At 45.6% G+C, this 115343-nt stretch carries 93 protein-coding genes and 1 pseudogene (2 of these 94 cut by a window edge); 66 read left to right on the forward strand and 28 right to left on the reverse strand.

Annotation, left to right across the window (positions count from 1 at the left end):
• The 15 genes from gspK to rlmD all read left to right on the forward strand — a co-directional run.
• A protein-coding gene (gene gspK / locus H8K52_RS00995; protein WP_186920642.1) for a type II secretion system minor pseudopilin GspK crosses the window boundary here: on the forward strand, positions 1 to 93 show its 3' portion. It extends 984 nt beyond the left edge of the window; only the last 93 of its 1077 coding nucleotides appear in the window; its start codon lies beyond the left edge, outside the window; it ends in the stop codon at positions 91 to 93.
• A 104-nt stretch (positions 94 to 197) separates the two neighbouring features.
• Positions 198 to 1472 carry a type II secretion system protein GspL gene (gene gspL, locus H8K52_RS01000; protein WP_186920643.1) on the forward strand — a complete coding sequence of 425 codons (1275 nt, stop codon included), beginning with the start codon at positions 198 to 200 and terminating at the stop codon, positions 1470 to 1472.
• Positions 1472 to 1975: a type II secretion system protein GspM gene (gene gspM, locus H8K52_RS01005; RefSeq protein ID WP_186920644.1), complete on the forward strand. Its 504-nt coding sequence runs from the start codon at positions 1472 to 1474 to the stop codon at positions 1973 to 1975. The genes gspL and gspM overlap by 1 nt, the downstream gene beginning before the upstream one ends.
• Before the next feature lies 1 nt (position 1976).
• Complete coding sequence (locus H8K52_RS01010; RefSeq protein ID WP_186920645.1) at positions 1977 to 2756, forward strand: type II secretion system protein N; 780 nt, start codon at positions 1977 to 1979, stop codon at positions 2754 to 2756.
• Between the two features lie 10 nt (positions 2757 to 2766).
• Positions 2767 to 4929: a type II secretion system secretin GspD gene (gene gspD, locus H8K52_RS01015; protein WP_186920646.1), complete on the forward strand. Its 2163-nt coding sequence runs from the start codon at positions 2767 to 2769 to the stop codon at positions 4927 to 4929.
• Positions 4930 to 4934: 5 nt separating this feature from the next.
• Positions 4935 to 6365, forward strand: coding sequence for a type II secretion system ATPase GspE (gspE, locus tag H8K52_RS01020; protein WP_186920647.1), 1431 nt, complete (start codon positions 4935 to 4937; stop codon positions 6363 to 6365).
• A gap of 20 nt (positions 6366 to 6385) precedes the next feature.
• Positions 6386 to 7603 (forward strand): type II secretion system inner membrane protein GspF, encoded by a 1218-nt coding sequence (gene gspF, locus H8K52_RS01025; protein ID WP_186920648.1) that lies wholly within the window; start codon positions 6386 to 6388, stop codon positions 7601 to 7603.
• 58 nt (positions 7604 to 7661) lie between these two features.
• Positions 7662 to 8102, forward strand: coding sequence for a type II secretion system protein N (locus H8K52_RS01030; RefSeq protein WP_186920649.1), 441 nt, complete (start codon positions 7662 to 7664; stop codon positions 8100 to 8102).
• 359 nt (positions 8103 to 8461) lie between these two features.
• On the forward strand, positions 8462 to 8971 hold the full coding sequence (locus tag H8K52_RS01035; RefSeq protein ID WP_343044114.1) for a uracil-DNA glycosylase family protein: 510 nt from the start codon (positions 8462 to 8464) through the stop codon (positions 8969 to 8971).
• Between the two features lie 300 nt (positions 8972 to 9271).
• Entirely contained in the window at positions 9272 to 10525 is a 1254-nt protein-coding gene (locus tag H8K52_RS01040) for an HD-GYP domain-containing protein (RefSeq protein WP_186920651.1), read from the forward strand.
• Between the two features lie 147 nt (positions 10526 to 10672).
• A complete protein-coding gene (gene surE / locus H8K52_RS01045; RefSeq protein WP_186920652.1) occupies positions 10673 to 11410 on the forward strand; it encodes a 5'/3'-nucleotidase SurE in 738 nt (245 codons plus the stop codon).
• Positions 11407 to 12246: a protein-L-isoaspartate(D-aspartate) O-methyltransferase gene (locus H8K52_RS01050; RefSeq protein WP_186920653.1), complete on the forward strand. Its 840-nt coding sequence runs from the start codon at positions 11407 to 11409 to the stop codon at positions 12244 to 12246. The genes surE and H8K52_RS01050 overlap by 4 nt, the downstream gene beginning before the upstream one ends.
• A gap of 53 nt (positions 12247 to 12299) precedes the next feature.
• On the forward strand, positions 12300 to 13226 hold the full coding sequence (locus tag H8K52_RS01055; protein ID WP_343044115.1) for a peptidoglycan DD-metalloendopeptidase family protein: 927 nt from the start codon (positions 12300 to 12302) through the stop codon (positions 13224 to 13226).
• 75 nt (positions 13227 to 13301) lie between these two features.
• Positions 13302 to 14342 (forward strand): RNA polymerase sigma factor RpoS, encoded by a 1041-nt coding sequence (rpoS, locus tag H8K52_RS01060; protein WP_186920654.1) that lies wholly within the window; start codon positions 13302 to 13304, stop codon positions 14340 to 14342.
• Positions 14343 to 14467: 125 nt separating this feature from the next.
• Entirely contained in the window at positions 14468 to 15802 is a 1335-nt protein-coding gene (gene rlmD / locus H8K52_RS01065; RefSeq protein ID WP_186920655.1) for a 23S rRNA (uracil(1939)-C(5))-methyltransferase RlmD, read from the forward strand.
• 55 nt (positions 15803 to 15857) lie between these two features.
• Here the strand turns inward: rlmD and ppsR are convergent, their stop codons facing one another.
• Positions 15858 to 16703 (reverse strand): posphoenolpyruvate synthetase regulatory kinase/phosphorylase PpsR, encoded by an 846-nt coding sequence (gene ppsR / locus H8K52_RS01070; RefSeq protein ID WP_186920656.1) that lies wholly within the window; start codon positions 16701 to 16703, stop codon positions 15858 to 15860.
• Between the two features lie 293 nt (positions 16704 to 16996).
• Between ppsR and ppsA the strand changes: the two genes are divergently transcribed.
• A complete protein-coding gene (gene ppsA / locus H8K52_RS01075) occupies positions 16997 to 19426 on the forward strand; it encodes a phosphoenolpyruvate synthase (protein ID WP_186920657.1) in 2430 nt (809 codons plus the stop codon).
• A 610-nt stretch (positions 19427 to 20036) separates the two neighbouring features.
• Here ppsA and H8K52_RS01080 read toward each other — a convergent pair.
• From H8K52_RS01080 to H8K52_RS01090, 3 genes are all read right to left on the reverse strand, one after another.
• Positions 20037 to 21050, reverse strand: coding sequence for an IS110 family RNA-guided transposase (locus H8K52_RS01080; protein ID WP_343044122.1), 1014 nt, complete (start codon positions 21048 to 21050; stop codon positions 20037 to 20039).
• A gap of 148 nt (positions 21051 to 21198) precedes the next feature.
• A complete protein-coding gene (locus H8K52_RS01085) occupies positions 21199 to 23040 on the reverse strand; it encodes a phospholipase D family protein (RefSeq protein WP_186920658.1) in 1842 nt (613 codons plus the stop codon).
• 91 nt (positions 23041 to 23131) lie between these two features.
• Positions 23132 to 23998 (reverse strand): hypothetical protein, encoded by an 867-nt coding sequence (locus H8K52_RS01090; RefSeq protein ID WP_186920659.1) that lies wholly within the window; start codon positions 23996 to 23998, stop codon positions 23132 to 23134.
• Positions 23999 to 24552: 554 nt separating this feature from the next.
• On the opposite strand from H8K52_RS01090, the gene H8K52_RS01095 reads away from it, so the two are divergent.
• The 3 genes from H8K52_RS01095 (at position 24553) to H8K52_RS01105 (ending at position 27115) form a co-directional block, all read left to right on the forward strand.
• Positions 24553 to 24987, forward strand: coding sequence for an NfeD family protein (locus tag H8K52_RS01095; RefSeq protein ID WP_186920660.1), 435 nt, complete (start codon positions 24553 to 24555; stop codon positions 24985 to 24987).
• Between the two features lie 57 nt (positions 24988 to 25044).
• On the forward strand, positions 25045 to 25962 hold the full coding sequence (locus H8K52_RS01100) for an SPFH domain-containing protein (protein WP_186920661.1): 918 nt from the start codon (positions 25045 to 25047) through the stop codon (positions 25960 to 25962).
• A gap of 190 nt (positions 25963 to 26152) precedes the next feature.
• The gene (locus H8K52_RS01105) at positions 26153 to 27115 is read left to right on the forward strand and encodes a DNA ligase (protein WP_186920662.1); all 963 of its coding nucleotides are present in this window, start codon (positions 26153 to 26155) and stop codon (positions 27113 to 27115) included.
• Positions 27116 to 27314: 199 nt separating this feature from the next.
• Here the strand turns inward: H8K52_RS01105 and H8K52_RS01110 are convergent, their stop codons facing one another.
• The 3 genes from H8K52_RS01110 to H8K52_RS01120 all read right to left on the reverse strand — a co-directional run bounded on the left by H8K52_RS01110 (position 27315) and on the right by H8K52_RS01120 (position 31354).
• Positions 27315 to 27581 carry a hypothetical protein gene (locus H8K52_RS01110; RefSeq protein WP_186920663.1) on the reverse strand — a complete coding sequence of 89 codons (267 nt, stop codon included), beginning with the start codon at positions 27579 to 27581 and terminating at the stop codon, positions 27315 to 27317.
• Between the two features lie 3 nt (positions 27582 to 27584).
• A complete protein-coding gene (locus H8K52_RS01115; protein WP_186920664.1) occupies positions 27585 to 29876 on the reverse strand; it encodes an OPT family oligopeptide transporter in 2292 nt (763 codons plus the stop codon).
• A gap of 155 nt (positions 29877 to 30031) precedes the next feature.
• Positions 30032 to 31354 carry an MFS transporter gene (locus H8K52_RS01120; RefSeq protein ID WP_186920665.1) on the reverse strand — a complete coding sequence of 441 codons (1323 nt, stop codon included), beginning with the start codon at positions 31352 to 31354 and terminating at the stop codon, positions 30032 to 30034.
• A 180-nt stretch (positions 31355 to 31534) separates the two neighbouring features.
• On the opposite strand from H8K52_RS01120, the gene H8K52_RS01125 reads away from it, so the two are divergent.
• The 3 genes from H8K52_RS01125 to dcd all read left to right on the forward strand — a co-directional run bounded on the left by H8K52_RS01125 (position 31535) and on the right by dcd (position 34127).
• Positions 31535 to 32395, forward strand: coding sequence for a DUF1653 domain-containing protein (locus tag H8K52_RS01125; RefSeq protein ID WP_186920666.1), 861 nt, complete (start codon positions 31535 to 31537; stop codon positions 32393 to 32395).
• Between the two features lie 45 nt (positions 32396 to 32440).
• Positions 32441 to 33457, forward strand: coding sequence for an XdhC family protein (locus H8K52_RS01130; protein ID WP_186920667.1), 1017 nt, complete (start codon positions 32441 to 32443; stop codon positions 33455 to 33457).
• A 103-nt stretch (positions 33458 to 33560) separates the two neighbouring features.
• On the forward strand, positions 33561 to 34127 hold the full coding sequence (dcd, locus tag H8K52_RS01135; protein ID WP_186889674.1) for a dCTP deaminase: 567 nt from the start codon (positions 33561 to 33563) through the stop codon (positions 34125 to 34127).
• A gap of 72 nt (positions 34128 to 34199) precedes the next feature.
• Here dcd and H8K52_RS01140 read toward each other — a convergent pair whose 3' ends face one another.
• The 4 genes from H8K52_RS01140 to H8K52_RS01155 form a co-directional block, all read right to left on the reverse strand.
• Positions 34200 to 35645: a DUF1501 domain-containing protein gene (locus H8K52_RS01140; protein WP_186920668.1), complete on the reverse strand. Its 1446-nt coding sequence runs from the start codon at positions 35643 to 35645 to the stop codon at positions 34200 to 34202.
• A gap of 10 nt (positions 35646 to 35655) precedes the next feature.
• Positions 35656 to 38157 (reverse strand): DUF1800 family protein, encoded by a 2502-nt coding sequence (locus H8K52_RS01145; RefSeq protein WP_186920669.1) that lies wholly within the window; start codon positions 38155 to 38157, stop codon positions 35656 to 35658.
• Between the two features lie 128 nt (positions 38158 to 38285).
• The gene (locus H8K52_RS01150) at positions 38286 to 39272 is read right to left on the reverse strand and encodes a flagellar brake protein (RefSeq protein ID WP_186920670.1); all 987 of its coding nucleotides are present in this window, start codon (positions 39270 to 39272) and stop codon (positions 38286 to 38288) included.
• A gap of 151 nt (positions 39273 to 39423) precedes the next feature.
• Positions 39424 to 41697 carry an arginine/lysine/ornithine decarboxylase gene (locus H8K52_RS01155; protein WP_186920671.1) on the reverse strand — a complete coding sequence of 758 codons (2274 nt, stop codon included), beginning with the start codon at positions 41695 to 41697 and terminating at the stop codon, positions 39424 to 39426.
• A gap of 76 nt (positions 41698 to 41773) precedes the next feature.
• On the opposite strand from H8K52_RS01155, the gene H8K52_RS01160 reads away from it, so the two are divergent.
• Positions 41774 to 41944, forward strand: a complete 171-nt coding sequence (locus H8K52_RS01160; protein WP_186920672.1) for a hypothetical protein — start codon at positions 41774 to 41776, stop codon at positions 41942 to 41944.
• Here the strand turns inward: H8K52_RS01160 and rarD are convergent.
• Positions 41933 to 42817, reverse strand: coding sequence for an EamA family transporter RarD (gene rarD, locus H8K52_RS01165; protein WP_186920937.1), 885 nt, complete (start codon positions 42815 to 42817; stop codon positions 41933 to 41935). The genes H8K52_RS01160 and rarD overlap by 12 nt on opposite strands.
• Before the next feature lie 177 nt (positions 42818 to 42994).
• Between rarD and H8K52_RS01170 the strand changes: the two genes are divergently transcribed.
• Entirely contained in the window at positions 42995 to 43801 is an 807-nt protein-coding gene (locus H8K52_RS01170; protein ID WP_186920673.1) for a M90 family metallopeptidase, read from the forward strand.
• A gap of 106 nt (positions 43802 to 43907) precedes the next feature.
• Here the strand turns inward: H8K52_RS01170 and rpoD are convergent, their stop codons facing one another.
• Complete coding sequence (gene rpoD, locus H8K52_RS01175) at positions 43908 to 46631, reverse strand: RNA polymerase sigma factor RpoD (RefSeq protein WP_246464185.1); 2724 nt, start codon at positions 46629 to 46631, stop codon at positions 43908 to 43910.
• Between the two features lie 537 nt (positions 46632 to 47168).
• Here rpoD and serS point away from each other — a divergent pair.
• The gene (serS, locus tag H8K52_RS01180; RefSeq protein ID WP_186920674.1) at positions 47169 to 48464 is read left to right on the forward strand and encodes a serine--tRNA ligase; all 1296 of its coding nucleotides are present in this window, start codon (positions 47169 to 47171) and stop codon (positions 48462 to 48464) included.
• Positions 48465 to 48634: 170 nt separating this feature from the next.
• Here serS and H8K52_RS01185 read toward each other — a convergent pair whose 3' ends face one another.
• The 7 genes from H8K52_RS01185 to dapC all read right to left on the reverse strand — a co-directional run bounded on the left by H8K52_RS01185 (position 48635) and on the right by dapC (position 56511).
• Entirely contained in the window at positions 48635 to 50635 is a 2001-nt protein-coding gene (locus H8K52_RS01185; protein ID WP_186920675.1) for an ATP-binding cassette domain-containing protein, read from the reverse strand.
• 127 nt (positions 50636 to 50762) lie between these two features.
• The gene (gene prmB, locus H8K52_RS01190) at positions 50763 to 51665 is read right to left on the reverse strand and encodes a 50S ribosomal protein L3 N(5)-glutamine methyltransferase (RefSeq protein WP_186920676.1); all 903 of its coding nucleotides are present in this window, start codon (positions 51663 to 51665) and stop codon (positions 50763 to 50765) included.
• Between the two features lies 1 nt (position 51666).
• Entirely contained in the window at positions 51667 to 52803 is a 1137-nt protein-coding gene (gene dapE / locus H8K52_RS01195) for a succinyl-diaminopimelate desuccinylase (RefSeq protein WP_186920677.1), read from the reverse strand.
• 6 nt (positions 52804 to 52809) lie between these two features.
• On the reverse strand, positions 52810 to 53190 hold the full coding sequence (locus H8K52_RS01200) for an ArsC family reductase (RefSeq protein ID WP_186920941.1): 381 nt from the start codon (positions 53188 to 53190) through the stop codon (positions 52810 to 52812).
• 2 nt (positions 53191 to 53192) lie between these two features.
• Positions 53193 to 54332: a PilT/PilU family type 4a pilus ATPase gene (locus H8K52_RS01205; RefSeq protein WP_186920678.1), complete on the reverse strand. Its 1140-nt coding sequence runs from the start codon at positions 54330 to 54332 to the stop codon at positions 53193 to 53195.
• Positions 54333 to 54407: 75 nt separating this feature from the next.
• On the reverse strand, positions 54408 to 55235 hold the full coding sequence (dapD, locus tag H8K52_RS01210) for a 2,3,4,5-tetrahydropyridine-2,6-dicarboxylate N-succinyltransferase (RefSeq protein ID WP_186920679.1): 828 nt from the start codon (positions 55233 to 55235) through the stop codon (positions 54408 to 54410).
• A 52-nt stretch (positions 55236 to 55287) separates the two neighbouring features.
• Positions 55288 to 56511 (reverse strand): succinyldiaminopimelate transaminase, encoded by a 1224-nt coding sequence (dapC, locus tag H8K52_RS01215; RefSeq protein ID WP_186920680.1) that lies wholly within the window; start codon positions 56509 to 56511, stop codon positions 55288 to 55290.
• Positions 56512 to 56948: 437 nt separating this feature from the next.
• Between dapC and smc the strand changes: the two genes are divergently transcribed.
• The 6 genes from smc to H8K52_RS01245 all read left to right on the forward strand — a co-directional run bounded on the left by smc (position 56949) and on the right by H8K52_RS01245 (position 65791).
• Positions 56949 to 60461, forward strand: coding sequence for a chromosome segregation protein SMC (smc, locus tag H8K52_RS01220; protein ID WP_186920681.1), 3513 nt, complete (start codon positions 56949 to 56951; stop codon positions 60459 to 60461).
• Between the two features lie 5 nt (positions 60462 to 60466).
• Entirely contained in the window at positions 60467 to 61552 is a 1086-nt protein-coding gene (locus H8K52_RS01225; RefSeq protein WP_186920682.1) for a cell division protein ZipA C-terminal FtsZ-binding domain-containing protein, read from the forward strand.
• A gap of 31 nt (positions 61553 to 61583) precedes the next feature.
• Complete coding sequence (gene ligA, locus H8K52_RS01230) at positions 61584 to 63650, forward strand: NAD-dependent DNA ligase LigA (protein WP_186920683.1); 2067 nt, start codon at positions 61584 to 61586, stop codon at positions 63648 to 63650.
• A 105-nt stretch (positions 63651 to 63755) separates the two neighbouring features.
• Entirely contained in the window at positions 63756 to 64640 is an 885-nt protein-coding gene (gene galU / locus H8K52_RS01235) for a UTP--glucose-1-phosphate uridylyltransferase GalU (RefSeq protein WP_186920684.1), read from the forward strand.
• A gap of 32 nt (positions 64641 to 64672) precedes the next feature.
• The gene (gene def / locus H8K52_RS01240; RefSeq protein WP_186920685.1) at positions 64673 to 65206 is read left to right on the forward strand and encodes a peptide deformylase; all 534 of its coding nucleotides are present in this window, start codon (positions 64673 to 64675) and stop codon (positions 65204 to 65206) included.
• Positions 65207 to 65638: 432 nt separating this feature from the next.
• On the forward strand, positions 65639 to 65791 hold the full coding sequence (locus H8K52_RS01245) for a hypothetical protein (RefSeq protein WP_186920686.1): 153 nt from the start codon (positions 65639 to 65641) through the stop codon (positions 65789 to 65791).
• 122 nt (positions 65792 to 65913) lie between these two features.
• Here the strand turns inward: H8K52_RS01245 and H8K52_RS01250 are convergent, their stop codons facing one another.
• The 3 genes from H8K52_RS01250 to map are packed head-to-tail and all read right to left on the reverse strand — an operon-like array spanning position 65914 to position 70087.
• A complete protein-coding gene (locus tag H8K52_RS01250) occupies positions 65914 to 66660 on the reverse strand; it encodes a pseudouridine synthase (RefSeq protein ID WP_186920687.1) in 747 nt (248 codons plus the stop codon).
• A gap of 35 nt (positions 66661 to 66695) precedes the next feature.
• On the reverse strand, positions 66696 to 69257 hold the full coding sequence (locus H8K52_RS01255; RefSeq protein ID WP_186920688.1) for a [protein-PII] uridylyltransferase: 2562 nt from the start codon (positions 69255 to 69257) through the stop codon (positions 66696 to 66698).
• A complete protein-coding gene (map, locus tag H8K52_RS01260) occupies positions 69257 to 70087 on the reverse strand; it encodes a type I methionyl aminopeptidase (protein ID WP_186920689.1) in 831 nt (276 codons plus the stop codon). Before map ends, H8K52_RS01255 begins: the two co-directional genes overlap by 1 nt.
• Before the next feature lie 372 nt (positions 70088 to 70459).
• Between map and rpsB the strand changes: the two genes are divergently transcribed.
• From rpsB to H8K52_RS01345, 17 genes are all read left to right on the forward strand, one after another.
• Positions 70460 to 71203 (forward strand): 30S ribosomal protein S2, encoded by a 744-nt coding sequence (gene rpsB, locus H8K52_RS01265; RefSeq protein ID WP_186920690.1) that lies wholly within the window; start codon positions 70460 to 70462, stop codon positions 71201 to 71203.
• A 136-nt stretch (positions 71204 to 71339) separates the two neighbouring features.
• A complete protein-coding gene (gene tsf, locus H8K52_RS01270) occupies positions 71340 to 72221 on the forward strand; it encodes a translation elongation factor Ts (RefSeq protein WP_186920691.1) in 882 nt (293 codons plus the stop codon).
• A 218-nt stretch (positions 72222 to 72439) separates the two neighbouring features.
• A complete protein-coding gene (gene pyrH / locus H8K52_RS01275; RefSeq protein WP_186920692.1) occupies positions 72440 to 73156 on the forward strand; it encodes a UMP kinase in 717 nt (238 codons plus the stop codon).
• A gap of 108 nt (positions 73157 to 73264) precedes the next feature.
• Positions 73265 to 73825 (forward strand): ribosome recycling factor, encoded by a 561-nt coding sequence (gene frr, locus H8K52_RS01280; protein WP_186920693.1) that lies wholly within the window; start codon positions 73265 to 73267, stop codon positions 73823 to 73825.
• Between the two features lie 40 nt (positions 73826 to 73865).
• The gene (gene uppS, locus H8K52_RS01285) at positions 73866 to 74621 is read left to right on the forward strand and encodes a polyprenyl diphosphate synthase (protein WP_186920694.1); all 756 of its coding nucleotides are present in this window, start codon (positions 73866 to 73868) and stop codon (positions 74619 to 74621) included.
• A gap of 43 nt (positions 74622 to 74664) precedes the next feature.
• A complete protein-coding gene (locus tag H8K52_RS01290) occupies positions 74665 to 75489 on the forward strand; it encodes a phosphatidate cytidylyltransferase (protein ID WP_186920695.1) in 825 nt (274 codons plus the stop codon).
• A gap of 38 nt (positions 75490 to 75527) precedes the next feature.
• A complete protein-coding gene (gene ispC, locus H8K52_RS01295) occupies positions 75528 to 76715 on the forward strand; it encodes a 1-deoxy-D-xylulose-5-phosphate reductoisomerase (protein WP_186920696.1) in 1188 nt (395 codons plus the stop codon).
• Between the two features lies 1 nt (position 76716).
• On the forward strand, positions 76717 to 78090 hold the full coding sequence (gene rseP, locus H8K52_RS01300; protein ID WP_186920697.1) for an RIP metalloprotease RseP: 1374 nt from the start codon (positions 76717 to 76719) through the stop codon (positions 78088 to 78090).
• Positions 78091 to 78160: 70 nt separating this feature from the next.
• Complete coding sequence (gene bamA / locus H8K52_RS01305) at positions 78161 to 80515, forward strand: outer membrane protein assembly factor BamA (RefSeq protein WP_186920698.1); 2355 nt, start codon at positions 78161 to 78163, stop codon at positions 80513 to 80515.
• A 68-nt stretch (positions 80516 to 80583) separates the two neighbouring features.
• The gene (locus H8K52_RS01310) at positions 80584 to 81102 is read left to right on the forward strand and encodes an OmpH/Skp family outer membrane protein (RefSeq protein ID WP_222613636.1); all 519 of its coding nucleotides are present in this window, start codon (positions 80584 to 80586) and stop codon (positions 81100 to 81102) included.
• A gap of 2 nt (positions 81103 to 81104) precedes the next feature.
• Positions 81105 to 82199, forward strand: a complete 1095-nt coding sequence (gene lpxD / locus H8K52_RS01315; protein WP_186920699.1) for a UDP-3-O-(3-hydroxymyristoyl)glucosamine N-acyltransferase — start codon at positions 81105 to 81107, stop codon at positions 82197 to 82199.
• A gap of 1 nt (position 82200) precedes the next feature.
• Positions 82201 to 82710, forward strand: a complete 510-nt coding sequence (fabZ, locus tag H8K52_RS01320; protein ID WP_186920700.1) for a 3-hydroxyacyl-ACP dehydratase FabZ — start codon at positions 82201 to 82203, stop codon at positions 82708 to 82710.
• A 3-nt stretch (positions 82711 to 82713) separates the two neighbouring features.
• Positions 82714 to 83502 (forward strand): acyl-ACP--UDP-N-acetylglucosamine O-acyltransferase, encoded by a 789-nt coding sequence (gene lpxA, locus H8K52_RS01325; RefSeq protein WP_186920701.1) that lies wholly within the window; start codon positions 82714 to 82716, stop codon positions 83500 to 83502.
• Positions 83503 to 83516: 14 nt separating this feature from the next.
• Positions 83517 to 84665 carry a lipid-A-disaccharide synthase gene (gene lpxB / locus H8K52_RS01330; RefSeq protein WP_343044116.1) on the forward strand — a complete coding sequence of 383 codons (1149 nt, stop codon included), beginning with the start codon at positions 83517 to 83519 and terminating at the stop codon, positions 84663 to 84665.
• A gap of 64 nt (positions 84666 to 84729) precedes the next feature.
• A complete protein-coding gene (locus H8K52_RS01335) occupies positions 84730 to 85545 on the forward strand; it encodes a TatD family hydrolase (RefSeq protein ID WP_186920702.1) in 816 nt (271 codons plus the stop codon).
• Complete coding sequence (locus H8K52_RS01340; RefSeq protein WP_186920703.1) at positions 85532 to 86218, forward strand: ankyrin repeat domain-containing protein; 687 nt, start codon at positions 85532 to 85534, stop codon at positions 86216 to 86218. Before H8K52_RS01335 ends, H8K52_RS01340 begins: the two co-directional genes overlap by 14 nt.
• A gap of 14 nt (positions 86219 to 86232) precedes the next feature.
• Positions 86233 to 86745 (forward strand): energy transducer TonB family protein, encoded by a 513-nt coding sequence (locus H8K52_RS01345; RefSeq protein WP_186920704.1) that lies wholly within the window; start codon positions 86233 to 86235, stop codon positions 86743 to 86745.
• Positions 86746 to 86749: 4 nt separating this feature from the next.
• Here H8K52_RS01345 and H8K52_RS01350 read toward each other — a convergent pair whose 3' ends face one another.
• On the reverse strand, positions 86750 to 87700 hold the full coding sequence (locus H8K52_RS01350) for an MBL fold metallo-hydrolase (RefSeq protein WP_186920705.1): 951 nt from the start codon (positions 87698 to 87700) through the stop codon (positions 86750 to 86752).
• Between the two features lie 257 nt (positions 87701 to 87957).
• Between H8K52_RS01350 and H8K52_RS01355 the strand changes: the two genes are divergently transcribed.
• The 3 genes from H8K52_RS01355 to H8K52_RS01365 are packed head-to-tail and all read left to right on the forward strand — an operon-like array spanning position 87958 to position 91508.
• On the forward strand, positions 87958 to 89211 hold the full coding sequence (locus H8K52_RS01355; RefSeq protein WP_186920706.1) for a sensor histidine kinase: 1254 nt from the start codon (positions 87958 to 87960) through the stop codon (positions 89209 to 89211).
• Positions 89204 to 89986: a LytR/AlgR family response regulator transcription factor gene (locus H8K52_RS01360; protein WP_186920707.1), complete on the forward strand. Its 783-nt coding sequence runs from the start codon at positions 89204 to 89206 to the stop codon at positions 89984 to 89986. Before H8K52_RS01355 ends, H8K52_RS01360 begins: the two co-directional genes overlap by 8 nt.
• Before the next feature lie 7 nt (positions 89987 to 89993).
• Entirely contained in the window at positions 89994 to 91508 is a 1515-nt protein-coding gene (locus tag H8K52_RS01365) for a DUF4407 domain-containing protein (RefSeq protein ID WP_186920708.1), read from the forward strand.
• A gap of 492 nt (positions 91509 to 92000) precedes the next feature.
• On the opposite strand, the gene H8K52_RS01370 is transcribed toward H8K52_RS01365, so the two are convergent.
• Positions 92001 to 92807, reverse strand: a complete 807-nt coding sequence (locus H8K52_RS01370; RefSeq protein WP_186920709.1) for an alpha/beta fold hydrolase — start codon at positions 92805 to 92807, stop codon at positions 92001 to 92003.
• A gap of 1 nt (position 92808) precedes the next feature.
• Positions 92809 to 94119, reverse strand: a complete 1311-nt coding sequence (locus tag H8K52_RS01375) for an O-acetylhomoserine aminocarboxypropyltransferase (protein ID WP_186920710.1) — start codon at positions 94117 to 94119, stop codon at positions 92809 to 92811.
• Positions 94120 to 94367: 248 nt separating this feature from the next.
• On the opposite strand from H8K52_RS01375, the gene H8K52_RS01380 reads away from it, so the two are divergent.
• Positions 94368 to 94817 carry a CBS domain-containing protein gene (locus tag H8K52_RS01380; protein ID WP_186920711.1) on the forward strand — a complete coding sequence of 150 codons (450 nt, stop codon included), beginning with the start codon at positions 94368 to 94370 and terminating at the stop codon, positions 94815 to 94817.
• A 161-nt stretch (positions 94818 to 94978) separates the two neighbouring features.
• Positions 94979 to 95971, forward strand: coding sequence for an NAD(P)/FAD-dependent oxidoreductase (locus H8K52_RS01385; protein ID WP_186920712.1), 993 nt, complete (start codon positions 94979 to 94981; stop codon positions 95969 to 95971).
• Positions 95972 to 96418: 447 nt separating this feature from the next.
• On the opposite strand, the gene H8K52_RS01390 is transcribed toward H8K52_RS01385, so the two are convergent.
• Positions 96419 to 96766, reverse strand: a complete 348-nt coding sequence (locus H8K52_RS01390) for a sll1863 family stress response protein (protein ID WP_186920713.1) — start codon at positions 96764 to 96766, stop codon at positions 96419 to 96421.
• A gap of 230 nt (positions 96767 to 96996) precedes the next feature.
• Here H8K52_RS01390 and H8K52_RS01395 point away from each other — a divergent pair, with 230 nt between their 5' ends.
• Positions 96997 to 98646, forward strand: a complete 1650-nt coding sequence (locus tag H8K52_RS01395; RefSeq protein ID WP_186920714.1) for a VRR-NUC domain-containing protein — start codon at positions 96997 to 96999, stop codon at positions 98644 to 98646.
• Positions 98643 to 100907: a helicase C-terminal domain-containing protein gene (locus tag H8K52_RS01400; RefSeq protein WP_186920715.1), complete on the forward strand. Its 2265-nt coding sequence runs from the start codon at positions 98643 to 98645 to the stop codon at positions 100905 to 100907. The genes H8K52_RS01395 and H8K52_RS01400 overlap by 4 nt, the downstream gene beginning before the upstream one ends.
• 24 nt (positions 100908 to 100931) lie before the next feature.
• Here H8K52_RS01400 and H8K52_RS01405 read toward each other — a convergent pair whose 3' ends face one another.
• Complete coding sequence (locus H8K52_RS01405; protein WP_186920716.1) at positions 100932 to 102329, reverse strand: hypothetical protein; 1398 nt, start codon at positions 102327 to 102329, stop codon at positions 100932 to 100934.
• A 482-nt stretch (positions 102330 to 102811) separates the two neighbouring features.
• Here H8K52_RS01405 and H8K52_RS01410 point away from each other — a divergent pair.
• From H8K52_RS01410 to H8K52_RS01460, 11 genes and pseudogenes are all read left to right on the forward strand, one after another.
• Positions 102812 to 103054 (forward strand): annotated as a pseudogene (locus H8K52_RS01410) (transposase); the annotation flags it as partial.
• A 338-nt stretch (positions 103055 to 103392) separates the two neighbouring features.
• Positions 103393 to 104781 carry a Gfo/Idh/MocA family protein gene (locus H8K52_RS01415; RefSeq protein WP_186920718.1) on the forward strand — a complete coding sequence of 463 codons (1389 nt, stop codon included), beginning with the start codon at positions 103393 to 103395 and terminating at the stop codon, positions 104779 to 104781.
• Positions 104782 to 105220: 439 nt separating this feature from the next.
• Positions 105221 to 106564 carry an MFS transporter gene (locus H8K52_RS01420; protein ID WP_222613637.1) on the forward strand — a complete coding sequence of 448 codons (1344 nt, stop codon included), beginning with the start codon at positions 105221 to 105223 and terminating at the stop codon, positions 106562 to 106564.
• Complete coding sequence (locus tag H8K52_RS01425; protein WP_186920719.1) at positions 106565 to 107314, forward strand: AraC family transcriptional regulator; 750 nt, start codon at positions 106565 to 106567, stop codon at positions 107312 to 107314.
• A 94-nt stretch (positions 107315 to 107408) separates the two neighbouring features.
• On the forward strand, positions 107409 to 108971 hold the full coding sequence (locus H8K52_RS01430; protein WP_186920720.1) for a 3-keto-alpha-glucoside-1,2-lyase-like domain-containing protein: 1563 nt from the start codon (positions 107409 to 107411) through the stop codon (positions 108969 to 108971).
• Positions 108972 to 109023: 52 nt separating this feature from the next.
• A complete protein-coding gene (locus tag H8K52_RS01435) occupies positions 109024 to 110703 on the forward strand; it encodes a GMC oxidoreductase (protein WP_186920721.1) in 1680 nt (559 codons plus the stop codon).
• 44 nt (positions 110704 to 110747) lie between these two features.
• A complete protein-coding gene (locus H8K52_RS01440; protein WP_186920722.1) occupies positions 110748 to 111404 on the forward strand; it encodes a gluconate 2-dehydrogenase subunit 3 family protein in 657 nt (218 codons plus the stop codon).
• 69 nt (positions 111405 to 111473) lie between these two features.
• A complete protein-coding gene (locus H8K52_RS01445) occupies positions 111474 to 112331 on the forward strand; it encodes a hydroxypyruvate isomerase family protein (protein ID WP_222613638.1) in 858 nt (285 codons plus the stop codon).
• A 26-nt stretch (positions 112332 to 112357) separates the two neighbouring features.
• The gene (locus H8K52_RS01450) at positions 112358 to 113518 is read left to right on the forward strand and encodes a Gfo/Idh/MocA family protein (protein ID WP_186920724.1); all 1161 of its coding nucleotides are present in this window, start codon (positions 112358 to 112360) and stop codon (positions 113516 to 113518) included.
• Positions 113519 to 113609: 91 nt separating this feature from the next.
• A complete protein-coding gene (locus tag H8K52_RS01455; RefSeq protein WP_186920725.1) occupies positions 113610 to 114668 on the forward strand; it encodes a sugar phosphate isomerase/epimerase family protein in 1059 nt (352 codons plus the stop codon).
• Positions 114669 to 115069: 401 nt separating this feature from the next.
• A protein-coding gene (locus tag H8K52_RS01460; protein WP_186920726.1) for a hypothetical protein crosses the window boundary here: on the forward strand, positions 115070 to 115343 show its beginning. It continues 2063 nt past the right edge of the window; 274 of the gene's 2337 nt are visible here — the first part of the coding sequence; its start codon is at positions 115070 to 115072; its stop codon lies beyond the right edge, outside the window.

Genomic DNA, 115343 nt, shown 5'->3' on the forward strand with positions numbered 1-115343 from the left:
AGAGTTAAATTAAATCGGTCCTTGCTAGAGGTGGACGCCTTATTCAAGCGGGATGATAAAGGTACACAGGTTTTGTGGGTAAAAGAAAATTGAGTTTCAGTATCGAATTTAGTGCTTATCTCAGTATTTCGCCATGCAGTAGTCACAATAATAGAAAAAGTAAAAAAACTTAATTTGGCAAAAAGGTGTAGGGGAACATGGCAAGTACGCTTTATATACAATTACCTCCAAAAGTGGTGGCGGATACACTAGGAGGCTGGGATAGTCAGACATTTTCTTATTGTCTGGCATCAGCAGAAAAGAATATCTTGCAACAAGGGCGGCATGCATTTTCTACTTTGCAAGAATTAAGCAAGGACGCAGGTCAATTGGTTCTGTTGGTTTCTGCAAGCGACGTGAGCTTCTTGCGAGTTGCCGTTCCGCCTATGCCGTTTGCCAAAATTAAGGCTGCTCTTCCCAATCTACTGGAAGAACAGCTATTGGCTGATCCCGCTGATTTGTTGTTTGTCGCGACGCCTCCAGTCGATGGTTTTTGCGGCGTAGCGGTTGTGGTTCGGTCATGGATGGAGCAGGTCCTCGGTTTGGGGACACAACTTGGTGCTGGTCGAATTTCTGCTTTTGCAATGTCCGAAAGCACTATGCAGCACGACGACATGTCAACGATCCTGATCGAATCTGAAGCAACAAATTATCGTATGCTTGAAGTCACTGTGAAAAGTGCAGATCAAATAGCCTCAGGCCTTTGCATCGATGTGCAAAATATGGATTTACATGATCCTTCATTGATTAAGCAAATTCAAAATGCGATTGACGTCTTGGCACCCAAGGCAAATGTTCTCTTTTATGTCGATAGCGCGCTTCAGACTTGTTTGCAAAATGTTGACGTACATGAGCGGCAAGTTAAATTTTCCAATTTGGATTGGAAAAGCAAAATTGGCGGCATTTCCAATCAGACTTTAGATTTATTTTCCTCCTTGAATCTCGAAGGGAAACATAGTTTCGACTGGTACAAGTGGCGCTGGACCATGTCCCTATTGATGGCAATGCTGTTGATTAGTTTATTTGCGCTAAATTGGAAATGGTGGAGCTTACGTCGCGAGGCAAATAGCATACGCGATTCAATCCAGGCGACTTATCAAAACAGTTTTCCAAAAGAACCTGCATCTAGACTTCCATTATTTCAAATGCAGCAGAAAATCGACACTGCCAAAAAACTAGCTGGGCAATCAAGTAATGATGATTTCTTAGTCCTGGCAGCGCAATTTGCCCAAGCATGGGACCAGTTAGTGCCAACACAAAATGTGAGCACAGTGGCGAATATGGAATATCGCGAGCACAGTTTGTTTGTGACGCCTAAAAACTTATCAGATGTCCCGCTTGAACAGCTGAAGTCCGCCTTGAAAGAGCGCGGCTTGAAGTCCGATGTTAAAGATGGTGCCATCAAAATTTCTGTTGAAGCGGGTGGTATGTGATGAAACAAATGGAAATGCTGAATAAGTTGGTCCATGACTGGAATAAGCGCGAATTGCGAGAACGCCGAATACTGATTGGTGTGGGTATGTTGGTAGTAGCGAGTTTATTGTATTTATTTGCAGTACAACCTGCTTATACCAATATCAAAGACTTAGAAAACTCGACTCCAGCGCTTAAATTGCAAGCAGCAAATATGGCAAATATGGCGTCTCAGTATGGCGAACTTTCTAAAACGATCGCTGAAAATATTCCACCAATTACGCGGGAAACGATAGAGTCCACTTTAGCAAGGCGCAACATCAAAACGCAGTCTTTGACTGTGTCAAATGACATTGTCCGATTTCAAGTGAATGTCGTTGCTTATGCTAATTTAATGGAATGGATTTTGGAGATGCAAAAAGCAGCTCGTTTGACAGTGGATGAGGTTAAACTCACATCGTTAACGGAAGCTGGACAGGTTAGTGCCGTTATGACCTTACGTCAGCAAAGGGCAAGTAACTAAGATGCAAAGAAAGACGTTTTTTGTTTTGTTCTTTGTTGGTGTTCTTAGTGTCTTGGGAACGCTACTCATTTTTTTGCCTGCAAGTTGGTTGGGCTTCCTATTGGAAAAACAAACCATGGGGCGAGTTAGTTTGGGAGATATTCAAGGAAGTTTTTGGAAGGGCTCGGCATTTGTTGGTGTAGCCGTTGATGAAAAATCTGCTGTAACGCCTTTGTTTCCAGGTAGGTTTTCATGGCAGATTTCCCCGCTGATTTTATTGGGACAAGTTGCCGTCGTGTTGGAAAATAAAGTGGTGATGTCAGCGCCATTGAAGATTGATGGAAATTTTCAACAGTGGCAAGTCAGTCCGGCAAGTTTAAATTTGCCACCTGAGCGTTTAGAAGGCCTTGGTGCACCACTTAATACCATTGGACCTAGTGGCAGGATTGTTTTGCAATGGAGGCCATTAACTTTGAGCCTCGAAAAAGGAAAATTACTCATTAACGGCAGTATGCAATTGGAATTAAATGAGATGGCTTCTCGTGCATCATCTATCAAACCATTGGGAAGCTACCGTTTAGATTTTGACTGGCGCGGCGATTCTGCTAAGTTAGCTTTGATGACGAGTCAAGGGCCTATGATGCTTGAAGGGATTGGCGCATTACAACAAGGACGCTTCCAGTTCTCGGGTAAAGCCTATGCAGAAGCAGGGCAAGAAGAAAAAATGGCAAATCTTTTAAATTTGCTTGGGAGACGCCGCTTTGAGGGTGGCAAACAGTTTATCGCTTTAGAATATAAATGAGACAATTGGCATGAAGAATACAATCAAAACATCGACAACATATACCCATAATCTAGGCTCCAAAAAATGGATGGCGGCGATGATACAGGCCGCATTTATCGGCAGCCTTGGCTTTGCAAGTGTGACAGTGTCAAGCGTCGCGTTTGCCCAAGAGTCCAAGCAAAATGCGGCTGGCTTGAATTTCGTTAATGCCGATATCGAATCCGTGATTAAGGCGGTTGGTCATTACACTGGTACGACCTTCGTAATTGATCCTAGGGTTAAAGGACAGTTGACTTTGGTTGCTGAAAAGCCACTGACCAAAGACCAGGCATTTAAATTGCTAACATCAAATCTACGCATGTTAGGTTTTGCGGTTGTCACCTCAGATGGTTTCTCGAAAGTTGTGCCTGAGGCCGATGCGAAATTGCAAGGTGGCCCAACGCAAGTTAAAAGTATCAAAGGCGATCAGATTATTACGCAAGTTTTCAGAGTGAACTATGAAGCTGCGAATAATATCGTGACAGCTTTGCGCCCTCTGATCTCCCCAAATAACGTCATTAATGTGAACCCGGGTAATAACTCCATCGTGATCACGGACTATGCCGATAATATGCGCCGCATGGCAGAGGTGATTGCTCTATTGGATGTGCCATCGAACCCTGAGCTGGAAATTATCCCGATCAAACATTCGATCGCAGCTGATGTTGCTACCATGGTGACGCGTTTGACAGAAGGGAATCAGGCTAGTGCTGATGCTGGTCGGGCGATCGTGTTAGCGGATTCTCGTACCAATTCTGTGTTGATTAAAGCTCCGTCCGTTGCTCGCGCAAATTTGATGAAGAAGCTCGTTGCCGATCTCGATCAACCGACGAAATTGCCTGGCAATATTCATGTGGTTTATCTAAAGAATGCCGAAGCTGTAAAGTTAGCGGCAACTTTGCGTTCTATTTTAAGTGGCGAGAGTTCATTGCCGTCAAACTCTGGTAGTTCAAATAGCAATTCTGGCTTTGGAAATTCTTCTCAAAATAATGCGGGCGGTGGCGCAACGCAAGGCAATAACTCGGCGTTGAATTCATCTGGATCGACTTTGAGTTTGCCAATTAGTACAAATAATAATAGTCAAGGGCAGAGTGGTGGCGGTGGTGGTTTTATTCAGGCAGATCAAGCCACCAATACATTGATCATTACGGCGAGTGATGCCGTGTATCGAAACCTGCGTGGTGTGATTGATCAATTGGATGCGCGACGTGCCCAGGTTTATATCGAAACGATCATTGTCGAAGTGTCTGCATCCAAAACTGCAGAATTAGGTGTTGAATGGGCAGGCGTTACTGGTGACAGTACAAGCAATTATCGACTCGGTGCGATTAGTTCGAATCAAGGGAATTTAATTAATCTTGCTAGTGATGCCGCTTCAAGATCAAAAGTGTTAGGTTCAGGATTTAATATTGGATTGTTTCGACAAATCGGCGGTCAACTTGGAATTGGAGCGGTGCTAAAAGCGCTAGAGAATGATAACGGCACCAATTTACTTTCCATGCCTAATCTGGTGACTTTAGACAATGAAGAGGCGACTATTGTTGACGGGCAAACGATTGGATTGGTGACGGGACAGTACACTAGTGCGACTACGGGGACAGCTGGAGCAAATCCATTTCAGACCATCGAGCGTAAAGAAGTTGGTATCAAGTTAAAGGTTAAACCTCAAATTTCAGAAAGTGGGACTGTCAAGCTCTCCATTGCGCAAGAAGTTTCTGGCGTCAGTGACATTGAGATTAAAGGAAGCCAGGGCCCGACCACGACCGTACGTTCAATTGCAACTAACGTATTGGTCGAAGATGGTCAAATCATTGCTCTGGGAGGTTTGATCAGGGACGATACGTCCGGTAAAGAAAATAAAGTCCCATTTCTAGGAGATATCCCTTTCTTAGGTAATTTATTTAAGTATCAAAAGAAAACTCGTGACAAAGTTAATTTGATGGTGTTTTTACGACCCACAATTATTCGCAATGCTGATGAGAGCAAGAGTGTTTCCTTAGATCGCTATGATTACTTGCGTACGCAGTACTTACGTAGTTCTGAAAATGAAGCCGATGCTGCCTTATTGAATTTGGAAAAAGGGAAGTTAATCACTCCTTCGGCACCTGCTGCCGCGGATAAGAGCAAAGTAACTAAAAAAGAAGGTCAATAATTCGTATGTCTGAAAATCGATTATTGCCATTCGCCTTCGCGCGTGATTATTCCATTCTTGCCAACCGACGTGATGATTTAGAAGGCGCACCTGTCGAGCTAAAAGTTTCAAGTGAAACCAGACAAGCCGCAATCATCGAAGCTGGGCGTCGCTTCGGGCGCGTGCATTTGGATATGTTGCCGCATGCCGATTTGTTGCTAGAGATCGCACGTGCCTATGCCGGTTCCGGGGGGGATGCTGCCGATGTGGTCGGGGAAGTTGAATCTGATATGGATTTGGCTAAGCTGATGCAAGATATGCCAGCGATCGAAGATCTTTTGGAATCCGCTGACGATGCGCCTGTAATTCGTATGATTAACGCTTTGTTGACGCAGGCTTTGCGCGAAGGCGCTTCGGATATTCACATCGAGCCGTTCGAACAAATTTCTGTGGTTCGTTTCCGTGTTGATGGTGCTTTACGTGACGTGATTCGTCCCAAAAAAGCGATTCATGCTTCGCTGGTTTCTCGTATCAAGATCATGGCGCAATTGGATATTGCTGAGAAACGTTTACCGCAAGATGGTCGTATCACTTTGCGTATTGGCGGCAAGCCAGTAGATGTGCGGGTGTCGACTTTACCAACCGGTCATGGCGAACGTGCGGTATTACGCTTGTTAGATAAAGAAGCTGGTAAGTTAGACTTAACGCATCTTGGGATGAGTTCCGAAGTCTTGACACAATTTGATCAACTAATCGCGCAGCCGCATGGCATTGTGCTTGTAACTGGGCCTACAGGGTCTGGTAAAACCACGACTTTATATGCTGCCTTGTCGCGCGTGAATGCAGGCACTACCAATATTTTGACGGTAGAAGACCCAATAGAATATGAACTCGCAGGGATAGGGCAAACTCAGGTTAACGCCAAGATCGATATGAGTTTTGCGAAAGCCTTACGAGCTATTTTGCGTCAAGATCCTGATGTCATTATGATTGGTGAGATTCGTGATTTAGAGACCGCGCAAATTGCAGTTCAAGCGTCACTGACAGGTCACTTAGTCTTGGCAACACTGCACACCAATGATGCCGCCGCGGCTGTGACACGTCTGCTCGATATGGGTATCGAACCTTTCTTGTTGTCGTCTTCCTTATTAGGCGTGGTGGCGCAGCGCTTGGTTCGAAAATTATGTAGCCACTGTAAAGTGCAAGACTCAGGGGTGTGGAAATCAGTAGGTTGTGAACACTGTGGACATACCGGATATCAAGGTCGCGTCGGCGTTTATGAATTGCTGTTAACCACCGAAGCGATTTCTGCGCAGATTCATCATCAGGCTTCCGAAGCTGAAATTCGTATCGCAGCGCAAGGTGATGGGATGAAATCTATGCGTGAAGACGGACAGCGTTGGTTGGATGCTGGTGTGACGACTCGTGAAGAGTTGTTGCGTGTGACCAAAGAATAATTCGAAAAGAGAGTTTCACAGTGCCTGCATTTCGTTATGAAGCGGTTGATCCCAAAGGAATAAACAAAAAAGGTGTTCTGACTGCCGACAGTGCACGTGCTGCGCGTTCAGATTTACGTGCGCAGAACCTAGTGCCTGTCTTGGTTGAGCAAATTGCCAATCAGACGGGGGATAGAAAACGCGGTAAGTCTATCTTTGGAGAACATTTATCGACCGTGGAATTGGCGTTGTTCACCCGCCAATTATCTAGTTTGTTAGAGGCTGGTTTACCGCTTGAGCAGGCATTCTCGGCTTTGTTGGAACAGGCGGAACGCGTGTATATCCGTGATTTGATCGCCTCGGTTCGCTCAGAGATTTTGGCGGGTTCGGCTTTGTCTGATGCACTGAAACAGCATCAAAATGACTTCACCGATATCTATTGTGCTTTGGTTGCCTCCGGTGAGCAGATTGGGCAACTGTCGAAAGTGCTGTCGCGCTTGGCGGATTTTATTGAACGACGTAATGCCCTGACGCAAAAGGTGAAATTGGCCTTTACCTATCCTGCAATCGTCACTGTCGTCGCATTTGCTATTGTGATTTTTCTGTTGACCTACGTCGTACCACAAATTGTTTCTGTATTTGCTAATACCAAGCAGAAATTACCAATCTTAACGGTGGTCATGCTCGCAGTTTCTGATTTTGTAAGAGCTTACGGGTGGCTGGTTGCGATTGTCGTGGTCGGCATCGTCTTTGCGTGTCGTCACGCTTTAAAAAATCCACAAATAAAGATGCGTTGGCATACTTGGTTATTGGATGCTCCCATGTATGGCAAGTTCGAACGAAGTCTAAATACGGCGCGCTTTTCTAGTACCTTATCGATCACGACAGGGTCAGGAGTGCCGATTTTGACGGCTTTACAAACCAGTCGCGAAACGCTTTCCAATGTGGCGATGCGTGCGCAGGTCGAAGATGCAACTAATAGCGTACGCGAAGGTGTTAGTCTAGCCCGTGCACTGTCGGCGCATAAACATTTCCCACCGATGCTGATTCATATGATACGTGCGGGTGAAGTGACAGGTGAATTACCAGCGATGTTGGAGCGTGCTTCTTCTGCACAGGAGCAAGATTTGGAACGTCGAGCTTTGACGATCGCGGGTCTGTTAGAGCCACTATTGATTTTGGCGATGGGCGTGGTCGTGCTATTGATCGTTTTGGCGGTATTGATGCCAATTATCGAAATTAATCAGTTAGTGCGATAAGCATCACCGTGTCGATCATCAACATATAGATAACAACAATTAGCTCAATGAGAACAACATGAAGCGTTTGCCCTTAATCATCAATGTCATCCTATTTGCACTTCTCTGCGCGTTGCTTACGTATTGGGGTTCGCAAATTTTTAAGCCTAAAGTTCGCCCACTTCAAGCGCCTGTCACTGTGAATAGTTATGAACCCAGTGTTGGTCAATGGGGCAATTTATTTGGACAATCCGCAGTAGCAGAGGCTGCGCCTAGCAACTACCAATTAAAAGGCGTCATCGTGGCAACTCAAGCACGGGACAGTGTGGCAATTATTTTGGTCGACGGCAAACCAAATTTTACGCTAGGTATCGGGAAAGAATTAATTCCTGGCGTAAAGTTACAGGAGGTGCACGCCGATCATGTGATTGTCAGTGAATCAGGCGTTCCACGACGCATAGATTTACCGGTTGTTACGCCAAACGCCGGTATTGTGCCAGCGCCAAGCGCAATCAATTGAGTGCATCCAGTGACAAGAGCGATAAGTTCCTTCATCTTTAGCTCAGGCATATTTCATAGCCATTCACCAGTTCACCATTAGCACTCGATTTGCCCATGAACTCATTAGACTATTTTTTGCCGGATTTAGCGTTGGCACATCCTTCTTGGCGCGCAGTTTTACGACAGGCGCTTGAGGCAATTCATGTCACTTACCCAAACTACTTTTCTGAATTAACGCACGCTCAGTTTTTGCCAACACAACATCGACTGTTTGCTGCGTTTTCTATTCCATTGGCTGAAGTGAAGTTTGTCTTGGTCGGAGAGGGACCATATCCGCGAGATTTGAGTGCTACAGGGTATTGTTTCATGGATGGTGCTGTGAATGAAATCTGGTCAAATGAAAAAAATGCTGGTCTCAGTAAAGCTGTGAATCGCGCAACCTCCCTACGTAATTTTATTAAAATGCTGTTACTTGCAGATGGCAGATTAAGCAATGAGGATACTGGTATAGGTGCCTTAGCGCCAATTGCGCAACAATTTCGAGCTTCGCCTGAGCATTTTGTGCAAACAATGTCGCAGCTCCAGGAAAACTTTTTGCGACAGGGCTTTTTAATGCTAAATGCCTCCTTAGTATTTCGTAATCATGTTGCTCCTTCCATTGATGCCAAAGTGTGGCAAGTATTTTTAGAAGTGATATTGAAGGCTTTATCTTCGCAAAAAAACAAACCTGCTTTAATTTTGTGGGGGAAAATTGCAGATCGACTCGCGACTGTCCCCAATGTTTCTGATTTTGAGATAATTGCATCGGAACATCCCTATAACTTGAGCTTTATTCAGAATGCAGAAATGCATCAACTCTTTGCAGCACTTAAGTTGCTGTATCGATAAAATGTTAATCGCAAGGTCTTAAAGATAACGATACGCTTTTGCTGTTCTTCTTGAATCAAACGCGCTGTCTTGTTTTTTCACACCCGTTAAATCCTGCATTTTTGTATATTTGCTGCAAATCAATGAAATTCATTCGGCGTGAGCATGTCAAGCTACTTCGGCTGCTGTAAAATGAAATTAAATTTCCACGGGTTAATTTTGTAGATGTGAAGTGATAGTCATATCAAGGAATTTATGGTTGAAGCGTCAGTGCTTGGAAATTGATGTAAATCTCAATCTGATTGTTGGAACTGGTCACTTATGTTGAAAAAAATCAAGTTTGCTCAAATACGTCAAGGCATGCACGTGCATGAGCTTTGTGCGTCTTGGATGAGTTCACCATTTTGGCAAAAATCGTTTTTGATTGATAGTCAAGTGACAATCGATAAAATCAAAAACGCAGGTATTCGAGAGGCGTGGATTGATACTGCAAAAGGTTGTGACGTCTTGCAAGATGCCCCCGAACCTGTGTATGTGCAGGACATAAAACCAGAGGTCGCTGTGCCAGAGGTCGCACCAGTCGAAGAACGTCGGCCGTACTCTGAAATTGAATCAGTCTCGATGGATGCCGAAATGGGACGTGCCGCTAAAATTGTCGGCAAATCCAAGGGCGCAGTTTTTTCGATGTTCAGTGAAGCACGAATGGGGAAAGCCATTGAGGCGGATCAGGCGATGCCCTTGGTTGAAGAGATTGCCAACTCGGTGATGCGAAATCCAGGCGCTTTGATTGGTTTGGCACGTCTAAAAACAGCCGACGATTATACCTATATGCATTCGGTTGCTGTGTGCGCCTTGATGATTGCACTCTCGCGCCAGCTTGGCTTAAGTGATGATGAAACTCGTGAGGCCGGATTGGCAGGTCTTTTGCACGACATTGGTAAGATGGCCGTGCCTTCAGAAATATTAAATAAACCAGGTCGCCTTACAGATGAAGAGTTTGTCTCTGTAAAAGAACACCCCAGTGCTGGGCATGCGATGCTGCTCGAATCAAAAGGCGTGGGCCAAATCGCCTTAGATGTTTGTCTGCATCATCACGAAAAAATGGATGGCAGCGGTTATCCAAAGGGACTAAAAGGAGAAGAAATTAGTTTGTATGCGAAGATGGGGGCAGTGTGCGACGTGTATGACGCGATTACCTCGAATCGCCCATATAAATCAGGCTGGTGCCCAGCAGAGTCTTTGAAGAAGATGTCGGAATGGAGTCGCGGCCATTTTGATGAAGTCGTATTTCAGGCTTTTGTTCGTAGCATAGGAATTTATCCTGTTGGGACTTTAGTAAAACTGCAGTCCGGTAGGCTGGGTGTGGTCGTTGAGCAGCAAATTGGCCGTTCACTATTGTTGCCGAAAGTACGGGCTTTTTTCTCTACCAAGTCGCTAGCCTATATCTCCCCCGTTCTGCTGGATCTGGCTGGTCCTGGATTCCAAGATAAAATTGTATCCCGTGAAGATGCAAGTACTTGGGGCTTGAAAGATATTGACCGTTACTGGCTAGGCGAAAATGTCGGGCCTACTTAATCTCTGATCACTGAATTTGAATAAAATTTTTTGGTTTGGGTCAAGTACTTCGTTCGACATTGTGAACAAAATGGTGACAAAACCAACGCTTGAAATAAATCACTGAAGAGGAGATTTTCAAGTTTCGCATCAGTGTAAAATGCGGTCATGAAAATATTGATTAGCAATGATGATGGCTACTTAGCGCCAGGGATTCTAGCCTTGGCCAATGCTTTGCGGCTACATGCAGATATTACTGTCGTCGCTCCCGATAGCAATCGTTCCGGCACCTCAAATGCTTTAACACTGGATAGACCATTAAGCCTGTCTCGTGCTGATAATGGCTTCTACTTCGTGAATGGGACACCTTCTGATTGTGTGCATATTGCTCTCACAGCTTTGATGACTGAACCCCCTGACCTTGTGGTCTCCGGCATCAATCAAGGACAAAATATGGGGGATGACACGCTGTACTCCGGTACCGTTGCTGCAGCGACGGAAGCGTTTCTATTCGGTATCCCAGCGATCGCCTTTTCACAAGTTAACAAAGGCTGGGGCGCACTCAATGATGCCGCGCAAATCGCAGTTGAAATGGTTCTGCGCGGGTTTCCTTCAATGCCGAAACCGTATCTACTAAATGTGAATATTCCCAATATGGCGTATCAGGATATTCTTGGAATTCGTGTGGCCCGTCTAGGAAAACGTCATATGTCTGAGCCTGTGATTCAGTCGCTCGATCCAAGTGGACGTAAGATATATTGGATTGGTCCTCCAGGTGCGGCAAAAGACGCCAGTGAAGGTACCGATTTTGACATGGCAGCAAAAGGATACGTTGCCGTCACGCCTTTGCAAATTGATTTGACTGACTTAAAACAAATGTCGGCTTTAGCGGTGGACTTGGCATGACGACAAAAGAGAAACGGTTTCCATTGAGTTTATCTTCCGTTGTTAATCAACGTAGTGGAACAAGTCTTCAAGCTTCTGCAAAGTTACAAACTGCCGTGCAAAATGCCTCGACCAATCCACGACATCCGTTTCCCAACCACCCATTGCCACCCCCCGTCAAAACGAATAACCCTGCATTATCGACACCAGATCGAGGCGTTGGCATGGTGTCTGAAAAAATTCGTCAGGCAATGGTTGCACGTGTAGCGCAACAAGGTGTAAAAGATACCTTGGCGTTGGCAGCTTTAGAGGCCATTCCACGTCACCTGTTTGTGGAGTCGGGATTAGCAAGCCAAGCCTATGTCGATGCATCACTACCTATCGGACACCATCAAACAATATCGCAACCGTATATTGTTGCCCGAATGATAGAAATTTTGCGTAATGGAAGACCCTTAAATAAGGTGTTGGAAATTGGTACAGGCTGTGGTTATCAAGCAGCTGTTTTATCCTTGGTGGCGAAAGACGTGTATTCGATAGAGCGAATTAAAGCCTTGCACGAACTTGCTAAAAGCAACTTACGGCCGATGCGTATTGCGAATATCCGGCTGCATTATGGTGATGGCATGTTAGGTTTGCCACAAAGTGGTCCATTTGACGGTATCATACTAGCGGCGGCGGGTATGGAAGTTCCCCACGCTTTGTTAGAACAATTAACGATAGGCGGTAGATTGATTGCACCGGTAGGCGCGCGCCAGCAAGTTTTGCAATTAATTGAACGACTTGGTCAACAGGAATGGCGTAGTACTGTTTTGGAACAATGCCACTTCGTTCCCTTGCATCAAGGTGTTATTTAACGAAGTCGCTGAGACTGCAATTATTCTTGCAAATTTTAATCAGAAATTAAGACATGTTTATGAAGCAAAGTTGGATCGTAAAAAATAGTATTACTGTATTACTGCTGGTACTGTTAAGTGCTTGTAATTCTGTGCCTAACAAGGCACCCGTGGTTGAGCGCAGCAAAGAAGCACCACAAGAATTAGAAAAAAAACCATCTGAAGTCATCGCAAAAACACCTAACTCCCGTCCCAGCTATACTGTAAAACGTGGTGATACGCTGTCGCGAATTGCGCTCGACTATAATGTTAGTGTTAGTGATTTGGTAGCGTGGAATAATCTCAAAAATCCCAGTGACATTAAAGTCGATCAGGTTTTGTGGGTTGGTTCTCCCGATGCATCCGGTGTAAAAGTAACGCCGATTTCTAGTAATTCCGGGATTGAAGTCCGCAATTTAAATCCTATCAATCCAGCAACCCATAAAAGCTCTCCTAAGGGCGAAAAACGGCCTTACTCAGAAACGAATTTAGCTGAGTTGCAAAAAGCTGATAACAGTGGCGGTGTGGTAGTCGGCGTAAAGTCTGAAACTGGCACGACGAAACCTTCTGAAAAAGCCAGTACCGCTCCACAAGAGATTATCGATTGGATTTGGCCAGCGAATGGTAAGGTGATCGCGACATTTGAAGATCCCAAAAATAAAGGGATCGATATCAGTGGTAAAGTTGGACAAGATATTGTCGCGGTAGCCCCGGGTAAGGTGATTTACGAAGTCGGGGCCGTACGCGGATATGGCAATATGCTCGTGATTACTCACGGAAATAATTATTTGTCGGTCTATGCCCACAACAAGACAAATTTGGTGAAAAAAGGCCAAACTGTTAGTAAAGGTCAGAAAATTGCTGAAATGGGCAATTCTGATAGTGAGACAGTGAAATTGCACTTTGAAATACGACAATCTGGTAAGCCGGTGGATCCATTAAAACTTTTACCTGCGCGATAAAACCGTCGTTGGTGGTTTCTAAATAAATACCCACTTTTATCTTTGCACGATTCTTTCGAGATCTACAATTTAATTATGCATAAACGTTCCCAGCAAGGCTCACAAGCGGATTCATCGGAAAACGATGTCCTCACTTTGCAATCAGAGTCTAACGAGGATGTCGTGGATGCTCAGCATGATGATGCAGTTGATGATCGCGATGAAGACGAGAAATTTGAAGAAGTGCCATCGGTTGCGATTGCACCGATCGATGAAATTAAGAATATTTTAGCGGCAGAATTATCTACCGATACCACCCAACATTATTTGAATCAAATCGGTACTAGACCACTATTTTGTGCTGCAGAAGAATTGCACTTTGCGACCTTGGCAAAACAGGGTAATTTTGAGGCCCGTCAAAAAATGATCGAGCACAACCTGCGCTTGGTTGTGTCAATCGCCAAGCACTATATCAATCGTGGTGTTGCTTTGCTTGATATGATAGAAGAAGGTAATTTAGGCTTGATGCATGCGATTGATAAGTTTGAACCTGAACGTGGATTTCGATTTTCAACCTATGCGACCTGGTGGATACGCCAAAGTATCGAGCGCGCCATCATGAATCAAGCGCGCACCATTCGATTGCCAGTCCATGTCGTACGTGAGCTGAATCAGATTTTGCGTGCGAAATACCATCTAGAGTCGCAGCAGCGCGACGGTAAAGATGCGACGATTGACGACATCGCGCATTTGGTCAATCGACCCCTGGATGAGGTTCAAGATATTCTGGCCTTGTCAGAGCATGCAATGTCGCTTGATACCCCTTTAGATGGTGATCCACAAAGTAGTTTGCTAGATATGTTGCCCGGTGATAGCGATCAAGGGCCTGATACGCAGGCCGAGCTTCATGAAGTTACCGTGTTGGTGCGGGATTGGCTAACCAAATTACCTGATAAACAAAGAATCGTCATTATGCGTCGTTTTGGGCTAGACAACGATGACCCAGTCACTCTAGAGACTTTGGCCGATGAAATGGGTATTACGCGTGAACGGGTGCGACAAATTCAGCAAGAAGCCTTAATTAAATTGAAACGCAGTTTTGCCTCACGTGGTGTTGCTAGGGATGCTTTACTGTAGACAACGTCTTAGTTCTCCCTTTTTGAATCGTAGCGCTATGTTCTGATCTGCGGATTAAAACGGTATAATCTTGGCTCATTTGAACCCACTATCTACTTGACGCGATTGCGTCATTTTTTATTATTATGAATACAATTAATATCCGTTCCTTGGACATGGATGCACGCGGCGTTGGTCATCTCGAAAATGAAGATGGCACGCAAGGTAAAGTCGTTTTTGTCGAAGGCGCATTGCCAGGTGAAGTTGTGGGTTTCAATACTTACCGCAAAAAGCCCAGCTGGGAAGCCGCAACATTAGGCCCAATTGTTAAAGAATCCTCACAAAGAATTACGCCTAAGTGCCCGCACTATGGTGTTTGTGGGGGCTGTTCAATGCAACATCTAGAACCCAATGCGCAAGTGGCAATGAAACAACGAGTATTAGAAGACAATCTCGGACATATCGGTAAAGTCAGGCCTGAAATGGTGATGCGTCCGATTTATGGACCGACTTGGGGCTATCGTTATCGTGCCCGTTTATCGGTCCGCAATGTGCATAAAAAAGGTATCGTATTGGTAGGTTTTCACGAGAAAAAATCTCGTTATGTCGCCAATATGGAAACCTGCGAAATTTTGCCGCCACACATTTCCAAAATGCTCATGCCGCTACGGGATTTGATCACGTCATTAACAATCATTGAGGCATTGCCACAAATTGAATTAGCGATCGGTGAAGGCGTTACAGCGATGGTATTGCGTATCATGCAACCGCTAGGTGATGGTGATGCGGAAAAATTGAAGGCCTTTGCCGATTTGCATGAGGTGCAATGGTGGTTGCAAACTGCTGGCCCAGATAGTGCTGAGCCGTATTATCCTGCTGAGACAGATTTGCATTATTTATTACCTGAGTTCGGCGTCAAAATGCCGTTCAAGCCGACTGACTTCACCCAAGTGAACCACCACATTAATCGTGTCTTAGTCGCCCGAGCTTTGGGCTTACTCGATGTGCAAGAGAATGAGCGTATTCTCGATTTGTTCTGTGGCTTGGGTAATTTCACGTTACCAATCGCGACACAAGCGCGAGAAGTCGTAGGCATCGAAGGTAGTGCAGCTTTAACTGAGCGCGCATTGACAAATGCAAAAGCCAACGGACTCGATGCAAAAACTTCTTTCGCAACGCGCAATTTGTTTGAAGCCAAGGCCGAAGATTTTGTGGCGTTAGGTAAATTTGATCGCTTCTTAATTGATCCACCACGCGATGGGGCAATGGCAGTTTGTCAGGCCTTAATTGATCTTAGTAAGTTCGCACCAGAACTACTTCCTAAACGTATTGTGTATGTATCCTGCAGTCCATCAACATTAGCACGCGATGCTGGGATGTTGGTCAATGAAGCTGGTTACAAAATGAGTAAAGCTGGCGTGGTGAATATGTTTCCACATACGTCGCACGTGGAGTCGATGGCAGTGTTTGATTTGCTCTGATGCACTGATTCCTCAATGCAAAAAGCCGACTACGACGTCGGCTTTTTTTGTTAGTTCATAAGCGTGAATCAGGTTTTACTTCTTGCAGAATCGTAGTGGCAATCTCTTCGATGGATTTCGCCGTCGACGATAGCCATCGTATGCCCTCACGCTTCATCATGGCTTCTGCCTCGTTCACTTCGTAGCGACAGTTTTCCAAAGACGCATACTTACTGCCTGGACGGCGCTCGTTACGAATTTCTGAAAGACGTTCGGGGGCAATGCTGAGGCCGAATATTTTTCCCTTAAACTCTGGTAATGCAGACGGTAATTTGCCACGTTCAAAATCATCTGGAATGAGTGGATAATTCGCGGCCTTAATACCGTATTGCATTGCCAAATACAGGGTGGTCGGAGTTTTGCCCGAACGTGACACGCCAACCAATATTACATCGGCCATCGATAGATTTTTATTTGATTGACCGTCGTCATGTGCCAGTGAGAAATTGATCGCCTCAATCCGGTTTTTATATTCTTCGGTATCTGCGATATTGTGGCTGCGACCCACTGTATGCGTAGATTTAATCCCAAGCTCTTCTTCTAAGGGCGCGACAAAAGTTTGAATCAAATCCATGTGCAAACCCTTGGATTTGAAAATGACATTCGCCAAATCTGGCTTTACCAGGGTAGAAAACACGATAGGTCGATTACCGGTTAACTCAAAAGCTTCATTAATACGCCTTACCGCGTCTTCCGCTTTGTCAATATCATCAATAAATGGCAAACGTACTTGCTTAAACTTAAGGTCGAATTGTGTTATGACGGAGTGTCCAAACGCCTCTGCTGTGATGCCAGTTCCATCAGAAACGAAGAAAACCGTACGATTGGCAACAGGAAGTACTGGTGAATTATGATCTGGCATAGGGTGTAGTTGTCAAATGTAGGTCAAATGAAGAGTGAAAATTGTACAGTAATTGATTGGGTAAACAAGGAATGTAGGAGAAATTCGACAAACTAAATATATCGAATTAGAAAGATCATAAAAATTTTCTGCTAAATGTGATTTTTGCAGCGCACAAGGTAAAATGCTGATCAATGTCACGTTGATGCTGGCAACAAAATAATAAATAAGCCAATACACAACGAACCGATGCGCAGCCGTTTTGCGCAGCGACGCAGTGCGAAAGATTTCTTATCATCAAAAAAGAGGTTGTTATGTCTAACGCAGCAAATATCGAGGCAAGCAGTGATTCTGTGTATGTAGCCTCGTTCGAAAACTTACGGATGACCGATGTTGATTCCGTAGGCGGTAAAAATGCTTCCCTTGGCGAAATGATTAGCCAGCTTGCTTCTGCAGGCGTGCGAGTTCCGGGTGGTTTCGCCACCACGGCACAAGCATTCCGAGATTTCTTGTCTCACAGTATCGACGGTGGTTTGCCATTGGCACAGCGCATTGCAGATCGTCTCGCCACTTTGGATATCGAAGACGTCAAAGAATTGGCTAGAGCCGGTGCGGAGATTCGTCAATGGATTATCGATACGCCTTTCCAGCCACGTCTGCAAAAAGAGATTGAAGAGTTCTATAACAAACTCGTTGCCGACTCGACTGCAGAAATGTCGTTCGCAGTACGCTCGTCTGCAACCGCCGAAGATTTGCCGGATGCGTCATTCGCAGGCCAACAAGAAACTTTCCTCAATGTCGTTGGTATCGACAATGTGTTGGAAGCGATGAAACATGTGTTCGCTTCTTTATACAATGATCGTGCAATTTCGTATCGTGTTCATAAAGGCTTCACGCATGCGGAAGTGGCATTGTCTGCTGGTGTACAACGCATGGTGCGCTCGGATTTGGGTGCGGCTGGTGTGATGTTCACAATTGATACTGAGTCTGGTTTTAAAGACGTGGTGTTTATTACGTCTAGTTACGGCCTTGGCGAAACTGTGGTGCAAGGTGCGGTGAATCCGGATGAATTCTATGTGCATAAGCCGATGCTGGAATTAGGCAAACTGCCAGTGATCCGTCGCAATATCGGTTCCAAATTGATCAAGATGGAATTCACAGGCGAAGCCAAAGCGGGTCGTTCTGTGAAGACAGTCGATGTGCCTATCGAACTGCGTAACCGTTATTCTTTGAACGATACTGAAGTCGTTGAATTAGCGAAATATGCGGTGATCATTGAGAAACATTATGGTCGTCCGATGGACATCGAGTGGGGCAAAGATGGACGCGATGGCAAACTCTACATCTTGCAAGCACGTCCAGAAACAGTGAAATCACAGCAAAAAGCAACCGACGCTCAACAACGATTTAAGCTCAAAGGCACAGGCGCAGTATTGGTTTCCGGTCGTGCGATTGGTCAAAAAATTGGTGCGGGCCGTGTACGTGTGATTCACGATCCTTCCGAAATGGAACGCGTACAACCAGGTGACGTATTGGTCGCGGATATGACCGATCCTAACTGGGAACCGGTCATGAAACGCGCTGCTGCTATCGTCACTAATCGAGGCGGTCGTACTTGCCACGCGGCGATCATTGCACGTGAGCTCGGTGTGCCAGCGGTGGTTGGTTGTGGTGATGCGACTGACTTGTTAAAAGACGGCACACTTGTAACCGTATCTTGCGCCGAAGGTGACGAAGGTAAGATTTATGACGGTTTGATTGAAACCGAAGTCACTGAAGAAGTTCGTGGCGAATTACCGAAATTGCCTTTGAAGATTATGCTGAACGTCGGTAATCCGCAATTAGCATTTGATTTCCAATCAGTGCCGAACGAAGGCGTGGGCTTGGCGCGTTTGGAATTCATCATCAATAACAATATCGGCGTACATCCAAAAGCAATCTTGGAATACCCAAATATTGATCCAGACTTGAAAAAAGCGGTTGAATCAGTAGCACGTGGTCACGCATCACCAAAAGCGTTTTACGTCGACAAATTGGCAGAAGGTGTAGCAACGATCGCAGCCGCTTTCTGGCCTAAAAAAGTCATCGTACGCTTGTCTGATTTTAAATCCAATGAGTACAAAAAACTCATCGGTGGCACACGCTACGAACCGGACGAAGAAAATCCAATGTTAGGTTTCCGTGGCGCGGCACGTTATTTGGCCAGCGATTTCGCCGAGTCTTTTGAAATGGAATGCACGGCAATGAAACGCGTGCGTAACGACATGGGATTGACCAACGTCGAGATCATGGTGCCTTTCGTAAGAACTTTAGGTCAGGCAGAAAAAGTCGTGAATTTGCTCGGTAAAAATGGCTTAAAACGCGGTGAAAATGGCCTACGTTTGATCATGATGTGCGAAGTCCCTTCGAATGCGATTCTGGCTGAAGAGTTCTTAGAATTCTTCGACGGTTTCTCTATCGGTTCCAATGATTTGACGCAGTTAACCTTGGGGCTAGATCGTGACTCCGGCATGGAGTTGTTAGCAGCAGATTTTGATGAGCGTGATCCTGCAGTCAAAGCGATGTTGTCACGTGCGATTTCTGCCTGCCTCAAAGCAGGTAAGTACGTCGGCATTTGCGGTCAGGGACCTTCTGATCATCCAGACTTTGCGGAATGGTTGATGCAAGAAGGTATTGAGTCAATTTCACTTAATCCTGATTCAGTGATTGACACTTGGAAGCAGTTGGCTGCCGTTGCTAAGTAAAATATCGAAATAATTTCTCGGTAAATTCAAGCGCGAAGATTCAATGGAGTCTTCGCGCTTTTTTGTTTGGAAAATCACTGGTATCAAACTCTGAACTGTTTGTGGTAAGTGAAAAATAGCAGTGACACATTTTACAAACTTCTTTATATTTCGTTAAAACGACTAAGGAAAATATTCGTGCCGTAAGTAGGGTGCAATAGCCAAAGGCGTATTGCACCGTCCGACAGTCGACCGATCAACAGCGAAGCAATTCATTTGCAAATCAAAAAAACAAAAGAAATAATTGTTCGCCATGATCAACCATCATACGGCGCAATACGCCTGCGGCTATTGACGTATATGGACTCCTCCAATATTGCAAATTTTTTTGTTCAAACAAAAGGTGTAACTGCTCGCGTATATCCGGCTTCTATCTGGGCACCGTCGCGCCCGATCCATAATGGAATCTGCGCGCTTGCTCCAGAACGCCCTAGCGACCTTATCTCATTCAAGACAGTGGACCTTCTCAATAGGCTGGTGATTCAAGCGCCGGTCTAACCTGTTTGCCATCACTTCAAAATTCGCAATTACCGCTGAAACACATTTTCGACTTCGATACTTTCCTCAGCGCCTACATCATTGCACCTCGATAGACTTCTTGCTTGCTCAAGATTGACCACGCAATTCTTGCGTTTTTGTTCGCTAAGGCCACCGTTGCAATGTTTCTGTTTCGCCTCAACATTAAACCTTGTGCCCATCGGCTACGTCGATCTAGTTTGTTGGTACAGGTATTCAATGCCGCTCGCGCACCATGAATTAGCAGCGTTCTCAAATACGTATCACCACGCTTACTGATGTGCCCAAGTCGTTCTTTGCCGCCACTTGAGTTCTGTCGTGGTACCAGACCTAACCATGCCGCCATATCGCGTCCATTAGAGAATTGTGTTGCATCACCCACTGCTGCGACTAAGGCGCTGGCCGTAATCGGACCAAATCCTTCGATTGCCATTAATCGTTGAATACGCTCATCTGATTTCACTGCTGCTGCGATACGTTGATCATGCGCCTTCACGCGATCGTCGACTTCTCTGAGTTCTTCTGCCAACTCACGCAATAACGGTAAAAAACGCACATTGAGTTTGTCATCGGTATTCTCTAACAACATAGGCAAAGCTTGCCGAACCTGCGATACCCCTAGCGCAATCACAATGCCAAACTCACCTAACAAGCCGCGTATTTCATTGCATAAAGCTGTTCTGGCGCGAATCAGGCGACTACGAATTCTGTGCTCAGCCTGAATGACTTGTTGATCCACATCTTTGATCGCAACAAATCGCATTGACGGACGACCGACGGCTTCACAAATCGCTTCTGCATCATTGGCATCATTCTTCCCGCTCTTTACATACGGCTTGACGAATTGCGCAGCAATCAATTTAACCTGATTAACCTGATGTCCATACTTGCGCAGTTCTCTTGCCCAGTAGTGTGAAGATCCACACGCTTCCATACCGATCAAACAGGGTGGTAAATTCTTAAAAAAATCGAGCCTTTGGGCACGGCGTAACTGCTTACGCAGCACCACTTTTTCTAATCGATCAACGCCATGTAATTGAAAAACTTGCTTTGCTAGATCGATACCAATTCAAGTAATATTCATTTGGACTTCTCCTCTGTGAACTAATCAGTTTTACCTCTAATTAGTTTGGCACATTTGATGCCGTAGGGGGAGGAGTTCATTCCATTGCCTTACGAAAAGATTGCGGGTTACTGAATTATTTTAATAATAATTATTATTTTTCAGACCAATCATTTTCTGACCATCCGTTTTCTTCGAGGTGAATTTCAAGAGCACTCATTAAATCCTCCGCATCAAATTCTTCATCAGCGTTGATTGCGTTCAAGATTTTCCCAGGAACTTTTGGTTTATTTTGACTTTGTTTCGCAACATATTCAAGATACTCAAAAAAGCTAGTATGAAAATCGAGATATGCTTGTGAATCATCCCAAATCTCTGGGATTGCCCCGGATACGAACGGCAAAGAAAGTCTTTCTATGCGATCAGGCGAGTCTAAATACATGTGTACGCGATTAAAGAAGTTGGTAAAGAGTTTTGGGTCAAACGGATTGACGGATATTTCATTGAGATACTTAGATAAATTCGGTACGATTTTCAATGCTTGACGTGCTGCATCTAGATACTCTTGATATTTTATTTCAAGACTTTCCTGAGATGTGTTTAGCTTTTTTTGTAGCTCCATCCATTTATTTATTTTTATAGCTCCAGCGGCATCGAGCTTTTCTTTCAATTCATGATTGAAAAAACTAGGAACCCAATATCCATAACATGTTTCGATTGAGTAAGGTTTGATTGATGCCCGAATGGTTCTATTTACTTCCGACTCCTCAGATTCGCTATTGGCTTCGTCGTCGGTTGATTTTTCAAGAAACGCAGCATGTTTTAGATTAAATGGACCGATCCCAGTGGTCTGATCCGCAAAAGGAAGTCGAATACCACCGATTAATTCCCGTTCTTCATTTGACAATAACTTTAGTAGTTCGCGAAATGGGTTAAATGTCGTTGTTAGTGATGCGATCGGCTTGAAATAAAGTATTCCTGTCTTGAAGAAGGAAACTAAACTATCGACCGGCATATCTTCTGAATCTAATGACGTTGCAGTCGTCCACGCACTATTAAAATACTCTAGTAAAGTTTGAGCGTTCGGAAGTGCAACGAGTAATTCTTCATTTTTGTAGAGAGCGGCATTTGTTGCGTTCGCTGAGCCAACCAACGCTGATATTTTTCCACCGCAATTGGTCAAAAATAATTTTGTATGAAACATACCTGGCGCACTCGCCAATCGAATGTCGATTTGACGCCCATTTGCACTAAGTGCGATCCTAAACTTCTTTAGATCGCGCTTCTGATCGTCTAAACGTTGGCCTCGGTATCCATTAAACATGAGGCGAATTGTCTGAACGGTCTTGTGCTTCGACATCAGGTCAGATATAAATGCTTCATCGTAGAAACCGGCAGCGATCGAAATTTCGTCCGCATTTTCCATTTGCTTTCGCATCCAAGAAATCGAAAGCTTTTCCAAAGAAGGGACATTTTTAACTCTAGTCGATGCGTAAAGTGTTAAATCTTGTTCTTGATGCGGCTGTTGGTCTATCGGGTTATTTTGACTTTCTCTAAACTCCCTGATAAACCTAGATAATTGGGTCGATCCATGCACCGTCATTAGGTGACTACTCAAAAAATCTTTGTCGATGCGCATTTTTTTTGCAAGTATTTTGATACTTCGATCATCATCGCGAATTTCGTTAATTGTTATTTCGCCAGAAAACTCTTCGTAAACTGGGTCGAGGCATGCCTCGATTTCTTCAGCAACAGATTCGAAAGACTTTCTTGGTGATCCACCTAGTTGATCAACAACGATTTCATTCCATTTTGTTAAAGGAAATAAACCTGCCGATACCAAGGTCTCTAGACTTGTGCCCGTTTGATAAACGATCTGACTAATCATTTCTTCTTTACTTCTTCGGCCGGGCTGTTCGTAATAATCATTAATGCTTTTGATGTCAGTGAATGTTAATTGTCGCAGTAATCGACGTGCAATAGATGCTTTTGCCATATCTGAAGGTCCTGTGAGGTTTACTCATTAAATTGAAGGTCATAAGCGGTGACCCTAGTTTTTGCAATCGATTTATTTTAAATAAATACAATTATTGCTTTTCGTTTTGATCTATATAACTGCCATTTTTGTAGATATAAGTAATGTTTTTTGCTGGTGCTATTGATTTACCAGGCTCTTTGCTCTCTGTTCCGGTACGTGTAATTAATAAATTTGGATATTCTGAAGTTGATCCACTATCAACAGAAATTGTACCTTTATGGCTATAACACGGCCCCATTAATAATATTCCGTCTTCATCAACTAGAGGTTCATCACTACAAGTTCCGGAGTTATCTCCACCAGTAGCAACATAGCCAGCATTAACCCAATTATTTTTAGCAAATATGTACACTGATTTGCCTTCATGAGTGTATCCCTGTCCGCTCTCAAATCCATCGAGCAACAACGCTACTGATTTTGATGAAAGTTTAAGAATTTCGAATTTTGCTTCTTGCACTGACCCCCATGTTCCTGCACCGCCAATCTTAGGCTGTTTTGCTATGACTTCCCATTTATCTAAATTCTGCTTATAAGTCACTACATCAACATCAACCCCATCAGCATGAGAGTCATTCGGCTTACCCTTTTCATCTAAACTTTGTGTAGAAAAAAACTTTGCATGATAATTGTTGCCATCAATTGTTATTGTTTTTTCAAACCAAAAACTCGTTAACTTATCAGGTGCAGTTTTTGCTTTTCCATTAAGTTCAGTTACGCCAAATAAGTCTTGAAAGGCTGTTGAGATACTTGGTAATGACGCTACTTTAAGTTCTTCCAATTTAGCATCTTGATTTATAGTTTGACTTGAATTTCTACTTTGATAATAAAATAATGCTAAAGCTCCGATTGCAAGAACTAATGCGCCAGAAAGCACACCTATGATGATTGATTGCTTTGTAAATGATTGCTGAGTCATATTTCCCACTATTTATTTTATGAATTTGAATTGATTTTATTTCGATAAGATAAGAAATATATCTTTAAGGATAGGAAATTCAAGCCACCTAACCGAAATATTCTACCTTAACCCCGTGAGCATAAGTGCAAGTATCGATACCCGCTGCATTTGGATATGTAATCGAAATGGATTGTTGCGCCTAGGAGCCGGGGTCAAACGTTCGCAGTAACAGTAATTTAGCTAGAGAGTTAAAGTCCGTCCTAGGAAATGTCCATACGACTCGGTAGCACGAAATAGCGGCGTTTGAGTAATCAAGGGTCGTGAGTTCTTTGCGACGCAGATACCCTGTGTCAAGCTAGTTGTCTCAAATTGATTTCACATTCTCGTCATAATTTGCGATTACATTACAGCCATCAAAACAAGAAAAAATATAGAATTAGTAACCCCTCAAATTACCTGCGAAAAGACCCTCCACATCATCGATGTCGAGGGTTTTTTTGTTTGTGAAATACCGATGACAATTTGTTAGTTATCGGGCAGACTGTTGTAATTCTTTTTAAGGAGAATAATAAATGGAAGCATGGACTTGGTGGTTGGTGTTAGCAGGTGTGGTGGTGATTCTGGAGCTGTTCACCGGAACTTTTTATCTATTGATGTTTGCCGTGGGCTTAGCCAGTGCATCGATCGCGTCTTTGTTTATCGGCTCGGTGCAATTGCAAATGTTGATTGCTGCTGTGATCGGTAGTGTTGCAACTTTAGCGCTACATAATAGCAAATATGGTTGGAAGGAAAGAGGCGATACCGCACGTGACCCTAATGTGAATATCGATATTGGTCAGCAATTGAAAGTCGATGAATGGCATGATCAGGGCAACGGTGTTTTCGTTGCCCGAACCAAATATCGTGGTGCAATGTGGGATGTGGAGTCGCGTCATGCCAATGGAAGCTCGGGCGTGTTTGTGATTGAAGCCGTAGAAGGGAGCCGCTTAATCGTGCGCCCCTCTTAATGAAAAGTCGTAAGTTCGTTTTGACTATGATCTAAACAAAATAATAAAGGAAATAAAATGGAAAATTCTAGCTTTGTCGTGATGGTGTTATTTGTCCTGGCCTTGGTTTTTATCATGAAGACCATCAAGGTCGTACCGCAGCAAGATGCGTGGGTGGTTGAACGTCTTGGTAAGTATCATGCGACTTTGGGCCCAGGTCTAAATATCGTTGTGCCCTTCGTTGATCGCGTCGCCTATAAGCATATCTTGAAAGAGATTCCACTCGATGTGCCGCCACAGGTCTGTATCACTAAGGACAATACGCAATTGCAGGTGGACGGTATCTTGTATTTTCAGATTACCGATGCGATGCGAGCTTCTTACGGTTCTTCTAATTACATTGCAGCGATCACACAGTTAGCACAAACCACACTGCGTTCAGTGATCGGTAAGATGGAATTGGATAAAACCTTTGAAGAACGCGATCACATTAATACGACGATTGTGAATGCGATTGATGAATCTGCAGCAAACTGGGGCGTAAAAGTGTTGCGCTATGAGATCAAAGATTTGACGCCACCAAAAGAAATTCTGCACGCGATGCAAGCACAGATCACAGCAGAACGTGAAAAACGTGCTCTGATCGCTGCGTCCGAAGGTCGTAAGCAAGAGCAAATCAATATCGCTACCGGTGAACGTGAGGCGTCCATTGCGAAGTCTGAAGGTGAAATGCAAGCGTCGATCAACCGTGCACAAGGTCAGGCTGGCGCGATTCTGGCAATTGCTGAAGCCAGTGCTGAAGCGATTCGTCAAACAGCGGCGGCGATTCGTGAACCTGGTGGTGCGGATGCGGTGAATTTGAAAGTGGCGGAGCAATATGTCGCTGCGTTTGCAAATTTAGCGAAGACCAATAACTCCATCATCGTGCCTGCCAATATGAGTGATATGAGTGGCTTGATTGCAAGTGCGATGCAGGTTGTGAAAGCGCAGAAGTAATTTTAAGACTGAAGGCAACTACCACTTATTTTTTTCGAAGTAAGAAAAAGTAATTGAGGTAATTAACAAAACCACCGACCTCATTCGTGAACGGTGGTTTTGTTTTTTTGCTACATTACTTTGATTTTTAATGTTATTTTAACTAAATGTTTTTATACTTAAATTTCTTAAGACACTTGAGGGTGCTGAAATGAAAAAGTATAGCAATGAGATTGCCGATGAATCGAGCAGTCATCAAAAAAGACGTCGGCAGATGTTGTTTTGTTCTTTGTTGCCGTTGAGTTTCTTTACTACGTTAGTAAATGGTAAACCAGACATTCCTGTTGAAACGCCTGTTGAACTCTATCCAATGGGTAGCAGTAGCCCATCAAACTTAGCTTTAGTTTTGCCACGACCCTTAGCGGACGCCCGTCAGCTAAGTGCCAATATCACAGACTATTTGATGAGTGAGAAATTGGATGGTGTGCGTGCTTATTGGGATGGACAACAGCTCTATTTTCGTAGTGGTCGTGTGATTAATGCCCCATCCTGGTTCACCGAGAAGTTTCCTTCACATCCTATGGATGGCGAATTATGGATGGGGCGCGCGCAGTTTGAGCGTCTATCTGGTGCCGTGCGACGCCAACAAGCCCAAGATAAGGAGTGGCGACAAATACAATATTGTTTGTTTGAATATCCCTTGGCCGCAGGAGACTTCCGTTTGCGTTTGCAGAAATTGCATAATATTGTAGAAGTATTACAGGTACCATGGTTACGTGTCATTCCACATGAGTCGTTAAAGTCAGTGGAACAAGTGGAAGCAAGACTGAAACAATTGATGTTGCAAAAAGCAGAGGGCGTGGTTTTACATTTGGCGAGTGCTGAATTTGAGGCTGGGCGCAGTGAGTTTGTCTACAAATTAAAACCTCAGCATGACGCGGAAGCCAAAGTGATTAGCATACATTCTGGCAAGGGAAAGTTTGAAGGAATGATGGGCGCTTTGGAGTTGGAAACACCAGAGGGAAAACGCTTCAAGTTGGGCACTGGCTTTGCTGATGAACAAAGAAGAAATCCACCACAGATCGGCTCTTTTGTCACCTATCGTTACCGAGATTTGACCTCAAGTGGATTGCCAAAATTTGCCAGTTTTGTACGAGTTCATCAACCAGAATAGGCCCGTAAAATTATTCAACTAGATATTTTTTTTGAACACGTTGATGAGGCCAGAAATTTTTAATCGTCTGAAATACGTGATGTATGTTTTAGATGATCTCGGGGTCGGTTTTTTTATTCATCGCAAAATAAAGCAGATAATCTATTCGCAGTTCTGGCATTTAGTCGGTGCCAGAATTTGATGGCTTCCCGCTTGTGCTTTAAACCTTTTCCATTTCTTCAGAATCGAGTGCAATAACGTGCGTTTGTAGTTGTCCGCGTTCGTCATGCCATTCCCGCATGATGCAAGCCTGGCCTTCTTCATCGATCGCAATAATTTTGAAGAAATTGCCGATCATCGATTCAATTAAAATACGTTCATCTTCAGGAAAGCTCTTGATAAATTGCTTGCTCAAGGTCGTCACACGAATGATGTCACCGATGTTGACTGCTTGTTGTTTGCAATCGATGATAGTTGGGTCGCTCATGTTTTATTCACTTTTATAGTTAGAAGATTGATTTTTTGCTGCTGGCTTTTCACGCCCGACGATGTAAAGAACGACCGCAATTAAACCAAAGGGAATCAGTGATAAAGCATCCGCATAGGCGCCGCTGAAGAATGGATTGTTGGCCGCAGCCCAATCGCCAATTTTCTTATCAAAGTCGGTCATGATCCCTGCGCTAAACGCGATCACAATACCCGCTAATGCACCACCAGCGATATAGCCAGAAGAAATCAAAACACCTTCACTACGATCACCTGCAGCTTGTTTTTCTTCTTCGTTTAAATGTTTGTTTTTCTCGAGTTTGTTGTTGCGACGATCGACTAACCAGCGAATCATGCCGCCGATAAATAAGGGGGCAGAAGAGGCAAGTGGTAAATACACACCAACGGCAAACGCCAATGACGGAATGCCTGACATCTCCAGGACCAGCGCGATAATTACACCAAATAATACTAAGGCCCAAGGTAGCTCGCCGTCCAATATCCCTTTGATGATGTAAGAGATGAGTACCGCTTTTGGCGCATCATATTTTTTTACTTCAGAGCCATCTGGGCGTGTATTGTGGGTGCCGTTAATGCCAGGATCTACTAGATAAACCACTTTCCCATTCGCATCGACCAAATACTTACCAGCAGGTGCTTGTGCATTGTCAGTTTTATGCCAGACCTTATAACTAGCATGATCCTGTTCCGCCTGCGGCCCTTGCAACTGCGCGCTTTCCGTCAGTTTTGTCACGTCGGTTTGCAAACCTGGCGCCACTTGGGCAATTGGGACATAGACTGTACTGGCATCATTTAGCTTCAGTAGGATTGGTCCTAAAATTAAAGCCGAGCAAAAGGCACCAATCAAAATGGCGTATTGCTGATACTTCGGTGTGGCACCGACCAGATAGCCAGTTTTTAGATCTTGCGAAGTGCAGCCTGCAACGCTAGAAGCGATACAGACGATGGCACCAACTGACAAGGCCGTCACATAGTATTGACCGCCTACCCAACCCATCAATAAAAAGATTAAACAGGTGAAAAGCAGGGTGGCCACGGTCATGCCGGAGATCGGATTCGATGATTGACCAATTTGTCCGGTCAATTGTGATGAGACAGTTGCGAACAAAAATCCAAACACCAAAATCAATAATGCACCTAGTAAATTCATATGGAGTGGCGTGGCCACAGTAATCACGGCAATGATAGCTAGTGCGCCGATGACCACCCATTTCATATGGATACTTTGTTCGGTACGCGGAACAATTTCACCCTCGACCGCTTTGATTTTCTTGCCGCTGAATCCAGATAATCCCGACGCCAGACTGCGCCAAATCAGGGGCATGGCGCGGGCTAGGCTGATCAGTCCGCCAGTTGCGACTGCGCCTGCGCCGATATATAAAACATAGGCGCCACGAATTTCATGCGGACTCATGTCGCTGATTAATTTTGTTGCTGGTGCTAGCGGTGTAAGTAAGCCATCGCCGAAAAATTTAATCAGGGGAATGAGCAGCATATATGACAAGACACCGCCTGCTGCCATGATAGAAGCAATTTTAGGACCGATGATATAGCCGACGCCTAGGAGTTCTGGCGAAATTTCAGTACCTATAGAGCCAGCTTTTAAAGGTGCGGGGAAGACGTATTCAACCGTATCTTTCCATCCTTTCAGCGCAATATTGCCGACCTTATAAATCAAACCAATGAAGAAACCACCGAAAATTATTTTAGCGCGTTTATTAGCGTCGGCTTGCGCGTTTGGATTGCTCGATTCGCCTGCGGCGTCGCGTGAAGCATCGTTGGCGGCAGCTTTAAGTACTTCGGCACAAGCGGTGCCTTCGGGATATTTGAGCTCATGATGTTTTTCAACGATCATCGTGCGGCGCATCGGGATCATCAATAAGATACCAAGCAATCCACCTAAAATCGCCACCAACATGACGCGATAAATTTCTAAATCAAAGCCCAAAATAAGTATCGCCGGCATCGTGACGCCAAGACCGAAGGCTAAGGACTCACCAGCCGAGCCAGCAGTCTGCGCGATACTGTTTTCTAAGATTGTTGAATCCTTGGCGCCCAGCTTATGCATCATGCGAAACAAGGTAATTGCAATCACCGCCACCGGAATCGATGCGCTGACGGTTAAACCAACTTTCAGAACCAGATATAACGATGATGCGCCAAAAACCATGCCGAGAATCGTGCCCATAATCAAGGCGCGTAAGGTAAATTCTGGCAAACCTGCTGCGGCGGGAATATAGGGTTTAAAGCTGCTTGTTTCAGATTGTTGCGACATACTTATCTCGTGAAAGGTGATACTTACATATGGCGGGGCCTCGATCGAACTTTAGGTAACAAACGAAAGTCCGTGAGACGGGCTGCATTATCCCGTGTTTTTTTACGTAAGTGTAAGTTTTGCAAACAATCCTTGGTTTGACTGTCGCGTGATGCCTACACTCCAGTTTGTAACTGTGGCAAAGATTTAATGCCCCGTATAGTCACGCTACGCCATGCGAATACCGCCAGCAGCAAGGCACAAGCACAAGAGAAACCAAGCGCATGTCGTAAGCCGAAATGCTCACCTAACCAGCCGCCGATTAATGCACCCGGGCCTGCAGGTAATAACGTGAGCCAGCGCATAGTGCTCGTGATCCTACCCAGTAGAGGTTCCGGTGTGACAGCTTGTCGTAAGGCGAGAAAATTAATAAAAATAAATATGCCGCCAACAGCGTACAAAATCAACATTAGTCCAAAAGCAAAGATACCAAATTGATTGGCGGGAGCGATGGCTAACAAACCCCAGCCAGCTGAACACAGCAAGAAACCGAGAATCATGCACAGACCTGGCCCAATACGCTTGCTAATACGATTTCCAATAATACTGGCCAGCACGGTACCGACACCCATGCAAACATAGCTGAGGCCGACTGCTTGTTCTGACAATCCAAGTGTTCGAGTAGCAAAGAGAATTTGTACGACTAATGCGGCGTGGTAGGCCATTTGCCAAACACCAACCGTTAATGCTAGGGCAATCAGAATCTTATTGTCGGTGACAAACTTTAGTCCTTCTTTCAAATCACGCCAGAAATTGGCATCGTGTGCCACCTCACGTTTTTCTTGAATGTTGATTTTCCGTAAAATGGCGGCAGAAGTTAATAGAAGGATAGCATCAGCAAATAAAGCCAACGGGGCACCCATTAACTTAATCAAGGCACCAGCGGTTGCAGGACCAGCTACCTCCGAGCCTGAGGTTGCTAAGGCATTTTTTGCGTGTGCTTCAATCAAGCGTTCGCGCGGCACAATTTGCGTTAATACAATTTGTGCTGCGGTGCCTGCGGTTGTATTCACCGCACCGATCGAGAAACCTACGATATATAACCAAGGCATAGTCAAAAGGTCGAACCACCAAGCAATCGGCACACTTGCGACCGCTAAGGAGATCGCAATTTCACCGCCAATATATACCGGTAACTTTCTTACTCGATCTAACCACACACCGGAGGGAAGTGATAGTAAAACATAGGGAAAAATCTCCATGAAAGTAAGTATGCCCATCTGCGTCGGACTCGCATGCAGTAACACGGCAGCTGTTAGTGGCAATGCCAGTAAGGTAATTTGTGCGCCAAACGAACTGATCAGAATCGAGATCCACAATCGGCGATAAACGAAGTCGCGCAATAGATCCTGCGCGGGAATGATGTTATCGATAGAAAATAGAGAAGTTATTTTCTCCAAGCTTCGTTTGATTTGATTGGGCTGCGTGGGTTTTTGCATGGTAATACGAGAATATATTATTGGATTGGGTAAGAGCCCTTGCGTATGGGCGCATTACAATAGCAAGTTAACGCGGAAACGTCGTACCCTGATTGATGGAGTACAACGAGGTGTCAGAAGTTCCGCCGTGAATCGATTACTAGCAGTTTATTTTAGACCGTAGAGAGTGTAGAGCGCATTATGTTAGCAGAACCAATTGTCATGATTGACTTTGAAACCACCGGCATGAATCCTGATCAGGGTGATCGCATTACGGAAGTGGCAGCTTTACGTATACAAGGTGGAGAGATTGTTGACCGCTATGTCTCGCTGATCAATTGTAATGTCAGGATACCTGCCTTCATTACCCAGCTAACTGGGATTACCCAGACGATGGTTAATCAAGCACCGTCCGTGGCCGAGGTGATGCCAGCGCTTTTAGATTTCATCGGTAACGACTATCTGGCCGCACATAACGCGAGTTTTGATGAAAAATTCTTACTCGCTGAAGCGCAAAATCTTGGTTTGACGAGCCGTCATCGAGGCACAATTTGTTCAGTTAAATTGGCACGACGCGTCTTGCCGGGAAAGGCGAGTTATTCTTTAGGGCCTCTAGCGACGAACCTCGGTTTGCGTTTTAAAGGCAAAGCACACAGAGCCGAAGCTGATGCTGAAGTCGCTGCGAACTTATTGCTACATATTGCGTCTCATCTCCAACAATCGCATCAAGTGCAAACCGTGTATCCAGCTTTGTTCGCACAAATTAATAAGCTGAGTGCGGCAAAAGTACCGACATTTTTGCGTGAATATGTACAAGGTGGAGCGGTGAAGGCTAGTGCGAAACAAAAAAAAATCGTGGGCGCGAGTGTTGTGCGTTATCGCCATTACAAGGGCGGCATTTATGAATTTGTGTGTGAAGCGACGCAAGAAGCGGATTTGCAGCCAGCAATTGTGTACCGGGCTCCCGATGGAAGTTTGTGGATTAGACCGAAATCGGTGTTCTTTGAAATGATTGATGTTGGCGGAAAAGTGGTGCAACGTTTCACTGAAATTGTTGAGTAATCACCACCGTGTCATTACCGTTGCCAGAACAATAGAAGAAATCATATGGACAGTATCGACTTAGAAGTCTTGAAAACTTGTGAGCAGTGGTTACGTGAAGGGCGACGCTGTGAACTGGTCACAGTCGTGAAAACCTGGGGATCAAGCCCTAGACCTGAAGGGGCAATGTTGGCGATTGCTGAAAATGGTCAGGTGATCGGCTCTGTCTCTGGCGGCTGCATTGAAGATGACTTAATTGCGCGCGTACAAAGCGAGGGATGCACGCGACAACGGCCTGAGATCGTGACCTACGGAATTACTGCAGATGAAGCGCATCGCTTTGGTTTGCCTTGCGGTGGCACAATACAGTTGGCGATAGAACCTTTGCATGCAGACAGTCAAATTGGCGCGTTATTGGCGCGTTTGGCGGCGCATGAATTGATTGCGCGTGAGTTGAATTTGCAAGATGGTTCTGTCGCTTTACATCATGCGGAAAACAATGATGTTTTGGCGCTGAGCGACTCCCACTTGAGAACGATCCATGGGCCTCGCTGGCGATTATTGATTATTGGCGCCGGACAGTTGTCGCGTTTCTTGGCGAGTATTGCGCTCGGCATGGATTATCAGGTCACGGTTTGTGATCCTCGCGAAGAATATCGAGAAACTTGGCAGCTTGAGGGCGTGCAGCTGGTACATGAGATGCCAGACGATACTGTCATTGCCATGCAGCTCGATGCCCGCAGCGCGGTAGTCGCTTTGACGCATGATCCTAAATTGGATGATATGGCGTTAATGGAAGCCTTAAAGTCATCGGCTTTCTATGTCGGTGCGATCGGTTCGCGATCGAATAATGCTAAGCGTAAACAGCGCTTGTTGGAATTGGATTTGAGCGCGTCACAGATCGCCAAATTGCATGGCCCCATCGGCTTGTATATTGGTAGCAAAACGCCGCCAGAAATCGCGATTTCGATTTTGGCGGAAATGACGGCGGTGAAAAATCAGGTGCCCGTGGTCAAGGAAAATCAAATCGACTATGCAAAAGAACGTATGAGCCTTAGCAATGCTGGTAGCTATCAGGTTTGAAAATCAAGATTTTCAAGGAAATTGAGTTTGTAAAGCCGGTTTTGGTCTGACTTTTGACGTAAAATTCAGGCTTACTATAAAAACTAAGAAAGCACAAATTATCATGAGCATTAAGTCAGATAAATGGATACGCCGCATGGCAGAACAGCATGGCATGATCGAACCGTTTGCACCTGATCAGGTGCGCCATGAAAATGGCCAAAAAATTGTGAGTTATGGCACGTCCTCTTACGGCTACGATATTCGTTGCGCAGATGAATTTAAGATTTTTACGAATATCAATAGCACGATTGTCGATCCTAAGAATTTTGATGAAAAATCCTTTGTCGATTTTAAAGGCGATGTTTGTATCATTCCGCCGAATTCTTTCGCTCTCGCTCGTACCATTGAATACTTCCGTATCCCGCGCAGTGTATTAACAATTTGCCTTGGCAAATCAACCTATGCACGTTGTGGCATTATCGTGAACGTGACGCCGTTCGAACCTGAGTGGGAAGGCTATGTGACTTTGGAGTTTTCAAACACGACACCATTGCCAGCGAAGATCTATGCAGGTGAGGGGTGTGCCCAGGTATTGTTCTTTGAGAGTGATGAAATTTGCGAAACTTCATACAAAGATCGCGGTGGTAAATACCAAGGGCAGGTTGGGGTTACTTTACCTAAGACTTAATGAACCGGATAAATCGCGGTTTTGATGCTTGAGAAAAAAGCAGAATCACTTTGAAGTGATTCTGCTTTTTTGTTATATGAAACCAAGATTGCGGTTGCTGAAATTAATGATGTTTGGAAACACGTCATTGATCTGTGTCGTACTCAGACCAAACCAGTTCGCTAGTGTGGCACCATATTGATCGACGGAGAATTGCGGTAGCAAACTGCCCGAGCCGACATCCTGCGTATGTTTAAGGCCCGTTACAGGGAAAGTTCCATAGATGTTTTTACCTTTCACTGCACCACCTACGATGAAATGATGTGAGCCCCAGCCATGGTCTGTGCCATCACCGTTACTGGTAAAGGTGCGACCAAAATCAGACGCAGTAAATGCAGTGACCTGTTGTCGCAAATCGCTTCCCATCAGATTACCCATCACGCCATCGAAATAGGATAAGGCATGCGATAGTTTTGCCAATAAATCCGCTTGCGCGGTGCGTTGTGCATCATGGGTATCGAAACCTCCCATACTGACAAAAAATACCTGACGTTTTGCGCCTAGGGCATTGCGTCCCGCAATAATACGAGCCACGGTTTGCAACTGCGTGGCGAGTGCATTATTGGCTAGTGCCCCAGTATTCGGATTCGTGTATTGCGTCGGATTTGGCACCCCGCCAGTGCCCGCGACGGCCATCGCTGGTGCCAGCATGCTTTGTGCACTAATCGCGCGGCTAGTCACGGCAGCATGTTCTTTTTGGAAATAATTGCTAGTGTCGCCACTGATGATGTTACGAAGTGTGCTTCCAGCAGTTGAGGAACCATATAGGCTGCCACTTAAACCCGCAATCGGCACCGCCCCTGAGGTACCAACCTGATATTGACGAATTGTTCGACCTGACAAAAATACGGCATTACCTGCGGCAGAAATAGCGGTAAACACAGGATTTGTATTATTCGCCGCCAATAAATCACCCATCCGTCCACCCCAACCATACGCAGCGCCTTCTGGTGCATAGGCTTGCCACAAGGATTGCTGATCATTATGGGAAAATAGTTTTGGCGGTAGGGGGACACTTGCTGCCTTATATTGTTCTAATGTGGTTGGCACAAGGAGAGGGCCAACATTCGCAATAATTGCAGCACGTCCGGCATCGAACAAGGTTTTTAGTTCTGTCATTGCTGGATGCAAAGCAAAAGTACGACCCGCTTGCACGCTGTTTGGCGATATCGGTATGACCCCGCCTGAGGCACCCACTTGTGGCAGGGCGATTGAGCCTGCCTCATTGGTAGTTCGCACCGTGAGATACTGGCTCCAGGAGGTGGAGTCAGTTGCCAACACCGTGTTGGCGTGGTCATTGGCGCCATTCAAAAAAACGCAGATCAAGGCTTTGTAGTCACTCACATTACTCTGTGCAGCAGCCGACCCCATCGTCGCCAGATTGATCGCAAAAGGCGTTGCCAGTCCTAATGCCCCCGTCGAACCAAGCAAAGTCGATAGGCGTAAAAATTCGCGGCGTGAAACTTTGTAGTTGTGCATACGCTTCTCCTTATTTTTGTACCAGATATTCTGGTGAGGCCATGGTTAAGTACACACTCATATACACGCGATTTAATTTGGCAGTGTCGATGGCGGCCTGGGTCGAAGTTGGAATGCTGATGGAGTTCACTGCCGCGATAATCTGTGAGCGCAGGCTGCTACTCATTTGATTTGCCATTAACAGTAAATTGACCTTGTCGACCAATTGATCTGGCGTTGTCGCTAAGGGCGTGAAAACGGAGTAATCAGCCTTGACATCACGACTGCTTCCCATCCCATTCGGAATCGCATCGCGCATGAAGTTCAAATAACCAACAACAGAAGTTTCGGCGGTAATTTGCATCTCGGGTGAAACCAATTGAGCCGCCGCGATACCGGAATTTGGCGGTACATATCCAGGTCGATAAAAATTAAACACAGACGGTGAACGCATTGGTGTTTGTGCGAGACCTGTTAGCGGGTCATCGAGATTAGTGATGCGGTAGGCTCCTGAAGTCGACCGCGCACTAAACGCACGTAGCCAACTGCTCAGGCGTAATACTGGTTCGCGTAATTTACCAACGCCAGCATTACCCAGCGAAGGATCATTGCGAGCTTCAACGTCCAGTAAAATGGCTTTGACAACAGCTTTCATATCGCCGCGCACACCCTGACCATTATTGTTAAAACTAGAGGCGACACGGGCAATATACTGCGGGCTTGGATTGCTGGTGACTAGTCTTTGGATTAATTGCTTCGCTAAAAAAGGACCAACATTGGGATGATTAAATAAAGTGTCTAACGCAATCTTTAAGCTAGCTTCAGGATTAGCCGGGGACTGCGCTGGAATTGTTGCACCTAGGAAGGTTTTGATACTCGTTGAGTGATAGGTGGGATAGCCTTGCATCGGCAGCCAATCGCGATTTGGATCAGGCGTACCTCCAAAAAAGCGGGTATTGGTTTTATCTGGACCGGCCCAACTCCAACCGGTAAATACTTTCGCCAGCCCGGTAATGTCAGCATTGCTATAGGTCTCGACTGGTTTGCCATTTTCAATCACATAGCTGCCATCAAGGTTTAATTTATATAAACCAATGCTGAATAATTGCATCACTTCACGCGCATAGTTTTCGTCTGGGACACGGGTGCCAGATTCTTTTTGATTGCGCAGTGAGGTTAGGTAGACCCCCATCACCGGATGCAAGCTCACCGCTTCCAATAGCAGGCGATAATTGGCAAATGCGTGCGTATTTAAGGTGTCATAGTATGCAGCCACCCCACGAGGATAGTTGTTAACGCCGCTATCTTGAAAAGACACCACGAGTATTTGCGATAAGGCGAATGCAACGCGTTGGCGTAACTGATCTTCACCGTTGATTGCCTGCTGCCAGAACGATTCGAAAAAATGATTTTGGTTCAAATCGCTAACGCCTTTAGGCAAGGTGGCAGCGATTTTGTCCATGTAATTGCGATGTAAAGTTTGGGGCGCACTGAATTGACTGTTCAGCCAATTATTAAAACCAGTACTACTTATTGTGTTGATGTCGGTACTTTTTGCGCCAAAGGTGCTTTGTTGTAAAAAACGGGCGGATTGAGCTGGACTAGGCTGGCTGATGTTTACCACTGGTAGACCAATCAGGGCATCGATCAAACCCTTCGCGACACTGGTGTCGGTCGCTGTGATCGTCGAAGCGATTGTAATTCCTTTAGTGACTGAATCGTTCGGATCGATATAGCTTATCCCTTGCAGCACTGAAAACTCTTTGCTAACAGAGGCTTTATTATCGAGCAACTGCGCCACCCATCCATACGTCAAATCTCCCTTGAACGTGTGCGCAGAGTTGAGCATCTTTTGAACCAAGGTACCACGTGTTTCGCATGCGCCACGTGTTTCGCATCCAGGATCAAGCCGACCACTCCAATAGTCAACACCCTCTTGATCAGGGCTTGGACGACCGAGCACGTTTTTGTAAATAATCCGAACAAAATCTGAGTTACTCATTGTGGCTGTGTAACCAGTTTGCGAAGAGTAGACTACACCGGCAGCGTAAAACGATTCACCTATTTGATCGAGTGTCATGCCCGCTTTAAATCGATCTATCCAATAGCTCAAACCTGCAGCATCAGGGACACGATTAAAATACGCGATATATAGTTCGATAAGCGAATTCAAATTCTCTGCGCCAATCGAAGTGGATGTCTTTGCGATTGCAAGATCAATTGAAATATCGGTGAATTTCAGTAATTCGACACTCGTAGCAAGAAAGATATTGCCATCACTGCCCACATTATCAATGACGTTGATATCGTTGCTCGTGAATTTGACCGTGTAGTTTGAACGTGGACCATTAAAGCTCGCACTGTTGGTGCTAATGATCGGTGGGGCTTGGTATTTTGAGGTTGCTGGACTCGGTGTCGAGGCCTCATCATTTTGTCCGCTACAGGCGCTGAGAATACCAATGATTAGAAGGTAGAGTATCCAAGAACATTTTTTAAAAGTGACGCGAAATGTTTGGCGGTTTGCGGCGGTCATGATGAAATCCTCTGGAAGTGGTCAGCTATCTTTGCAAGATTCTCGGTCAATATGATGATTGCGAAAACAGGCGCCAAGTCAATAACTCGTTAGAATTCTAAACCTTTTAATTTCCACATGGAAATATATTATTCAATCTCAGCCAACGTTTGGTAGACAAACGACGATAAAATGATTTTCGATTGCGTAGGCATATTGACGAATTCAAACCCATAGCGAAACTCTTGCGTGTTTTCTGTTTCCACCATAGAGCGCACGATGATAGGTAAAGCCAAAATGGCCTCTTCGCCAGCGGTATTGACCTTGAACTTGATCACGCCGGCATCCCCTTTTTTGCCGATTTCCTGTTTAATCAGGCCAGAAGTTCCACCCATGCTGATGTCATTCAATACGGCTGCTGCAGTTTGTTCTGGATTGCCAATGGTCACCGATGCAATAATCTTGACTACCGCACGCGAGCTTTGTCGAATTGCGGTGCATCGTACAATCTTAGGGTAGGATAAATGCAAATACGCATGCGGTGTATAGACTGATTTGAGCGCCGACGCGGTAAATGCATAAGCTTTTTTACCTGGAAAAGCGCGTACGATAAATGTTTGCCCGTCTCGAATGATCGCACCCCGACCATCGACGCGAGGTGCAGTGACCAAGATGGATTGGTTTTTTACATAGCCGATCAAACGCACGGTGTAACGAATCGCAGCGTTATCATGTACTTGAAGAAAAAAGGTTTCGCCAACGTGCCAACGTACGCTGTCCAAATCAAGCATGATGGATTCTTTATTGATATCTGCATTATTGATTGCACTGGTGTTGTTGGAACTGGCACTTGCTAATATGGGCTCTAAGTTCTCACTTGTTTTTATCGCTGGTTGTGAAAAACTATTGGCTTGCGACGGCATTGGAAGTGCGGTTTGATCGCTCACAGGCGCATCACCTAAGGAGTCTTCGAAATAGCCATCTTCGATGATCAGATTGAATTCATCCAGATTGGTAATGACACTACCTGCTTCGTGCAAGGTATTGCCCCAAGCATCAAACACGTCCCAAGGTAAAGCCTGACCGAGTTTGATCTGATCTTTGTCGATAGGAGTTAATGCACCGAGCTGACTCATTGTTTCGCTTTTATGTGAATGTGGATCGTGGGCAATTGTATATCGAATGTGGGATTGCTAAAAAGAAAAAAGATGTAAAAAAGCCGCGTTTATTGTGAACGCGGCTTTTTCCCTGATGAACGGCAGTCATTGAACCGCTTTACTTCAAAATTTACATCTCGGTATTTTCTGAACCCTTCGGCACGCAGTCGACGAAATAGCCGCGCTTGCCTTCAACTTCCGCTTTTACCAAGCCATGACAATCCGTTTCGAATCCAGGGAACTGTTCATTAAAGGCACGCACAAACTTCAAGTAATCGACAATTGTCTTATTGAAGCGCTCACCAGGAATTAACAGGGGAATACCCGGTGGATAAGGCGTCAATAGGATGGCGGTAACACGGCCTTCCAAATCATCGATTGAGACACGTTCGATTTCGCGATGTGCCATCTTTGCAAAAGCATCCGATGGTTTCATCGCTGGTTGCATATCGGATAAATACATTTCTGTCGTCAAACGGGCTACATCATGTGCTTTGTATACCTCATGTATGCTTTGGCACAGATCGCGTAAGCCAGCACCTTCGTAGCGCGGATTGGCGGCCGCGAATTCAGGAAGGATACGCCACATCGGCTGGTTTTTGTCGTAGTCATCTTTGAATTGCTGTAACGCAGTCAACAGCGTATTCCAGCGACCTTTGGTAATGCCGATGGTGAACATGATGAAGAATGAGTACAAGCCGCATTTCTCAATGATGACGCCGTGTTCTGCCAGATACTTGGTGACGATTGATGCGGGAATACCAGTTTCGCCGAATTTACCTTCGAGCGACAAGCCTGGGGTAACGATCGTGGCTTTAATCGGATCGAGCATATTGAAGCCCGGTGCCAATTTACCGAAACCGTGCCAATCATCCTCGGCATGGATCATCCAATCTTCTTGCGTGCCGACACCATTTTCGGATAAATGATCTGGGCCCCACACTTGGAACCACCAATCCTGACCCCATTCTTGATCGACTTTACGCATCGCACGGCGGAAATCCAATGCTTCTAAAATGGACTCTTCCACTAAAGCAGTGCCACCTGGCGCTTCCATCATCGCGGCAGCGATATCGCAAGAGGCGATAATCGAGTACTGCGGAGAAGTCGATGTGTGCATTAAATAGGCTTCGTTGAAGCTATCTTTATCCAGTTTGACCGTTTCAGATTCACGTACCAAAATTTGTGAAGCTTGAGAAATCCCCGCCAGCAATTTGTGGGTGGATTGTGTCGAGAAAATCATCGATTTCTTGGCGCGCGGACGTTCTTTACCGATCGCGTGCATGTCTTGGTAGAAGCTATGAAAAGTCGCATGCGGCAACCAAGCTTCATCGAAGTGCAGGGTATCGATTTCGCCATCTAACAAGTCTTTCAAGGTTTCGACGTTATACAAAACACCGTCATAAGTCGACTGCGTAATTGTCAAAATACGAGGTTTTTTGTTTTTGGCTTTGCTGGCAAATGGGTTCGCCTCGATTTTCTTACGGATACTTTCCATGGAAAACTCTTCCAATGGAATTGGCCCAATGATGCCCAGATGATTCCGAGTAGGCATCAAGAACACAGGAATCGCACCGCACATAATGATGGAGTGCAAAATCGATTTGTGGCAGTTTCGGTCAACGACGACGATGTCGCCAGGGGCAACGGTCGAATGCCAGACCATTTTGTTTGAGGTTGAGGTGCCATTGGTCACGAAATAGCAATGATCCGCATTGAAAATACGCGCAGCATTGCGCTCAGATGCCGCAACGGGACCAGTATGGTCGAGCAATTGACCGAGCTCTTCTACCGCGTTACAAACGTCGGCACGCAACATGTTTTCACCAAAAAATTGATGGAACATTTGTCCGATTGGTGACTTGAGAAACGCAACGCCGCCTGAATGTCCAGGGCAGTGCCATGAGTAAGATCCATCATTGGCATAATGTACTAGCGCGCGGAAGAACGGTGGTGCTAAGCCATCCAGATAAGATTTGGCTTCGCGAATAATATGCCGCGCGACGAATTCTGGCGTGTCTTCAAACATATGAATGAAGCCATGCAATTCACGCAAGATATCATTCGGAATATGACGTGAAGTGCGTGTTTCGCCATACAAATAAATCGGGATGTCGGCATTTTTGTAACGGATTTCTTCAACGAAAGCGCGCAATGGTTTCAACGCGAAATCGCTTTCTTCGTCCGTACCTTCACCGAATTCTTCATCATCAATAGAGAGAATAAACGCAGAGGCGCGTGATTGCTGCTGCGCGAATTGGGATAAGTCGCCATAGCTGGTCACACCGAGGACTTCCATGCCTTCTTTTTCCATCGCATCCGCGAGAGCGCGAATGCCAAGTCCGGAAGTGTTTTCAGAACGGAAATCTTCGTCAATGATGACGATGGGGAAGCGGAATTTCATTTAGGTCTCCAAAAAGCCTGTTACGGGAGACGCCTGGGCCAGTGTGTTAAACCGCTTGCGCGCCGGAAAAATAAAGATGCGAATTTTCGCAGAAATGCTGATGCAGATGTCAAAAATATTGGCATATTTTGCGCAGATCGCACGTAAAGCCCATAAATTTCATCTGACTGTCACAATCGGGGCAAAATCTGCCCTTAAATTGCTATATGAATTACAAGGTTTCACCGTAATGTGCTTAGTTGGCTGACGCTCTATTTATCAAATTCGCGCGTAAACTGTCTGCCGAATAAATAAATAATCCCAGCCAAATTCCTAAGAATCCCAATAGACGCTCATGACTAAATTGCTCGTGATAGAGCCACACACCAATCAATAATTGTATGGTCGGTGAAATGTATTGCATTAAGCCTAATGTCGCTAAGGGAATTCGGCGCGCAGCTGCTGCAAACATGAGCAGTGGAATCGCGGTAATTGGGCCAGCGGCTAAAAGTAAAAGCTGTATAGAGGTGGACTCATGCATGAATGCCGTTTGATCATGCATCAACAGAAAGAGTAAATACGCGAGCGCAAATGGAAATAAAATCATCGTTTCCAAAGATAATCCTTCCAAGGCACCCAAAGCTGCGGTCTTTCTTAGCAGGCCATACATACCAAAAGTTGAGGCCAACACAAGTGCAATCCAAGGTGGATGTCCAGTTTGCATGCTTAGCCAAGCCACGCCGAGACCAGCGCAGGCTATTGCAAACCATTGAACCGAGCGCAGGCGTTCTTTAAGTAAAAGATAGCCGAGAAATACACTCACCAAGGGCGTCATGAAATAACCTAAGCTGGCATCAACAATTCTGTCGTTATTAATCGCCCAGATATACAGAAACCAATTCGCCGAGAGGAGCAGGGCGCTGGCGGTAAAGCCCGCTAGTAATTTGGGCTTTCGTATCACTTCGCCAAACCAAGTCCATTGCTTACGTATGCTGAGGACGATTATCAAGAACACAAAGGCCCAAATCATTCGATGTAGCAATATCTCTAGCGCTGGTATGGCATGCAATGCTTTGAAATAAATCGGGAATAAGCCCCAAGCGGAGTAACAGGCCGCGGCGTAGATGATGCCTTTGCGCATAGAGAAAATTGTCACAGAAAAGTAAAGGAGGGGCGATTATCTCAGTTAATCCAAGTCGCCGCAGGCAAGCACTTAATTACCGTCAGCTATTGAGTTCATACCAAAGGTGCCCATTTGAGTATGACGTTGTCATCATCAGAAGACTGCAGTGCTGCAAAAAATGAGAAAGGAACAAATATGTGGTTGCTTGCTAGTTTAACGATTTTGTTATTGTTGGTGTTTGTTGTGATTCCCAAATTACGCCTGCGGTATGTGTTGATGCGAGCTTTTCCCCATCATTTTTCAAAAATATTGCGCAAAAATTTACCAGGCTATACGCGTATGCCAACTGATGTACAAATGCAGCTCAAGCGTAAGATCCGTCAGTTCTTGCATGAGAAGACCTTTGTTGCTTGTGGTGATTTGGAAATGAATGATGAGATCAGAGTCACAATCGCTGGGAAGGCTTGCTTGCTTCTGCTGAATCGAGAAACCGAGGTTTTTCCGAAACTCAGCCATATCCTCGTGTATCCAAGCGCCTTTGTGGTGCCGCGTCAGCGTATCGAAGGGGGCGGTATTGTCACGCATACCAACCAAACCTTGAGTGGAGAATCTTGGAGTGACGGACGAGTGATTTTGGCGTGGGATCAAATCGTGAATAATCCACACAATGAAAAAATGGGACAAGATGTGGTGATTCATGAATTTGCCCATCAGCTTGACAGTGAAGACGGCAGTACGAATGGCGCACCCGTGCTGCCGAGCACAGTGGCGTATCGGCATTGGTCACAAGTCATGGAGCGGGAATTTTTACGCCTGCAGTCAGCAATCGATCAACAAGAAGAGAGCGTGATTGATCCCTATGGTGCCACCAATCCGGCGGAGTTTTTTGCGGTGACGACGGAAGCGTTTTTTAAGAAAAGTGCAGAGCTGGCGAGTGCACATCCTGAATTATTCAAGGTGTTGCAGGCCTACTACTGTATTGACCCGAGAGAATGGCATTAGGCTGACGACGGCGTGTCTCGCAAGCCAGATTACTATTTACGATTTCTCATATCTTGTAACTACTGATCACGGGAAGCGATGGCCTCCCGTGATCATGGTGTAAAACCTAGTTATTTTCTAGCAATGTCTTTAGCTGTTCCAAGCGCGAAGGATGACGTAGTTTCTTCATCGCCTTCGCTTCAATCTGACGAATTCGTTCGCGTGTCACATCGAATTGATTGCCGACTTCTTCTAAGGTGTGATCGCTCGCCATTTCGAGACCGAAACGCATACGTAAGACTTTCGCTTCGCGTGGGCTTAAGGCATCCAAAATCTCTTTCAATTTACCTTGCACAGACGCCTGCATTGCCGCTTGCATCGGAGACAGCGTAATATTGTCTTCAATGAAATCGCCCAATTGTGAATCGCCGTCATCGCCAATAGGTACATCCAAAGACACAGGTTCTTTAGCGATTTTCAAGATTTCACGCACTTTGATTTCTGGCAAATCCATCTTCTCTGCGATAAGCGCTGGATCGGGCTCTGTGCCATTTTGTTGCAAACATTGGCGCTTAATGCGATTCAACTTGTTAATCGTTTCTATCATATGCACAGGAACGCGGATGGTACGCGCTTGATCTGCAATGGCACGCGAAATTGCCTGACGTATCCACCACGTTGCATAAGTGGAAAACTTGTAGCCACGACGGTATTCAAATTTATCGACCGCTTTGAGTAAGCCGATATTCCCTTCTTGAATGAGGTCTAAAAACTGCATGCCGCGGTTGATGTATTTTTTCGCGATAGAGATCACCAAACGTAAGTTAGCCTCAGTCATAGCGGCTTTTGCATCTCTTGTGCGCTTTTCTGCCGAAATCATCTTTTTATGAATCGCGCGTAAATCGCTCAACGGGATTTTTGCAGTTTGCTCTAAAACGATCAAGCGACCTTGTAGCTCACGTGCGGCATGAATATGGCGTTTCAGTACAGCGCCATAGGCTTCTCGCGATTCCATTTCTTGCTCTAGCCAATCGCGATTGCTCGCGTTTTTCATAAAGTTGGCGATAAAATAGGCGCGTGGCATGCCGCATTTGTCGACCAATAATTCCAGCATGCGTTTTTCAGTTTGGCGCAGCTCTATCATTTGCTTGCGCAAAATATCACACCATTTTTCTGTCGTCTTAACACTGAAACGAATACTTTCCATTTCTTTGGTGACTGTTTCTTGCGCGCTTTGGTAGCTGGCCGACTGGTAGGCATTTTTTTCAATTTGCGCAAACATGTCATCAAAGCTGGTCTTGATGGACGCAAATTTCTCTAATGCTGTTGCCTTCATTTGCGCCAATTGTTCCGCACTCAAGGCATTGCTTGTTTCTGCGGCGCCACCTTCTTCGTCGTCTTCTTCGTCTTCGTCGTCACTGTCGGTATTGGCCAGAATCGCAACAGGAATATCTAAGCTTTCTGGTACATGGAATCCATCGATTAAATCGTCGATAATGACTTCGTCGTTTTTGACCTTTTCAGCGGTCACCAGTACTTCTTGGATCACGGAAGGACATGCCGAAATAGCTTGCAACATGTCTTTCAGACCTGTTTCTATCCGTTTCGCAATGTCAATTTCGCCACTGCGCGTCAATAATTCTGCGCTACCCATTTCGCGCATATACATGCGAACCGGGTCCGTAGTGCGACCAAAATCAGAATCGACCGTGGATAAAGCGACTGCTGCTGTGGCTTCGGCATCGTCGTCGCTGACGGAGCTGGCAACATTGTCGGACAACAGCAACATCGTCGCGTCGGGTGCTTGTTCGTAGACCGCAATACCAACATCATTTAAGGTGCTGATAATGCTTTGTATCATTTCAGGATCATCGACGTTTTCTGGCAGATGATCATTGATTTCGGCGTGCGTTAAATAGCTGCGGTCTTTACCCAATTGAATTAATTTGGTCAAGCGCTGGCGATATTCTTCTAATTGTTCTTTGCTAGCACTGCTGGCACTGACTTTGCCAGATTTTACTCGCGCGGCGCGTTTTAATTCAGAAGATTCCAAGGCGTTAAAGGCATGGATTTCTTCGTTATAAATTTGTGGCGAAGACGGCTTGCGGCCGCGACGTGCCGCTTCTTTTACGGTTGGAAATGCGTACGCTGAGGTATCGATTTCTGCATGACTTGTGCTCGTGACCGCGCTCACTGCGTTAGCAATTGGTGCTTTCGCTACGCGGACTTTCGGCGCTGACTTTTCTGCAGGTACGTCATTGACTGCTGATTCTGTTGCAGTGACCGCGTTGTCTTCCGGCACACTGGTTGCCGTGACGATTTTCTTTTTCTTGACTTTGATGACCGGCGCTGGTGCTGCGGCAATCGCCGCTTGTGCAGCGATGTAGTCTTGACTGTAGTCAATCTCAACATCATCGTCGACCTGATCCGCTGGGGCAGGAGCGAGCACGACCTCAGGCTGATCTAATGAGGCCGCCACTGGCACAGGATCGTCCGCCATAGTATCAGATGGTGTTTGGTCGGTAGACGTCACGGATGCTGCACTATTCAGTTCCGTGTCTGGCACTTGCGACTCAGGCGTGTTGGCCTCGGCAGAATTGACGATCGCCAAACGTGAGCGGCGCTTAGTCACAACAGTGACTGATTGAACTTGGGTTTTGACAATATCGCCCGCTTCCAATTCATTGGACTCTGCAACAACTGGTAATGCAAAAGTGCGAGTCTCGGCTTGGAGCGCGGGACTTTTGACTTTGGAAACTGTGAGCGGTTTACCTAATTTGAGTGTCTTAGTGGCTGTCGGGACAGTCGTGGTGCTGATATGCGATTCGGATGGTTGTAAGCTGTTTTTCATGTAACAAATCAAGTGCGACAACAAAATGCCAATCAAATTTGGATGGCAACAACAAAAGCAAAAGTATGTGACTTAGCATGTACAGTGTTCGAATCGAGCAGAATTCTTGAGGAAATTTCTTAAGCTCAGTGGGACACTCACAGAATCATCTAAATAAAAAACCCGCGATTGCGGGCGAGAATAATTTAAATGATTTTTTTGCGTATTTTTATGCGAGGTCGGGATTATCCACGGCTTCCCTGTTCTTGACAAGCAATACTAGCATTTTGTTTGATAATTTTTGTGAGTACATTTAGAGAAAAAGCAATTGCCGATGCGAACATCTGATCGAACGCATTAGCGAGATCAGGGGCGACATTTTGGAATTGAATTATTAAATGCAAACATTAAACTTTTTTGTGAAAAATTGTTAGCTGCATCTATTAGTTCTTTGAACATGAAACCATAGAGGAAATGCATGAGCCTTGTTACAATACGTTTTTCGCCAACTTGTTACCAAGTTCAAGGCACACTTTATTACCTTTCATTTAAAAAATCATGATTGATATCCAATTGCTCCGTAAAGACATCGATGCGGTTGCCGCCCGTTTGGCAACACGTAAGTTTGTGTTAGATGTGACGACTTTCAATACCTTGGAGAATGAGCGCAAGCATTTACAGATGCGCACCGAAGAGTTGCAGGCTAAACGTAATTCTTTGTCCAAACAGGTTGGTATGTTGAAAGGGAAGGGCGAAGATGCTTCTGCAGTGATGACTGAGGTTGGCACGATCGCGGATGAGCTCAAAGCGTCTGAGGTGCGTTTATCTGAGTTGCAAGCAGGTTTGAGTCAATTCATGCTAACGATACCAAACCTGCCAGATGATTCGGTACCTGTCGGTACCGATGAAAGTGGTAATGTGGTGGTGCGTAGTGTCGGCGTTCCACCGAGTTTTTCATTTGAGGTCAAAGACCATGTTGACGTCGGCGCTGCGCTTGGTTTGGAGTTTGAAGTCGCTGTGAAACTCACCGGTTCTCGCTTTGCCGTGCTAAAAGGTGGCATCGCACGTTTGCATCGCGCATTAGCGCAGTTTATGTTGGATACACAAACCACCGACAATGGCTACACCGAGCATTACACGCCTTATATGGTGAATGCAGATTCCATGCGTGGTACTGGGCAATTGCCAAAGTTTGAAGAAGATTTGTTCGCGGTTAAGAAAGGTGGGCAGGATGGCGAGGGTGAAACCTTGTATCTGATTCCCACTGCTGAAGTCACCTTGACGAATACGGTGCGTGATGAGATTTTAGCTCTGGAAAGTTTGCCAGTAAAAATGACTGCGCATACGCCATGCTTCCGTTCTGAAGCCGGCAGTTATGGACGTGACACTCGTGGCATGATACGTCAGCATCAATTTGATAAAGTGGAATTGGTACAAGTGTCTCATCCAGAAAAATCTTTTGACGCCCTGGAAGAGATGGTTGGTCATGCAGAAATGATTTTGCAAAAACTTGGCTTGCCATACCGCGTGATGAGTTTGTGTACTGGTGATATGGGTTTTGGTGCCACTAAGACTTATGACTTAGAAGTCTGGTTACCAGCGCAAAATACGTATCGTGAAATTTCTTCCATTTCCAATATGGGCGCTTTTCAAGCACGTCGTATGCAAGCACGTTTCCGTAATGCGCAAGGCAAAACTGAATTTGTGCACACCTTGAACGGTTCTGCGTTGGCGGTGGGACGTACCTTAGTGGCGGTTTTGGAAAATTATCAGCAAGAAGACGGCAGTGTGATTATTCCCGAAGTGTTACGCCCGTATATGGGTGGGATTGAGGTTTTGCTTGCCAAAAGCTAATTTCTTATTGGCTTAAACGTCATCTACTGAAGTTTGTTCTAAATAGTATAAAAAAGCGCCCATATTTTCTCAATATGGGCGCTTTTTGTTCACTAAATGCCACGTCTTTGTTCTTGCTAGAAATGATCAAAACATTAATTGGGATTGATCTTTTCATTTGGTCGTTCTATTTAAATCGCTGCTTCTAAAAACTCTTGTTGTTCCAGCCAATCTGCTTCCATTTGATTCAATTCTTTGACCACGTAAGCCTGATCCAACAAAAGATTTTTAAGTTTTTCTTTATTGGCGTCATCGTAAATTGCACTGTCTTCGAGTTGTTTGCTGTAATCATCTTTCTTTAGATTTAACTTAGCCATTTGTTCTTCCAGACGTTTGATTCTGGTTTCTATCGGCTTACGCAAAGCGGTAATCCGTTGACGCTCTTCAGCGTCGCGACGTTTGCGCTCTTTCTCATCGACAGGGGCACTTGGAACAGGCTGGGCTTGTGGTAACGCGGCAGCCTTCTCTTTCGATTTTACCGGTAGTGCTGCTGCGTTGGCGGCAGCTGCTGCCTGTTCTAATTTGGTTTTGTAGAGCCAGTCTTTGTAATCGTCGAGATCGCCATCGAAAGGCAAGAGCTTGCCATCGGCAACGATGATGAATTGATCGGTCGTGGCGCGCAATAAATGTCGGTCATGGGACACGACTACGAGCGTGCCTTCGAATTGCGCTAAGGCTTCTGTTAAGGCCTCGCGGGTTTCCAAATCTAAGTGGTTGGTCGGTTCATCGAGCAGCAAGAGGTTAGGGCGCTGCCACACAATCATTGCCAATGCTAGTCGTGCTTTTTCACCACCGGAGAATGGCGCGATTGGACTCGTCACCATACTGCCTGGGAAGTTAAATCCGCCAAGGAAATTGCGCAATTCTTGTTCACGGACATCCGGTGCGATGTGCGCCAAATGCCAAAGTGGTGATTCATCGTGACGTAGCATTTCGACTTGGTGCTGGGCGAAATAGCCAACTGATAAACCTTTGCCCGTCGTGATCGTGCCCGTCAATGGCGGTAACTCACCCATGATGGTTTTGATCAAAGTGGATTTACCTGCGCCGTTAATCCCTAACAAACCGATGCGTTGACCAATTTGCAAAGAGAACTTCACATCGCCAACGATTTTCTTTTCGGTAAAGCTATGATCGGTCTGTGACTCGATGCGATAACCGCAATCGACATCATCCATGACCAGCATAGGATTTGGCGCACTCAGGGGTTCGCGGAATTCAAATGAAAACTCTGCAGCTGCTCGTAAAGGTGCCAGCTCTTCCATTTTCTCCAGAGCTTTAATACGGCTTTGCGCTTGTTTTGCTTTGGACGCTTTGGCGGCGAATCGATCAATGAAAGACTGTAAATGAGCACGCTTGCGGCTTTGTTTCTCAATTGAGCTTTGCGCCAGGATTAATTGCGCTGCGCGTTGACGTTCAAATGCAGAATAGTTGCCTGAATAACGCTTGAGTTTACGTTCATCGATATGGACGACGACATTGACGACGCCATCTAAGAAATCTCTATCATGTGAAATGATGATCAGTGTACCTGCATAACGTTTGAGCCAATCTTCCAGCCAGATAATTGCATCCAAATCCAAATGGTTAGTCGGTTCATCAAGTAGCAATAAATCTGATTTGCACATCAATGCCTGTGCCAGATTTAAACGCATACGCCAACCACCAGAGAAGCTGGCAACCGATTGCTCCATCTGCTCAATCGTGAAGCCTAATCCTAATAGTAATTGTTCGCCACGTGAACGCACTGTGTAGGCGTCAGCATCCGACAAGGCACCGTAGACTTCACCAATCGCAATCCCATTATCATGTGACTCTGGTTGTGCTTCGAGTTCGGCTAATTGCGCTTCCAGCTTACGTAGAGTGACGTCGCCATCAATCGCATAATCAATCGCGCTGCGTTCCAAAGGCGGCGTTTCTTGCGCAACGTGCGCTAATTGCCATTTAGCTGGGAACTCGATGCTACCTTGATCGGGATGCAGTTCACCACGCAACATAGCAAACAGACTGGACTTGCCAGCGCCATTGGAACCAATCAGACCGATTTTATCGCCTGGATTAAGTGTGACATCGACGCTGTCGAAGAGGGGTTTTGTACCGCGGGCGAGGATGACCTGTTGAAGACGTATCATTATTGACTAACAAAAAAATGGATATTAAAAATCGGGTATAAAAATAAAAATGCTCAAAACGCTTTTTTGGGGCGTTTTGAGCGATAAAACCATTGAAACTAAAAAGTCTGCTGATCTCTGACGCGATTTAATAAACTTCTTGAAGTTGCTCAGCAGTCAGCATGAATACCATATCGTCACCAGCGCTAGTGGATAGCCAAGTTAAACCATATTCGGCAAAAGCTTCTTCAGCGAATAGACGTTCATTGCCAATCTCGACCATCAAAATTCCATTTGGTTTGAGGCGCGATGCAGCTCCGGCTACAATTTTGCGCACCAGATCCATGCCATCGTCACCGCCAGCCAAAGCAATTTGAGGCTCATGTAAATATTCTTTTGGCAGCTTGCTCATCGAGCTGGAATTCACATACGGCGGATTGGTGATGATCATGTCGTAGAGTTTGTCAGGTACATTGCTATACAAGTCTGACTCAATCAGCGTGATGCGATCTTCTAATTCGTACGTTGCGACATTTTTTGCGGCGACATCCAATGCATCTTTTGAAATGTCGACCGTATCGACATGCGCGTTTTCAAAAGCATCTGCCAACATGATAGGTAAGCAGCCAGAACCTGTGCAGAGTTCCAGAATGTCGGTGACTTCTTCTGGATCTTGCACCCAAGGTGTGAAGCGTTCAGGGATCAATTCGGCAATGAAAGAACGTGGCACGATGACCCGCTCATCAACGTAGAAATTATAGGTGCCCAACCAGGCTTCATTCGTAATATACGACGCTGGAATTCGGTCCGTTGCGCGGCGTTCAATGACGGCAACTACTGCATCAATTTCATGTGGTAACAGGCGCGCATCTAGGAATGGTTCAATTTTATCGAGCGGTAACTTTAAAGTATGCAGGAGCAGATAAGCGGCTTCATCTAGAGCATTGGCACTGCCATGTCCGAAGAATAATTGCGCAGTATTGAATCGAGTCACCGCATATCGCAACAGATCACGTAGCGTTTGGAATGGAAGAGTATTGGCGTTCGTCATATTAATTTTTTTCTAGTAAAAGATTCTCTAACGCACGGCGGTAGATGTTTTTAAGTGGATCGATATAGCGCACTTCGATATGTTCATCAATCTTATGAATACTGCCATTCGGCGGTCCAAATTCAACGACTTGCGGACAAATTTTCGCAATAAAACGACCGTCAGAGGTGCCACCCGTTGTAGATAATTCGGTAGTGACACCGGTTTCGTCTTGAATAGCTTTCGCCAAGGCATCACTTAAATTTCCTTTCGGTGTTAGGAATGGGTGACCACCGATGGTCCATTTTAGGTCATATTTAAGTTGATGTTTGTCGAGAATGTCGTGTACACGTTGTTGCAAGCCTTCGGCGGTGCTGGCGGTCGAGAAACGGAAGTTGAAGTCAATCACAACTTCACCTGGAATCACGTTCGAAGCGCCGGTACCGCCATGGATATTGGAGATTTGCCATGAGGTTGGCAAGTAATAGTCGTTACCCAAATCCCAAACTTCGCTGACTAATTCATTTAGCGCTGGAGTCGCGGTATGAATTGGATTTTCTGCCAATTGCGGATAGGCGATATGACCTTGGATGCCTTTGACTATGAGCTTGCCAGACATGGTACCGCGACGACCGTTTTTGATGGTATCACCTAGCACCTCGCTCGAAGTCGGTTCACCAACAATACAGTAGTCGAGTTGTTCACCACGCGCCTGCAGTTGATTGCACACAACGACAGTACCATCGGTGGCTGGGCCTTCTTCATCGCTGGTGATAAGAAAGCCGATCGACCCAGAATGATTTGGGTGGGCTGCGATAAATTCTTCTGTCGCTACGACAAAGGCGGCAATCGACGTTTTCATGTCGGCCGCACCACGACCATATAATTTACCATCTCTATGCGTAGGCGCAAATGGTTCTGATTGCCATTGTGTGACTGGACCCGTCGGCACCACATCGGTGTGACCAGCGAAAACAACCAGAGGCTGCGTGTTGCCGCGACGTGCCCATAGATTCGTCACATCGCCAGATTGTATGGTTTCGCAGGTAAAACCAAGTGGCTCTAATAAATTGATTAGGGTATTTTGACAGCCTTTATCTTCTGGCGTAACAGAATCCAGTGCGATTAATTGCTCAGTGAGTGCGAGAGTTTTGCTCATGAAAACTTAGACTTCTTTAAAAATGATTTGGTATTGTTGATCGTTAAAACCAACGCTAACATGCTTGCGTGTATCGCTATTAATTTGTAACACTGGGCGCTTGATTACGGATGGATTCGTCAGCATCAGTTCGATCGCTCCGTCCTTGTCCTCTGCACTCGATTTTTGTTCTTCGGACAAAGCCCGCCATGTCGTACCTTTGCGATTGATGAGGAGCGTCAAGTCAATTTCTTGCAGCCAAAGTTCGATTTGCTCTGGTGTTAAACCATCTTTTTTAAAATTATGAAACGCAAATGGAATATTTTGCTGTTCCATCCAGGTGCGTGCTTTCTTCACTGTGTCACAGTTGGGAATGCCAAATAAGGTGATACTGGAATTTGTGCTCATCATTACATGTTCAAATTGAATTCGGTGAATGTCGCTTCGGTGTTCTTTTCTGGTTCTGGCTCTTCTTTAGCTTTTTGCGCCAGCGCCGAGTCATTGTTGAGTAACCACAATAGATTATTCGCAGAATCCGCATTGGCTAAGCCTTCTTCTTGCGTAATCAGGCCATCTTTGATTAATTGCAGCAGTGCGCGCTCAAACGTTTGTGATCCTGGTGCTAAGCTTTTTTCGATCGCTTCTTTGATTTGGAAAATATTACCTTGCTCGATTAATTCGCCCACATAGCGCGTGTTCAACATAATTTCGACGGCAGGACAGCGACCACCATTGACCGCTTTGATTAGTCGTTGTGAAATCACTGCCTTGATCGCCGAAGCCAAATCTAGCAACAAGGCACTACGGTTTTCAATCGGGAAGAAGCTGATAATACGATTTAATGCTTGATAACTATTGTTCGCATGTAAGGTAGCGACGACCAAATGACCTGATTGGGCGTAAGCGATCGCCGCCATCATCGTTTCTAGATCCCGAATCTCACCGATCAAAATAACATCCGGTGCTTGGCGCAACGAATTACGCAGGGCGGTTTTTAAACTATCTGCATCGGTGCCAACCTCGCGTTGATTAACGATGGATTTTTTGCTTCTGAACAGATATTCGATCGGATCCTCGATGGTCAGAATATGCCCAGTCTTTGTCTCATTGCGATAATCGAGCATGGAAGCAATCGAAGTCGATTTACCTGAACCGGTGGCGCCGACAACCAAAATCAATCCGCGTTTTTCCATGATCAGCTCAGATAATACCGGCGGCAAATGAAGTGTGGATATCGGTGGGATATTGCCAGGTACAAAGCGAAAAACAGCAGACGTCGAACCACGTTGTCTAAATGCCGATAAACGGAAACGACCAACACCCGCCATGCCAATACCAACATTAAGTTCACTGTCCCGCTTATATTGGGCGATTTGTTCTGCCGAGAGGACCTCTGCGAGCAAAGCCATAATATTTTCTTCATCCATCTTCTGTTGATTGATGGGGAGGAGATTGCCATTGATTTTCAAATGAATCGGCGAATTCATCGCGAAAAACATATCCGACGCATTCTTGTCTTTCATTAACTGAAATAAACGATCCATTGCCATGATAATTCCTCTGTGAAGATAAAACGGGGTAAGCCTAATTGTTTAAAATGATGACTTTGCTCAGACTAGATAGAATTAAGCACCACGCAGTAATTCATTGATGCTTGTTTTGGAACGTGTCTGCGCATCAACACGTTTTACAATGACTGCGCAATACAAGCTATATTTGCCGCAAGCCGAAGGTAAATTGCCTGAGACAACCACAGAGCCCGCAGGGATACGACCGTAAGTGACTTCACCTGTTGCACGGTCATAAATTTTCGTTGATTGACCGATATACACACCCATAGAAATCACAGAGTTTTCTTCTACGATCACGCCTTCAACCACTTCTGAACGCGCGCCGATGAAGCAGTTGTCTTCGATGATTGTTGGATTCGCTTGCATAGGCTCTAACACGCCACCAATACCGACACCACCAGATAAATGCACGTTCTTACCGATTTGCGCGCAAGAGCCGACTGTTGCCCATGTATCGACCATGGCACCTTCATCGACATACGCTCCGATGTTGACATATGATGGCATCAACACTACGTTCTTGCCGATGAAGCTACCGCGACGTGCGACTGCTGGCGGGACTACGCGGAAACCGCCTTTGACGAAGTCTTCTGCCGTGTAATTGGCAAACTTGGTTGGCACTTTGTCGAAAAATTGCATATGTTCGCCAGATGGCATCACGATATTATCTTCGAGACGGAAAGAGAGTAATACCGCTTTCTTCACCCATTGATTGACATGCCATGCACCGTCAATTTTTTGCGCGACGCGTAAGCTACCGGAATCGAGTTGTTCCAATACATGCGCAACCGCGCCACGTAATTCTGCAGGCGCATTTTTAGGTGAAAAACTAGCGCGGTCTTCCCATGCTTGATTGATGATGTTTTGTAATTGCTGTGTCATGACGTTATGTGATTAAAGTGAGAAATAACAAAAAATGAAAACCTAGATGGACCTATTGTGCTTGCATGAGTTGGCGTGTGTAAGCAGCGATTCTTTGCGCTGCCTCCATGCACTCCTCAACTTCTGCGACTAAGGCCATACGAATGCGATTGCTGCCGGGGTTAATGCCATGTGCGTCTCGGGCTAAAAGGCTACCCGGTAAAACCGTCACATTATAGTCTCGGTAAAGACCTTGCGCGAACTCTGTATCAGAGATTTGGATGTGCTTATCAACACCTGCCCAAAGGTAAAAAGCAGCGTCAGGTAAAGCAACATCGAGGACTTCTTGTAGAACAGGGGTGACTTGCGAAAATTTCTTCACGTACAAAGCACGATTCTCGATGACGTGCTGTTCATCATTCCATGCCGCAATCGATGCTGCTTGTATGCTAGGGGACATCGCGCCGCCGTGGTAAGTGCGGTATAGCAGAAATTGCTTAATGATGTTCGCATCGCCAGCGACAAAGCCAGAGCGCATACCAGGGACATTCGAGCGCTTAGAAAGGCTAGACAATGTTATGAGACGAGGATAATCGTTGCGACCTAAAGCGCGTGCGGCCGCTAAGCTGCCAAGCGGTGCTGTATCGCCAAAGTAAATTTCTGAATAACATTCGTCCGCAGCGATTACAAAATTGTAGCGATCTGAGAGTTCGAATAGTTCTTTCCAGTCATTGAGCGTCAATACAGCGCCTGTCGGATTACCAGGGGAACAAACATATAGCAATTGCGTGCGCTGCCAGATAGCTTCTGGAATTTGACTAAAGTCAGGCGCGAAATTTTTTGCCGGATTCGCGTTCGCAAAATATGGCTCCGCGCCCGCCAAGTAAGCAGCACCCTCATAAATTTGGTAGAAGGGATTCGGACACATCACGATGGGCGCACCGTGGCTATTCTTACTTGGATCAATTACTGCTTGCGCGAGTGAAAACAAGGCTTCGCGCGATCCATTGACGGGTAAAATCTGGCTCCCTGCATCAAGCGCAGGAATATCATAGCGTTGCGCTAACCAATGACTGATTGCAACACGCAATCCTTCAATGCCATTAGTCGATGGGTAATTGGCTAGGCCATTCAAGTTAGCGACCAAGGCATCTTTAATCAATTGCGGTGTCGCATGCTTAGGTTCGCCTAAGCCTAAGCTGATAGGGCTGCAATTGGAATTGGGGGTAATGCCAGCAAACAGGCGCTTTAATTTTTCAAATGGATAAGCTTGTAGTTTTTCTAAATTGGGATTCACGGAGAAATTCACTTAAAAATACGAGGGGAAGAAGATTCAAAATTAAAACGACAACGATATGGCAAGGCAATATAAAGCTTTAAGTTTTGGCTGTCGGATGACTATACATTTCGCTTAATTATTCTAATTGCGGTAGGCACGTATTATAGCCGCGCTTGGCATGCCCAAAGCGGGCAAGTTCAAGGAAGTTTTGCCATTCCTTCACGTAAAGTGTGGAGGCAGGCGTTTTTTAGCATCGCCTTATTGCCAAAATCTGCAAAATTAAGCCGTCAGAATGTTATGATGTGCAGCCTTACTTGTTTGAACTATAAGTCGAATAGTAAGTAAATTGCCATCTATTATTGCGTTTTTTATAAAGATAGAAAACCTGTTGATAGTGTGTCAGAAGCGGATTGAATTTGTGTATCTTGGTCTAAAAAACGATAAATAAAAATAACGTGCGCTTAACTTCTATTAAATTAGCTGGATTTAAATCCTTCGTCGATCCCACTCATTTTCAAGTTCCTGGCCAATTGGTCGGTGTAGTCGGCCCGAACGGCTGCGGCAAATCGAATATTATCGATGCTGTTCGCTGGGTCTTGGGCGAATCGAAAGCGTCTGAACTACGTGGTGAATCCATGCAAGACGTCATTTTTAACGGATCGACTCACCGTAAACCTGCGGGAAGATCATCTGTAGAGTTAATTTTTGACAATAGTCTAGGTAAAGCCGCTGGACAATGGAGTCAGTACGCTGAGATTGCGGTCAAACGTACTTTGACGCGTGATGGCACCTCAACTTATTACATCAATGGCCAGCCAGTGCGCCGCCGTGACATCCAGGATATTTTCTTGGGAACTGGTTTGGGGCCGCGCGCTTACGCGATTATCGGTCAGGGCATGATTTCTCGGATTATCGAATCGCGTCCGGAAGAATTGCGCGTGTTTTTGGAAGAAGCTGCTGGTGTATCGCGTTACAAGGAGCGTCGTCGCGAAACTGAAAACCGAATTCACGATACGCATGAGAATCTGGTTCGTGTTGAAGATATCTTGCGTGAGTTAAATAATAATTTAGAAAAACTCGAAGCGCAGGCTGTTGTCGCCAATAAATACCATTCTTTACAAGCGGATCAGGAAGAAAAGCAAAAGTTATTGTGGATGTTGCGTAAGCGTGAAGCTGCAACTGAACAAAAAAAGCATTTCGCTGAGATCGAAAAATGTCAGCTTGACTTAGAAGAACAAACTGCCAAGTTACGCCATGTCGAGTTAGAACTCGATCAAATGCGTCAAGCGCATTATGCTGTTGGCGATAAAATGCATCAGGCACAAGGTCATTTGTACCAAACCAATGCGGAAATTGGCAGTTTAGAAGCGCAGATTAAATTCGTCATCGAATCGCGCGCACGATTGCAAGCCCAGTTACTTTCTCTGTCAGCCCAACGCGATCAATGGCTGCGCCAAAGCCAACAATTTCAAGATGATTTGTCGGATGCAGAAATGCATGTTGAAGAATTGGCGATGCGCAGTGAGCAAGCGCAAGAAACAGTCGCGCAGCAGCACGAAAGAATTCCAGCGCTAGAGCAAATTTGGCGTGATGCGCAACTCAAATCAACGGAGTCGCGCGCCAAAATTATGCAGATGCAACAGCAGATCGAACTCGAATCTGCGCATCAACGCAACGCATCAAATATTCTGAATACCTTAGCTGTACGCCGTGAACGTCTGAATCAAGAGAAACAAGGTTTGGTCATTCCAGACGCTTCGCACTTACAAAATTTAGCACTGCAACTCGAAGAGAAAAAGCAGATGCTAGAAGAAACGACCATGCAACTTGAGGAAGCGCAAGAGCGCCTGCCACAGTTGGAAGAAGAGCGTCGTTCTGCGCAAGAGCAAGTCAATAAAGATACAACGCAATCAGCGCAACTCGATGCACGCTTGGCGGCTTTGAAATCACTGCAAGAAAAAGTCGAGAGCCAAGGCAAAGTTCAACCGTGGCTGGCGAAACATGAACTAGAAAAACTGCCGAAGTTATGGCAAAAAGTGCAGATAGAAAACGGCTGGCAGACAGCATTGGAATCGATCCTGCGCGAACGTACTTCTGCTTTGGAAATGTCCAATTTGGAATGGGCAAAAGCCTTTTTCAATGACGCACCGCCAGCAAAATTGGCCCTGTATGCGCCGCAAGTGATTGCACCTGTAGCGATGGTAGAAGGCTTGAAACCACTGCTTAGTTTGCTGCAACTGAATGATGCAGGTGTGCGTAGTGTGATGCAAGATTGGTTGCACAATGTGTATATCGCTCCAGATGCACCGACGGCGTTTGCCGAGCGTGCGAAATTGCCTGCTGGCGCTTGTTTCATTACCAAAGAAGGTCATCTAATTAGTGCGAGCAGCGTACGGTTTTACGCTGCAGATTCTGAGCAAGACGGTGTACTCGCACGTCAGCAAGAAATTGAAAACATCACGAAACAAGCCAGAGCTCAACACTTGTTGGCGGACGAAGGCAAAACCCGTGCGGTGCGCGCAGAGGCTTTATTAAGCCAAGCAACTCAGGCTTTACAAGAGTTGCGTGTGCGTGTCGCTGGCTTGACGCAAGCAGTTCACGGTCTGCAAATCGAGTACATGAAGTTGGCTGAAGTACAGGAGCGCTTCAATCAACGTAGCACACAGATTCATTCGGATTTGGCTGAAATCGCTGAGCAAGAACAAGAGCAACAAACTGCGCGAACAGAATCGGAAGCGAAGTTCGAAGAGCTAGATATCGCCTTGGCTGAAATGCAAGAAACGCACGAGGATGGGCAGACCGCTTTCCTTGAAAAAGAACAGCAATTAAACGATGCGCGTTCACGCTTACGGGACCTGGAATTGGCGGCGCAAGAAGCAAGTTTTTCCGAAAAAACGCATCGCGTCAAAATGGAAGAACTCAGACGCAATATCGCCACTGCATTAGAACAGTCCTCGCAGTTATTTGCGAATATGCAGCAGGGTCAGCTTGAATTGGAAAGCATGGATGAGCAAACCGCGCACGCTGGCTTGCAAACACTGTTGGAAAAACGTAGCGATCAAGAGCGCGTCTTGGCAGATGCACGTCATGAACTCGATCAATTGACACAAAAACTGCGTCATGCAGAAGAATCAAAAATGCAGGTCGAGCGCAGCTTACAACCGCAGCGTGATCGCATCGTGGAATTGCAATTGAAAGAACAAGCGGCACGACTGAATCAAGAACAATACGAAGAACAACTACGTAATTTTGAAGTCGACGAAGCAGCGCTCGAGGATAAATTGCACGATGATTTGAAACCATCGTATTTGCAAGGCGAAGTCACTCGTTTAAGCAATGCGATTGCGGCATTGGGCGCTGTGAACTTGGCGGCTCTAGACGAGTTGGCGCAGGCCACTGAACGAAAGACTTTCCTCGATGCGCAATATGCCGATTTGACGGAAGCGATCACCACTTTACAAGATGCGATTCACAAAATCGACATCGAAACGCGTGATTTGCTGCAAGACACGTTCAATCGCGTGAATCATCATTTCGCCGAATTGTTCCCGATTTTGTTTGGCGGTGGTCAGGCGAAATTGATTATGACGGGCGACGAAATTCTTGATTCTGGTGTGCAGGTGATGGCACAACCACCGGGTAAGAAAAATGCGACGATTCACCTGCTGTCCGGTGGTGAAAAAGCTTTGACGGCGACGGCTTTGGTGTTCTCGATGTTCCAGTTAAATCCAGCGCCATTCTGCCTACTCGATGAGGTCGATGCGCCTTTGGATGACTCAAACACCGAGCGTTTCTGTAATATGGTGAAACGTATGTCTAGCAATACACAATTTTTATTTATCTCCCACAATAAAATTGCAATGGAAATGGCACAACAATTAATTGGTGTCACTATGCAAGAGCAGGGGGTTTCTCGAATCGTTGCTGTTGATATGGAATCAGCGGCAAGTTTAGTTGGTGAGGGTTAAGCAGTATGACGGATTTTCAAATGAGTTTGATTGGTGCAGGTGTAGCGTTTGTGGTGTTGGTTTATATCTACAGCAAATGGCAAGAGTATCGCGCTAGGAAAAGTGTTGATCGCGCTTTCTCGGGCGGGCATGATGACGTCTTAATGAATGCACGAGATGATGCGGAGTCTGTTCGTCAGGAACCTCAATTTGATCAAGATGATTTGAGTGAAATCAGCGATGAAGACGCTGGCACTGGATTTAATGCAAATCCATCTCAAAGCACTAAAACTGATTTCGATGCGACGATGTATGGCAAAGAATTATCCGTAGATGATTTGATCGACTGTGTTATTCCTTTGGAGTTTGAAGCACCGATCCGCGGTGAAAAATTGCTGAAAGAAATCAGTGATTTGAAATATGTTGGCCGCAAGCCTGTCCATTTCATCGGCTTAACCCATGAAGGAAAGCGTGATGAGATCGCTCATGGCAGTATTTACACCGCGCTGTTTGCCGGAGTACAAATGGTCAGTCGTAGCGGCCCTTTGAACGAATTAGAATACTCTGAATTCGTTAGTAAATTGCGCGAAATTGCCGATCGTCTCAATGCGCATTCCGATGTACCCGACATGAATCGCGTTATGTCGAATGCACGTGAGTTGCATCAATTTGTTGCAGAACACGATGCACAATTAAGCGTCAATGTTCTATCCAACGGTGCGCCGTGGGATATCACGACTTTGTTAGGGGCACTCGAGAAGCAGGGATTTGACGTGCGTCCTGATGGCCGACTGGTGATGCCAGATGGCGATGTCGGTAATTTATTCACGCTTTCTACCAATGTCAGTGCTAGCGAAACGGTCACATCTAAATTAACCTTGTTGTTGGATGTACCTTGTGTATCACCAGATCTAGAAGGGTTTGGCGTGATGGCAAAATGTGCGCGTTCTTTAGCATCTCGCCTTGGTGGAACAGTGGTAGATGATGGAAATAATCCTATCTCTGATCAAGCCTTAGCGGAAATCGCCGACCAAGTACGCGAATTTTGCAATGCAATGGCGGTTGCTGAGATTCCAGCTGGCTCCCGTCGCGCCAAGCGTCTGTTTAGTTGATTGAGTAATGATTTGAGTAGAGCGCTTTAACATGCAAAATGATTTATTTGCCGGTACTACTGCTCAGCAAAGTGAGCGCGTAGAAGAGTCTTTGCCGGATTTGGCGCAGCGTTTGCGTCGTGAATTAACACAACATGGCTACAACTACTACACGCTGGATGCACCGACGATACCCGATGCGGAATACGATAAGCTCTTCCAGCAATTGCAAACGCTGGAAGCTCAGCATCCTGAACTAAAGACAACTGATAGTCCGACCTTGCGAGTGGGCGGCGCGATTTTGCCGGAATTCTCGCAGGTTCAACACGCGGTTGCGATGCTGTCTTTGAATAATGGTTTCGAAGACGAAGATGTGATCGCGTTTGACCGTCGTGCGCGTGAAGGTCTAGAACTCGGTAATCAAGATCTTGAATATGCGATCGATCTAAAGTTTGATGGCTTAGCGATTAATCTGCGCTATATCAATGGCGTGTTTGCGCAGGCAGCTACGCGCGGTGATGGTTATACCGGTGAAGATGTCACGGAGAATATTCGGACAATTCGTAGCGTTCCATTACGATTGCGTTGTGAAAATCCTCCCGCAATATTGGATGTGCGCGGTGAAGTTTTGATGTTCAAGGCTGACTTTGATAAATTAAATCAGCGTCAACGCGACCTTGGTGCCAAAGAATTTGCCAATCCTCGTAATGCCGCAGCAGGTAGCTTACGTCAACTTGATTCGACCATTACGGCGCAACGTAATTTACGTTTCTTTGCCTATGGCATTGGCCTCTTGGAGGGGGCAGAATTGCCAGCCTCACATCGCGATCTGCTCGATTGGTATCAAGGCATGGGCATTCCGACATGTGAAGAAAAAGCCCTGGTTAAAGGTGCTCCAGCACTGTTAGATTTTTATCGCAAGGTACAAGAAAAACGTGCGCTGTTACCGTACGAAATTGATGGTGTGGTCTACAAAGTCAATCGCTTTGATCAACAAGCAACTCTAGGTTTTGTGTCACGCGCACCGCGCTTTGCGATTGCGCACAAGTTTCCGGCTGAAGAAGCTTTAACGACAGTGCTCGATATTGAAGTGCAGGTGGGACGCACCGGCGCAATCACACCAGTGGCTCGCTTAGCACCAGTGTTTGTCGGTGGTGTGACGGTCACCAATGCAACGCTGCACAATGAAGAGGAAATTCAGCGCAAAGATGTACGCGTTGGTGATACTGTAATTGTGCGCCGTGCTGGCGATGTGATTCCCGAAGTGGTTGCCAGTGTTTTGGAAAAACGTCCAGAACAAACCAGCGTGTTTGTATTGCCGAAACAATGCCCGATATGCGGTTCTGACATTGTCAAGTTAGAAGACGAAGCGATTGCTCGTTGCTCTGGCGGATGGATTAAATGTGCTGCGCAGCGTAAAGGCGGTTTGTTTCATTTTGCATCACGTAAAGCTTTAAATATCGAAGGCTTAGGCGAACAATTGATTGAACAATTGGTCGATAAGAATGTGGTGACAACTGCCGCGGATTTTTATAAATTGGGCTTGATGGCATTAGCTGAGCTCGATCGTATGGCAGAGAAATCGGCACAGAACGTACTCGATGCGCTTGAGACTTCTAAGTCGACTACCTTGCCACGCTTTATTTATGCCCTTGGCATTCGACATGTTGGAGAGTCAACGGCCAAAGACCTAGCCTTGGCATTCGCCGATATCGAAGCATTCATGGCAGCGACAGAAGAACAATTATTACAAGTGAATGATGTCGGTCCTGTAGTTGCGCAATCGATCATTCGCTTTTTTGCAGATCCTTTTAACGTTGAGTTGGTGCGGCAGTTGATGGCTTCCGGAATACACTGGCCAGTTATAGAAAAATTGGATTTAAGTAGTGCTGTGTTTGCCGGTAAGACTTTGGTATTGACAGGAACTTTACCGAACTTGAGTCGTGAACAAGCGGGTGCATTGATTGAGAAAAATGGCGGCAAGGTAGCTGGTTCCGTTTCCAAGAAAACTAGTTATGTCGTAGCTGGTGAAGACGCAGGCAGCAAGCTTTTAAAAGCCCGAGAGTTGGGTGTTCCGGTTTTATCCGAAGAACAGTTGCTTGCGCTATGCAAGGTCTGAAAATAAATGACAAGTAGCTTGGTGCTGAGCAAAGCGAAGCCCAACAATAAGTAACAACGAATACAGTAAAAATATAAAAAATAAATTTAGAGGGAAAAGACATCGATGCGAAGAATTAGAAAGGCCGTATTTCCAGTTGCCGGATTTGGTAGCCGATTTTTACCAGCAACAAAAGCGCAACCCAAGGAAATGTTATCAGTCGTTGATAAACCTTTGATCCAGTATGCGGTAGAGGAGGCCGTCGAAGCTGGTATCACGGATATGGTGTTTATCACAGGTCGAAACAAGCGTGCGATTGAAGATCATTTCGATACAGCGTATGAACTAGAACATGAGTTAGAAGCTGCTGGTAAAGACGCGCTTTTGGATATTGTCCGTAGCGTTATTCCGAGCAATATTAATTGTATTTACATTCGCCAACCTGCAGCCTTGGGCTTGGGGCACGCGGTATTATGCGCTCGCCCAGTGGTTGGTGAAGATCCCTTCGCTGTTTTGTTGGCAGATGATCTGATGGATGTTCGTCCTGGTCAAAAAGGTGTTACAGCACAAATGGCTGCACTTTATGCGCAAGAGGGGGGCAGTATCGTTGCGGTGCAAGAGGTCTTGCGTGAATTTACCAATCAATACGGGATAGTGAGCGGCGAATTCTATAAGCCAAATCTCGAGCGTATGTTCGGTATTGTTGAAAAACCGAAGCCGGAAGAGGCGCCGTCTACGTTGGCAGTTGCAGGTCGCTATGTTTTGTCGGCGAACATTTTTAATTACCTAGAAAACCTTGGTAAAGGTTCGGGCGGTGAAATTCAATTAACCGATGGCATCGCAGCGATGCTCAAAGATGAGCCCGTGTTTGCCTATCGTTGTGATGCGAAGCGTTATGATTGCGGTTCCAAATTAGGCTACCTCAAGGCTAGTGTTGCACTTGGCTTAAAACATCCCGAGGTGGGCGAAGAGTTTGCCAAATATTTGCATGAATTGATGGGTTCTAAATAATTCCTAATGATGCTAACCGGAGGTGTGACGCTATGATCTATCCAATTTTGAAAATGGGTGACCCGCGCTTACTCAGAGTATCCGATGTTATCCAAGAATTTGACACGCCAGCATTACACCAACTAATTTCTGATATGTTTGAAACCATGCAGCATGCCAATGGCGCAGGTTTAGCCGCACCGCAAATTGGTGTCAATCTGCAATTGGTGATCTTCGGCTTTAAAAGAAATCCACGTTATCCCGATGCGCCGAATGTGCCTGAGACTGTTTTGATCAATCCTGTGTTGACGCCTTTGTCGGATGAGACCGATGATGCTTGGGAAGGTTGTTTGTCTGTTCCCGGTATGCGTGGTTTGGTTCCTCGCTGGAGTCGTTTGCGTTATGAGGGTTTTGATCAGTTTGGTCAGAAGATCAGTCGTGACGTGGATGGTTTTCATGCGCGAGTAGTGCAGCATGAGACGGATCATTTGAATGGGGTTTTGTATCCTATGCGGATTAAGGATTTGACGCAGTTTGGGTTTACTGAGGTTTTGTTTCCTGAGTTGGATCCTGGTGAGGATGATTGAGGTTTTTTCGATTCGTATTAATTTTACGGTTGATTTATTGTCTGTAGGTCGGGTGTGGCCCGACAGCCAATTACCTTTTTTGCTTCGCCAAAAAAGGTAATCCAAAAAAGGCGACCGTAGACTCGCCCCTTCGGGGTGCTTACGCTTCGCTTCAGCATAATTTGTGCATGCCAAAAAATGGGGTGTTGCGAAAACTCGCTACGCTCAAACATTCGCAACCCTGATCCCATTTTCTGCCAAGCACAAATTACATCGTCTCAAACGGGGGTAGGTCAAAAACAAATTCAAAAGCAACGACCTACAACTGCAAGTAGAAAATTGAACGTCCGTCGGTATTGATTGTTTTGGTGTTGCCGTTGCTTTTGACTTTAATGCTGTTCCACTTCTGACACTGCCAATTGTGCGGGACAGAAATGGGATAAAGAGAGTCAGATGTCTGAGCGTAGCGAGTTTCTGACTCTCCCCATTTTTGTCTTGCACAATTGGGAACCCGAAGGGCAGTGGCAGCGTGGTCGCCTTTCTTTGCTTCCTTTCTTTGGCGAAGCAAAGAAAGGAAGTGGCTGTCGGGCCACACCCGACCTGTAAACGTTAAGCTAGATTGGCGTGAAAGAAAAGCTAAGACGCCCCTTGCTCAGTAGACTGAAAAAATAAAAAAAGGAGCAACCAAATCAAGCCAGCTCCTTCAAAAATTAATTTATAGCAAAAAATCAAAACGGCTCATCATCCCGCAAATACCGCCATTGCCCCTCAGGCAAATGCCCAAGACGCACTTTACCAATACGAACACGTTTTAATCCAACCACCCGCAATCCCACCATCTCACACATACGACGAATCTGGCGCTTTTTGCCTTCTTTGAGAATAAACTGTAATTGGTCTTCATTCATCCAGCGTACCTTCGCGGGAATAAGTTTCTTGCCATCTAAGCTTAAGCCATGATTGAGCAAGCGCAAATCGCCAGCAGGTAATGTGCCAGGTTTAGTGTACTCAACACGAACTAAGTATTCTTTCTCAACATCAGTGTTCTCGCCAATCAGCTTTTTAGCGACGCGACCGTCTTGGGTCAAGACCAGCAAGCCAACTGAATCAATATCCAAACGACCAGCAGGCACTAAGCTACGCAATTGTGTTGGGTGAAATTCGTTTTCGACTTTGCATTCACTCCAGCGATTTTCTGCTTTGACTAATGCAATCGCAGGTTCATAACCATCTTCTGCTTGCCCGCTGACATAGCCAACTGGTTTGTTGATGAGTATCGTTACGCGCTTGGATTGCTCGGCTGCGGCTTGACGTTCTACCGTGACTTTTTGATCTGGAAAAACTTTGCTGCCCAATTCGGACACGACCTTGCCGTCTACACGTACCCAACCCTTGGCGATCCATTCATCGGCTTCACGGCGTGAACACAGGCCTAGTTCGGACATGCGTTTGGAGAGTCTTAATTGTTCTGTCATAGCTAATTTCTTTTTATTGATCTTTGATTGTTCATTTAAATGCGCAGTGCATCTAGTAATTCGGACTCAAATTGAATTTGATTTTTCGGGTTATGCAAAGCTGCACCATCGACCAAAAAGACATCCTCTACACGTTCGCCCAGGGTCATGATCTTGGCCGTGTGTAGATTGATTTTGTACTTGGCGAGTACGCCAGCAACTGAATATAACAAGCCGTTCCTGTCATTTGCGGAAATCGATAGCAGGAAATATTGGCCTTTATCATCAGGGCGTAATTCTACCGTTGGCACCAAAGGGAAATTGCGAGACAAACGCGATAGTCGTCCTTGATTCGGTGTACTTAATGGAACTTGCTTCGCCAAGATCTCAGCCAATTCATGTTCGATTAAATTAATAATGTCGCGATAATGGCTGGCAAATGCTGGCTCCGTGACTAAGAAGGTGTCGAGTGCATAGCCACTCTTAGTCGTGTGGATTTTAGCATCGAGAATCGCAAAATTCTTACTGTCAAAATAATTGCAAATACGCGCAAAAAGATCTGCTTGATCTAGCAAATACACAGTGACTTGCAAGCCTTCACCGATCGGTGCCACACGACATTTAACAATGGGAGTAGGGCTGCTTATTTTGTCGTGTAGTACGCGCGTTTGCCAAGCAATATCGGATGCGTCATGACGTAAGAAGTAGACGATATCGAGTTCGTTCCATAACTTAGTATGGGCGTCATGTTCTATGCCGACTAAGCGCAAAGCCTTGAGCGCTTCTTCTTGGCGATTTTTCAGTTCGCGATCAGCGGAAGGAGTTTCTCCTCCAAGCACGCGCAAGGTGATTTTGTAGAGATCTTCTAAGAGCTTGCCTTTCCAAGCGTTCCATACTTTCGGGCTGGTGCCACGAATATCGCAGACCGTTAATAAATACAGGGCTGTCAAGTGACGCTCATCTTTGACCAGATTGGCAAATGCTTGAATTACATCGGGGTCAGATAAGTCTTGCTTTTGCGCGACTTGCGACATGGTCAAATGTTGCTGGACCAAGAAAATAACTAATTCGGTATTGTCTTTTGAAATGCCATGATCGAAGCAAAATTTACGCGCATCTGCCATGCCCAACACGGAGTGATCGCCATTGCGTCCTTTTGCGATATCGTGAAATAAGGCGGCTATATACAAGACCCAAGGCTGATTGAAGTTCGCCATCAATTGACTGCAGAACGGATACTCGTGCGCGTGTTCGGTCATCGTGAATCGCCGCAGATTGCGTACGACCATTAAGATGTGCTGATCTACGGTATAGGCGTGAAAGAGATCGTGCTGCATTTGTCCAACGATGCGACGGAAATTTGGCAAATAACGACCCAGAATACTGGTTTGATTCATGCTGCGCAATACGTGCGTAATGCCACGTGGGGATTGCAGGATCTGCAGGAAAGTGCCGCGATTAAAAATATCGTGACGGAATTCCGCATCAATCAAATTGCGTGCATGCCAAAGCGCTCGCAGCGTTTTGGCGGTCATGCCTTTCAGATTGGCGTTTTGAGACAACAATAAAAACACTTCCAACATCGCAGAAGGCGTTTGTTCAAATACGTTTTCTTCGACGATATCGATTAAGGCGTTGACTTCATTGAAGCGTTCATTAATCACTTTCGCTTGATGCGGTAAAGGAAACAAGACAGCTTCAATATTTTGTAACAAGATGGTATTGAGTTGTGTGACTGCTTTCGCTGCCCAATAATAGCGCTGCATCAAATATTCGCTGGAGCGGCGCGATTCGGTAGTTTCAAAACCAAAGGTGGCAGCGATCGCATTTTGCAAATCAAAAACCAAACGATCTTCGCGACGACCTGCTTGTATGTGCAGACGCACTCGTATGTCTTTGAATGCGCGTTCATTGCGTTTAAGTTGATGCGCTTCAGTCGCAGTGATCAAGCCGCGTGCCGCGAGCTCCGCCCAAGAATCGCCGAGCTTGGCTGCTTTTGCTACCCACAAGATGACTTGTAAATCGCGCAAGCCACCCGGACTTTCTTTGCAGTTCGGTTCCAGACTATATGGCGTGTCTTCGTATTTGACGTGACGCTGATGCAGTTCCAATAGTTTCGCTTGAAAGAACTGCTGAGGATTCATCGCCTCATCATAGCGCGTCTTAAGTTCGCGAAAACTATTTCGACTACCTGCCAATAAACGTGCTTCGAGTAATGCTGTTTTGACCGTGATGTCGGCCGCGGCTTCGGTCATGCATTCGTCTATCGTGCGTATACTATGCCCAATGTCTAGGCCGATATCCCAGAATATTTGCACTAGGTTCTCGAGTTTTTCTCTAAGGTCTTTATCTGGATGATCAGTTAACAGAATTAAGACGTCTACGTCAGAAAACGGAAATAGCTCACCACGTCCATAGCCGCCGACGGCAACTAAAGCGAGTTCTTTTGGGAAGTTAAAACTCTTCCAAATGTCGCTTAAGTTAGCATCGACGCAGCGACACAAGTCTTTTAGTAGTGTTTCAGCCTTCGGTTTATCTTTGAAGGATTGAATGATGATCTGCTGTTCGGCCTTCAGCTTTGCTTTGAAAGCCATGGCATTCGCGATGGCTGTTTTCATTAGGCTTCGATTTGTGCGGTTACTTGCTTTGTAATAAATGCAGGTGGAGGTGGTGAGCCAGCGGACAGCGTTAATACCTCATAACCAGTTTCTGTTACTAAGATCGTATGTTCCCACTGCGCTGACAAGCTGCGATCCTTGGTCTTAATCGTCCAGCCATCATTCATTTCACGAATTTCACGGCGACCTGCATTGATCATAGGTTCTATTGTGAAGATCATGCCTGGCTTCAGTTCATCCAGTGTTCCTGGACGACCGTAGTGCAAAATTTGCGGCTCTTCATGAAAAACTTTGCCTATGCCGTGACCGCAGAATTCTCGTACCACGCTATAACCAGCTTTTTCGGCGTGCTGTTGGATAGCATGGCCGATATCGCCTAAATGATTGCCGGGCTTAACTTGTTGAATACCAAGCCACATACATTCATAAGTGATTTCATTCAAGCGTTTCGCCAAAATCGATGGTTCGCCAATGAAGAACATACGGCTATTATCACCATGGTAGCCATCTTTAATTACAGTAATATCTAAATTAACGACGTCGCCATTTTTTAATACTTTGTCGCCTGGAATGCCGTGACAAATGACATCGTTGACTGATGTGCAAATCGCTTTTGGATAAGGCGTGTAGCCAGGTGGGCAGTAATTTAATGGAGCAGGAATTGATCCTTGTACATTGGTCATGTATTCGTGGCACAGGCGATCAAGTTCGCCAGTGGTGACACCCGCTTTGACGAAAGGGGTGATGTAATCAAGGACTTCAGATCCTAAGCGACCGGCAATGCGCATGCCAGCGATATCTTCAGCGGTTTTAATGGAAATAGATGACATGCGTTCTCTGCAATCAGAAAGTAAATAATGGGGAAATTAGAGGAGTTTAAGCGTGAATTATAGACGAGGAGTAATAAGCGCGTTGAGGCCTACAAAGAATAAACCCCATTTTTACGAATTTATTTTGATCTTTTGCGCGCTTTAGGTGAGCGTGCAAGCACGGATGAAGTTTGAATTGGTCTCCGTACTTGATCAAAGTGACTGTTTCAGGTTAGAATAGATGGTTAGCTTGAATAAATTACATGCTAATTAAATGTAGTAGTAAATATTTTGTTTCTTAAAGATCGAATCTGGTCGAAAAGGGTGTTTCTCTTCTAGTATAAAAAGCTGAGGAATCACTGACTCGATTCAAGACCTAACCCTGGAGTTATTATGTCTGTAACAATGCGTGAAATGTTAGAAGCTGGTGTCCATTTTGGTCACCAAACCCGTTTTTGGAATCCAAAAATGGCACCGTACATCTTCGGTCATCGCAATAAAATCCACATCATGAATTTGGAAAAAACATTGGCGATGTATCAAGAAGCAATGAAATTCATCCGCCAATTGTCCTCTAACCGTGGTACGGTTTTGATGGTTGGTACTAAGCGTCAAGCGCGCGAATTGATCGCTGCAGAAGCAAACCGTGCAGGTATGCCTTTTGTTGATCAACGTTGGTTAGGTGGTATGCTGACTAACTTCAAAACAGTTAAGACTTCTATCAAGCGTTTGAAAGATATGGAAGCTTCTGTATTGGACGGCTCTGTAGAGAAATTGTCCAAAAAAGAAGGTTTGATGTTCCAACGTGAGATGGTTAAGTTGCAAAAATCCATCGGCGGCATTAAAGATATGCCAGGCGTTCCTGATGCGATTTTCGTGGTTGACGTTGGTTACCACAAAGGCGCGATCACTGAAGCTGCTAAATTGGGTATCCCAGTGATTGGCGTAGTTGATACTAACCATTCACCAGAAGGCGTTACTTACATCATTCCTGGTAATGATGACTCTTCTAAAGCAATTGCTCTGTACGCTCGTGGCGTTGCTGATGCAATTTTGGAAGGCCGTGCAAATGCCGTAAATGAAGTGCTTGAAGCAGTTAAGCCAAGCGACGAGTTTGTTGAAGTAGAACAGGCTTAATTCACGCTGGTGCTTTTTTGAAAAAGCATGGCGTTTGAAGCGTAAAAAAGGGGCCAACGCGTGTTTGCCCCTTTTTTTAAATCGAATTTATATTGAACTTGTGCATCTTCGTGATGCAATGAATTAGGAGAGAAACATGGCAGCAATTACAGCAGCGATGGTAGGCGAATTACGTGCAAAGACAGATGCACCAATGATGGAATGCAAAAAAGCATTGACGGAAGCTGAAGGCGATATGGAGCGTGCGGAAGAGATTTTGCGCGTTAAATTGGGTAGCAAAGCTTCTAAAGCAGCTTCCCGTATCACAGCAGAGGGTGTAGTTGCCTCTTTCATCTCTGGTGGCGTTGGTTCTTTGGTAGAAGTTAACTGCGAAACTGACTTCGTTACTAAGAATGATGACTTTATCGCTTTTGCAAATAAAGTAGCAAAATTGATCGCTGATGCAAATCCAGCTGATTTGGCTGCATTGGCTGCATTGCCATTGGAAGATGGCACAGTTGAAAGTATTCGTGCTGGTTTGATCGGTAAGATCGGCGAAAACATGTCTATCCGTCGTTTCCAACGTTTTGAATCTGCAGCAAAAGTTACTTCTTACTTGCACGGTACACGTATCGGCGTGGTAGTCGAATTTGATGCTGCTGATGAACAAATCGGTAAAGACGTTGCGATGCACATTGCAGCGATGAAACCAGTTTCTTTGTCTATCGAACAAGTTCCTGCTGAATTGATCGAAAAAGAGCGTTCAGTAGCTTCTTTGAAAGCGGCAGAATCTGGTAAGCCAGCTGATATCGTTACAAAGATGGTAGAAGGTTCTATCCAGAAGTTCTTGAAAGAAGTTTCTTTGTTGAATCAACCATTCGTTAAGAACGACAAGCAAACAGTTGAGCAAATGTTGCAAGCTGCTGGCGCATCTGTGAAAGCATTCACAATGTTCGTCGTTGGTGAAGGCATTGAGAAGAAGCAAGATGATTTCGCTGCTGAAGTGGCAGCGCAAGTTGCTGCTGCTAAACAAGCGTAAGCTGACTTCAAAAAGAAAACGGGCCGAAAGGCCCGTTTTTTTAAGAGTAGTATTTAAGAGTGGTATTTGTAGTATTGGCAGTAAAATGAAAAATCGTGCTAGTGCAAGCGATTATCGCAAGTGTTTTATATCGGGGTTTCTCTTTGTTCTCTGAACTCAGAATGGATCTCAAAGAATTTTTGCAATAATCTCTTCCCAACTTTAAAGGAGCCCAGATCGTGACTAAACCAGCTTATAAGCGTGTGCTTTTAAAACTCTCTGGTGAGGCTTTAATGGGTGATGATGCCTATGGCATCAATCGCGCAACCATTGAGCGTATGGTGGCCGATGTCGCCGAAGTTTCCCGTATGGGCGTAGAGCTGGCAATTGTAATCGGTGGCGGCAATATCTTTCGCGGTGTAGCACCTGGTGCTCAAGGTATGGACAGAGCCACTGCTGATTATATGGGTATGCTCGCCACGGTGATGAATTCCCTCGCTTTGGGTGATGCTATGCGTCAAGTTGGCGTGACTGCACGCGTAATGTCAGCGATCGCGATTGAGCAAGTTGTTGAGCCTTATGTTCGTCCTAAAGCCTTGCAATATTTGGAAGAGGGTAAAGTGGTGATTTTTGCTGCGGGTACTGGTAACCCTTTCTTCACGACGGATACCGCTGCGGCCTTGCGCGGAGCAGAGATTGGTGCTGAGTTGGTCTTGAAAGCTACCAAAGTCGATGGCGTGTACACTGCCGATCCGAAAAAGGATCCAACTGCTACTCGTTATACAACCATCTCTTTTGACGAAGCGATTTCGCGTCATTTGCAGGTTATGGATGCGACGGCCTTTGCCTTGTGTCGTGATCAGAAGTTGCCGATTAAAGTATTCTCCATTGTTAAACCAGGTGCTTTAAAAAATCTGATTATGGGTGGAGACGAAGGTACCTTAGTCCACGTATAATGCGCCGTTTCGGATTGCAAGGTGATCTTTGCTGATTCACCAAACTTAATTTGTTTTGAGGTCAATGAGAGCGTAAGCTCTCATTCTCATTTAGTTCAGGAGTAAATCATGACAGTTGCTAGTGTTAAAAGTAGCGCCGATCAGCGCATGCAAAAATCGATCGAAACCTTAAAGGCAGATTTATCTAAGGTTCGTACCGGTCGTGCTCATCCAGGTATTTTGGATCACGTAATGGTCGATTATTACGGTTCGCCGACGAATATTTCACAAGTCGCCAATATCACTTTGATCGATTCTCGTACCATCGGTGTCCAACCGTGGGAAAAGAAAATGTTAAACGTGATCGAAAAAGCGATTCGTGAATCCGATTTGGGTCTGAACCCAGCATCACAAGGCGATTTGATTCGCGTACCAACACCACCATTGACAGAAGAACGTCGTAAAGAAATGGTGAAGTTGGTTAAGACTGAAGGCGAAGATGCCAAGATCGCTGTGCGCAATATTCGCCGCGATGCAAATGAATCATTGAAGAAATTGGTCAAAGATAAGGATATCTCTGAAGATGATGAGCGCCGTGCCCAAGATGATATTCAGAAGTTGACCGACAAGTTTGTGGCTGAAGTTGATAAGCTCTTGACTGAAAAAGAAAAAGAAGTGTTGACCGTTTAAGTCGCGGCATCATTTTTTCTTTATTCAAACTCGGAGTTTCATGAATTATTCAAGCTCAACGAAAACAGTCCCCGATGCGGGACTGATGCCGAAGCACATTGCCATCATTATGGATGGCAATGGGCGTTGGGCTACTAAGCGTTTTTTGCCTCGTGTTGCAGGGCATGTTAAAGGTGTTGATGCCGTACGTGGTATTGTCGAAGCCTGCATTAAACGCGACATTCAATTTCTGACTTTATTTGCTTTCAGTTCTGAGAATTGGCGACGTCCTGCCGATGAAGTGTCTTTGCTGATGCGTCTATTCGTTACTGCTTTGGAAAAAGAAGTGAAGAAGATGCATGACAATAATATTCGCTTGAAAATTGTTGGCGACTTATCGCGTTTTGATCTGGCTTTGCAGGATGCGATTCAAAAGGCAGAGGAATTGACTGCCGCGAACACGCGCTTAACTGTCACGATTTGTGCCAATTATGGCGGTCGCTGGGATATTGTTCAGGCTGTCAATAAACTGACATCAAATGGGCAAGCGGCATCTGACATCACAGAAGAGATGCTGGAGTCGCAATTGTCAATGGCGTATGCGCCCGAGCCAGATCTGTTTATTCGTACAGGCGGCGAAACGCGGATTTCTAATTTTTTGTTATGGCAATTGGCATATACGGAATTGTTTTTTACCGATACCTTTTGGCCTGATTTTAATGGCAAGTCTTTAGACGAGGCCATCGCCTCTTACCAATCGCGTGAACGACGCTTCGGCCGCACTAGTGCACAACTAGCGGAAGGTACGGAAGCTTAACGGCTTTGGTATTTAACTTTTTCACTCATATCGGATTGCTCCTATGCTAAAAACAAGAATCATTACCGCCATAGTGTTGCTAGCTATCTTGGTGCCTATCGTATTTTCTGGGTCTAGCCTTGCATTTACAGCGGCGGCGGCAATTTTTCTTGCTGCTGCGATGTGGGAAAGTCAGCGTTTGTTTAATAAGCCCGGCGCCATCCTTATCTCTGCAGTGTGGGCATTTGCATTTGCTTATTTGACGTTGCAAAACACCAGTTTTTCCTTGCAAACGCTTTTCACTGTTTGCGTTCTATTCTGGGTTTTTGGCTTGGTTCCGAGCTTGAAATTTGGGCTGCCAGATGTCAATAGCTTCGCCAGTGGCTTGATTAGTGGTGTGTATGCGGTCGCGATTTTTGGATGCTTCGTCGCAATGAGTTACCTGTTTGGTAAATCGGCCAAGTTGTTACTTTCAGTGTTGGCCTTGGTCTGGATTGCTGATATCGGTGCGTATTTTGTTGGCAAGGCGATTGGCAAACGCAAACTTGCGCCAACGATTTCTCCAGGTAAGTCATGGGAAGGCGCAATTGGTGGTGGAGTTTTGGTGCTCTTGTTTGCACTCCTTTGTGTGGCTGTTCCTTCGCTATCAGAAACTTTGCCAGCTCGAATTTACACGCATCAAGGACCAGTCGCATTAGTTATTTTGATGATACTCATCGCCATTGCGAGCGTCATCGGTGACTTGTTTGAATCCTTATTGAAGCGTCGTATCGGAATGAAGGATAGCAGTAGTTTGCTACCTGGCCATGGCGGCGTCTTAGATAGAATTGATGCGCTTATTCCGGTGTTGCCGTTCGCTGCGATGTTTGTGGCACTGTGGAATTTGTGATCAAACACAGCTTTAATTAATCAGCCTCGTCGAAACGTATGCAAAAACAAAGTATCTGTATTTTAGGATCGACCGGGTCCATCGGAATTTCGACGCTGGATGTGATCGCTCGGCATCCTGATCGTTATAAAGTCTTTGCATTAACAGCACACACGCAAGTCACTAAATTGGCTAGCCAATGCCAGCAATTTGAACCGCAGTTTGCGGTTGTTGCCAATGAAAATTTAGCCCAAGAATTACGAGAGTTACTGGCGCAATTTTCATCGACAACACTGGTTTTGCATGGTGCCCAAGCGTTGTGTGAAGTTGCTAGTGCTACTGACTGTGATGTGGTGATGGCCGCGATTGTTGGTGCCGCAGGTTTGCCCGCTTCACTAGCTGCAGCGCAGGCTGGCAAAAGAATTTTGTTGGCGAATAAAGAAGCTTTGGTCATGTCTGGGCAATTGTTTATTGATGCCGTTGCTAAAAGTGGTGCGACCTTATTGCCGATTGATAGTGAACATAATGCCATTTTTCAATGTTTGCCCCATGGTTACCAACGCGATTTAGATGCAAGTGGCATTTCCAAGATCATATTAACCGCTTCCGGTGGGCCGTTTCTTAATCGTGAAATTTCGACCTTGTCACAAGTCACTGCTGCGGAAGCAATCGCGCACCCTAACTGGGTCATGGGGCGAAAGATTTCGGTCGACTCGGCCACCATGATGAACAAAGGCTTGGAAGTCATCGAGGCACATTGGTTGTTTGGAGCCGCTGTTGATAAGATTGAAGTCTTGATTCATCCGCAAAGTTTGATTCATTCTATGGTGGCATATGTGGATGGATCGTTGCTTGCGCAACTGGGAAATCCTGATATGCGTACACCGATCGCCTACGGCCTTGCCTATCCAGAGCGTATTGCATCTGGAGTAGCGCCTTTGGATTTGAGCCAATTTCTACAATTGAATTTCTTTAAACCTGACATGGAGCGCTTTCCGTGTTTGCGTTTGGCTTATGAAGCTTTAAGGGCGGGGGCATCGGCGCCTACTGTGTTGAATGCCTCAAATGAAATTGCTGTGGAAGCATTTTTGCAAGGAAAATTAGGTTTCATGCAGATTGAAGCGGTCGTTGCTGAAACTTTGTCACGAATTGAAACACAAAGTTTGTCCGATTTGGCGTCCATCCTCGAAGTAGATCATCAGGCTCGCAGGATTGCGACCGATTGTGCAGCAAATTTAGGGATGTGAGATGACTTTTCAATTCCTACAAACTGTTATCGCCTTTGTTTTTGCACTTGGTATCCTCATTATCTTTCATGAGCTAGGACACTTTTGGGTTGCTCGTTTATGTGGTGTCAGAGTTTTGCGTTTTTCCGTTGGCATGGGGAAACCATTGTGGATCAAAAAGTTCGCGAACAGTGAAACGGAATGGACTTTGTCAGCGATCCCATTAGGCGGTTATGTGAAGTTTTATGATTCGCGTGAAGTCGATACGTCTCAAGCAACACCACAAGAATTAGCGGGTGATTTTTCTCGGAAATCCGTTTGGCAGCGTATCGCGATTGTCGCTGCGGGGCCGGTTTTCAATTTTATTTTAGCCATCGTTTTATTTGCTGCCTTGTTTTCCTACGGCACTCCAGATCCCGTCGCGAAGTTGCGCATCTCTTCTGAATCTTCCATTGCTTATGTGTCAGGGCTAAGGCAGGGCGATTTGGTTCAGCGTGTCAATGGCGAACAGATTCAATCATGGTCGGACATGCGATGGAAATTACTGCAATTGGGCCTAGATAAGCGGGAGGTGCGCATACAAGTTGCGCGTAAGAACCTCGATCGGAGTTCTAGCCTTGATCAGTTGGAATTCAAACTCCCTCTGTCTCAATTAAGTGCTGTCGATTTTGAGTCAGATTTTTTGCAGAAATTGGGCATAGAGTTTTTCCGTCCACCTGCGATCCTCAATGACGTAGTTGCCGGTGGACCTGCCAGTAAAGCTGGGTTAAAAGCTGGTGATCAAGTCATCGAAATCAATGATCAAGCAGTGTTGGATAGCCAGGCATTTCGGGACATCGTCAACGCATCGCCGAATAAACCGTTGACGATGTTAGTGCTTGGTTCGGGACAAGAGTTTGAAGTGATAATTACACCTGACGCGGTGGAAGAGAACGGCAAGTTGATTGGTCGGATTCAAGTTGCGCCACAGGGGCAGTTGGAGATGACGGTGTTATCGTATTCTGCTTCAGAGGCGGTCTATCGCGGAGCAGTACGCACTTGGGATACTAGTGTTCTGACGCTGAAAATGATAGGTAAAATGCTGACTGGTGAAGTGTCGTGGCGCAATATCACCGGCCCAATTACGATTGCTGATTACGCAGGTCAGACCGCTAGAGTGGGATGGATTAGCTACCTGCAATTCATCGCATTAATTAGTATTAGCTTGGGAGTGATGAATTTGCTACCCATACCTGTGTTAGATGGCGGTCATTTGTTGTATTATTCGCTGGAAGTTTTAACGGGGAAAGCAATCCCTGAGAAATATGTAGAGATGGCGCAGCGAGGAGGGCTAACTGTGCTGTTGTGTTTAATGCTTGTCGCTTTTTTTAATGATATCGTCCGACAGATGTCATAATACGCAGCTTATTCATTGCTGTATTGTAAAAGCTGCAATCAAGTAGAAATATTGAGACTGAAAAACCCCAATGAAATTACCATTAGAGAATTTAACTTTGCCAGCATTTCCTCGTCACCTCCTCGCCACAGCAGCCTTAGCTTTGTGTTCCGGTCATGCCCTAGCAATTGAGCCATTTACAGTCAAAGAAATTCGCGTTGAAGGTTTGCAAAGAACCGAAGCTGGTACCGTCTTTAGTTATTTACCGGTTCGTGTCGGCGAAGTTTTTAATGATGCCAAAAGTATCGCGGCCATCAAGGCTCTGTTTGCAACAGGGTTCTTTAAAGATGTGCAGATCGAGGTGGAAGATGGTGTGTTGGTGGTTTTGCTCGACGAGCGTCCAACAATTTCGACTGTTGATTTCACAGGTACGAAAGAATTCGAAAAAGAACAGTTGGTAAAAGCATTAAAAGATATCGGTGTTGGTGAAACCCGGATTTTTGATAAAGCAACCGTTGATCGTGCTGAACAAGAATTAAAGAAACAGTACTTGTCACGCGGTTTGTATGGTGCGCAGATTACGACAACAATTACGCCGATTGAGCGCAATCGCGTCAATGTGACTTTTGTTGTCGATGAAGGCGATATCGCCAAGATCGCGCAAATCAATATCATCGGCAATAAAGCATTTTCTGATGGTGAATTGAAAGAAATGCTGACATTAAGCACGCCAACTTGGTTTAGCTGGTATTCGAAAGCAGATCAATACTCTAAACAGAAGTTGTCTGGTGACGTAGAAACAATTCGTTCGTTTTATCAAAATCGTGGTTACTTAGAAATGCAAGTGACTTCGACCCAGATTTCAATTACGCCTGATAAAAAACAGGTCTACATTACGCTCAATATCGATGAGGGTGATAAATATAAAGTCACTGACGTCAAGATAGAAGGCGATACTTTTGGCCGTGAAGACGAGCTGGCCTCCTTGATGTTGCTTAAGAAAAATGAAACGTATAACGCTGCTTTGTTGACCGCTAGCACAAAGCGGATATCTGATCGCATGGGTAACTTTGGTTATGCATTTGCGAACGTTGTCGCGAATCCATTGATTGATAAAGAGAAAAAAGAAGTTGCCTTCACCATCTTTGTTGACCCAGGTAAACGCGTCTATGTTCGTCGCATTAATTTGGCTGGCAATACCCGTACTCGTGATGAAGTCATACGTCGTGAATTCCGACAATTCGAGGGCTCTTGGTATGACGGTGAAAAAATTAAAGTGTCACGTGACCGTGTTGAGTACTTAGGCTTTTTCAAAGAGGTCACTGTCGATACACCTGAAGTGCCAACTAGTACCGATCAGGTTGACGTCAATTTGAGTGTAACCGAAAAACCAACCGGCAATATCATGATCGGTGCGGGTTACTCAAGTGCCGAAAAAGTTACCATCACAGGCTCAATTCAACAAGTGAACGCCTTTGGTAGTGGTGATACGATAGGTCTAGATATTAACACCAGCAAATACAATCGGACGATCGCATTAACACATGTGGATCCCTATGTAACAGATGATGGTATTAGTCGTAGCATTGATGCTTATATTCGTACATCACTGCCGCCAATCGGCTCTTATGGTTACTATCGTATTCAATCTTCAGGTGGAAATATTCGCTACGGTATTCCTTTTTCAGAATTGGATACGGTGTTTTTTGGTGTCGGTCTGGAACGATCAAAAATCGATACTTACCTAGACAGTCCTTATCGTTATAAAAAATATGTTGCTGATTTTGGTGGTGCTGGGGTCGAGAAAAATCCGACAAGTTCCATTTGGGGTGTTGGTACCGCGATTAACGACTCGATTCCACTCTCGTTAGCATGGCAACGTGATAGTCGCGACAATGTGATTACACCATCAATTGGTCGATATCAACGTATTAATTTCGAATTGTCTGCCTACGGTGAATTTAAATATTACCGGGCAATCTACAAACATGAGTATTTCAAACCTATCTATCGCTCAGTAATTTTGGCAATGAATGGTGAAATTAATTATGGACGTGGTTTGTCGGGCAAACCTTATCCTGTATTTAAGAATTTCTATGCAGGTGGTATCGGATCTGTACGCGGGTATGAACCAGGTTCATTAGGAACAAAAGATCCTAATAATGATACTTTAGGTGGTTCTACACGTTTGGTTGGTAACGTGGAACTACAAGTCCCGTTTCCTGGCGCTGATAAGTCCTTACGTTGGTTTACGTTCTTCGATATTGGTAATGTCTTTGATGAAGGGCAAAAGATCCGTCCTAAGGATTTGAGAACGTCGATCGGTATGGGTATTAGTTGGATCTCACCGATGGGACCGTTGAAACTGAGCTTTGGTAAGGCACTCAATGCAAAACCTGAAGATAGACGCCAAGGCTTCCAGTTCACAATGGGAGCAGGGTTTTAATTCTGTTTGATGAAATATGTTGATTGTTTGCTGGTTGGTAAATTGAAGTTTGTCATGTGGAGAATATTTTGAGTCACATATCTAATCCGTCCAAATTGGTACGTCATTTTTTGCTCGGCGCAGCTTCTCTTTTTGCTTTCGCACAAGTCCAAGCGCAAGATTTCAAAGTGGCTTTTTTTAATGGACAGCGTGTTTTGGATGAATCTGTACCTGCAAAAATAGCTTCTTCACGTATTGAGCAGGAATTTTCGAAACGTAAAAAAGATCTAGATGATGTTAACGATCGTTTTCGTACTGCCTATCGTAAGTATGAAAAAGATGCACCAACGCTATCTGAGGGCGAGCGCCTGCGTCGTCAACGTGAATTGGCTGAGATGGATCAGGATTTCAATCGTAAGCAGCGGATTTACAACGAAGATTTAGCACAGCGTCGTCAGGAAGAGGCGATCGCTTTAGGTGAACGTGCATTGAAAATCGTCCGTCAAATCGCGGAGGCCGAAAAAATCGATATCGTTTTACAAGACGCTTCTTATGTGAATCCACGTATCGACATTACAGACAAAGTACTGAAAGCACTTTCCAAATAAAAATGACAGATAAAAGCATTCGACTAGCGGAGTTAGTCGATCGCTTCGGTGGTCAGTTAATTGGTAATCCTGATATTCAGGTCGTCGGCATTGCCCCATTAAGTGATGCGAGCGATCGTCATATCACCTTCCTTTCTAATTCCAAATTCAGATCGCAAGCGGAAAAAACGCAAGCAGTCGCTCTGATATTGTCAGAGCAGGATCATCATCAGATCGGGGATGCCTATCAAGGTGCGCGTATCGTTACGCCTAATCCTTATGTCTATTTCGCCAAAGCTGCGCAATATTTTTTCGATTTACATGCTGTCATTCCTGCACAAGGTATTCATCCATCGGCTTGGGTTAGTCCACAAGCAGAGGTTGCAGCATCCGCGAGTATTGCTGCTCATGTTTCTATTGAAGCTGGCGCAGTGATCGGCGAGCACGTTGTTATCGCAGCTGGTGTCTCGATAGGCCGTGGTGTTGCCATTGGCAATAATAGCCAAATTAACGCGAATGCCAGCATTTATAACGACTGCATTATCGGTCAGCGTTGCATTATTCATTCGGGTGCAGTGATTGGTGCTGATGGTTTTGGCTTCGCGAATGAAAAAGGCAAATGGATTAAGATTCCACAAACAGGTCGCGTGGTGGTTGGCGATGATGTTGAGATCGGGGCGAACACGAGTATAGACCGCGGTGCTTTGGCTGACACCATTATTGAAAATGGTGTCAAGCTCGACAATCAAATTCAAATCGGTCACAACTGCCATATTGGCGAGAATACCGCCATGGCAGGTTGCGTTGGTGTAGCGGGTAGTGCCAAGATAGGTAAGAACTGCACGTTTGGTGGTGCCGCGATGGTACTCGGACATTTGACGATTGCGGATAACGTTCATATCTCATCTGGAAGTATGGTATCTCGCTCCATCCATGAGCCAGGTCAGTACACAGGTTTTTATCCTTTAGCGAAGAATGCAGATTGGGAAAAGACCGCTGTCATTGTGCGCAATCTCGATAGCATGCGCGACAAGCTCAAACAATTAGAGAAGACTGTTAAGGCACAGGCATCTCAAGTCATTCATCAACATTTAAATACCTCTAACTCAGAAGAATAGTATGGAAAACATCGATAAGACCCTAGATATCAATCAGATCAAACAATACTTACCGCATCGCTACCCGATGTTGTTAGTTGATCGCGTGTTGACGTGGGAAAGTGGTAAGACGATCACGGCAATTAAGAATGTCACCGCGAACGAAGAATTCTTTAACGGTCACTTTCCAAATAAACCCGTCATGCCTGGCGTGTTGATGGTAGAGGCAATGGCGCAAACAGCCGCGATTTTATCCTTTCTGACAATGGGCAAAAAACCCGATGAAAATACCATTGTGTATTTTGTCGGCATCGACAATGTGCGCTTCAAACGCCCTGTGGGTCCTGGCGATCAACTGAAAATGGATGTGGAAATTTTGCGTGTAGCGCGCGGGATTTGGAAGTACAAAGCGGTAGCCACAGTCGATGGTCAATTGGCGTTGGAAGCAGAGTTGATGTGTACCTTGCGCAGCACGAGTGATGAAACGAAAACAGCGACGACAACAACTGGCGAAACTCCTGTAGGAGCATAAAATATGCTTATTCATTCCACCGCTATCATTGACCCAAAAGCGCAGCTTGATTCCAGCGTGGAAGTCGGCGCCTATTCAATTATTGGTCCAGATGTGCGTATCGATGCCGGGACTAAGATCGGCCCTCATGTCGTCATTGAAGGTCATACGAGCATCGGCAAAGACAATCAGTTCTTCCAGTTTTCATCGATAGGTGCTGCACCTCAAGATAAAAAGTATGCCGGTGAACCGACGTTATTGACGATCGGTGATCGCAATGTGGTACGTGAATTTTGTACATTTAATTTAGGTACCGTGCAAGATGGTGGTGTGACCAGTATTGGTGACGATAATTGGATCATGGCTTATGTCCATATTGCCCATGACTGCCACGTAGGTAGCCGTACGATCTTTGCAAACAATGCGGCATTGGCAGGTCACGTGCATATCGGTGATTGGGTGATTCTCGGCGGCTTCTCGAATGTGCATCAGTTCTGCAAAATTGGCGCACACGCGATGGTTGGTATGAGCACTAGCTTGACCCAAGATGTACCTCCGTTTGTTATTTTGAATGGCAATCCAGCGGCCGCGCATGGTATCAATATCGAGGGTTTGAAACGTCGTGGATTTAGTCGCGAACAGATTTCCGCCATTCGTCAAGCATACAAAACCTTGTACAAATCAGGTTTGACTTTGGATGAAGCGAAAACCGAGTTAGATCAGGAAATCGCTGCACAAACGGCGGAAATCGCTGAACATATTTCTGCATTCCGTCAATTCCTCGATACCTCAACGCGCGGCATCGTGCGTTAATTTTTAGGACCATCGTGACGCGTCCTATTATCTCTATGGTCGCCGGAGAGACCTCCGGTGACATGCTGGCAGCCCGTTTATTGTCTGGCTTGCGCCCTCAATTACCAGAGTCCCTTATGCATGGCATTGGTGGCAAGCACATGGCCGAGTATGGATTTCAGAGTGATTTTCCGATGGAAAAACTCTCTGTTCGTGGGCTGTTTGAGGTCTTGATGCATTATCGAGAGATCTCCGGCATCCGCAAGCAGTTGATGGCGCAATTATTGGATGAAAAACCCGATGTGTTTATCGGTGTCGATGCGCCTGATTTTAATTTGGACCTCGAAGTCCAACTCAAGCAAGCTGGCATTCCAACAATGCATTACATCAGTCCATCAATTTGGGCATGGCGTGGTGGCCGAATCAAAAAAATTGCTGAAGCGGTTTCGCACATGTTAGTGATCTTTCCTTTTGAAGAAGAAATCTATCGCAAAGCGGGCATACCTGCGACCTATGTTGGTCATCCTTTAGCACAAGTGATTCCCATGGAGCCCGACGTCGAAGCCGCGCGCGAGGAACTCGGACTGGAAACCGACGCGCGCATTGTGACGATTCTGCCTGGCAGTCGCATGTCGGAAATCAAATACAATACGGCAGCATTTATTGCGACGGCTAAATTGCTGTTACAACGCGATCCGCATTTGCACTTCTTGGTGCCTATGGTCGGCGCCAAACAACGCGCTTACTATTCGGAATTAGTCTTGGCAGCGGAATTAGATGAAGTGCCTATTTTGCTCATGGAAGGCAAGTCTCATACCGCGATTGCTGCGGCCGATGTTGTTTTGGTAGCCTCGGGGACAGCCTCCTTGGAGGTCGCGCTATTTAAAAAACCGATGGTGATTGCCTACAAAATGATGGCAGCGTCTTGGCATGTGTTGAAGCACATGGGTTACCAGCCTTGGATAGGTCTGCCGAACATCATGGCAGAGGATTTTTTGGTACCAGAGTTTTTGCAATCTGCAGCGACGCCACAAAACATGGCTGACGCATTATGGCAGCAGCTCAATGATGTTGCCTTGCAAAGGCGTTTAAAACAGCGCTTTACTGATATGCATCACGATTTGTTGCGTGACACCGCAGGGATTTCAGCGCAAGCTGTACTCAATCTTATTCAGAATCGCTAGGCGATTTTTACACGACTCAACGCGATGCATGATCAGCGTTCAAGTTCAGCAGGAAATATCCACTATGTATATCGATTCTCACTGTCATATTAATTTTCCAGAATTGGCAGCCCGTTTGCCGGAACTCTTGCAACGCATGGAAGACAATGGTGTGACGCATGCTTTATGCGTTTCGGTCGATTTGCCAGACTTCCCTCAAGTCTTGGCGTTGGCAGAGCAGTATCCGCATATTTATGCTTCGGTTGGGGTGCATCCTGATTATGAAGATACAGAAGATCCTAGCGCTGAGCGTTTAGTCGAGTTGTCGCAGCATCCTAAGATTATTGCGATTGGTGAAACAGGGCTCGATTATTTCCGATTAAAGGGAGATCTGGAATGGCAGCGTGAGCGTTTTCGTCAGCATATTCGCGCATCGCGTTTGAGTCGCAAACCTCTAATTATCCATACGCGTGCAGCTTCGGAGGATACGATAAGGATTATGCGAGAAGAGGGCGCAGGCACCGATCAGGGTGGCGTGGCGGGCGTCATGCATTGCTTCACCGAGCCTTTAGAAGTGGCACAAGCTGCGGTTGAGATGGGCTTTTATATTTCATTCTCTGGTATTTTGACCTTCAAGAGCGCAAAAGATTTACAGGCTGTTGCTAAAGAGTTGCCGATTGAACGTATATTGATCGAAACCGATTCTCCTTATCTGGCACCTGCGCCACACCGAGGCAAAATGAACGAGCCAGGATTTGTAAAGCATGTTGGTGAATTTTTGGCAGACTTAAAACAATTGCCGCTGAAACAGGTGCAAGAACAAACGACCCAGAATTTTTTTGATCTTTTTAAGTTCGCGCAAAAAAATGAAGTTGAAAGACAAATCCATGCGCCGACTTAGCTACCCTCGTTTGATTTTAGTTTGTGTTTTTTCACTGTGGTTCGCATCTGCAGCATGGGCGCAATCATCAACGTCATTGTCGACAGCAGAACAAATTATCCGTGCTGCTCGATTTGATGATGTTAAGACCATTAAACAATATGCAGACCAGCAAGGCGACATCAATCTCGCCGAGCCGGATCGTGGCGAAACTTTGTTAATGATCAGTGTAAGAGAAAACTCGCAAAGAGTTTTTGAATACTTGTTGCAACATCCCAAAACTCAACTAGATCAACGTGCTAAAAATGGCGATACCGCGATCATGTTAGCGGCTTATCTTGAACAAAAAGAGTCGGTTCAGCATCTAATTGACGCTGGTGCGCAAGTGAATCAACAAGGTTGGACTGCATTGCACTATGCAGCGGTTGTTGGTCATTTTCAAATCATTCAATTGCTGATAAAACAGCGCGCTGACGTTAACGCTGAAACGCCGAATAAGACCACACCATTGATGTTGGCAGCGCGTCGTGGTGAGATGGCCGTGGTCAAATATCTGATTGTTGAAGGTGCTGACATATCTTTGAAAAATATGCTGGGTTGGACTGCTTACGATTTTGCTGTGGAGTCGGAACGGCGCGATATTGCTACCATGTTGCAGGAACTAATGCTGACATCAACAAGGGCGCGCAAATAGATTTGCGGATTGCGATGAACTCTAGACTGCGCCGACCTCTGTTGATTCTGGGACTATTGTTGACTGCATGCGGCGCCCCCAAAACAGAGACACCGCAGCCTGATACTGCCATTGAAAAACCAAAAATCCCAGACAACAATTCTGGCAAGCCTGATCAACTAAAAATCGTCAAGTCGAATGCAAAAACCTTAGTGGACTATCAACTCGATTTGGCCAATCATCTTTCTCGTGTGAATGCCGCAACAATTTATGCTGGCAATCCTCAGGCTCTATTACGTTCGGTGATTGTGCTGAGATTTTCCGTAAATTCGCAAGGAAATTTACTCAGCAAAGTCATCGTGCGCAGCAACAAAGATAGGGAAACGGAAGCTATCGCTTTGTCCAGTTTGGTCAAGGCGCAGCCTTTCCCTGTTCCGCCCGCAAGATTCTTAAAACAAGGCAAGATCGATATCGTCGAAACTTGGTTGTTTAATTCGGATGGGCGTTTTCAATTAAGAACGGTCGCTTTGCCGCAGGCGAGTCAGTGATGGCCTAGACCTGGATTTCCATCAAATCGCTACCAACAATAATTTCACCATCAAAATAGGGACGTACGGCGTCCAACCAAACTTGATCTTCTAAGTAGGGATAACCCCCAGGCACAAAATGTGAAAGCACCAATTTTTTCACGTTAGCTTGCGTTGCTACTCGTCCGACTTGTTCGGCGGTGCTATGACTGGCGAGCAAATGTTCTTTCAAGCGAGTGGCGTTAGGTTCAGTTGCGAGCAATTGATCTAAGGACGCTGTGTGCATAATTTCATGTACTAAGATATTAGCGCCTTGAGCTAAGCGCACTAAATTTTCCGAATAGCTTGTGTCGCCAGAGATGACAATGGATTTACCTTGATGATCAAAACGATACGCAAACGCCGGTTTTACAGGTGGGTGAACTACACGTGCGGCGCTCACCTTCACATGTTGGTTTTGCATGACAACACTGTCATGTTGTAACTCATGCGGATAAATCAATTGTTTGAGCGGACGGCGTCCTTCATCGTGTATGCGGGTTTGAATATCGTAATCGTTTAAGGCCAAAAACTGCTGAGTCATTCGCTTTAAAGGCGGTGGGCCGTATGTATCGATTCGATGGTCTAAATCTGCCGCCCAAGCCAAAAGCATTAAGTTGCCATAGTCCGCATTATGATCAGAGTGATGATGCGTCAAAAATACATGGCGTATGGCTGATAATTTAATGCCCGCTTTGACCACTTGTTGAGCAACGCCATTGCCGCAATCAATGAGATAAGCTTCATCATTGATCATGATCAATTGTGCAGGCGCTGCACGATTTTTCTTCGGGGTGGGGCCGCCAGCTGTGCCAAGTAAAATCAAACGCATTGCACTTTCATTCGTCGCTTTCACCAGACCAGTGGCTAAACTAGTAGAAGCGGTGAAGCCAGCAAAGGCAGTTTGTTGCAAGAAGTGGCGGCGACTTTGTTTCATGTGGATGATAGGTCGGTGGGTATTTGAACAGTATTCTGTGTGGCAGTGTAACTTGACAGTTCTTAAAGTCAAATCAGTTGGGTATTTCCACTCCCTAAATTGTCGGTTTTATCTCTATTTTTTGTCTTTCATCGGATAATGCGGGTGAGTTCAATGTTGAGCCTTTATTCTTCATTCATTGCAGATGTTATGGCAAATAACGGATCAAGAAGAGTGATCGGTTTTATTGAACTAATAGAATTTTTCAGGAGAATAAAATGTGGAGTCGATTAGTGTTAGTTCTGCGAACGAGCGCGGCCTGGGGCGGGCTTGGTTTGCTAATTGTGTTATTTATTTTCGAAGGCCTATTTAGAAGTAGCCCGCCCAATATCGTTCCCTTTCTTTTAATGCTTGGGACTTTTTTTGCTGCCATGACAGCGTTCTCACATATTCATCGCGTACGTTTGATAGACCAACCAGTGAATTCAACCACACTGGCTAATCGTCATCGTCGCCAAATTGAATTACCTTTGGATGCGAATGCAGCATTTGCGTTGATTGAGGCATCCATTCGTGAATTGCCGGGTGCCGAACGGGTCGATAGTGCAGCTGACAGCCTGCAAGTTCGCGCTAAGATCAACCGCATTGCACCATTTCAAGATGAATTTTGGCGAAAATGGCCAGTCACACAATGGCTGACCGGTGGCGATAACCAAATCTATGCGACTGTGTCGCCTGGCGTTGATGCTTGTAGCGTCATGATGATTTGTGAGCCAACTCGTGCGGGGTGGACTGATTGGTTTCTGTTAGATAGCGGGGTGAATTTGGAAAATGCTTTGGCACTTGGACGTGCGATCTCGCGCCGTGTTGCTGAACTACGCAAAAATGAAAAGGCCGCTGCTCAACAAACGGTGACAGAGAAAGAATTGACCGTCGCCAAGCTAAATCTTTTACATGCACAAGTTGAGCCGCATTTTTTGTATAACACCTTAGCCAGTGCACAAATTTTGACCCGTTCTGACCCAGCTAGCGCCGATCACATGCTGGGTAATTTAATTACGTATCTGCGCCACTCTTTACCAAAAACCGAAGACACACCATCTACCATCGGCGTTGAGTTAGAGAGAACACGTGCCTATCTTGATATTATGAAAATTCGTATGGGATCGCGTCTGCAAGTGCAAATCGAGGTACCCGATTATTTGAAGCCAGTTCTGTTCCCTAGCATGATGTTGCAAACCTTGGTGGAAAATGCAATCAAGCACGGTCTAGAGCCGCAAACAGGCGGCGGCACGATTTGGATTTTGGCGCGAGCACATGAAAATAATGTGGCATTAACTGTGGCAGATGATGGCCGCGGCTTTAGCGTGGAAGGGGCGGGTACCGGTATTGGTTTGCGTAATGTGCGTGAGCGTTTGCGGCTCGCGTATGGCAATACCGCTAGTTTTGGTATCGTAGCAAACTTCCCGAACGGTGTTGCCGCCACAATTAATGTGCCCACCACCTTTATCCAGGGAGAACATCATGCCTAAATGTGTCGTCGCCGAAGATGAAAGTTTGTTGCGAGAAGCGCTCCTAGAACAGCTGGGCAAAGTTTGGCCTGGCTTGGAGATTGTAGCAGCTTGTGATGATGGTGCCAGTGCGCTCGAAGCGATTATCGAAAGCCAGCCGGATATTGCCTTCTTAGATATTCGTATGCCAGGCTTGAGTGGCATAGACATTGCTGAAGCGATGAAAGACCATAGTCCGCACACGCAAATCGTCTTTGTTACTGCGTATGATCAATATGCGATAGACGCGTTTGAAAAAGGTGCGGTCGACTACTTGTTAAAACCTGTCACCTATGATCGTCTTTCTGCCACCGTGCAACGTCTGCAAAACCGTGCGGCGAAAGAATTGAACGCGGTTGCCGACTTATTGCAACAGCTAAATCTCGGAAACGGCCGAAGTATCGCTGCATTTCAAGGTGCTCCAAAAAACGAACCCCTAGTTTGGCTCACAGCAAGCTCTGGAAGTGAAACCAAACTAATCATGATCGATGATGTCGCGTACTTTAAAGCAGACAATAAATACACCGTCGTGATGACTGCGGAGGGCGAATCCTTGTTACGCAAACCCATCCGTGAGTTGCTTGAATTACTCGACGCGAATATCTTCAAACAAATTCATCGTTCCACCATCGTCAACTTAAAGGCGATCGCCTCGATTGCGCGCGACGATACAGGGAAGGGCATCGTCAAGCTGAAAACACGACCTGAGACTTTAACGGTCAGCCAGCCTTTCATGGTTTTATTTCGCAATATGTGAGGTCAACATGCATGCTTCAGTAAATTCCGCCACTGCATCTGACAGCTGGCAGTGGCGGCGCGCCGCCCTGAGTTTTCTTGCGCTATCTGCAGCAGTTCCGCTGGATGTTTTGGAAGAGCGTGATCAGCAGGGCACTTATCGTTTCATTCGGGGGCGACATAAATACTATGGCATAGGTTCGCTGGTCATTTTCTTTGCGATTTTTTCTGGCTACGGCATGGGACACATGCTCGCGACCATGAGCACAATTTCCAGTTGGGGAGCCGTTATTGCTGGTCTAATCTGGGCTGCATTTCAATGGTGTTTAGAACGGCAAATGTTGATCAGTATTCGTGCTGATGCTGCATGGTGGAAGAAGTTATTTGGCTTAGGCTGGCGTGGATTGTTAGCCTTGTTATCGGCGTCGACCATGGTATATCCCTTCTTTGTGGAAAGTAATCGCGCTGAGATTGATGTCAAAGTGGGCGAAATGGCACGGACGCGGTTGATTGATAATATGCAGTCTGCTCAATTAGCTGTTGGCTTGCCAGCCTTGCGCAATGATGCGACCCGCGTGGAAGGTGCCATTAAACAGGTTGATTTGTTGCTTGCAAGTGATCCGCCTGATTTGGCAGCCTATCGACAACGAGCCAAAGTGTGCTGGCAAGCTTTTGCTAAAACAGATATTGCCTTGCAACGCCAATTGCGTCCCTTACTGGCGCAGAAAAACATCAACGTTGCAGATGCCTTGTTAGACGCAAAGATCGACGCACTGAATCAAAAGTTGAATGCAGCCAAAGCACCATGTCAAACAGCCGACGGCGTTGTGATGACAAAGTTATTGGAGTGGAAACAACAGAAAAACGTCGAGAAAAAAGTGCTGCTGAATGAGCAAAATCAGGTGCAAACTCATATCGGCGAGGCTAAACAAAAAGAGGTCGCGCTGAGCGAGTCGCAAGAGAAAAAAATTACTCTCGCTGCGCAATCGGGTTTCGCTGCCGATTTTGCCGCCGTGGCCGATTTAGTTCGCAATGATGCGAATCGTCGCTTTCAATTGATTTGGTGGTTGACCTGGTTTTTTGCGATTGAAATGGTGGCGATTTTGGTGAAGTTTACGTCGACGACTGATGTTGATTTGAAGTTTAATAGCATGGAGATGGCAACACAGGATCAGATCAACGCGCAACTGCAAACCCAACAAGAACAAATCGCGACCGGACGTTTGCAAGCGAGTATGCAAGCAAAAGGGGAACAAGCGGTGTGGCTGGCGGATGATGGACAAATAGCGCAAGCGCGGGTTCGTTTGGAACAAGAGTTGGAAATCCAATTGCACAGGAAGCTAAAGGAACTCGATGTCGATTTGCGTTTCAATGTTGAGGCCTTGAAACTGCATTTATTGCAGCTAGAGGCGATTCAGCAATTGACGATGGAGTCGACTATTTTGAACGCTGGAGGAATTGATCCGCGTGTAGAAAATATGGTACAAGAAACGATCGCGAAAATTGTGACTAGTTTATCCGGCTTGCAGGAACTAAAAGTATAAATTCAAGAGTATAAATTTGAGGAAGCTTGATTGTGCAATTTGTCATTCCCGCGAAAGCGGGAATCTAGTGACTTCACCTTGAACTGTGTTGCGACACTAGGTTCTCGTCTACGCGCACTGCTGTCCGGAATAATATTTGGGATATTAGGGAAATGCTGATGATGCTTGAGTTGCACGATGACGTTGTTTGAATGGACTTGAAAAAGTACGATAAGTGGTGGCTGTCAAGGTTCCCTCTCCCGCGAGCGGGAGAGGGCTAGGGTGAGGGTGGTTCAGAAGTTGCATCGTAATTTTTAAGGCGAAGTGGTGAAGAAATCGCTTTTTAAATTCTTAAATATCGTTAATCGAACCTGAAACTCCCTCATCCCCGTCCCTTCTCCCGCTTGCGGGCGAAGGGAGTATCAAAATAAAACTGTCAATAAAATTATTCCGGACAGCAGTGCGTCTACGCGGGAACGACAGAGAAATTTAATTTAAAAAATGAATTAGGATCTAATTCTTCATAAATCCAACCAAAGCATTGAGCACCGCATCAGCCTGTTCACTCATCATCGAATGTCCACAATTTTCTATGATGTGAATTTGCTTGTTGTTGATTGCATTCGACAGCAAGGCACTGGCTTTGATCGGTGTCATCATATCCTGACGAGCTAATAAAAATAGAGTCGGGCATTGCACTTTTTTCGCCGCTTCTTCGCCATTTAAATACGTATTGCAAGCGGTGAAGTCGTTGAAGAAGACTTGATCCGGATTGATAGCAGAAATTCTTTGCATCAAGCGCATACTTCCATTCATCACCGAGAAGCCAGGTCCGGGGCAAGATGGTTTGTGCGCCATGCTGCTATGGGAAAAAATATTCACCATATCAATCGCCGATTGTTCATCGTGCTGCGCTGAAAATAGCAGTGCGTCCGAGACTTTCATCGGGAAAGCAGTGCCTAGCAAAGCGAGTCTTTGTATGCGCTCCGGTGCCATGCTGGCTGCTTCTAAAGCGATCAGCGAGCCCATACTGTGACCAGCCACAAAGGCTTGTTGTACGCCGCTGAGTTCGATTAATTCTAATAGCCAAGCCGCCAGTTTTTCTACGCTACTTAACGCTGGACCAACACTACGACCGTGTCCGGGCAGATCGACTGCTAACACACTAAAACCATGATGCGCTAAATAACGTGACTGTAAAGCCCAGACGGAATGATCATTTTGCGCACCATGAACCAAGATAATGGTCGGCAAATTAGGATTAAAGGCTTTGCCACCCGTGTACGCGTAAACTTCTTTGTTTTGTATCGTTAGGTGCATCTTATTTGCCTTTCTGTGCCATTTTCAAACCACGTGCAAGATCTTCGATTAAATCGTCGACACTCTCTAAACCGACTGAAAGACGGATCGTACCTTCGCTGATACCGGATGCAGCTAGCTGCTCGGCTGGCACGCGAAAGTGCGTGGTGGAAGCAGGGTGTATCACCAAGGATTTTGCATCACCGACATTGGCGAGGTGTGAGAAAACTTTCAGTGATTCGACAAATCGTTGACCTGCGGCGCGATCACCTTTGATATTGAAACTAAAGACGGAACCGCAGCCTTTGGGGAGCAATGTTTTCGCCAGCTCATAATCGGGATGTGATTCAAGCTCTGGAAAAGCGATGGATTCCACCGCGGCATGTGCGGATAAAAATTCAACTATCTTGCGTGCGTTTGCTACGTGTCTATCCATACGCAATCCCAATGTCTCTATCCCTTGTAAAATGGCAAAGGCATTGTGCGGACTCATGCAGGCGCCGAAGTCGCGCAAACCTTCACGCCGTGCACGTAAGGAGAACGCACCGACTGTCGATTCTTCGCTAAACACCATGCCATGGAAACCTTCATAAGGTTCGCAAAGCTCAGCAAACCGGCCAGTTTTTTCATACGCGGCTTGCCAGTCAAAGGTGCCACCATCAATCAAGACGCCGCCGATTGCGGTACCGTGACCGCACAAAAATTTGGTAGCAGAGTGATAGACCAAATCCGCACCGTGTTCAAATGGTCGTAACAAGTATGGCGTCGTAAAAGTCGAATCAAGCATCAAGGGCAAATGATTGTCATGCGCGATCTCTGCGATGGCAGGGATATTGAATACATCCAGACCAGGATTGCCTAAGGTTTCACCAAAGAACACTTTAGTATTCGGACGGATTGCATTGCGCCATGCATCGAGATCACGTGGGTCGACGAATGTGGTCTCGATGCCAAAGCGTTTCATGGTGTAGGCCAACAAATTATGCGAGCCACCGTACAGCGCACGTGATGCGACAATGTGTGAACCAGCGCCTGCGATCGTGGATAAACCGAGATGGAGTGCCGCTTGCCCACTAGCAACCGCGATGCCGGCAACACCACCTTCCAACGCGGCCATACGTTCTTCGAGTACGGCGTTGGTTGGATTCGTGATGCGGCTATAAACATGGCCTGCGCGCTCCATATTGAAAAGAGATGCCGCATGATCGGAATCTTTGAATTCAAATGAGGACGTGAAATAAATTGGAGTTGCTCGTGCGCCGGTAGCTGGATCGGCTACGGCGCCGGCATGCAATGACAAAGTGTCAAAGCCTGGGTATTTTGGACCGCTCATATACTGGTATTCTCCCTAATTGGATGCCGACATCCTACGCACTTGGCAAGTTTTTGAAAAGACTTGATGGTGCAATCATTTTTTGAATCGATAGATAATGTGCAAAATCAAAAATACTTGTTCTGAATCACTAGATTTTTCCGAATGCTTACGATACATTAGATGAAAGAAAGCAAAGATTGGACGTATCTTTGTGCAACGAAGGTCAACAGCACAGCCGCCAAGACTCACCAGAACGGAGGAATACGATGAAGGTTTCAGAAATCCTGCAGGTAAAGGGCAACATTCTTTTTACTATTACACCTGACACAGCGATGAAAGAAGCGGTAAGCTTCATGGAAGAAAAAGACATCGGCTCTTTGATTGTGATGGAGTTTGGTGATCTGGTCGGCATGTTGACGTTTCGTGAAGTCATTCGTGCGGTTCACAAAAATGGCGGCTCTCTCGGCGATGGCACAGTACGCAAATACATGGATGATCATCCGATGACCGTGACGCCGGAGACTGAGGTAAACGAAGTCAGACGCATGATGTTAGAAAAACACTCGCGTTATTTGCCAGTGATGGATGCAAAAACTTTAATGGGTGTGATTTCTTTTTACGATGTGGCACGTGCTGTCTTAGAAGCCCAAAGTTTTGAAAATAAGATGTTAAAGGCGTATATCCGCGACTGGCCTGTGGAAGACGAGAAAGACTAATCAGTGTGCGAAACCCACGATGTGAATTGTGGGTTTTTTTTTGTTTAAAGATTTGTTGAAGTTGAGTTTTGTTAAAGTTGAGCTCGGTATTGTTCAGTAATGATAAGTCATGTCTAGGTTTACGAGTAAGTTCAGATGTTTAAAACAATAAGGAGAAAAGTATGCAGGTAGCCATCATCGGTGCAGGATTAGCTGGATTGACCGCAGCCCGTCAATGTCAGGCACAAGGACATCACGTCACTGTGTATGAAAAAAGCCGCGGAGTCAGCGGACGTATGAGTACAAGACAAACCGAACTCGGTGGCTTTGATCACGGTGCCCAATATTTCACCGCGAGTTCAGACCGTTTTAAGAAGGAAGTCGCAGATTGGCTCAAACTAGAATGGGTCGTTCCTTGGGAGAGTAAATTAGTTAAGTTGGATCATAGTGCAGTCAGTGCAGTGACAAATGAGAACAAACGCTATGTTCCGGTACCAGGGATGAGTTCGTTAGGCAAACAATTAGCGCACGGTGTTGATGTGCGATTGGAACAACAAGTGGTTGCCTTGGAAGCGCATGGTGAACAATGGATTTTGTCTGTAAAGACCGATGAAGTGCCAGTAGCCGCTTCAGCGGGGCCATTTGATGCGGTCATTATGGCGATTCCGCCGGAGCAAGCTTCTGTTCTATTAAAAGCTCACGCAAGCTTTAGTCATCAAGTTGCGGATGTGCGCTTGCAGCCATGCTGGGTTTTGATGTTGGGATTTCAGCACCCATTGAATCTGGATTATGACGGCGCTTGGGTGGCGAATTCTCGCTTGGGCTGGATTGCTCGCGATACGTCAAAGCCAGATCACCGCGCTGGTGAGCGTTGGGTCTGTCATGCCACAGCGGCGTGGAGTGTGGAACACTTGGAAGACGATCATGAGCGTGCCAAAGAAAAATTATCCAAGGCATTTCACGAAGCCACCGGATCCCCAATTCAAGCCATACACGCGGTCACACATCGTTGGCTTTTCGCGCAAGCTGATAAACCACTACCAGAATCCCATTTATGGGACTCAAAGGCGAAAATTGGTGTTTGTGGAGACTGGTTCGCCTCGGGACTAGAGGGAGCAGGGCGAGTTGAAAATGCATTTCTTAGTGGATTAGCAATGGCGCAGTCGATTGGTTGATCGGTCAGCGAATTACCTTTCTCAGCAATCAGTCATTGCTAATTCAAGATACTGCCGTTTTTTGATGATTATCAGAAACGGCAGTCCCCGATTTTTACTTTTGGCGAATCGCTAATTTGCTTTTCAAGGTCAAGCGCAATGCCTGACCAATTGGGACTTTGTAACTCCGCCATTCTTTATAATCTTTGATTGCAGCTAACATTTTATTTTCCTTGACTTGCGATAATTAAGAGCGATGGCCGAATCTTAATTTGAACAAGCTTTTAATTTTGTGATGGCCAGCACAAAATCAGCTTTTCAAGTTTTATTTTCCAAGAAATGAGGCAAAATTAACTGAAATCTAAAAAAATTCGATTATTCGGTGTTTCAAATGTGCAAATGACTTTGTTCCTAAGCTATTGTAGATAATGCTGAAGAACCTGTTCTGTGTGATAGGGATCGTAATGTTCATGCCTTCTTATGGGCATCGGTATGTCCTGTCATGTGCAATTTTTCCTTAACGTCATCTGTTTTAGTGCTATGGAAAATTGAAAAAAACGAGTGGGTAAATGCCTCATGCATTTTTTCCATATCGCTGACCATCGTATCCCAAGAATCTTCAGTAGACGCTTTTAGTTCCTCGAGCTTGGCGATAGCACCTTTGGATTTCAGACGCAGCTTTTCCATCTCTTCCTTGTAGGTTTGACGGGCGTCCTCCTTCGCCTCCTGCGCTTCGGATTCAAGATTACTCATCTTTTGATTCAACTTAACCAATTGCGCTTCCATTTTGGAAATGTATTCCGCTCTTTGCGACATAATGATGTTCCTTTGCTGTGAGTGATACATCAAGATACCTTGAAAGTTCGGTACGATCGGTACGGTAAGACACCCAGCTCTGTGACATTGACGTGGGATTGGCGTTATCATCAGGAAGGGTATTTTTACGTCAATCCGCGTAGAAAATGATGATCGAGATATAGCGCAGTATAAGTAAGCTTGAATTGCCAATCGCATTCGCACGCAGAATCACATAACCAAACATAGTAATGAAACCAGTCTTAGAAAATCCTCTGTATTACCTTGAAAACTTTCAGTTGGTACTCGATTGGGTATGTGAACGATATGACGATGTATTGATTGACGAAGAACGACAGTTGATCAGTCGTTTTTCCGAGATGCCTCAGAATGCTCGTGCCATATTTGTTCGTATGGTCATGCGCAAAGGCGAGTTTTTCCGCCAAAGTAAATTGAGTTATGCAGAGATCGGCGATGTGCAAGCTGCATTGGCGCCACTGATTGCTGCTGGTTGGGTTGACTTAGATCCAATGCTCTCGATTGACCAGCTTTTTGATATTTTGCAGAAACCGGAAATCGTGTTGGCCTTTGCACTCACGGCACCTCACAAGCAAATGAACAAAGCGGAACAGTTGGCCTATTTGCGCGAGCTAGAGCCCGAGACAAAACCGTACTCAGCTTGGTACCCGACTTCAACAGAGGTAGTCGTTCAAATTAAAAACAAAGCACTATGTGATCGCCTGCGCTTGATCTTTTTTGGTAACTGGCATCAGGACTGGTCGGAATTTGTCTTGTCTGATCTCGGCATTTATCGCTATGAATCCATCGATATTTCAAAAGAATCGCGAGGTTTTCAAACTCGGCGTGATATCGAAGACTATATCGCTTTGCAGCAATGCCGAGACTTGTTTGAGCAAGAAGAACCGATTGATATCGTTTTTGAAGAAGTCGTTGGGCTACACATCGACAATGGCTGGATAGCCCGACGTCGCCACAAATTCTTATTCCAGCTAGGGCAACAGGCAGAGAAGCTCAAAGAATGGAATTTGGCGTTAAGGATTTACGGACAGACACCGTATCTTGGCGTACGACTACGTAAAATCCGGGTGTTAGAGAAAATAGGGCAAAGCGCACAAGCCTTGCAATTACTCAATGAAGCTTTAGCAGCACCGGAAAGTGAAGCCGAACTGCAGCAGCTACAACGTAGCGCACCACGCCTAAATCGCAAGTTAGGACATCAAAAATCATCGACAATCAGTGCTACAGATGTGCATGTAATCGAACTCCAATTGCCCTATCCAATAGAATCGTTTTATGTAGAAGGTGTAGTGAGAGATTTTTTACATAGCGAAGATACGCCAGTGTTTTATGTAGAAAACACCCTGATCAATTCCTTGTTTGGCTTGTTGTGTTGGGATGCGATTTTTAAACCGATACCCGGTGCTTTTTTTCATCCTTTTCATCGTGGACCGGTTGATTTAACGAGTGCGGATTTTCATCTGAGACGGCAAGAGGACTTCGCACGTTGCCTATCACAACTTGATACAGATGCGTATATCACAAGCATCCGCCTAACCTTTGAAGTCAAGAATGGTATTCAATCACCCTTTGTATTTTGGGGCGCGCTTGACGAGACCTTGCTTGATCTTGCATTAAATTGCATTCCGCCCGAACACCTGAAACATTGGTTTAATCGCATCTTGTCTGACATCAAAGCCAATAGAAACGGCTTTCCAGACCTGATCCAGTTTTGGCCACAAGAGAAGCGTTACAACATGATAGAAGTGAAAGGCCCAGGTGATCGCCTTCAAGACAATCAGAAGCGCTTGATCGATTACTGCGCTTTACATCAGATGCCGATTTCCGTCTGTTATCTCGAATGGTCTGAGGACAGTCAGTGAGCAAAAGTCCGTATATCGTGTCCGTGCGTAGCTTGGTTGAATTTGCTGCCAAACAGGGCGATTTGGATTTTCGCTTTACCCCTTCACCGTCCGGTCTAGAAGGTATCGAAGGGCATAATCAAGTCACATCCCGCAGAAAAGCCAGTTATCAACGAGAAGTGCGACTTGAAGGACGCTTTGAAGAACTATGGATTAAAGGTCGCGCAGATGGTTTCGATCCCGATCTTGTGCAGATCGAGGAAATCAAAACCTATCGTGGCGACTTTCAATCGATACCGGACAATCATCGCCAGCTTCATTGGGCGCAAGCGAAAATTTATGCACACTTGCTCTGTCTCAAACTCGAATTACCTGAAATGAAAGTCGCGCTAATTTACTACGACGTCGATAAGCAGACTGAGACTCCGATGGTCGAATCGTACGACTCAGCGTCGTTAGCAAGTTTCTTTAGACAGTTATGTGAACAGTTTCTCAGGTGGGCGAAACAAGAAATGGCTCATCGCGAGCAGCGTGATCGGGTGCTGCGTGAAATGCCCTTACCGCATACTAGCTTTAGAGTAGGGCAGCGGACTCTGGCCGAGGCGATGTATAAAGCGAGCAACCGGGCATGCTGCCTATTGGCACAAGCGCCGACTGGCATAGGAAAGACTATTGGCAGCCTTTTCCCTATGCTGAAAGCTAGTGCCGAACACCAGCTCGATAAGATTTTCTTTTTAGCTGCCAAAACATCTGGTCGCCAATTGGCGCTCAATGCAATTGAAAACTTGCAGGAAAAATTGCCGGGTACATCGCTAAGAACATTGGAGCTTGTTTCCAAAAACAATGCCTGTGAATATCCAGAAAACACCTGTCATGGTGATTCCTGTTCATTAGCCAAAGGATTTTATGATCGTCTTCCCGCCGCGCGAGAGGCAGCTACACAGGTCACTATTCTCGATCAGGCAAAGCTGCGAGAGCTTGCGTTAGCTCACCAAGTATGTCCGTATTATCTGAGTACAGAAATGGCGAAATGGAGCGACGTCATTATTGGTGATTACAACTACTATTTTGATCTTAATGCGATGTTGTATGGTTTGACGTTGAGCAACGGTTGGAAGATTGGTCTGTTAGTGGATGAAGCACACAATATGGTGTCGCGGGCTCGTGCTATGTACACGACTGAATTGAGTCATGTGCGTTTTAAAGAAGTACGTAAGCAAGCTCCGACAATTTTAAAGAAAGCGCTAGACCGACTTCATCGCCAATGGCTGACATTAGAGAAATCTGATGACACCATTAACAAACACGAAAATCGATACCTAGTACACGCCACGCTGCCAGATAAATTCATTAAGGCATTGGCATCGCTGTGTGGCGAAATTGGTGCGTATTTTGTGGAGCATCCATCAACGATCAATCCACTACTACAAGATTTTTATTTCGACGCATTGCTGTTCATTCGACTAAGCGAGAGTTTTGGCGAGCATTCGATTTTCGATATAAACACATCAAAGTTCGGCTCAGTACTCTGCATTCGCAACATCGTTCCCGCACCGTTTCTCCAACCTAGATTCAAAGCGACTCACACCAGTGCCTTATTCTCGGCGACCTTAAGTCCTTGGAACTACTATAGCGATTTGCTAGGCATGCCCGACAACACTGCATGGGTCGATGTGGAATCGCCATTCAACGCGGAACAATTGACTGTACATGTCGTTGGATCAGTATCAACCCGTTACGCTGATCGTCAGCAATCCTTGGCACCCATCGCTGAACTAATGGCAACACAATTCAAGGAACTACCTGGCGCTTATCTCGCTTTCTTTAGCAGCTTTGATTATATGGATCAGGTCGCTAGCTTATTTCAGGAACGTTTTCCCGAGGCTACGGTATGGAAGCAAACGAGACGGATGGATGAATCCGCGAAAAATAACTTTCTCGCAAACTTTACAGAAAACAGCCAAGGAATCGGCTTTGCGGTTTTAGGAGGTGCGTTTAGCGAAGGCATTGATTTACCTGGGTCTCGTTTGATCGGTGCATTCATCGCGACCTTAGGATTGCCGCAATTGAACCCGATCAACGAACAGATTAAACAACGCATGCAACATCTATTTGGTACGGGTCATGACTACACCTATTTGTATCCAGGATTGCAAAAAGTGGTTCAAGCCGCGGGAAGAGTCATTCGCACAACATCTGATCGCGGCGTGATTTACTTAATCGATGATCGGTTTAAGCAGACACAAATTCAAGAATTGCTGCCACGGTGGTGGCAGCTTTAACCTTGAATTTAGTATAAAAGCCTTCTACTTGGGTGCTTGCGCGCTACCAAACATAAAGCTGAAGCCTGTAGCAGTTTTGCTACCTTTTTGCGCGGTTGTGGCAAAAGAATGACAACCCATGCAGCTATTCCCTTTGGTCTGCATAAAGGTTTCTAGCACCGGATTGATCAGAGTATTGGTGCTAATATCGCCAGGCTTACCTGGAGAGAGTGGTACCGACAGCGGAACAGGAGTCGCGAGGTTGAGCACGGTCTTGGACCATTGTGTATCGATCATCGCGTAGTATTGCCAAGGCGATTTTGCGAAGCCTTCAACGATCATTTTTTGCGCTTGCGTATTCACTTGTGCCGCATTCACGTCATCCGGAAATACTTGTACGACTTGAGTTGGATTGGTGCCCTTGGTATTAACAGGGGTTTTGCTAGCAGGATTATTGAAGCTGTAGTTTTGCTTAGGCGTTGCACCCATTAGCGGCGCATTATCTACCTGATAAAAGGTTGCCCACAGTCCTGCATTTTGTTTTCCACCACTAGCAAAAATATGAAATCCAACTAAGCCGATAGTGACCGATTTGCCGCCAGAAGCGCCGGGAATAAATCCCTTTGCAACATGAAAACGCCCAGAGCTTGCTTCTGTCGCAGTCAGTACTTTCCAAGCCGCTTTCACTTCGATCGATCCAGATGGCAATATGATATTCGTCTTCTTAGCAAATGTAGCTTGTGACGTTGCGTTGTATAAGCTGTTTTTCGTGATGTAATCATATTGAGCCTTATTCATGGCTACATCGTAATACACAGGATTTTTCTGTTGGTCATAGAGAATATTGCCATCCGATTGAGTGATCTCATCGAGTGGAATAGTTGTGCTCGCGGTTAGGCTCTTATTTGCCTTGAGTGTTGCCTGAAGTTTGGCAACGGTAGGAGATACCTTCGCCGTACGTGTCAACATTCTCACACCGCCCACAGCCACTTCACTCGCAATGTCTTTTGGAAGCGCCGCATTGACGACACTGTTATCCCACGGTTGCGGTTTGGCTCCATTAGGCAAAAATACCTGCTCTTCAGTGAGGAAACTTTCCCAAACCGTTGTGCCTGGCGCGCCGAATAGGGCAGAGGTATCGGGGATGCCACGTTGCCCCGATTTAGCTGGCCAATTGAGATAGATAAAAGTTTGCCACATGGCGCAATCTGCACCTGGATTGGTGAATTCACCATTACTCAGTTTAGGAATCGGCTTCAGTTGAACCCCAATCGGGTTTAGCCCGCCACATGGAAAACTCGGAACGGTAGCTGCTTTAGGTGCGGCAGGTGCCGCATTTTGTGCGATCGCGCTGGAAAGCGATGCATAACCAAAAGCTAGCCCAACGACGAGTGTTGAGAGCACAGTTCGCTTAGAGTTGCGATTGAAATTAGGTAGGTGCATAGTTTATTTCTCCCTTTGTCTTGCAGTCAATTTATGAGAACGTGGAACGAAGAACAGACTTAAAGAGAACAACACCACCAAGCTTAGCTACAAACGCTTTTGCGTTGAACACATGTCTGATCCATGTTTCGCCAAAAAACTTAACAGGTAGCAGTTTTTAGAATCTCAAAAAGTCAAATCTGCTAGTGCCGTCACTGCAATCACAGCAAACATCATGCCAGTCAAAAAGGGGACATTTTTTGTGGATACGTCACGTATTTAGGGTGTTGTTTTTAGTATTTACATGTCAATGAATGCCTAATTGGGAAAACTTGGTGTAATACATTCGTCGAAAAAACGAAGTCACCAAAAAGTAAATCGACAATTCAGCGATGTTGATTAGGCTTGATGTGAAAACTGGCTGTCATTAGCTTTAATTTGTGTAACCAAAATTCTCGTATTGGTTCAAATTACCAAAAAATACACTTTGAGGAAAGGAAGATATGAAGCGAAGTTTCGACGAGCGCCAAATCATTGGCGTATTGAAGGAGATCGATTCTGGCATCACTGTGGCTGCACTTTGTCGCAAGCATGATATCAGCGAGTCCACCTACTATAAATGGAAGGCTAAATATAGTGGCATGTCATTATCTGATCGCGAAAAATTAGAACTTCTGGAAGCGGAGAACGCCAAACTAAAATGTTTGTTGGCGGAATCAATTCTGGCTAATGCTGCATTGAGGGAGAAAAGTGGTGAAAGAGTGGAGGCATAAATCGAAATCAAAATCTACATAATCCACCAGGTTTATTTCAAGCCATCCGAGTTGCGTTGTCTTGAAGATCGCATTCATGATGGTTCTCAATGTAGTTTGCCGATTTTATTTTATGTTTTGCTGAATTTCGACCAAAAACGACGGAAAAATTGGTGCTACTATTTAAATTAACGTTAGATATTTCGTAGATATATTAGTTGTAGTTTGAAAGTGAACATTTGAGCGCAAGGAAATGTCGCGATGTTCTCGTGAATAAAGACAGCAGTCAGTTACAAAACAATTATTTACTTAGAAAAAAAGGTACAAGAATTATGGATCGTAGAAGTTTACTCAAAAGCCTCAGCTTGAGCTTGGGCGCTGGCATCGTCACCACTGACGTTTTAGCACGCGTAGGGGAGAACGCATATAGCTATAGGATTGGTGAGAATTCCACCCACCACCCCTTATCCAAAGCAGTTACTGTCATCACGTGTGGCGCAGGAAGCAGGGGAAATGTCTATGGCGATTACGCAACACAATTTCCAGAACAACTGAAGGTCATCGGCGTCGCAGAGCCAATTGCTTTTCGCAATGAAAAGTACGCCAAGAAACATAACATTGAGGCGGAAAACCGCTTCAATACCTGGGAAGACGTCTTCAAAAAACCAAAGATGGCAGATGCTGTGATCATCTCTATGCCAGACAATCTCCACTACGAACCATGTATGCAAGCATTGCGCCTTGGTTACGATGTTTTATTGGAAAAACCAATTGCGCCAACCGAAAGAGAATGCCGAAATATTCTTGCCCTAGCAAAGAAAACCGGACGCATAGTCGCAGTGTGCCATGTCTTAAGATACGCGCCTTACTTCGTTAAGATGAAAGAGCTGATTGCAAAAGGCGCGATCGGTGAGGTGATTAGTATGCAGCATCTTGAACCTATCGAACACACTCACATGGCTCACTCCTATGTACGCGGCAACTGGCATAACTCCAAGCAGACCACACCTATCATCTTAGCCAAGTCCTGTCACGATCTTGACATCATGAAATGGGTCATCAATAAGAAGGCAGAAAAAATCGTCGCGATGGGTAACTTGAAATGGTTCCGTCGCGAAAATGCGCCGCAAGGCAGCACGGCTCGATGTACCGATGGATGTGCGATTGAGCGTACTTGCCCTTACTCCGCCATCAAAGAGTATGTCGATGTCGTTGGTAGATCACATGTTTTAGATATTCCAGACAACGTGCCAGATCGTAAGTTTGCGGCTCGCGAAAAACTCAAAACTAGTGATTACGGTCGCTGTGTTTATCGTATGGATAATGATCAGCCTGACCACTATGTGTCGAGCATACAGTTCAGTGACAACGTGACCGCTAGTTTTTCTATGGAAGCCTTTACCGCCTACCACGGTCGTCGTACACGAGTTATGGGTTCAATGGGCGATATGGTTGGCGACATGAATGAGTTGGTAGTTCATGATTTTAGAACTAAGAAAGAAACTAGATTTGTGCCTGACGCCGAGGATGTAGCGGGTTATAAAAATAGTGGACACGGTGGTGGCGACTGGCTATTGGTGAAAGATTTCGTGCAAGCCGTTGCTCAACAAAATCCAGCGCTATTAACTTCAACCATTGATGAGTCTATCGAAAGTCACATCATGGGGTTCATGGCGGAGAGCAGTCGTAAAAACGGCAGAGTGATGGAAGTGAAAACTTGACGTTCAACTCAGTCACTTAATGAGTTGATTTAGCCTGATTCGTAGAGTGTTCCCATCGCACCCTGCTTATCAGTTAAAACTCGAGTAATTCGCTTCAAGTTAAATGCGGTAGTACACAAATCATTGATTTTTAAGACTCTAATAGCAAGGCTGCAAACACTAAGCAAACTTGGAGTAAAAATTAGCTAGTGCAGCCTAGCTTGCGTGATGAAAAATCGTCCTTTGCCGAATTTGTTATATTTTTTGCGGATTTTTCCATATTGCTTCCTAATTTCACTTGCTACTATATTTGCGACATCGTGACAAAAATGTGCTGTTGCAAAATCGGCGTTGGATGAACTGAAACTGCTTTCATATGTCTCATCCATAAGCTTATTTTTTGCCCATTTTAAAAGTCGCGAAGAAAGAGCATTTCCAGTACACAAAAAAAGGAAAGCAGATGGAGACTAAAAATAATTTCAACGCACGTTTGTTGTTGACTTCCAACTTAGCAATTTTTACGATAGGTCTGGGCTTTGCGGTAAGGGCTGCAATTGCCGATGATTTGCGCGTAAAGATTTTTAGTGTGATTGATGCCGCGCAATCGGCAACCATGGTTGGTCAAGCGCTAGGTATGACCTTTCTCGGTTTTGCCTTCACGCTGTTAATCGGTAGCTCATTGGTTGATATCTTAGGCTCAAAGCGCATCCTAGTATTTTCCGCTTTGAGTAATTTAGTCGGTAGTTTATTGGTATTGTGGGCGTCGCTGCGTCCTGTCGATGCCACTAGCTATACCATCGTCTTGTTAGGATTAATGCTAACCGGTTTGGGGTGGGGTGGGGTCGAGGCGGCTGTCAACCCATTGGTTGTGAGTATAGACCCTGAAAATAAAATCAAACGGCTGAATATTTTACATGCGTGGTGGCCGGCGGGCATTGTCTTTGGCGGTCTATTTAGCATACTGGTCAAAAGCTTTGGACTGCCTTGGCAGACTAATCTCGTCGTGCTGTGTTTGCCGGCTTTCGCCATCATCATGTTGGTGCGTGGTCAGGTTTTTCCGGTCACGGAGCGGGTAGCTCAGGGCGTGTCCTACGCCGACATGTGCCGCGAATTATATCGCCGCCCGCAATTCTTAGTTTTCTTGTGCTGCATGTGGCTTACCACGTCTAGCGAACTGGCGCCAGGTCAATGGGTCGACCTCACTTTGAGTCACACAGTAGGTATGAGCGGCATCTTTATTTTGATATATGTTAGCAGTTTGATGTTTGTCATGCGTCATTTTGCCGGTCCGATTGCCCATCGTTTATCAAGTATAGGTTTGTTGTGGGTTAGTAGTTTGTTGGCAGCGATAGGTTTGTTTGCACTCAGTCGTGCGAATAGTCCGGTGACGGCAGTGTTGGCTGCAACGATTTGGGGTGCTGGCGTTTGTTTCATGTGGCCGACTATGTTGGCGGTGGTTTCCGAACGCTTCGTGCGTGGTGGTGCACTGGCAATGGGTCTAATGGGATTCATTGGAGGGATGGCAATTCAATTTTTATTGCCTGTGCTCGGTAAAATTTTCGACGACGCCAAAAACCTAGCCGCTGGTGGCGCTGATAAATTGGCGACCTTATCTGCAGAACAATCGAGTCAGGTGATACAAATCGCCTCACGCGAATCTTTCCAAGTCATCGCCTTGGTACCGTTGATTCTATTGCCGATATTCGCGGCGATCTGGTTGCATGATCGTAGGCAGAGCAAAAAAAATGCCGATCAGTCAGTGCTTAGTTGTGAATCCAGAGCTGACCCTAAGTTGAGAAACTAAATGACAGAAATTGATGTTAAGAATTTTTACGCGAGGCATGGCATATCGTCACCGTATGCCATTTTTGATCTACTTTCGGATACCTTTTACTTTGCGAAAAATTGCGATGGCCAGTTCGTTTGCGCCAATAAACTCTTGCAGGAAAAATTCGATCTAGACAGTGCGGAAGATGTGATAGGTAAGACAGATTTTGACTTCTTGAGTCACGATGTTGCAAGTCGTATTCGTGATGACGATCTCGCAGTGATGTCGGGAGAACTAGTAGTAAAAGACAAATTCGAAGTCGTGGTTGGCGTCAATGGCAAATTGTTTTGGTTATTTACCACCAAAACACCGATTAGGAATCGCAAAGGGGCGATTGTTGGTGTTGAAGGTTTTAGTCGTGATGCTGAGCGCTCGCAAACCATCATAGAGCCATTTCAAGTGTTCAAATCGAGTATCGAATACTTGCAGCGTGAGTATATGAATGACGTCAATATCGCCGAACTGGCGGAACTAGCCTGCATGTCTTTAAGTACCTTTGAACGTAAATTTAAGAAGCATTTTTCGCAAACCCCAATGCAATACCTCAAACACTTACGCATACATCAAGCCTGCAAATTGTTAGCGACTGGCTATGGCATTAAACGAGCCTTTTCGGAAACGGGGTTTTGCGACCAAAGCTATTTTACAAAGGAATTTCGTGCGGTGATCGGTATGACGCCACGTCAGTTCTCTTTGGTGGCGGAACGGGCAAAAGCGAGCTATTAAATTAAGTTGCAAAAATAGGTATAGATAAACCACTAGCGGTCGGAGATAAAAGTTGAAAAATTCGTTTCTTAAAATTGCTTACTTGATAGCTGGCATGTCGTTCATTTTTAGTCAGCTTAGACCAATCGTTGCTCAAGCCAAGCAAGTGAATCATCCTGCAAATAGTCAGGCTGCAACACAGACAAACGATTACCCCCAATTGAGCGTGCAACTATGGTCAGTCAAAGATGATGTCAACAAGGACTTCGAAGGTACTTTGAAAAAAATTGCGGCAATGGGATTTCAAGGAGTCGAGTTCGCCGGCGATTTCGGCCCCTATAAAGACAATGCACATGGTTTGAAACGATTCTTGGACAAGACGGGTTTGAAAGCATCAGGCGCGCACGTCGCCATTACGCAGCTGAGTCCTGATCGCTTCGCCAGGCTAGTCAAGTTTTATCAAGATATCGGTTGTACCAAGTTGATCGTGCCTAGTGACTCGCGTGCAGGAGATCCTATCGGCGTCAAATTATTGGCACAGGATTTAACTTCGCTTTCTAAGCAATTAAAACCATTCGGAATGCAAATTGGTTTTCACAACCATAGCGTAGAAATGAATGCGTTCGAAGGTAATACCTATTGGGATGCGATCGCACAAAATACGCCACATGATGTCATTTTGCAGCAAGACGTGGGTTGGACTAGCTATGCTGGCAAAGATCCAGTGCTTTTTGTGAAGCTCTATCCTGGCCGCACCTTGACGACGCATTACAAGAGCAAATTGCCCTTACAACCGCTCAGTACTAATAGTGGCAAATCCTATACGACGATCATAGGTCAAGACAATATTGATTGGGACGCTTTGTATCAGGCGAACGTTCAAGTTGGCGGCACCGAATGGATCGTGGTCGAGCAAGAAGAATATCCAAACGGACTAAGTCCCATGCAAAGTGTGGAGCAATCTTTACGCGGATTGCAAGCTGTTATCGCGCTCAGAAACGCAGGCACTGGAAGACCACTTAATGCCTTAACGCCAAGCGAGCAAGCCAATGGCTGGAAACTCCTGTTTGACGGCAAGAGCACGCAAGGTTGGCACGCCTATGGTGATGCAAGCATAGGTAGAGCCTGGAAAATTTCTCAAGGCGAATTGCAATTAGACGTCAGTAAAAAAGACGGCTGGCAAACTTCTGGCGGTGGTGACATTGTCACTGACGAGCAATTCGATAATTTTCACTTACAACTGGAGTGGAAGCTACAAAAGAACGGCAATAGTGGAATCTTTTTGTATGTAAATGAAGATGCGAAACAGTTTCCATATGCTTGGAATACAGGACTGGAAATGCAGGTGTTAGATAACGAAGGTCACGCTGATGGAAAGATTTTCAAACATCGCGCTGGCGACTTATATGACTTGATCGCTGCAACTCAGGCTACCGCGCTAACACCAGGACAATGGAATCTGGTCGATATTGTTTGTGATCATGGTGAGTTGAATTTCTATCTAAATGGTCGCCATGTGCTGAGCACTCGACTATGGACGGATGCTTGGAAAGAGCTGGTGAGACAAAGCAAGTTCGGCAACATGCCCGGCTTTGGTGAGACAAAAAAAGGGCGTATTGGTTTGCAAGATCATGGCGATCCGGTCAGTTTTAGAAACATTAAAATCCGCTCACTTTAGTGTTTATTCAAAGCTCTAAGAAAACTAAAAACATTTTTTTAAAAAGAAAAATATGAACGACAATTTTTATGACGCAATCGTAATCGGTTCAGGTATCAGCGGTGGTTGGGCAGCCAAAGAATTGACAGAAAAAGGTTTGAATGTTTTATTGCTTGAACGTGGACGCAATATTGAGCACGTGAAAGGCTACGTCAACGCGATGAAAGAAAATTGGGAGTTTCCTCATCGCGGTGCTAGCACGCAGCAGATGATCGCTGACTACCCTGTATTAAAACGTGATTATGCGCTCAACGAAACGGTACTTGATTTGTGGGCAAAAGACAGTGAAAGTCCTTACACCGAGGTAAAACGATTCGACTGGTTCCGCGGCTATCACGTAGGCGGACGCTCGTTGATGTGGGGCCGTCAAAGCTATCGCTTTAACCGTTGGGATTTTGAAGCAAATGCCAAAGAAGGTGTTGGTGCTGATTGGCCGATTCGTTATGACGATATTGCACCTTGGTATAGCTATGTAGAGAAATTCGCCGGCATACAGGGCAGCAAAGATGGTTTAGATGTTTTACCCGACGGTCACTTTATGCCCGCGATGGAATTAAATTGCGCTGAAAAACACGTTAAAAAACGTTTAGAGGAAATCTATAAAGGTCAGCGTCATTTAATCATCGGTCGCTCGGCTAATCTCACTGAACCACTACAAGACAGGGTGAACTGCCAATATCGGAATAAGTGCTGGCGTGGTTGTCCATTTGGTGGCTATTTCAGTACACAATCGTCTACTTTGCCCGCTGCCATGGCGACCAAGCGCCTGACTTTGCGTCCATTTTCCATCGTGACGCAAATTCTTTATGACAAAAACACCAAGCGCGCACGTGGTGTCGAAGTCTTGGATGCAGAAACGAATCAGACTTATGAATTCAAGTCCAAAATCGTATTCGTCTGCGCCTCGTCATTCAATTCTACATGGGTGTTGATGAATTCTGCCACTGATGTATGGGAAGGTGGTTTAGGTAGCAGTAGTGGCGAGCTAGGTCACAATGTGATGGATCACCATTTTAAATTGGGCGCGGGTGGTACGGTCGAAGGCTTCGGTGATAAGTATGATTTTGGGCGACGTCCAACTGGCATTTATGTTCCACGCTTCCGCAATGTGTATGACGACAAACGTGACTATCTGCGTGGTTTCGGATATCAAGGCGGAGCAGGGCGTGGACGCGGTGTGGAGGTCGCCGAATTCACAATAGGTAAAGAACTCAAAGAAGCGATGAGTGTGCCGTCTGAAAACTGGGGGTTCAATATGACCGCCTTTGGAGAGATGCTACCAGATCATTCTAATAAAATCAGTCTCGATCGCACGAAGAAAGACAAGTGGGGCTTGCCCGTCTTGGCGATGGATGTTGAGTTGAAAGAGAATGAAAAACGTATGCGCATCGATATGGTCAACGATGCCAAAGAAATGTTGACTGCTGCTGGCTTGAAAAACGTTTATACCTATGACAGTGGTTACGAAGTGGGTTCAGGTATTCACGAGATGGGCACTGCACGTATGGGTCGAGATCCTAAGTCTTCTGTTTTAAATGGCAATAACCAAGTTTGGGATGCGCCCAACGTGTTTGTCACCGACGGCGCGTGTATGGCATCAAGCTCTTGCGTCAATCCTTCGCTGACCTATATGGCTTTGACCGCACGTGCCGCCGAATTTGCTGTGAGTGAGTTAAAACGCGGAAATTTATAACAGGTTGCGCATAAAAACTACACGTAAAAAACTAAGAGAAAAAAATGAATCGAAGAGAACTCTTACAAATCGTCGCCACAATGACAGGTATGACAGTGATTGGTGGCGAAGCTTTTGCTATGCATGCAAATGCAAACTTATCGACACCACTTGAATTCAGTCATACGCGTTTACGTCTCTCTGCTCGAGATATCAACTTACTAGACGAAATAGCGGAGACGATTATTCCCAAAACCGATACGCCAGGCGCCAAGGCTGCAGAAGTCGGGCGCTTTATGGAAGTTATGGTGCGCGACTGTTATACCTCGGCGCAGCAAGCTGCTTTTATTGATGGTCTGAAAAATTTTCCAAGTTTGTGTCTGGCGAAGTATCAGAAAAGTTTCTTCAGGATGAATGCCAAACAAAGACATGAAATGTTAGTAGAGTTGGAAAAAGAAGCGAAGAGTTTTAATGCAGGGCAATCCGAACTGGATAAAGAACGACGGCACGCTGTAGAGACCGAGAACAAAGATAATAATTATGCCCTTCAAAAAGAATTTGAAAGCCTGCCAAAGCATTTTTATACCATGGTGAAGCAATTGACCTTATTAGGCTTCTTTACGTCTGAAACTGGCGCAACTAAGACATTGCGTTACATCGCGGTACCCGGCCGTTATGACGGCAACGTGCCTTATATCAAAGGTCAACGTGCTTGGGGTTAAACCAAACAGCTAGGTAATTTTAAGTCCGTACAAAAAAGGAAATCTATGCATTTATTAGATCGTCGCAGTATGTTGAAACAATTGTCATTGGGAGCGATCGCAATGTTGGCACCGAACGCTATAAATCTGGCGATGGCACAAGCCAGTGGTTCTTTGAAGGGCAATATTCACCATTCAGTTTGTCGTTGGACCTTTCCACATCTCAATTTACCGCAGGTGTGTGGTTTGGCAAAATCAATAGGCTTTTCTGCTGTAGATTTGATTGGTCCGAAAGAATGGTCGATCTTAAAGTCGCATCATATTGATTCATCCATGTGCAATGGAGCGGAAATCAGTTTAACAAAGGGTTGGAACGATCCACAATACCATTCAACGTTGATTAAAAATTACCTCGAACATATTGAATTAGTGTCAAAAGCTGGCTATAAAAATCTAATTTGTTTTACCGGTAATCGGCGCGGTATGGACAATGAAGTGGGATTGCAAAATTGCGTCAATGGACTCAAGAAAATTATGTCCCACGCGGAGAAACATGGCGTCATCTTACATATGGAAATACTCAATAGTAGGATTGACCATATTGACTATATGGCGGATAGCAGCGACTGGACATTTGAGTTATGTAAACGCATTGATTCGCCAAACATGAAGATGCTGTTCGATATCTATCATGTGCAAATAAATGAAGGCGATATTATCCGTCGCTTACAAAAATGCGCGCCCTACATTGGACATTATCACACCGGCGGCGTACCCGGCCGGGGCGAAATTACCGAAAATCAAGAACTGAATTATCGGGCAATTATGAAAGCCATTTTAGCGACTGGTTTTCAAGGTTATGTAGCTCAAGAATTCGATCCATCAGGTAACACGCCAGAAGAAAAAGCCAGCTCTTTAAAGCGCGCAACTCTCCTTTGCGATGTGTAAAGTCAACGCAATTTCTCGCAATTAGCATGGACAAGACTACACAAAAAATTCGCATAGGCATGGTCGGCGGTGGGCAGGGTGCCTTCATTGGAAATGTCCACAGAATCGCGATGCGTATCAGCGATGGTTTTTCGCTGGATGCCGCTTGCTTTTCTTCTGATCCGCAGCGCGCGGCTAGCAGTGCCGAGGAAATTGGGATCGCTGCTGAACGTAGCTATCCTGACTACCAAACGATGGCGCAAGTCGAAGCTTCACGCCAAACGGGCATAACGGCTGTTGTCATCGTGACGCCTAATCATTTACATTTTCCGATTGCAAAATGTTTTCTAGAACACGGCATACACGTGATCTGCGACAAACCGTTAACCATGACCAGTGCAGAAGCGAGTGCTTTGATTACGCTCAGTGAACGTGTAGGAAAGCATTTATTTGTCACCTATAACTACACGGGTTACCCGATGATCAGGGAAGCACGTGAGCGGGTGCGTCGCGGCGATCTAGGCGAAATCCGCATCGTTCAGGTCGAATACAGTCAAGATTGGCTTGCGACGGCAATCGAACAATCAGGGCAAAAACAAGCGAGTTGGCGCACCGATCCTAAACAAGCAGGTGCCGCTGGCTGTCTCGGCGATATCGGCGTGCACGCCTTTAACTTAGCCCAATTTGTCTCAGGCATGACGCCAGTCAAAATTGCGGCTGATTTGCATTCGTTTGTCCCTGGTAGGGTATTGGATGATCATGCGCAAGTGTTCATGCGCTATGCCAGTGGCGCGCGTGGTAGTTTATTGAGTAGTCAAGTGGCGGTCGGTAAAGAAAATCATTTACGTCTGCAAATTTTTGGTGATAAAGGCGCGCTTGACTGGTCTCAGGAACATCCGAATCAATTAAGTTTTGCAAGCCTTGATGGCGCGACACAGATATTGAGCCGGGCACGTCATCAAATCAGTCAGGCTAGTCGCGATGTTAGCCTCATTCCAGCGGGACATCCCGAAGGTTACTTGGAAGCGTTTGCAGTTCTTTACCGAGAGTTTGCGAAATCGCTTGCTTCCCCCGATTTTGCTAGCCTAAACGGCGATGCTAAACATTCCGCGACGGCGGCTTATCACGATCTTTGCTTTATCGAAGCTTGCATTCGTTCATCAAGCCAAGATTCAACTTGGACACAGTTAAAAATAAGTAACACTTAGTACCTTCGGCATCATCTGTTGTAAAGAACTAAAACTAGACTTAGAGCTAGAAAAAAATAGAACGATAACGAAAATAAATGGGATTAATACTATGAAAACCATCAAAGGTCCAGCGGTCTTTCTCGCGCAGTTTATTCGAGGTGAAGCACCTTTTAATACGCTAGATGGCTTAGCAAAATGGGCTGCCGAAAAAGGTTTTGTTGGCGTGCAAATGCCTAGCAATGTCAGCCATATTTTTGATCTCGACAAAGCTGCCAGCAGCCAAACTTATTGCGATGAAGTCGCCGGGAAGCTCGCTGAGCATGGGCTCGTTATCAGTGAATTATCGACTCATTTGCAAGGGCAATGCTTAGCAGTTCATCCAGCCTACGATAGTTTATTCGATGGCTTTGCTCCGAAACAGGTACATGGGAATTCAGCTGCCAGAACAATGTGGGCGACTGAGCAACTCAAACTCGCAGCGCAAGCTTCGCGTCGATTGAACTTAAACGCTAGCGTGACATTTTCTGGGGCCTTAGCCTGGCCCTACATGTATCCGTGGCCGCAGCGTCCGAATGGTTTGGTAGAACTCGCATTCGCTGAATTAGCAAAACGTTGGAAGCCCATACTGGATGTGTATGACGACAATGGAATTGATCTTTGTTATGAAATTCACCCGGGCGAAGACTTGCATGACGGCCTTAGTTTTGAACGTTTCTTAGAGGCAGTCGGCCAACATGAGCGCTGCCACATGCTCTACGATCCTAGTCATTTCGTTCTACAGCAACTCAATTATCTCGACTTTATTGATATCTATCACGAGCGTATCCGGATGTTTCACGTCAAGGATGCCGAGTTCAATCCTACAGGGAAATGCGGCGTTTACGGCGGCTATGCACCTTGGCTGGAAAGAGCAGGGCGTTTTCGTAGTGTCGGTGATGGGCAAGTCGATTTCACCTCCATTTTTAGTAAATTCGCGCAATATGATTACAGCGGTTGGGCGGTACTGGAATGGGAATGCTGCTTGAAAGACGGCGAGACTGGCGCACGCGAAGGCGCCGAGTTTATCAAACGCCACATTATTCCGACCAGTGATCGAGCCTTTGATGACTTTGCTGCGAGTGCGGTTAACACGAGTGGATTACAAAAATTATTAGGCATCGCATTGTAATTGCAGTCTACATACGCGCTTCCTTACTCGGTAAATTAAGACGAACATCGCTATCACACTTAAGTGAAAATATAGGCGGCAACGCATTATTGAGCAGCGAGACAGATTGGATAGGCGGAAGCGACCGAAGATTAATTTGTCTCTTTCTTCCAGAATTTTGACTTGCATTTTTTAACGCCACAGAACCATTGAATTTCCTATCCGTCGTTCCTCTCTTCAGCTTCTCCATTTCTGCATTCAACGTGCTCTCGCGAACAGACACTAGAGCTGAATAGTATCAATCTACAATTGACATACCGATTCGCCATTAGCGCTTCCACGTTTGCTACCACCAGCTCAAGCTGAGTGAGCTCGGGCACGGCATGCGCTCGATTATTGATATGAAAACTGGAGTGGATTGTATGAGTATAACTATCGCCGCTATTGGTCCTGCTGCTGCCGTTGCCGCCCTTACACCTGTCGCAACTACGCTGGTTCCTGCTATTAAGCTTGATGCGCTGACGGCACTCGATGCGGGTACCACCACGCGCAGCCTGCTAAGTACCTCAAACGTCGCCGATGCGAGCGCTAGCGTCATTGATTTTTCCACACTGGCACAGTTGCTCGCTGCCACCGTAGTATTTCAAACCTATGAAGCACAGCAAGCGAAAGCGATTGCTAGCGGCACCGCTACCA

It is taken from the genome of Affinundibacterium seohonense (assembly GCF_014284305.1).
GTDB lineage: Bacteria > Pseudomonadota > Gammaproteobacteria > Burkholderiales > Burkholderiaceae_D > Undibacterium > Undibacterium seohonense.

Bases quoted from the DNA above. Each gene is read 5' to 3' on its own strand.
- gspL (WP_186920643.1), top strand. From the start codon at position 198: ATGGCAAGTACGCTTTATATACAATTACCTCCAAAAGTGGTGGCGGAT.
- gspM (WP_186920644.1), top strand. From the start codon at position 1,472: ATGAAACAAATGGAAATGCTGAATAAGTTGGTCCATGACTGGAATAAG.
- H8K52_RS01010 (WP_186920645.1), top strand. From the start codon at position 1,977: ATGCAAAGAAAGACGTTTTTTGTTTTGTTCTTTGTTGGTGTTCTTAGT.
- gspD (WP_186920646.1), top strand. From the start codon at position 2,767: ATGAAGAATACAATCAAAACATCGACAACATATACCCATAATCTAGGC.
- gspE (WP_186920647.1), top strand. From the start codon at position 4,935: ATGTCTGAAAATCGATTATTGCCATTCGCCTTCGCGCGTGATTATTCC.
- H8K52_RS01030 (WP_186920649.1), top strand. From the start codon at position 7,662: ATGAAGCGTTTGCCCTTAATCATCAATGTCATCCTATTTGCACTTCTC.
- H8K52_RS01040 (WP_186920651.1), top strand. From the start codon at position 9,272: ATGTTGAAAAAAATCAAGTTTGCTCAAATACGTCAAGGCATGCACGTG.
- surE (WP_186920652.1), top strand. From the start codon at position 10,673: ATGAAAATATTGATTAGCAATGATGATGGCTACTTAGCGCCAGGGATT.
- H8K52_RS01050 (WP_186920653.1), top strand. From the start codon at position 11,407: ATGACGACAAAAGAGAAACGGTTTCCATTGAGTTTATCTTCCGTTGTT.
- H8K52_RS01055 (WP_343044115.1), top strand. From the start codon at position 12,300: ATGTTTATGAAGCAAAGTTGGATCGTAAAAAATAGTATTACTGTATTA.
- rpoS (WP_186920654.1), top strand. From the start codon at position 13,302: ATGCATAAACGTTCCCAGCAAGGCTCACAAGCGGATTCATCGGAAAAC.
- rlmD (WP_186920655.1), top strand. From the start codon at position 14,468: ATGAATACAATTAATATCCGTTCCTTGGACATGGATGCACGCGGCGTT.
- ppsR (WP_186920656.1), bottom strand. From the start codon at position 16,703: ATGCCAGATCATAATTCACCAGTACTTCCTGTTGCCAATCGTACGGTT.
- ppsA (WP_186920657.1), top strand. From the start codon at position 16,997: ATGTCTAACGCAGCAAATATCGAGGCAAGCAGTGATTCTGTGTATGTA.
- H8K52_RS01085 (WP_186920658.1), bottom strand. From the start codon at position 23,040: ATGGCAAAAGCATCTATTGCACGTCGATTACTGCGACAATTAACATTC.
- H8K52_RS01090 (WP_186920659.1), bottom strand. From the start codon at position 23,998: ATGACTCAGCAATCATTTACAAAGCAATCAATCATCATAGGTGTGCTT.
- H8K52_RS01095 (WP_186920660.1), top strand. From the start codon at position 24,553: ATGGAAGCATGGACTTGGTGGTTGGTGTTAGCAGGTGTGGTGGTGATT.
- H8K52_RS01100 (WP_186920661.1), top strand. From the start codon at position 25,045: ATGGAAAATTCTAGCTTTGTCGTGATGGTGTTATTTGTCCTGGCCTTG.
- H8K52_RS01105 (WP_186920662.1), top strand. From the start codon at position 26,153: ATGAAAAAGTATAGCAATGAGATTGCCGATGAATCGAGCAGTCATCAA.
- H8K52_RS01110 (WP_186920663.1), bottom strand. From the start codon at position 27,581: ATGAGCGACCCAACTATCATCGATTGCAAACAACAAGCAGTCAACATC.
- H8K52_RS01115 (WP_186920664.1), bottom strand. From the start codon at position 29,876: ATGTCGCAACAATCTGAAACAAGCAGCTTTAAACCCTATATTCCCGCC.
- H8K52_RS01120 (WP_186920665.1), bottom strand. From the start codon at position 31,354: ATGCAAAAACCCACGCAGCCCAATCAAATCAAACGAAGCTTGGAGAAA.
- H8K52_RS01125 (WP_186920666.1), top strand. From the start codon at position 31,535: ATGTTAGCAGAACCAATTGTCATGATTGACTTTGAAACCACCGGCATG.
- H8K52_RS01130 (WP_186920667.1), top strand. From the start codon at position 32,441: ATGGACAGTATCGACTTAGAAGTCTTGAAAACTTGTGAGCAGTGGTTA.
- dcd (WP_186889674.1), top strand. From the start codon at position 33,561: ATGAGCATTAAGTCAGATAAATGGATACGCCGCATGGCAGAACAGCAT.
- H8K52_RS01140 (WP_186920668.1), bottom strand. From the start codon at position 35,645: ATGCACAACTACAAAGTTTCACGCCGCGAATTTTTACGCCTATCGACT.
- H8K52_RS01145 (WP_186920669.1), bottom strand. From the start codon at position 38,157: ATGACCGCCGCAAACCGCCAAACATTTCGCGTCACTTTTAAAAAATGT.
- H8K52_RS01150 (WP_186920670.1), bottom strand. From the start codon at position 39,272: ATGAGTCAGCTCGGTGCATTAACTCCTATCGACAAAGATCAGATCAAA.
- H8K52_RS01155 (WP_186920671.1), bottom strand. From the start codon at position 41,697: ATGAAATTCCGCTTCCCCATCGTCATCATTGACGAAGATTTCCGTTCT.
- H8K52_RS01160 (WP_186920672.1), top strand. From the start codon at position 41,774: ATGCGAATTTTCGCAGAAATGCTGATGCAGATGTCAAAAATATTGGCA.
- rarD (WP_186920937.1), bottom strand. From the start codon at position 42,817: ATGCGCAAAGGCATCATCTACGCCGCGGCCTGTTACTCCGCTTGGGGC.
- H8K52_RS01170 (WP_186920673.1), top strand. From the start codon at position 42,995: ATGTGGTTGCTTGCTAGTTTAACGATTTTGTTATTGTTGGTGTTTGTT.
- rpoD (WP_246464185.1), bottom strand. From the start codon at position 46,631: ATGAAAAACAGCTTACAACCATCCGAATCGCATATCAGCACCACGACT.
- serS (WP_186920674.1), top strand. From the start codon at position 47,169: ATGATTGATATCCAATTGCTCCGTAAAGACATCGATGCGGTTGCCGCC.
- H8K52_RS01185 (WP_186920675.1), bottom strand. From the start codon at position 50,635: ATGATACGTCTTCAACAGGTCATCCTCGCCCGCGGTACAAAACCCCTC.
- prmB (WP_186920676.1), bottom strand. From the start codon at position 51,665: ATGACGAACGCCAATACTCTTCCATTCCAAACGCTACGTGATCTGTTG.
- dapE (WP_186920677.1), bottom strand. From the start codon at position 52,803: ATGAGCAAAACTCTCGCACTCACTGAGCAATTAATCGCACTGGATTCT.
- H8K52_RS01200 (WP_186920941.1), bottom strand. From the start codon at position 53,190: ATGAGCACAAATTCCAGTATCACCTTATTTGGCATTCCCAACTGTGAC.
- H8K52_RS01205 (WP_186920678.1), bottom strand. From the start codon at position 54,332: ATGGCAATGGATCGTTTATTTCAGTTAATGAAAGACAAGAATGCGTCG.
- dapD (WP_186920679.1), bottom strand. From the start codon at position 55,235: ATGACACAGCAATTACAAAACATCATCAATCAAGCATGGGAAGACCGC.
- H8K52_RS01225 (WP_186920682.1), top strand. From the start codon at position 60,467: ATGACGGATTTTCAAATGAGTTTGATTGGTGCAGGTGTAGCGTTTGTG.
- ligA (WP_186920683.1), top strand. From the start codon at position 61,584: ATGCAAAATGATTTATTTGCCGGTACTACTGCTCAGCAAAGTGAGCGC.
- galU (WP_186920684.1), top strand. From the start codon at position 63,756: ATGCGAAGAATTAGAAAGGCCGTATTTCCAGTTGCCGGATTTGGTAGC.
- def (WP_186920685.1), top strand. From the start codon at position 64,673: ATGATCTATCCAATTTTGAAAATGGGTGACCCGCGCTTACTCAGAGTA.
- H8K52_RS01245 (WP_186920686.1), top strand. From the start codon at position 65,639: ATGTCTGAGCGTAGCGAGTTTCTGACTCTCCCCATTTTTGTCTTGCAC.
- H8K52_RS01250 (WP_186920687.1), bottom strand. From the start codon at position 66,660: ATGACAGAACAATTAAGACTCTCCAAACGCATGTCCGAACTAGGCCTG.
- H8K52_RS01255 (WP_186920688.1), bottom strand. From the start codon at position 69,257: ATGAAAACAGCCATCGCGAATGCCATGGCTTTCAAAGCAAAGCTGAAG.
- map (WP_186920689.1), bottom strand. From the start codon at position 70,087: ATGTCATCTATTTCCATTAAAACCGCTGAAGATATCGCTGGCATGCGC.
- rpsB (WP_186920690.1), top strand. From the start codon at position 70,460: ATGTCTGTAACAATGCGTGAAATGTTAGAAGCTGGTGTCCATTTTGGT.
- tsf (WP_186920691.1), top strand. From the start codon at position 71,340: ATGGCAGCAATTACAGCAGCGATGGTAGGCGAATTACGTGCAAAGACA.
- frr (WP_186920693.1), top strand. From the start codon at position 73,265: ATGACAGTTGCTAGTGTTAAAAGTAGCGCCGATCAGCGCATGCAAAAA.
- uppS (WP_186920694.1), top strand. From the start codon at position 73,866: ATGAATTATTCAAGCTCAACGAAAACAGTCCCCGATGCGGGACTGATG.
- H8K52_RS01290 (WP_186920695.1), top strand. From the start codon at position 74,665: ATGCTAAAAACAAGAATCATTACCGCCATAGTGTTGCTAGCTATCTTG.
- ispC (WP_186920696.1), top strand. From the start codon at position 75,528: ATGCAAAAACAAAGTATCTGTATTTTAGGATCGACCGGGTCCATCGGA.
- rseP (WP_186920697.1), top strand. From the start codon at position 76,717: ATGACTTTTCAATTCCTACAAACTGTTATCGCCTTTGTTTTTGCACTT.
- bamA (WP_186920698.1), top strand. From the start codon at position 78,161: ATGAAATTACCATTAGAGAATTTAACTTTGCCAGCATTTCCTCGTCAC.
- lpxD (WP_186920699.1), top strand. From the start codon at position 81,105: ATGACAGATAAAAGCATTCGACTAGCGGAGTTAGTCGATCGCTTCGGT.
- fabZ (WP_186920700.1), top strand. From the start codon at position 82,201: ATGGAAAACATCGATAAGACCCTAGATATCAATCAGATCAAACAATAC.
- lpxA (WP_186920701.1), top strand. From the start codon at position 82,714: ATGCTTATTCATTCCACCGCTATCATTGACCCAAAAGCGCAGCTTGAT.
- H8K52_RS01335 (WP_186920702.1), top strand. From the start codon at position 84,730: ATGTATATCGATTCTCACTGTCATATTAATTTTCCAGAATTGGCAGCC.
- H8K52_RS01340 (WP_186920703.1), top strand. From the start codon at position 85,532: ATGCGCCGACTTAGCTACCCTCGTTTGATTTTAGTTTGTGTTTTTTCA.
- H8K52_RS01345 (WP_186920704.1), top strand. From the start codon at position 86,233: ATGAACTCTAGACTGCGCCGACCTCTGTTGATTCTGGGACTATTGTTG.
- H8K52_RS01350 (WP_186920705.1), bottom strand. From the start codon at position 87,700: ATGAAACAAAGTCGCCGCCACTTCTTGCAACAAACTGCCTTTGCTGGC.
- H8K52_RS01355 (WP_186920706.1), top strand. From the start codon at position 87,958: ATGTGGAGTCGATTAGTGTTAGTTCTGCGAACGAGCGCGGCCTGGGGC.
- H8K52_RS01360 (WP_186920707.1), top strand. From the start codon at position 89,204: ATGCCTAAATGTGTCGTCGCCGAAGATGAAAGTTTGTTGCGAGAAGCG.
- H8K52_RS01365 (WP_186920708.1), top strand. From the start codon at position 89,994: ATGCATGCTTCAGTAAATTCCGCCACTGCATCTGACAGCTGGCAGTGG.
- H8K52_RS01370 (WP_186920709.1), bottom strand. From the start codon at position 92,807: ATGCACCTAACGATACAAAACAAAGAAGTTTACGCGTACACGGGTGGC.
- H8K52_RS01375 (WP_186920710.1), bottom strand. From the start codon at position 94,119: ATGAGCGGTCCAAAATACCCAGGCTTTGACACTTTGTCATTGCATGCC.
- H8K52_RS01380 (WP_186920711.1), top strand. From the start codon at position 94,368: ATGAAGGTTTCAGAAATCCTGCAGGTAAAGGGCAACATTCTTTTTACT.
- H8K52_RS01385 (WP_186920712.1), top strand. From the start codon at position 94,979: ATGCAGGTAGCCATCATCGGTGCAGGATTAGCTGGATTGACCGCAGCC.
- H8K52_RS01390 (WP_186920713.1), bottom strand. From the start codon at position 96,766: ATGTCGCAAAGAGCGGAATACATTTCCAAAATGGAAGCGCAATTGGTT.
- H8K52_RS01395 (WP_186920714.1), top strand. From the start codon at position 96,997: ATGAAACCAGTCTTAGAAAATCCTCTGTATTACCTTGAAAACTTTCAG.
- H8K52_RS01405 (WP_186920716.1), bottom strand. From the start codon at position 102,329: ATGCACCTACCTAATTTCAATCGCAACTCTAAGCGAACTGTGCTCTCA.
- H8K52_RS01415 (WP_186920718.1), top strand. From the start codon at position 103,393: ATGGATCGTAGAAGTTTACTCAAAAGCCTCAGCTTGAGCTTGGGCGCT.
- H8K52_RS01420 (WP_222613637.1), top strand. From the start codon at position 105,221: ATGGAGACTAAAAATAATTTCAACGCACGTTTGTTGTTGACTTCCAAC.
- H8K52_RS01425 (WP_186920719.1), top strand. From the start codon at position 106,565: ATGACAGAAATTGATGTTAAGAATTTTTACGCGAGGCATGGCATATCG.
- H8K52_RS01430 (WP_186920720.1), top strand. From the start codon at position 107,409: ATGTCGTTCATTTTTAGTCAGCTTAGACCAATCGTTGCTCAAGCCAAG.
- H8K52_RS01435 (WP_186920721.1), top strand. From the start codon at position 109,024: ATGAACGACAATTTTTATGACGCAATCGTAATCGGTTCAGGTATCAGC.
- H8K52_RS01440 (WP_186920722.1), top strand. From the start codon at position 110,748: ATGAATCGAAGAGAACTCTTACAAATCGTCGCCACAATGACAGGTATG.
- H8K52_RS01445 (WP_222613638.1), top strand. From the start codon at position 111,474: ATGTTGAAACAATTGTCATTGGGAGCGATCGCAATGTTGGCACCGAAC.
- H8K52_RS01450 (WP_186920724.1), top strand. From the start codon at position 112,358: ATGGACAAGACTACACAAAAAATTCGCATAGGCATGGTCGGCGGTGGG.
- H8K52_RS01455 (WP_186920725.1), top strand. From the start codon at position 113,610: ATGAAAACCATCAAAGGTCCAGCGGTCTTTCTCGCGCAGTTTATTCGA.